We start from the raw sequence: 115,343 nt of genomic DNA, 5'->3' as shown, positions 1-115,343 counted from the left end.
CTCGTATTCTCACGGGATGAAGCAGAAGCTTGCGATTATCTCTGCGCTTATTCATGAGCCGAAGCTGCTGGTGCTGGATGAACCTTTTGTAGGCCTGGATCCCAAAGCTGCGCATACGCTGAAAACCATTATGGCTGAGCTGTGTAGCAGCGGCGGGGCGATCTTCTTCTCGACACATGTGCTGGATACGGCCGAGAAGATTTGCAATAAGATCGCGATCATTAAGGCAGGCCAGCTGATTGCCCATGGCAGCACTGAAGAGGTGAAGGGCAAGAACAGCCTTGAGGAAGTATTCATGGAGCTGATCGACAATGATTAATATCTGGAGATTGACGAAGCTGCAGCTGCTGTCCACCTTCGGCCTGAATAAAGCGCTGCATATCAAAGACCCGGCAGAGAGACGCAAAGCGCTGCTGCTCAGCATAACGATTATGGCCGGTGTGCTTATGATTGGGGCGTTCTCCTTCAGCTACAGCTTCATGATGGCGATGGCATTTGAAGAGCTGGGGCGAATGGATCTGCTGCTGGCGATTATGATGGCCGTTACCTCGATTGTCGGGTTCTTCACCACGGTCTATAAGGCAAGCGGGGTATTATTCAGCTATAAGGATTATGATATGATCATGTCGCTGCCGGTGAAGACGAGTCATGTGGTGGCAAGCCGTGTGCTTCAGCTGTATGTGATGAATCTGTTTTTTACACTGCTGGTTATGCTGCCTGCGGGTGCGGTGTATGCGATACAAGTGAATCCGGGAGTGCTGTTTTATCTGTTCTTTCTAATGACGCTCTTATTCATCACCTTGCTGCCGATTATAGCGGCAACGATCATTGGCGCACTCATCAGCTGGGTGTCTTCGAGATTTAGAGCAAGCAAGATGATTAGTGTAGTGTTCACTTTTGCCGTCCTTATTCTTTTCATGCTGGGTTCATTTAATCTTAATGGAGACCAGCAGGAGCTTGCTGATATGGGGGCAGGGCTGGGTGATGCGATCTTTAAGCTGTATCCCCTGGCGTCCGTGTATGTCGATGCAGTCTGCTCATACCGGGTAAGTTCACTGATCTTCTTCATTGCCCTGTCTGTCCTTGCATTTGTACTCTTCTCCGCCGTGCTGGCAACCCGGTACAAAGCCATTCATACAGGCCTTATGACCAGCCACTCAGGCAGCAGGTATACGATGAAGCCGTTGCAGGCGAATTCTGCTTTTAAGGCGTTGTATCACAAAGAGCTGCGCCGCTATTTCAGCTCAGCCAATTATGTGCTGAACACAGGCATCGGTATGGTTCTATTGCTGGTAATGTCGGTTTCCTTATTGTTCGTCAGCTCGGAGAAGCTTGGCGTCATGCTCGACATTCCGCAGCTATCGGAGTATTTGAGCACGCTGAGTCCGCTTGTGGTTTCTTTATTTGTGGTTCTGAGCTGCACTACGGCGAGTTCGATTTCGCTGGAAGGGAATCATTTGTGGATTTTACAAAGCTCGCCCGTCTCTAAACCCGCCATTATACTCAGCAAAGTAGCTGTGAATCTCACCATTACGCTACCGGTCATTGCCGTGAGCTGGGTGCTGCTTATCTATACACTGCAGGCCGGATGGATGGAAAGTATATTAATGCTTGTGATCCCGGTGATCTACGCTTGTTATTCTGCCATGCTGGGCGTGATTGTGAACCTGAAGCTGCCTAAGCTGGACTGGACAAGTGAGGTAACGGCGATCAAGCAGAGCGCAGCGGTGCTGGTATCGATGATTCTGGGGTTCATCAGTCTGGTTGTTCCGGCCGCGCTGTTCATGCTGCTTCGTACGTTGAATGGAAATCTCATATTACTGGGCTATGGAATCCTTATGGCAGCGGTATGCGCCGGAATGTACAGATATATACAGGTTAGCGGGGAACGGTTGTTTCTGAGGTTGTAGCCATTGTTGTCTTGAGCAGGATCAACGTGAGCACTTGGGTGGACGCTGCGCGAACGGACTGTTGTTCCAATCGCTGTTGTCCCCAGATTTTATTGATTCTCCTTAGCGGTGAAAATCCGGGGACAAAGGCGACCGCTGCCGCTTTTCCACAATCATTCCGTCCTCTCCGCTGTTTAAGCGGGAAACGATTTTATACAAAAGAAACCACTCTTAAAGTAGGATTAAACCTTTTAAAGAAGTGGTTTCTTTGTGCTGTCTATGACAATAGCTCACCAAGACTAAACGGAATGCTATAGTACTCTATTAAGGTTTAGTACCGCAGGCCATGAAAAATAACATCATCGCATGCGCATCCGGGGAGCGGTCGAATTGTTCATAGGCTCTGTTCAATTCCTCATACTCATATTCCGTAATGATCCCTTTCTTATAGAACCCGGTGAACCGGTTAATATCAAATTGACGTTTGAAGCCTTCTATACCATGCAGATCGCTATGCTGGAGGATGGCATCCATATCTACGTCTGTATAGCCGGAGCCGGATAACAGGCGCGGCAGGCTTCGGCCGATATTGCGGTTACCGCCTCTTGAAGCCTGCTGCTGGGCCAGCTTTTGGATAATAGAAGGCATAACTCCTATCTCAGGCTCGATTGCCCCGAAGACACCGTCGTCCACATCAATAATGACCAATTTGCCGCCTGGTTTGAGGACACGTCTAAGCTCTGCTGCTGCCTGCTGCGGGTTATATAGATGAAGAAAAATTAAACGGGCAATAACAAAATCGTATTGATTGCCGGGCAGTCCAGTCTCATACACCGAAGCATGGGCGAAGGTAAGCCGTGATTCGGGGATGTGGCTTAACCTGAGCTTGGCCTCTTCAAGTAAAGCATCATCGATATCAAGGGCTGTGATTTCACTGTGCGGGAAGTGCTCCAGCAATTGGGCGGTAACGAATCCCGGACCTGCACCAGCCTCCAGAACCTTCATCCCGTCTGCCAATCCGAATTGCTGCAAGGTGCGGTACTCTTTGTTCCAGCCCATCAAAGCCTGTTCCTGCAGGCGCAGCAGTTCTGATTCTGCCCCGTTACTGACATTCTGGAAATTATACGTGGAGTTACGTGCGTTCATAGCTATTGCCTCCCAACCGGCTATTTGTAAAAGTTTGAATTTGATAATTTTACCATACCGTCCGTTTGAGTTAAACTCTGCTCCAAGGAGCTTATTTAAAAACGCCCGATCTTCGCTTTGACCTGCGCAAGCAAAGGAGCAGCTAGGGCTCTTGCCTTCCGGGCACCTTCACTCAGGATTGCGTCGATCTGCTCTGGCGCTGCCATGAACTCATTGTATTTCTTCCGGGGTTCATCCAGAGCAGCATTGATCACCTGGAACAGCTCCTGTTTGGCCTCCCCCCAGCTAATGCCGCTTAGATATTGCTTCCTGAAATCCTGTACTTGAGCGGGAGCCGCAAACTCTTTGTACAGCAAGAAAATATTAGACGTATCCGGGTCTTTCGGTTCCTGGGGAGGCGTAGAGTCCGTTTTGATTTTGCTGATCAGCTTCTTCAGCTTCTCTGGTGTTTCGAACAGCGGAATCGTATTATTGTAGCTTTTGCTCATCTTCCGCCCGTCCAGCCCTGGAATCACGGATGTGTTCTCATCGACCCTATAATCAGGGAGCTTGAAGGTATCTCCATAAATCCGGTTAAAGCCCTCGGCAATATCTCTGGCGATCTCCACATGCTGAATCTGGTCCTTACCGACAGGGACCTTGTCAGACTGGAACAGCAGAATGTCCGCAGCCATCAGAACCGGGTAGGTGTAGAGGCCCATATTGACCCCGGTATCCGCATCTACGCCCGCTTGTATATTTTGTTCATGAATAGCTTTGTACGCATGGGCACGGTTCATTAGACCTTTGGACGTCAGGCAAGATAGAATCCAGTGAAGCTCGAAGATCTCCGGCACATCAGATTGACGATAAAAGACTACCCGCTCCGGGTCCAGTCCCAGTGCCAGCCATGTAGCTGCGATACCGTGAGAGAGATTACGAAACTCGTCTCTGTCCTGAATGAAGGTTAATCCATGATAGTCAGCGATAAAATAAAGTGCAGTACAATCACTTGCCCCGGCGAGTTGCAGTGCAGGCTTGATCGCCCCGATGTAATTCCCCAGATGGACTTTGCCGGTAGGCTTAATTCCGGTTAATACAATTTCCTTACTCATGTTATCCCTCCGTTTATGTAATCAAAAAGGGGCCCCCTCATCCTGAAAAGGACGAGAGAACCCCGTGGTACCACCTTAATTAGCCCGAATTGTGATCCGGACCCGCTTGAACGTATCGCGACACTGCTAAATGCCCTGAATACGCGTCTCTTGTAACGATGAGACCTTCGCCAAAGCCTACTTCCTGAAGGTTCGGTTTGGATGCTCAGAAGCCCACTTCGGCATAATCCCTACACTGATTCGCAGCAATCATCAGCTCTCTGGAGTATTCGTTATGCGTACTCTCTTCGTCATTGCAAAGTTGTATACTAATGTATTACTGTATTTTTACAACATCTTAGGGTGAATGTCAATTGGTAGGGCTTTTAGTGATGTGCCTCCTGTTTGTATTCAAGGCTTACATGCAATATGTCATGGTAGAATGATGTAATTCAATGTAATGTTTGGAAGTGAATTATTGAGGAAATGGCGAGGGGGCGAGGCATGGGTATTGAATTTAAGAAGGTGAGCAGTTTTCAACGGGGAATATTGTTTGAATTATTGAAAGATGCCTATGCCTTTGATTGCCGGTATGAGCAAAGCTGCCTTGCTGAATGGCGGGAATTTGATAACTTTTTCTTTGACAATCCGCCAGTTGCAGATAAATACGGGTTCATCACAACGCTGCACGATGAAGCTGTCGGCTTCGTTTCCTGGGACCCGAGGAACCTGCCTGAGGTTGCAGAAATCGGCCATAACTGCATTGCTTCAGCCCACAAAGGTAAAGGTTACAGTAAAATGCAGCTGCAAGAAGCCGTGAATAGAATCCTCCAAAATGATGTCCGGAAAATTATTGTGACAACAAATGATGATCTGGTTCCTGCCCGGCGGATGTATGAGAGTATCGGATTCACCATGTATCAGACAAGGCCGAATCAACATATTGCAGGGATGGTCGGCGAACACTTGGATTATGTATATTTTGTATAAAATCTGGAGGTACATAGGATGGAAGTTACTTTAAGTGAAGCGGTAGCGGAAGATGCGGCAGCGATTCATGAAATGCAGACCCGGGCATTCCTGCCCTTGCTCGAGAAATATCAGGATTATGATACGAACCCTGCTAATGAGACTGTATACAGAGTAGTGGAGCGGCTCAATCAAGCTTGTGTAGATTATTACATCATCCGGTATTCCGGGGAGGCAGTTGGTGCGATTAGAGTGGTCCGAAAAGAGAATGCCGTATTTCGTGTCGGACGGATATTTATCCAGCCGGAATACCAGGGTCTGGGCATAGCCCAGCGGGTGTTTGCCTTGATCGAGCAGATCTATTCCGAAGCTAAAGTCTGGGAGCTGGATACCGTAATGCAAGAGGAAAGAAACTGCTACTTGTATGAGAAGCTGGGTTACAGAAGAACAGGTGAGACCAAAGAGATCAATGACAAGCTGACTTTGTGCTTCTATGAAAAAACGCTTATTTAAGGCTCACGTTGTAAAAGTATAAAATGCTGTATATATTGCAACTTTGATTCATAGATACCTAAGTATTCAAGGGGATTGTTGTATGAAATGCAGGAATTATCTCTTTCAGCGGCTTGGAGGAGGCGGAATGCTGCATTCCGTACAACAATTTTCGATTATGGGCGTTTTTGGGAGGAGAATGTTGTATTTTGTGCAGGATTGTAAATAGTAAGAGAGATAGACAAGTGCTTGACAAGCGGAATAATAAAAAGTAAAGTGAGAATATAAATTATCTTAACTTAAAGATAATATTCAACCTAATATCTTAAAGTGAAGATAAAATATTATTCTAAGCTAATCAAATTTAATTAGGAGTGAATTTAAATGAACAAAAAAACTATGGGCATTCATCATATCACCGCAATTGTCGGCCATCCGCAGGAAAATATGGATTTTTATGCAGGTGTGCTGGGACTCCGGCTGGTTAAGCAAACGGTCAATTTCGACGATCCGGGGACATATCACTTCTACTTCGGCAACAATGGCGGCAAGCCGGGGACGATTATTACTTTCTTCCCTTGGGCAGATGCATATCAGGGTAAAATCGGCGGGGGGCAGGTCGGCGTTACTTCATATGTGATTCCGGTAGGGGCGATGGCTTTCTGGAGAGAAAGACTGACGAAGTTCAAGGTTGCTTTTACCGAAATGGAGCGGTTTGGCGAGCAGTATCTGGAATTCGATGATCCCCACGGTCTTCATCTCGAACTGGTGGAACGGGAGGCTGGAGAGCGTAACGAATGGACCTTCGGCGGGGTAACTCCGGAGGTTGCGATTAAGGGCTTCGGTGGTGCGACACTGCTGTCCACACATCCGGAGCAGACTGCTGAGCTGCTGGAGAAGGTGATGGGACTTACATTCGTAGGACAAGAAGGCGATGTCGCCCGTTACCATTCCACTGCGGATATCGGAAATGTGGTTGAACTGAAGGTAACAGCGGTACAGCGCGGCGAAATGGGTGTCGGCACCGTGCATCATATTGCCTGGAGAGCGAAGGATGACCAGGATCAGCTTGAATGGCAGGATTATGTGCATGATAATGGATATGGGGTAACGCCAGTTCAGGACCGGAATTACTTCAATGCTATTTACTTCAGAGAGCATGGGGAGATCCTGTTTGAGATCGCCACTGATCCTCCGGGCTTCGCCCATGACGAAACGCCGGAAACGATGGGCAGCCACCTGATGCTGCCGGCACAATATGAGCCGCACAGAGAACAGCTTGAGCAGGTATTGCTGCCTTTTACCGTAAGAACAGTAGATTAACCGACTTTCAGAGTAGAGGGGATGCTAAGATGATTTCAATTGATCCACTGCAGAATAGCGAGCGGGATAATTATAAGCTTCTGACCGGGAGCATTATCCCGCGGCCGATTGCTTTTGTGACGACGATGTCGGGAGAGGGGATCTTGAATGGTGCGCCGTTCAGCTACTTCAATATTGTTTCCTCCAACCCGCCGATGATCTCCATTTCGATTCAGCATGCTGCGGGCCAGTCCAAGGATACGGCGCGGAATATTAAGCAGAAGAAGGAGTTTGTCGTTCATATTGTGGATCAGCAGAATGTCGGGCAGGTGAATATCACCGCAGCGCCCCTGCCTCCGGACCAGAGTGAAGTTGCTTTAGCGGGACTGACGCCTGTAGATAGCCTGAAGATTGCTGTTCCAGGGGTTAAGGAAGCGAAGGTGCGGATGGAATGTACATTTGAGCATTGTGTGGAGCTGCCTAATAATGACCTGATTATCGGCAGGATTGTACAGTTTCATGTCGATGAGGATATCTACGAACAGGGAAGAATTGATCCGGTGAAATTAGGGGCGGTAAGCCGCCTGGCAGGGAATAATTATGTGGGGATTGGTGAGGTTTTTACCATAGAGCGCCCGGTTTAAGGCTGTGCTGGTAAGCAGGCAGCCGTAGGAGGTCTGTTATACTCAGTTTCTTATATTTGAACAACAAAACCCTGGCGCAAGCGCCAGGGTTAATTATGTATCGGAAAGTATTGCATACAAAGAAGTAGTATGTTAATGTTAAAGAACTGTCGATTTTTTTAAAAAAAGAACGGAGGTTATGCATCTTACTTATATTTTAATTATAGCAAATGGACATCCGGTTTGTCAACCCGCCAGTTTGGGATTATTGCAGCGGGGAAGATAAGGAATATCATTCAAGAAAAGGGAGTGGTCGGGTGATGGAGAAGATAAGCAGCTGGGAGCAGGAACAGGAGTGGCTGGAGCAGGTAAAAGAAAAGCTGAAATCGGGGATTGCTAACCTGGAGCCGGAGGTTGGCCGGTTAAAGGAGCAGGCAACAGATATCCGCAAAAGATTCTGGGAAGAGGTAACGGTGAATACCAGCACCCAGGAAGACTTTGAAGAGAGCTTCTTTACCATAACTCAGCAGGATGCCGTCTTATCTGAGCGGGAACGCAGCCACGCGCGGAAGCTGCAGCAGTGGAAGAATATGAAGCGGCTGCTGCCGTCCCCTTATTTCGGGCGGATTGATTTTCATGAGGATGGCCAGAGTGCTGAAGAACAGGTCTATATCGGGGTCTCCTCCTTCGTCGATACAGACGGACTGAGCTTTGTGGTCTATGACTGGCGCACCCCAATTGCGAGCCTGTACTATGACTATCCGCCGGGAAAAGCAGCCTTCGACACACCGGGAGGACGGATCAGCGGAACAATGAGTCTGAAGCGGCAGTACCAGATCCGTAACGGCCAGCTTCAGCATCTGTTCGATGCGAATGTAACGATCGGCGACGAATTGCTGCAGCAGGTGCTCGGCAAGGGTGCGGATGCCCAAATGAAAAGTATCGTGGCAACCATCCAGGCGGAGCAGAATGCGATCATCCGCAACGATAACAGCCAGATGCTCATTGTGCAGGGAGCGGCCGGCAGCGGCAAAACATCAGCAGCGCTGCAGCGTGTAGCTTACCTGCTGTATAAACACCGCGAGCGGCTCTCGGCGGATCAGATCGTGCTGTTCTCGCCTAACCCGATGTTCAACAGCTATGTGTCTACTGTACTTCCCGAACTGGGTGAAGAGAATATGCAGCAGACGACCTTTCAGGAATATCTGGAAACTTGGCTAAATCCGGAATTCCGGCTCGAAGATCCGTTTGATCAGATTGAATATGTATTGACCGGGGAGCAGGACAGGGGTTATGGGTCCCGTCTTCAAGCCATTGAATATAAGGCATCGGAAGCCTTCCTCCGGGCACTTCAGGGCTATTCGCAGTGGCTCAAGCAAGAGGGCATGCTGTTTAACGACATCTGTTTCCGGGACCGCGTGCTGATCTCAGGAGAGCAGATCAAGACCAGGCTGTATAGCTATGATCCTTCGATTCGTCTGCCGAACCGCGTCACCCTGGTGCAGAAATGGCTGCTGGAAGAGCTGGCCAGACTGCAAAAGGAAGAGCAGGGAGCGTCCTGGGTAGAGGAGGAGATGAATTACCTCGATAATGAGCAATACGCTAAGGTATACGGCATGCTGCACAGAGAGAAGGGGGTGTTTGACTTTGCCGAGAAATACCTCCGGCTTCAGGAAATGCTGGTGCACAAGCGCGAGCTGGACGAGAGTGATTTTGATTACGCCGAACGGGAGGAAGAGCTGCTGGGCGAGATGATCGTGAAGGAGCAGTTCAGACCTCTGAGACGGGGAATCAAGCGGTTCACATTTATCGACATGAGCGGGTTATACCGCCAGCTGTTCACTGATGAACGGGCCTACAGGGAAATGACAGGTGAAGCGGCGGTGCCGGAGCTTTGGCCGGAGATCTGTGTGCAGACGAAGGAGAAGCTGAGCGGGCAGGAACTCTTTTATGAAGATGCGACACCCTATCTGTATTTAAAAGAGCTGATCGAAGGCGTCCGGACGAACACGCAGGTGCGGCATATTTTCGTTGATGAGGGCCAGGACTACTCCATGTTCCAGTATGAGTTTCTCAAAAAGCTGTTTCCCCGCGCCCGTATGACGGTTCTTGGTGATTTCGGCCAGGCGATCTTCACCCAGGCGACGAATCTGTCAGGTGAGAGTTCACCGCTGGTTCAGCTGTATGGAGAGGCGGAGACTACGCAGTATCAGCTGGTCCGGAGCTACCGTTCAACTTATGAGATCGTGGAGTTCACGAAGCCGCTGTTGCCCGGCGGTGAGGCGATTGTCCCTTTTGAGCGGAGAGGCAGAAAGCCTGTTCTAACTAAGCTGGAGAGCCATGAGATGAAGGCGGAACGCATAGTGAAAGATCTTGCCACGCTTCAGGCGGAAGGGTACACTTCAATTGCCGTGATTACGAAGACTGCGGCTGAGAGTATAGAAGCTTATAAGAAGTTGACCGCCGGAGGCGCCGCTGAGCTGCGGCTGATCACGAAGAACACGCCTACTTTCGAGAAAGGGGTACTGGTGATTCCTGCTTATCTGGCCAAAGGCGTGGAGTTCGACGCTGTGCTGATCTACGATGCTTCTACGCAAACGTATCAGAGAGAGAACGAGCGGAAGCTTTTTTATACCGCATGTACACGGGCGATGCATGTGCTTCAGCTGTACACGACGGGGGAATGGACGCCTTTCATCCGGGAGGTAGACCCGGCATTGTATGAACTGGCGGAGCGCTAAGCGCAGGTTATACCCTGAGATTTCTTGAAAGGAGTGGATGCATGCTTATTTCCAGTCATTTGAACAAGTATAAACAGACGATTCTTGAGCTCCCGGAAGATAAAATGCTGTCCAAAGCGGAATTGCTGGCCAGTGACTTGCTCATGAAGCGCAGCGGCCTGCTTGAAATGTATTATGCTCCGCACAACGAGTATGTCAATCCTGCTGCCAAAGTAGTGATTATCGGAATTACACCCGGATGGACACAAATGAGAATAGCGCTGCAGGCAGCCAAAGCCGGCCTTAAGACCGGACTCTCCGATGAGGCAGTGTGCAGGCTGGCGAAGGAAGCGGCCGGCTTTGCCGGAACAATGAGAACCCATCTAATTGACATGCTGGACGCGCTTGAACTGCACCGATATCTGGGTACCGGATCTTGCGGAGATTTGTTTCAGGATCAGCATGAGCTGCTGCACACCACTTCTCTGCTGCGGTTTCCGGTTTTTGTGGCGGGGAATAATTATAACGGAACCCATCCCAGTCTGCTGACCAATCCTTTTCTGAACCAGACTGCCTTACGCTCATTGCAAGATGAACTCAGTCTCATGAATCAGCCGTTAATCATTCCTCTGGGCAAAAATGTAGAGCAGGTGCTTCAGCGGCTGGTAGCGGACGGGATGCTGGATGCACGAGACTGTCTGTGGGGATTCCCTCATCCTTCCGGCGCCAACGGACATCGACATAAGCAGTTTGCCAGCCAGCAGGAGTCCATGCGAAATAAGATTCGTGCGCTTAGTAGTAAATGAAGAATGCTCTGAATGCCATATGATACAGAAAATATGAACAGTAACCGACCGGCTGCGCAGCAGCTGGTTTTTTGGTTATTGACAATTTCACAACGTTACACTAGACTGTAACCGATACAGTTGACTGTAACTGGTTTCATTAAGAAGGGTGATTTTATGAATACGTATACCGCGAAGCAATTGGCCGAAGTACTGCAAAGCGAAGATCCGCAAATGAATTTACGGACAGTCAGGTACTACACACAGATTGGTATGCTTCCGCCGCTCGAGCTGGTTGGCAACAAGCGGGCGTATACGGACAATCATCTGCATTATTTACGAGCCATTCTGGTATTGTCCAAGGGCGGCGACACACTCTCCTCGGCTCAAGAGAAATTAGCGGATCTGGGGATGGATGAAGTGATTAAGATTGGTGAGAATCTGCGTTTGTATCAGTCAGACCAGATGATCCAGAACGAAATACTTGTTGTCAATGAAGATGTGATTCTCTCGGTGAGTCCGCGTATCCCGCCAGCGTTGAAAGAAAAGATGATCGAAACCGTCAACCGGTTACTTAAGGAGGAGGGACACTCATGATACAAGTCCGCTATGCCAAATCTGCAATTGAAAATGAAGAAGGCATGAATCATCTCTGGCTTCAGATTGCTCCGCTGGGTTCAGTCCAGAATGTCCGGGTGCAGATTACTCTGCCGGCAGGATTTCACCGGACGCGTAATCTAAATGGTGCCGACGAAGACAACGCCGGGGTGATATCGGTTCTTGAGCCGCTGGCCGCAACGGATCTGTTCCTCGAAATTTATACACTGGAGCCAATCCCCTGCGGGATGCACTATATTACTGTTGAACTGTCATACAAAGACTGTGGAGGATCGGTCACCGGTATCAGACAGACGATCCCGCTTAGGGTCGTATCTGATGAAGAGTCCGGAGATATTCATACCGATGAGGAAGTGGTGCGCAGAATTAAAGAACTGCATCTGCTGCCAGGCAACGGTCAGATGAACGAGAATAATGAGTACCCCCCGGTCAAGCTGATCAGGATTGACTCCAGTACTGTATCCGAATGGGAGAAGAAGTACCGCGTCGAAGGGGCAATTGAATAGTACCGTATTTTTGGAAATCCTGCCCATCATGGCTAAGAAAAGAAGAGCCAGCGGACAAATGACCGCTGGCTGGAAAACCAATACACCCGTTAGGGGATTAGAACGAACTGGATAAGCGCAGAAGGGAAGCGGAATTAGTTGGATTTCCTCCACTTGCTGATGAACGAATGGCAGCATCTAAACCAACAGTTGGAAAAACAACACTTAAATCTGCCCATTTCATCCACAGTAGCGAAAACTAACTAGATTAGATGCTGTTTTTCCACTTGCTTCCGTATATCCCATGGAACTGGGCTAATTAAGATACCTTTATCCACTTGTTTGCCGCTGAAGAGGTAATTCAGGGGTAAAAGTGCACCTGATTCTGGTGGAAGTGGGCTGTTGCACTTAAGCGGCAGCTCTCAAGGATTCATGCTGTTCCACAGCGCCTGGAAAGCGCCGGATTCGACCTCCAAGAATACCGGAGCATTGCCGTAGCGTACCAGTCCCTGGCCGAACAGGGTCAGCTCGACCCGGGCCTTGTCATCCAGCTGCAGGTAGATGATCTTGCGGTCTTCGCTGTCATAGATGCCTTGCTCCGTCAGTGGCTCTGCTGCCAGTGGTTTGGCGGCATTAAGTGCGCTCAGGAAGCCATCCAGCGCGGCACCCTCCGGCAGCGGCAGGTACTGCTGCTGGCCGTTGTTCCAGCTGCTGAAGCTCTCCCACTGGGCGGAGGCAATGCGGCCTTCCAGATTCAGCTTGCCGAACAGATCAGCGCCGCTGCTTACAGTAATACCATTCGTGTGTTCATACAGCTCCGCATATACCTGGCCGTCAATCTCCGTATAGGACATCACCAGGAATCCGGAATCGTATCCCTTTACGGCATAGATATCCGCTTCGCCAATATTGGAGGCCAGCTCGATATACTCATCCTTGCCGCTCCATTCATCAATGCCGCCGGTCGTCCGGCCCAGCTTCTCGCCGCGCAGTGCTGCAGCATCGGCCGCATCGATACGGGTCGCCGCTTGAGTATAGATATTGCCCTTATATACGACAAGGGCGATCATATCTGCTGAAACACCGGTGCTTTTATCCGGCAGCTCTATCTTGGGAATGACGATGCTGGCGGAAGTACCCGCAGCAGGTGTGCCCGGGTCTACCTGAGCCACTTGACCCGGGGAGGCTGTTCCATTCAGCTGCTGCATAATGCTTGGTCCGGCTAATCCGATTCCGGCGGCGAGCAGCACACTTGCTGCCACATAGACCATTTTACGCGGACGGCGTTTCTGCTCCATTTTATCGGTTAATCCTTGTTTCATGGTTTCACTGGATTTCATTGAATTCACCGCTTTCTTATAGTTTCTGCGAAATTCTTCTTCCTTCACTCCGGTTCCGCTCCTTCCAGCTCCAGTTTTAACAGCTGACGTCCCCGCTGAAGTCTCATCTTCACGGCAGACTCGCTGATTTGCAGAATCCTGCTGATTTCCTGGATGGGATAATCCTCGTAATAATACAGATGGATCACCGTTTTATACTTTACCGGCATCGCCAGCACGAGCTGCAGAATCGCCATATCCTCGGGGGTGTCGGCCGCAACCGGCTCAATACCCTCCAGCTTGACTTCGCGCTTGCGCCAGCCTCTGCCCAGCAGATTTTTACAATGATTGGTGATTACCCGGATCAGCCATGCCTTCTGATGTTCGTCATCCTTAAATGCGGGAGCTTTCTCCATCAGCTTGATGAAGGTGTCCTGCGTGGCTTCTTCGGCATCCTGGCGGCTGCCCAGATGGATCAGGGCAATCCGGAACAGCATATCTGAGTAGACCTCGTAACTTTGTATCACATGATTGCCCGGCCGGGTCATGGGTTGCTGCATGAGGTTATGCCCTCCTTTACCTATAACACCCTTAAGGACGGCATTTGGTCACATTTTGTTTCCGCAAAATTTATTTGGGCTGCATTACCGGCCCTTGAGTGAAATAGAACAGGGGATGAGGAAGTCCTAAGACTTCCCCATCCCCTGTATTAGCGGTCATATGAAGCGGCCATACGTTCAGCCGCTTATCTGTGCCAGGATGCTCTTCCTACTCCGGGGTTCCTTGGGTCACCCCATGCACATAAGTCTGCCATGGGGAATCCAGCGCTCCCTGACCCGGGTTATAGGTGAAGAAGTATTCCACGTTATCACCCTGCTGAAGGTTATTTACCGCGTAGGTGTAGTTGCCGTTGCCCGTGGAGGTCATGGCCACGTTCTGTTGTCCGCCGTTGTTGATTTTGTAATGCAGATCGGCGAAAGTTGCGCCGTTCACATAGAACAGCAGGTTATTGCCTGTTTTCTTCAGGCCGCGCACCTGATCGCCGATCACAATTACAGTTGCAGGCGGGGGCACCACGGTAATCGTGCTGGTGGCTGTTTTGTTGCCGTCCGCCGTTGTAGCCGTAACGGTTGTTGTGCCTGTTGCAAGACCGGTGACAAGGCCGCTCTGGCTCACGGAGGCGGTAGTGCTGTTGGATACGGTCCAGGCAACCTGTTTGTTAGTCGCACCAGACGGCGCCACATTGGCGGTCAGCTGGATGCTCTGTCCGGCCTGCACCTGGGCGGTGGAAGGAGTTACGGAGACACCGCTAACCGGAACGTTGCCCGGGTTGCCGGGATTCCCGCCGCCGCTGCCTTCCTTGTAGACCCGTACATAATCTACCTGCATCGTTGCCGGGATGTCAGACGGAGCGGGGGAGAGCCCGCCATCAAAATGTCCGCCGACTGCCAGATTCATAATCAGATAGAAGGGCTGGTCGAAGGGGGCATTCGGATTGTTCGGTGCTGCTACGGAATACCATTGCTCTCTGTTGACCTTGAAGAAGAATTTGCCGTCCACATACCATTTCACATTGTCTTCTTCCCAGACCATGGAATAGACGTGATAATCGTTCGCGAAGGTCTGCCCCTCAGGGAAATGATACTCACCGGCGATATACCGGTTCACAGGCCATTGTCCGCCGAAATGTACGGCGCCGCTGGTCGTGCCGGGAAGCCGTCCCTTGGCTTCCATAATATCGATTTCACCGGATGCGGCCCATGCCCCGTAAGCAGCGTCTTCCGGAAGCATCCACAGTGCAGGCCAGATGCCATTGCCTGTAGGCAGCTTGGCGCGGATGTCCACCCGGCCGTACTGGAAGGACAGATGGTCCTTGGTGTTGATTTTGCCGGAGGAATATTGCGCATACCGGCTCGGGTCCTGCGGGAAGGACTTCGGTTCATTGATGGCCATGATATTCAGCTGTCCATTCTGGACAAATACATTCTGGGTACTGTTAGTATAATGCTGCAGCTCCGCATTGCCCCAACCCCAGCTATTAGGGTCATTAGTGATATAGTACCCCTGTTCATAATTCCACTTGCCGGTGTCGAGCGCTGTCCCGCTGAACTCATCCTGCCAGAGGAGGTTCATCCCGGCCACAGCCGGGTCTGTTGGTGTTCCCAGCGCAATATCTTCCTGGTCGCTTTCATCGGGACGCGGGGCATTGGGATTACCGGTGAAGGTGTAATAGACATAATTGCTGCCGACATTTCCGCCTTGCTGCCCGTTCAGCGGATACCCGATGCGGATTTCCATATTCACTTGGATCGGCTGGAACCACAGGCCATAGATGTAATCGGCCCAATAGCCCCATTGGTTGGCAGCGGACATATTGTTATAGCCGTTACCGGCATAGACGAATCCGCTCTGGCCGGAATTGCTCAGATCCACCCACTGGCCGCCCGCCTTGATCTGATAGACGAATTTGCCAAGCTCGCTGCCAACCGGTGCGCCTCCGTCTATTTTAGGGAGAGGGAAGCCGATGGAGCCGTTGTTATCCGCTGTGTAAGCCGTACCGTCATATGCTGATAGGACATATGAATTTCTGACAGGTGTATTGAAGGTGATGGTATAGATGAGACTCGCGGAAGAGGTCTTAGAGGCCAGTTTGACATTAATGGATTCCGTAACGGTAAACCAATAGCCTCCGCTGCCATCGGTGAACTGGCCGAAGTTGCTGTCATAGATCCAGCCGCTGGCTGCGTTATTATCAATATCAATCCAGGTGCTGCTGTTAACAGGCTTCACGTATACTTTCAGATCATCCGCCACAGCTTCATAAGTTAAGGCCGGATCATTATTGAAGGTAGGGTAAGTAAAGCCTGCGCTGCCTGTAAAGCCTGCTGTAATCTGCGGCCCTTGTGTAGGAGCCATAGCCGAGATGGTTGTTGTGTTCAGGTTCTGAAAGGCCAGTGTGTAATTAAGAGTGACCGCGCTATTAGCCTTGGAGTAGAGCTGAATCTCAGTTGTAGCGGAGAGCGTGAACCAGTAGCCGTTCATCCCGCCGTCGCTCCAGTGGCCCCAGTTCTGATTGTAGACATAGCCGCCTGCGCTGTCGATGTCTATCCAGTTGCCGCTTACTTTCACTTTGACGCCCACATCGTCCGACACATCACTCCAGGTAGCGGAGCCGCCGTTGAACACTGGCATGACGAAGCCGTAGCTCGCTTGTCCTACCCCTGATTTGGAGATGACTGGACCGTCTGCCGCTGAAAAATAGGTCATGGAGCTAACAGTGACGCCTGCTGCTGCTGCTGTCTGAATTCTCGAAGCAGGTACCAGGCCGATGCCGGCCAGCATCACCAAGCTCAGGAACAAACATAATACCTTCTGTTTAAATCCGATATCCGTTAGGTGAAGTCGCTTCATACTTGCCCTCCTTTAATTAAATGGTAGTGAAGGTAACCGCTTACATGTGAGAGAACATCTTTATTCTATCGAATCTATTATCGCGCTAAAAGGGACAATACTTTTTGTTATGACCCAATTTTTTGGCTTTTGCTTTATAGGCAGACGCTATTGCGCCTACAGTTCAGAACTCAAGAAGTGAGTGTATTCAACATTGCAGCAATTGATGGAGTTCTGTTCTAAGTGAATATTCAGTGATAGCTGTATAACGTGCAATTAAAAACAGTGAAAAGGAATGCGTGACTCTTATAACTGTAGTCTATACAACTAAATCTGCCCGGATAGGTGAGAACCAAGACAAGTGGAGGTTTTAATTGTACAAAATACAGCTAAACGGATAACTGGTAGTAAATCAGCCATTTTAGTTGTACGAAGTACAATTAAGCCGCCTACCGCCTACCGCCTACCGCCTACCGTCTACCGTCTATGCTCATGTACCATAACGATAATCGTGGCACGGCAAACCCTCTGCAAGTATTTTGCCAGCGTGGTTTTCTATGGTCTAAATCTACACTGTATTGGTGGACTTATTTAGTGGAGTCTTGCTCGATTTGCAGCCCGCTGTCCCGGTAATCTTCTTCCCGTTCCAGCTTCCGGCGGATCAGCTGCCGGTATTCCGTGGGCTGCATATGCATCACATCCCGGAAGGCCCGTGTGAAGCTTTTGTAACTTTCATATCCGACCATGGAGGCAATCTCGACGATCTTATGGTCAGTTTCTGCAAGCAGACGCCGGGCTTTATCCAGACGCACATCACGCAGGTATTCGGCGAAACCTTTGCCGATATTCTTCTTGAACTGGTTGGAGAAATAAGCGTAATTCAGCGACACATGGTTGGACACCATCGCGAGATCCAGCGGCTTGTGGTAATTCTCGTGGATGAAACGGATGGCTTCGTTCAAGTCCTGAGAGTTGCGGTAGCTGCACTTGTATTCATAATAAAATTGGTTCAGCCGGAGCAGCTGCTGCTGCAGCGCCTGAATATAATCGCGGATGCCCGGATAGTCGAACAGGTTGCGCAGAGAGTCTAAGTCCAGCGCTTCTTCTCCCATGTACGGGCGGATTACACGCTCATATTCCTCCATCATCTGGACTACGGCCCGGCATAGCTGCTGTGTGTACCGGATGTGATTCCGCTGCAGCACATCCTTATGGAATAGGCTGGAGATTCCTTGGGTGATTCTGCCGCTGTTCTTGGTCCCGGTTAACTGGAACAGGGCATACAGCTCCTCATAGGGGAGCTCCCACTGCTGCTCCAGCCGCTCAATATGCGCGGGCAGGAGGCATAGCTTATCCGGAAACAGGAAGCTGTGGCGGTACAGCTCCAATACCAGCGTATAGCTGCCCGGAAGCTCCCTTAATCCATGCTGCGGGCTGGTCATTGCAGTAATGGCCTCCATCTGCTCGGCTTGGAGCGCAGCAGGGAATACCCCCGGATCTACGGCTGCATCAACCGCCAGGATCAGGTGGGGACGGTGCTGAAGACAGATACAACCCTGTCTGCCATATACGCGGTAAGCAGTAGATTCTATGCTATGGCTGCTGCTGGTACCCGGCTGGTTAATCCATAGCTCCTCGCGCAGCAGGCAGAGCCGGTAGCTGCTCCATAGCTCTGCACTCTGCTGCTCAGTCGCGTCAATCCACGTTTCATCACCCGCCGCGCCTTGCATATACATGCGCAGCTCCTTACGGTCGGTCTCCATGGCGCGGCGGGACAATTGCTCGAGATTACGCGAGAGCGACATTCGCGTCTGAATTTCCTGCCAGGCATGCTCCACGGAGGACTGCAAATCCTCCCGTTTCACAGGCTTGAGCAGATAACCCTTAGCCCCAAGCTCAATGGCCTTCTGGGCATAGGCGAAATCGCTGTACCCGCTAATAATCAGATAATCAACCTTAATGCGTTCCTCTTTGGTCTGCGCCATCAGCTCCAGTCCATCCATGTCAGGCATCCGGATATCGGTAATCACCAGCTGGATGCTGTGCTGACGCAATAGCTCCAGTGCCTCAATTCCACTTACAGCGCTGTATATATGGTCAAGCTGCAGAGGGAATTGGCGCAGCATAGCCTGCAGGCCGTCACGGATCTGCTTTTGATCATCCACAACCAGAATATTGATCATGCTACCATCCTCCAAGATTCACATTTTCCCAAGGGAGCCGTATGGTTACGCAGGTATAGGCGCTCTGCACGCTGTCAATCCACAGTCCGCAGTCCTTGCCGTAATGCAGCTGCAGGCGCTTATGCACATTCTCCAGACCCAGCCCGTTCTTGCTGGTAATAATCGGCGTATCCGAGTCGCCCCGCAGCACAGACTGGAGCTTCACCAGCATCTGCGGATCAATGCCTGCGCCGTCATCGCGGACCTCGATCAGCAGCAGGCTGTCATTCTCAACCCTAACAGTAATTTGGATATGTACACTGCCGCCTGCAGGGGCTGCGTGATGCACGGCATTCTCGACGATAGGCTGCATGCACATTTTGGGAATTGTATAGCGCTGCACCTCCGGGGGAAGAGCGGCCGACAATTCAATGCTTCCGCCTTCCATGAAGTTGATGAACCGGATATAGCTGTGGATGTTGGCAAGCTCTTCACTGAGGGCAACCGTATCACTGCGCCATTGCATGCTGTAACGCAGCAGTGAGCCTAAAGAGACCAGTGCACCAGCCATAGCCGGCTGCTGCTGGACCTCCGCATGCATCCGGATCGACTCCAGGGCATTGTACAGGAAATGGGAATTGATCTGTGAGTGCAGGGAGTGGAGCTGCGCGTTCTTGGCGATAAGCTGTTTATCCACCACCTGTGTCATCAGGTGCCGGATTTCGTCCAGCATATTATTGTAGCTGACGGCCACGTAGTCGATTTCGTCACCGGTTTCGTTATGCCGGAGTCCTGTATCAATCTTCGCATCCAGTTGCCCCCTGCGTACCTTGCGCATGGAGACGAGCACCTTCTCCAGCCGCCGGAATATACGCCGGGTCATCTGTGAAACGAGCAGCAGCATAAGCAGCAGCACACAGGAGGTGACGGCGATCACAATCAGGTACCAGTTCCGCGGGCCTTGCATCAATGCCTGATGGGAGGCAATATCGACCACATAGGCGTTGAGCGGGGCGATGTAGCGATACAGCGCGTAGTAGGTCTGATCCCCCGAATGGATCTTAACCGGGTTATTCTGCTGCAGCACATCCAGCTGTTCGTGAATCCGGCTAAGAATTCCGTCCAGCTTCTCCCCGGCATTCTGCGGGAACTCATGCCCCGGATTGTATACATTCCGGAAAGCACTCGTTCCGTCCATTACAACACTGAAGAAATCACCGCCCGTGTCTTCAAGCAGATCGCTGAAAAAAACACTGTGCCTGGCGCGGATTTCCATAATGGTGGGGAGCTTCTGCTGCTGGCCCTGAGGCCGCACCAGCCTGTAGTAGGATAACGTATCCTCGCCATCCTTAAAAGCGGATAAGCGGAAGGCGGCCCCGCCTTCATCACGGAGCGTCATCCAGTAATCCTGCGGCCAAAACTTGCTGTAATGGTAGATTTCAGGCCAGATTTCGTATACATCCGGGTTATCGACATAGAAGCTTAGCTCACTTATCAGCTCATGGCTTTGAATGATATTATGCATTTGCTCATATTGGTTTTGCTTGAATTTCACGAGCCGCAGGCCGTCCCCGCGCATATTGGTATGAATGAAATCCACAAATGCCTTCTGGGTCAGAGCGGTGGAGGAAGCGTTCTCAAGAATATCCATCCGGCTGCGCAGCCGTTCATTCAGGCGTGCGACATGATTGCTGCCCTCCGCCATAGCTTCCTTGTAGAGCTGGCTTTCCTGGGTACGGATGAATAAAAAGGAGACCACAATCGCAGGTATGGCAATCATGAGGCTGAAGGCCAGAAACAGCTTGGTTGAGATGCGGGAATTCCGGTAAAGCTTCCTCATCGTAGTCAGCAAATACTTCATCTGGTTAACCTCCCATCCCTGTAATATACCATATATTACAAACCGGCTGGTAGGTAATAAGGCGCTGCGGCTTAAGGGGGGAAACCCCTCTAAGCAGGGAATACCGGCCGCCATTCCGGCCGCCGGCATAGTTCAAGACATTATTCCGCCATTTTGGCTTTGCGTGCGTCCAGCTCCGTCTGGCGGTATTCCTTCACCTGTGCGAAGCCGTAGCTGTCGCGGCGGGACAGGAAGCTGTCGAAGATTTTGTCAAAAGCAGCTTCGTCCTTGGCCGTAATCAGCTCAGGGAGTACTTCTTCCCAGTTCTGGGAGATGCGCGCCCAGGCCACCGCTACATCCGAATCGCCAAGCGGGTCCAGTCCTTTATAGATACCGCTGTTGATATCGGCCTGTGCGTTCGCGAAGTCTTCCATCTGCTTGATCACAGGCGCTTTCTCCGGTCTCCACTGGTTGACGATAACAGGGTTGCGCATCATCCAGTAGGTATCCAGTATGCCGTATTCCTTCTCCAGCTTCTCAATATTGCTGCCCAGCATGTCAACGAATTCAGCCTTCAACTGCGGTTTGCCGTCCACCGTATCCCAGGTTTCGCCTTCCTTGCCGAGGAACAGGTCTCGCTGGCCCTCTTCACTGGCGAGGTAGGTCAGGAAGCGGATCGCACGCTCCGGATTCTCAGTGGATTTGCTGATCATGGTTACCATCCAGCCGTCCATGTTGCCGGGGAACAGCTTGGCACTGTCGCCTTTGCTGTTCTGCGGCCCGTCAACTGCGATGTAGTTGGAGTCCGGATTAGCACCCGCAGCCAGCATCGGATTGACAGCGGTCATGCCGGTCCATTCGCGGATCATCATGAAGTAGCGGGCGTTGTTCGTTTTCTCTTCCACCTGGGTATCGGAATCCACCAGGAAATCCACGTTAATCAGTCCGCGCTCGTAAGCGGTACGGAAGGTTTTGAGCCAGGCGATATAATCCGGGTCGGTCACACGGTCATATACGCTGCCGTCTTTCTCATGCGGAACGGCCAGCAGATTCTGCAGATACTCCGTCATCCCGTAAGGGACATTTCCCTGGGCGAAAAAGGGGCTCATAGGCTGACCCTTATACTCGGAATACTTATCCTTCAGCAGCTGCAGCGCACCCAGGAAGCCCTCCGGGGTACTGAGGTCCGGACTGCCCATTTCCTCGTACAGATCTTTGCGGACCAGGAAGGTCTGATTGGCGGCCGTCATGCCGGTCTCATGCATCAGATTGGGGCTGTAGGAGTCATTCGGAACACCATACGTGTTGCCGTTCTCCTGGCGGTACCACTTCAGCGTACCATCACCTGCCACCTTGTAGAAGTAAGGGTCGTACTGATCGGCCAATTCATTGAGGGCATAGACATGATCCCCTTCCCACAGCTTTTTGACAGCGGTTTCCCAGGAACCCATAGAAATGAGATCCGGCAGCTTGCCCGAGGTCATCATTAGAGTAATTTGCTCGTTAGCTTCACCGGAAGGGACCTCCAGCTTGACATTGACACCCGTTTTCTCCGTCACATATTTGGAAGCCAGGCTCTCGCCCCAGGTGTGTGCATACCAGTTCGCTCCAACAAACCAGGTTAAATCGATAGGGCTGGTATCGAGCTTCCAGGCGGGTTCATCGGGATTCTGAGTAGCTTCTGCCTGAGGCGCCGTTGTAGTATCAGCCTGCGGCGCAGTCGTGGGTGAACTTTCCTTATTCGCGGAATTGTTGCTGCAAGCGGCCATAGTTAACGTCAGGATTACGGCCAGAATGATGGCTAAGAATGGTTTGACAGATTTGCTTTTCACGGCATAATCATCCTTTCTGTATGTGTGTAGAATGGTTCATTACGGCTAGCCTTTAATAGCACCTATCATCACACCTTTGACCAGATAGCGCTGGATGAAAGGGTAGAAGATGAGGATAGGCAGCGTGGCTACCATCATGGAGGCGAATTTGATCGAGTTGCCGGGTAATCTTGCGCCGAATTGCGCCATCGCCTGCTGCTGCATGAAGGACATGGAGTTCTCGGCAATGATTTTGTACAGCATGGTCTGCAGCGGCAGCAGCTCCTGGGAATGGATATAGATGACTCCCTGATAATAGTCGTTCCAGTGATAGACTGCAGAGAAGAGGGAAATGGTGGCAATGACAGCCATGCTGTTGGGCAGGACAATCCGGAACAGGACGCCATAATCCGAAGCCCCGTCCACCTTGGCTGATTCCTCAAGGCTGTCTGGAATGGTGCGGAAGAAGCTCATAAATATAACCATATTAAAAAAAGTATACATGGAAGGGATAATGAATACCCAGAAACTATCATACAGGCCCAGCTTCGTCATGAGAATGAAGGAGGGGATCAGCCCGCCTGAGAACAGCATCGTAATCAAAGAGATTTTGAGATACAGCTTGCGGCCCATCAGATTGGACTTGCTCATTCCGTAAGCTACGATAGCGGTGAACAGCACATGCACCACAGTCCCTATCACCGTACGCATGGTTGTGATGTAGAAGCCGTTCATCAGCGTCTTATCATTAAAGGCTACACTGTAGCTGGCCAGCGAGAGCTCTTTGGGAAACCAGTTGACGGTACCCAGCGAGGCCTGCGCCGGTGAATTCAGCGAGTTGACGAGTACAAACCACATCGGGTACAGCGTCAGAAAGCAGACCGCCAGCATCAGCAGGGTATTGCCGACCTCAAAAGCGCCAATCCGCCGGAATCTTCCGCGTCTTGCCATGAATCTGTTGTCTCCTTTCCAGGTGGAGTCGGCTTCGCCGCTCATAATCCGTTTCTTCTAAAAAATACTGTCGCCGGTCAGCTTCTTGGAGGTCTGATTGGCCAACAGCAGCAGCCCCAGCGCTACGATTGAGCGGGCAAACAGGACGGCGGTGGAGAAGGAGTGTCGCCCGGAGACCAGCCCCATGTTGTAGATGTAGAGGTCGAGACTCTCCGCCATCTTCATATTCATGTTGTTCTTAAGCATGAAGATCTGCTCAAAGTTACTGCCGAGGATCCCGCTGACCGCGAGAATGAACAGAATAGCGATCGTGGGACGGATGCTCTGCACGGTGATATGCCACATCCGCTGCCAGCGGTTCGCCCCGTCCAGCTCGGCTGCTTCATACAGCCCCGGATCAATACCGGCTATGGCTGCTATGTAGATAATGGCGCTCCAGCCGGTTTCCTTGAGCGTATCGGTGAAAAAGGTAATCCACCAGAAGTACTTAGGGTCGCTGTTAAACAGGATTTCCCGGTCCTGGAACCCGATCGCCATCATCAGCTGGTTAATGACACCGCCCTCCCCCAGCCAGTTGAGTGCGATTCCGCCAAAGATCGTCCAGGCGATGAAATGGGGCAGGTACGAGATTGTCTGCACCGTGCGCTTAAACCGGAGGCTCCGGATTTCATTAAGCAGCAGGGCAAACATAATGGGGATCGGAAAACCAAGTACGAGCTTAATCGTACTCATCCCGAGGGTATTGCGGATCGAGCGCCAAAACCGGTCATCCGTCATAAAATCCTGAAAATGCTTCAGCCCGACAAACGGCGACTCCAGCATGGGCTTCGCGATGCTGAAGTCCATGAAGGCAATGATCAGCCAAAACATAGGGATATAACAAAAGATGAACATCCAGATAATGCCCGGTATTACCATGCTTTGCAGCTGCCACTGCCTGACAAGCGCTTTCATTTGTTCCGTTCTGTATTGGAACATGTGCTGTGCCCCCCTTCCTCTTTCATCGTATGAGAAAAGGGTTGAGGAAAAAAGGCCATGATTATTGACCCTATCCCAATTTTTTGGATTCCACCCACCGGGCCTGGAAATTAAGTATGCTGTGATTAACTGAAGGGAGTGTGCGAAGGATGAACAAGCTTGTATGGGAGCAGGATTTCCTAAGCGGAAATGCGGATTTGCAGAGCTGGAATATCCGCCTGGGCAACGACTTATTAGACAATGACGGCAAGCCGGTGTATCCGGGCTGGGGCAACGGGGAACAGCAGTTTTATACGGGGAATCCGGGGAATCTGTCTATCGGAGGAGAAGGCCTACAGCTGTGTGCGCGCCGCGAAACTGTGGAGCAGGATGGACGCAGCTTCGCGTATACCTCGGCCCGTCTGGATACCCGGGACCAGTTCTCTTTCTGCTACGGCAGGCTGGTCGTACGAGCCAAGCTGCCGGTGGGGCAGGGAATCTGGCCCGCCATCTGGCTGCTTCCGCAGGATCAGGCTTACGGGCCCTGGCCCGCCTCCGGGGAGATCGATATGCTGGAGGCGAAGGGACGCCTGCCCCGGCAGATAGCGGGAACGCTGCATTATGGACCGGATCTTGCGCATAAAGTCGTCGAAGAGTTCACCTATGAGCTGGAGAACGGAACGATTAACGAGTTCCGGGAGTATGCGCTGGAATGGGAAGCCGGTTCCATGCGCTGGCTGGTCGACGGGCAGTGCTTCGCGGAGCGGAGTCTGGAGCCGGGGGTGATGCCCTTTGATCAGCCTTTTTATCTGCTGCTTAATCTTGCAGTGGGCGGCTGGTATGACAATGTGGCGGTGGACGAAGCTGCGCTTCCGGCGGTGATGACAGTGTCAAGCATCCGGCTGTATCAGCATTGAGGCAGCTCAAATTCCGGCGAAAATATCCTCCAGTTGGTCCCAGTTGGCGGCGACCCAATTATTTTCGTGGCGGAAACGGATGAGCGGTGTGAATTCATCCTTTTGGGGAACCGCAATCCATTCGGCTTCCCTCCACCACGTTAATTTAATGGAACGGATCAATTTGTCCACGGATAATGGGATATGCTCACGGTAGCCGGTCACAAAGGCAAGGACCCGGTCCAGCCGGAGCTGGCTGCCTGACAAGGCGCAGGACAGGATGGGGCGTGATATATCGAACTCCGGGTACACGAAATGCAGTCTGTCGAAGTCAAGGATAGCGGCCACTTCATCGGCGCTGAACAGAATATTATCGACGAACAAATCCCAGTGCCCCCAGCCCCGTTCGCAGTCTGCAAAGATACCGGTATCCATTCCATCAATAATTCTCCGCTGAATCTCAAGCGCTGCAACCGTTTCGCCATTATGAAGGGTGGTGGCCTGAAGGTATCTTTTGTCCCAGTGCTTCACCATAGCTTCTTGGGTCCGTATATTCCAGTGCAGGGGCAATGGAGTCAGGTCCGTGTTCAGCAGCTTATGCATCCGGCCGACTACGCTTCCGAGCGCATACATTTGGGGCTCACTTGCCGAGCCCGGCTCAATACTGCTTCCGTCACACAGGTTCATCAGCACATACCGTTCCTGCGAAGGCGTTCGTAAGACATATTTCCCCTGATGTGAAAATAACTTCGGAACCGGGATGCCCTGCAGCTGCAGCTGATCCTGATGAGTCAATGAAATTTCCAGTCCGTGGGTTAGGTGCTCCGGGTAACGTATCTTGCTGTATTGCTTCACGAATAAACGTCCGTGATCACTTTCTAGCTTCCATTTCAGATTCAGGAAACCCTGATCAATCTGCGTAGCTTCAGTAACGTGCACCCCGAAAATCTCTGAAATGGAGCCTAAGATTTCATCCCGGATGGTTGCGGCTGTGTCGGACATATAATATCTCCTCACCTGGAAATATAAATGATGAATGTATTCAGGGTTAACACTAGTTTAATCTCTGTAATGCTGCTATATGACTTTATTTTCACCGGAGTGAAGGGATTATTCAAGATAAATATTTGCTAAGAAACCGAAGGGGGACGCGGCCATTTACTGCCCGGATAGTTCAACTTCATAGACCAGTGAATGCTGAATACGGGTGCTTAAATTTACACTGTAAAAGCTTAAATGTTGTACGTATTGCAACTTGGTTTCGCAGAAACCCGGGTGTGGGGATAGATTGTTGTATGAAATACAACAATTGTGCTGCTAATCCGCTTGGAGAAGGGGAAATGTTGTATTTCATACAACAAAAGATGATTTTGGCCGGAATTATAGGGGGAATGTTGTATTATGGGCATGATTATTAAAAAATGGTTATTACCTCACAAGCATCCGGCAGAGTAGTTTATTCGCCAGGGCGCATGAGGAGGATTGATGCTCTATTCGTGCGGTGAGGCTTAGTTCAGCAGTTGATGGGCAGGTAATGAGCAAGCGAAAAGAGGTGTCCCAAGCCGCAGAACCGGCTGCCGGGACACCTCTTTATTGAAATATAACATGTTTCACATGCTAACTTATCCTTCTATGCCTCGCTGTTCTGCTTGTGAGGCAACTTACACAAGTGAAAGCGTGAAGCGGAACGAATACGGACGGTTAGCAGGCAGGGTGAACTGCTCATGTGTTGGGGCACCCCAGCTGTCGTCACCGCCGACGCCCATCTGCTTGTAGTTCACGCGCAGCACCGTTTTGCCGGATACAGGCAGCTTGTAGCCATGATCGCTGGCTTCCAGCTCAGCGGCACTCCATGGAAGGGCGTTGACTTCGATAGGCAATGCGCCTTCTACATGCAAGCCATGACCTTCGCTGCCTGCAGTAATGGAGGCATATCTGACATCCGTCTTGTTGCCGCATTCCTGCGGACGGAGATACGGTGTGTATTGCCCGCTGACCGAGCCGCTGTAACGTCCCAGCGGAGCTCCGGACTGCCGGTCCCAGTAGTTCTCATGCGGGCCGCGGCCGTACCAGGAGATGGTGTCGAGGCTGCTGTCCAGCTCGAAGGCCATGCCGAATTCCGGAATCTCCGGCAGCTTGCTGCTGCCCGGCTGAAGCTCCTGAACAATCTCTACCGAGCCGTCTGTGCGGATCTCGTATTGAACACGCAGCAGGGACTTCGGCTGGGTATCCAGCAGATACTCAGCGGTCACGAAACCGAGACTGCCCTCTACACGGCAGCTGAACCGGGTAAGCTGACGGCTGTAAGAGACTTCCTTCCAGACTGCGCAGCGCTCGGGATGCTTGTTGCCGAGGTCATTATCGGTTACCGCTCTCCAGAAGTTAGGTCTTGCCGGTGCAAGCAGATGCTCTTTGCCGGAAGACTGGTAAGAAACCAGGGCGCCGGATGCCGTGTCGAACGATATTCCGAAGCTGCTGCCTGCAAATGTCACCAGCCCGTCTTGCTCATTGACCTGCAGCTTACTCCCTGGAATAACAGGAGTGCCGGCCGGAATATATGGGGACAGAATGAACTGTTCCCAGGCGACTTCGTGGCCTGCACCTGCCCAGGCTGTTTCGTCCTGCAGGACGAACGAGACCGTAAGTACAGCTTCTTTGCCGGTTTCAAGCAGGCTGTGATCGTACGGAACGGCAATTTCAGCGGTTTCACCGGGTGCTGCGGACAGAGGCAGCGTTCCTTCCTGGACGGCTTCTCCATCCAGCGCCAGCTTCCATTGCAGCTGATAGTCTCCCAGATCCGTAAACAGGAAGTTATTGCGAACCTGCAGACGTCCGGTGTGCAGATCCAGTGCGGTGAGGACAATGCTCTGGTAGCATTTTTTGACCTCCAGCAGCTTAGGAGTAACCGTACGGTCAGCGAACAGCAGGCCGTTGCCGCTGAAGTTGCCGTCATGCGGATTCTCCCCGAAATCGCCGCCATAGGCCAGATATTCTATCCCATCAGGGGTAGAAGTGCGGATCGCCTGATCGACCCAGTCCCAGATAAAAGCGCCCTGAATGATCTCATACTTGTCAAACAGCTCGGTGTACAGATGCAGACCGCCGCAGGAGTTGCCCATGGCATGGCTGTATTCACAGAGAATATACGGCTTCTTGGGATGGTTCAGTGCATATCTCTCAACATCATCCGGTTTGATGTACATGGTGGATTCGATATCACTTGCGGCTTCCGATGCTCTGTAATGGAAAATCCCTTCGTAATGCACCAGACGGGTCGGATCGGCTTCCCGCAGATAGTCGTGCATGGCCAGGAAGTTGTCGCCGCCGAAGGACTCGTTGCCGAGTGACCAGATGATGACCGACGGATGATTCTTGTCTCTTTGCATCATGGAGTTGCAGCGGTCAATGACATTGGCGCGCCATTCCGGCCGGCTGGCAGGGACATTGAACTCATGCAGTTCCTGCTGCCCGTATTGCCAGGAGCCATGGGTCTCCAGATTCGTCTCGTCGATGACATAGAGACCGTATTCGTCACACAGCTCATACCATACGGACTGATTCGGATAATGGGAAGTCCGCACAGCATTGATATTATGCGATTTCATGAGCTTGATGTCGGTGATCATATCTTCTCTGGAGAGCGCCCGGCCGGTGTCACAGGAGAATTCATGACGGTTGGTACCCTTGAGCACGATCCGTTTGCCGTTGATCTTCATCAGACCATTCTGGAGCTCGAAGGTACGGAAGCCTACTTTGCAGCTGACCGCTTCCAGCACTTGCCCTTGATCATCCGATACAGCAATAAGCAGTGTATACAGATAAGGCTTCTCGGCGCTCCACTTCTTCGGGTTCGTCACTGCTGCGGATAGCTCTAGCTGCTGAACTCCAGCCTGGCCGAAAGCGACAGAGGCGGAGACTGGATGATCCCATAGCGGCTGTTCCTTACCGTCATAGAGCTGCACCTGTACTGAATGAGACTCAATTACCTTGTCAAAATAATTCTCAATCGTCAGATTTACATTCAGCTGCGCATCGGTATACTTCTCGTCCAGCTCTGTCCGGACGAAGAAATCGGCAACCCGCACAGGCGGTGCAGTATACAGATAAACGTCGCGGAATATTCCGCTCAGCCGCCAGAAGTCCTGATCCTCCAGCCAGCTGGCATCGCACCAGCGGTAGACTTCTACGGCCAGCTTGTTGACACCCGGTACCAGATAAGCGGTAATATCGAATTCGGATGGCGTGAAGGTGTCCTCACAGTATCCGGCCAGCTCACCGTTCACCCAGACATAGAAAGCGGATTCAACCCCCTGGAAGCTGAGGTACACCGGCTGCCCACCCCAAGTCTCGGGTACGGTGAAGGTGCGGATATAAGAGCCTATCGGATTGTACACGGTCGGGGCAAAAGGCGGCTTCAGCTCCGGCTCGGACACGGCCCATGGATAACGGACATTGGTATATTGCGGATAATCATACCCTTGGAACTGCCAGTGGGAGGGAACGGTAATATCCGCCCAGTCTCCGGAGTCATAAACGGCGGTATAGAAATCCTTAATCCGCGCTTCTGGAGTCTCGGCGAATGCGAATTTCCAGGTTCCGTTCAAGGATTGATAACGGGAGGAGGCTTCTTTAGTTCCCTGCAGGGCTTCAGCCACTGCCGGGAAAGACATCATGGAGGCATGCGCGTCTAACCGGTTCAATTGAAATAGCTCAGGATTATTATTCCACTCCGGATATCCGTTTGCAGGCTGCTGGTATGAGAGCTTATGGCGCAAGTTAACATCTCCTTATATTGTTATATTCATATTATAGAATGGAGAATGACTGGGGTATATATAATGATATTCATCGGATATAACAAAATATGAAACAAGATTGGACTGGAATTTGAAACTGCGGGCCGTTATGATGAAGAGGCGGGACAGGAATACCGGCGGTTAGAACGCGCTGGGTTTTTACAGAAAGGTGGGACGCCAGTGAGAAGTACAATGATCTTCAGCGAAATGGAAGAAACGCTTCCGCTGCCGCTCTATGCCACGACCATCGGGTACTGGGAGCATCAGGAAGAGACGGAGCGTCCGGCGGGGTTTCCCGATTACCAGCTGCACCAGGTGCTTGGAGGCAAGGGAGAGCTGCAGATCCGGGATAAATCCTATGTTGCCGGTCCCGGGGATATCTTCTTTCTCTATCCGGATGTTCCCCATTCGTATGCACCGCTGAGCCGGGAATGGGAGCTGGCCTGGATCTCCTTTAACGGGCGGGAAGCGGCCCAGATGCTGCTCTATGCCGGTATACGTGAGTCAGGAATGGGGAGCTTAAGAGCGCAGCCCATCCTGCAACCGCTGGAGGAGATGCTTTCCCTTTCATACGGCAATGAGCTTCAGGATAATCTGGAACGTTCGAAGTTATTGTACTCGCTGCTTCTGGATCTGAAACGCAGCCTGCTCCCGGCCTCGAATGAGGATAATGAGCTGGAGCGGATGAAGCCGGTGCTGCAATATATAGAGCTCCACCTGCACCGTCCGCTGCTGCTGAAGGAGCTGGCCGAGGTGGCTGAAGTGTCGCCGCAGTATCTGTGCCGGCTATTCCAGCGCACCGTCCGCGAGCGGCCGGTCGCCTACATTAACAAACAGCGGGTGAACCGGAGCAAACAGCTCATGTTCAGCAGCAGAGGGCAGAGAGTCTATGAAATCGCCCAGCGGGCAGGGTTCGAGAATGTCAGCTATTTCTGTGCTGTGTTCAAGCGGTTGACCGGTATGCAGCCCGAAGAGTGGAGGCGCCTGCATGGTCTGGATTAGGGGCCGCCAGGCTCCGGATTCGTATCCGTATCACACACTCTCCCTCAGCCGGGCGAACATCCAATCCGCGATTTGACGGTAATCTGCAGCCGGCCCGGCAGACGCTGCGGATTCAACAACCGGCTTAGGGTCAAACGTCTGCAGCACTGCCCACATCGCATTCCAGAAGGTGACCACGTAAGACATCTGTTCGAGGCTATGCAGGGTATCCGCATCATAATGTCCGAAGTAGCAGGCAAGGAAGGTTTCCTTCTGTGGCTGGGAATACGCCGAGCAGACACATGCCAGATCAAACATGATGTCGCCCATTCCCGCATATTCCCAGTCAATCAGCCGCACCGTTCCGTCATCCAGAAAGTTGTTTGCAAAAGGATCATTATGGCACAGCCCCAGCTGCTGCTGTGAGCTTGACGCCCTGTCCTGCTGAATGGCCGCAAGCTTCTCCAGGAACTCGTCCAGATCTCCGGGAAGACCGAGCTGATGCCGGACGGCAAATTGTATCCGGTCCGTAATATCCTGATAAGGCGAGAATGTATAGGGAACCGGCGGCAGGGCATGCACTTTCCTCAAATTATCGGCGATCCGCTTCATATTCACATCGGTGCCGGCATCCGCGTCGGTCCACTTCACGCCATCAATAAACTCTGTGACCATATGACCCGTCTCCGTGGAGAAATACACTACCTTTGCGCCTATCCCTAGGTCTGCCGCCGCCTGCATAGCGGCAAGCTCTGCTTCCCGCTTAATGCCAAGCCTGTCCGCATTGCCGCCGCTTATGCGCAGAGCCAGCTTACGGATACCGTTCGTAATAATATAATTCTGATTCGTCAAGCCATCCTGCTGGTATTCAATGGTTGTATCCGCGATATCCCACTTCAATTCTTCCTCAATAATCTGCTTCATGGCTTCAGTCCATCCGCTCATGCTGGTTATTCCTTCCGTTGTGAAGAGTAGTAGGCAAAGATCAGGCAAGTTCAAGCTTGAACACAACCGGCAGGGCGCTGGCCACCGCTGTGGTGCGGATCGTTAACACTTCTGCATTCCGCTCCCAGGCAGGCTGTTCATCGAAACCGAGCACGGAAATTTTCTGGATGATACCCTCGAAATAGGGGGATTTCTCCCTTAGTGATGTAATGCGCACAGCGCCATCCTCAGGGAATACCAGGACGGTTGCATACAGGCAGCTTCCCTTCACGGTGAAGCGGATGTCCTCAGGGGTGAACACCTTGGCGCTGCCGTCGGTGAACTGTCCCTCTTCAATGCGTGTCGGCCCTTCACCGAACGTGCGCCAGAAAGAGCTCTCATAGATGGCTTCGCCATTTGTGCCCAGCCAGCCGCCGATAGCAGCCAAAATCGCTTTATCTTCATCGGCAAAGCTGCCGTCAGCCCGCGGCCCCACATTCAGCAGGAGATTGCCGTTTTTGCTGACGATATCCACCAGGTCGCGGATGATCTCCCCTGCGGATTTGAAGTCATTATTCTCCGTATAACACCAGGAGTTTCGTGCGGCTGCTGTATCCGTCTGCCAGAAGAACGGCTTCAGCTCCGCGAATTGCCCCCGCTCTACATCGGGAATGGCTGTGCCGAACATGAAGGCATCATGTTTGTAATTAATGGCAGCCGTAGTTCCCCGCTGAGCAGCCCGGTTGTAGTAATAGGCGGCGAATCTTTTCAGATACGGCTTGAATACAGCATTCTCAATCCACCAGTCGAAATAGAAGACCTTAGGCTGATACTGGTCAACCAGCTCGCAGCAGCGGATCAGCCAGTCTTCCAGATACACTTCAGACGGGGGAGAGCCGTAGAGATCATGATGATCAGGTTCCGGCATGGACGGCCAGTAGAAATCGCCGCGTTCCAGCGGCTCATGGATATCGGACTCGAACTCTTTGCCGTGGGACATGAAGAACCAGTGCTCCGCACGGTGGGAGGAGACGCCCAGCTCCAGATCATGCTTCCCGAAGGCGGCCTTCAGCTCGCCGAGAATATCCCGCCCGGGCCCCATCTCGTACGTGTTATAATGGGAGACAGCGCTTTTATACATCTGGAAGCCGTCATGATGCTCTGCAACGGGAATGACATACTTGGCGCCGGAGGCTTGGAATAAGGCAGCCCACTCGTCCGGGTTGAACTGCTGAGCCGTGAACAAGGGAATGAAATCCTTATAACCGAAATCCTTGTGGTTCCCGTAGACAGCCAGATGATGCTCATATTCCTTCGTGCCTTGGATATACATATTGCGGGAATACCACTCGTTACTGAAGGCCGGGACAGAATACAGCCCCCAGTGAATGAAAATGCCGAATTTGGCCTGGCGGTACCACTGCGGCACCTCATACATACTTAGAGAATCCCAATCATCCTTATAGGGGCCGTTCTTAATGGTCTCGTCGATAAGGTGCAAATAATCAGTCATATTCATAGTCATTTTCTCATCCTCCTGCGATTAATATAACGCTTTCATTGTACCGGGCCGCAGGGGGATTAAGAATGTACGGGATTAACTTTCTGATGTACAAAAATAACCTTTAAGGCGGTCTGAACGATGGATCATCAAGCATTGCTTACCAGCTATTTATCCAATCTGAAGGTCGACCTGCTCATGGCGGATTATAACCAGTGCACCACACAGTGGAGGGATCTGGACTATACTCCGGACTACAGCAAGTTCTATTACATCTGCGGCGGTGAAGGTTGGCTGAAGATCGGGGATAAGGAATATTATCCGCAGCCGGGGGAGCTGATTCTGATGCCTGAGGGGGTGAAGCAGTCCTACTCATGCATCAGCGAACGACCTTTTCTCAAGTACTGGTGTCATTTCAGCGCCAAGGTCGGAGAGATTAATCTGTTCCGTATCCTGGAGATGAGCCATGTATGCATTCCGGAGAATCCTGCTGCTGTCGAGGCGGCGTTCAAAGGGATTACCGGGAGTGCCCAATCGGACGCTATATATGCCCCGCTGCTGGCGAAGAGCAAGCTGCTGGAGCTGATCTCCTATTACATCATGAACCTCAGGCTGGATGAAATCTCTTATAAGAATCTGGGCTCCGCCCGGAAGCTGACAGCCGTTCTGGAATACATCGCTGCGAATATCGAACACAATATTACCATTCATGACCTTGCCGAAATTGCGCATATGCACCCTAATTACTTCATACGCCTGTTCAAGCAGCAGATCGGCGTGCCCCCCATCCAATACATCACCCGGCAAAAGATTGAAAAAGCGAAAGACCTGCTGGCAACCACCTCCGGTTCGGTCAGCGAGATTGCCGACCAGCTCGGCTTCGGCGATCTGTTCTATTTCTCCAGGCAATTCAAGAAGCATGCCGGGCTTGCACCTACAGAATTCAGGAAACAGGAAACTGGAGGCGTTAAACTATGATCAGCGACCTATATAGCGGTTATCAGATCCGGTTAATGGATGAGCCGGCAGCCAGAGAGATTCTGAACTGGAAATACGAACCGCCATATTCTCTGTACAATATGCTGGATGATTCTGCTGGAACGGAGGATATCGAAGAGCTGATGGACGGCTCCTACTTCAGCGTACGTAGTGCGGAGGGGGAACTGGCCGGATTCTTCTGTTACGGAAGGAATGCCCAGGTGGGAGGAGGGGTAGAGCTGGGATATTATCTGGATGGAACAGCGCTTGATATCGGACTGGGATTAAGGCCGGACCTGACCGGCGCTGGAAAAGGGCTTGCTTTTCTGCAGGCGGGTATGAAGTTTGCACAGCGGACCTATGACGCGAAGCGGTTCCGGTTGTCGGTTGCGGCCTTTAATCTCCGGGCTATTGCCGTGTATAAGAAGGCGGGTTTCCTGCCTGGGCAGAGCTTCATCAACCGGTATGGAGACAGCGAAACGGAGTTCCTGCTGATGGAGACGCCGGGCCTGTTCTGAGCATCTATAGCCAGAGTGGAGAATACAGGGCGAAGTCTGTTAAAATAGAATTATGGCATCATACATATCAAAGGAGAACTGAATGTGAACGATAACTTGAAGCAAGCGTACGCGCGGCTAGGATTAACTGAAACCGTAACCAGAGAGGAATTGAACAAGCGGTTCGATTTGCTCCTGAAGCGCAGACGGACCCTTTCTACGGATGAAGAAATAGCGGACTATGAAGCGGATTTCCAGGCGTACAAGCTTATTCTGGATACTTGGGACGAGCAGGAGATTCAGGAAGCTGAAGACCAGCGACTCGCCAAATACGGGCGCTTCTCCGGGACTGCAAGCAAATGGGAACGCTTTATGCGGCTCTACAAAACGCATGTTATCCTATCCATCGTCGCAGTGCTTGTGCTGATTTTTGGCGGGAAGGCACTGTATGATAACTATCAGCACAGACAGTATCTTGCTTCGCTGCCGCCGGTGGATGCGACCATTATGTTCGTGGGTAATTTCGGGGCCAAGGACAGCAGCGGGGATACAGCGGCATTGGAACAAGCGGTCATTGACGCTTATCCGCAGTGGAAGCGGGTAGAGGCGACCATTGTGTATCTGCCCAAGACAGGGGAAGGCGCTGATACGCTGGATATGAACCATATGCAGAAGGCTGTGGTTGAGCTGGCGGCCAACCGGCCGGATATCGTCATTATGGATGATGCGACCATCGAGTGGATCGGCGGACAGGCCGGATTCCAGAATCTCGAACCCATTACGGCGGACGGCAAGCTGGCTGCTGACGATACACGTATGAGATGGGGAACGAATGAAGATACCGGCAAGCGCGAGCTGTATGGTGTGAATATTATGGATTCTCCGTTTATCTCTGCGCTGCCCATTGACTACAATGTGAAATCGATCATCATTGGTGTGCTTGGCGAAGACAATAAGGATAAGACGATTGAGTTTGTGAAGCATATTGCGGAGGAACAAGCCGCGAAGTAAATAGAATACAGAGATCAGCATCTCTGAAAATAACAAAAAACCTCTCTTCCAATGGATGTTCACACCCATTCCCGAAGAGAGGTTTTTTGCTGCTGCGCCGTGATCCGGCAGACTGGCTGTTCCTAGTTCTCCAGACGGTAGCCGCCGTGGAATACAGGGCCGACATACTGGTTGAAGGCATAACCGTTGCGGATGGCTGCGGACACGAAGTCCTTCGCTTTCACCACGGCTTCCTTCACCGACAAACCGTTAGCCAGGCCGCCGGTAATAGCGGCAGCGAAGGTGCAGCCGGCTCCATGATTGTGGGCGGGTTCGATCTTGGCCGTCTCCAGAACGAGATATTCGCTGCCGTCGAAGAAGATATCGATCGCCATGTCGCCGCCCAGTGCCTTGCCGCCTTTGACGACAACATTCTTGGTGCCGAGCTGATGGATCAGGCGGGCCGCTTCTTTCATCTCTTCAAGAGTAGTCAGCTTGCCCAGTCCGGAGAGGACACCGGCTTCGAACAGGTTCGGTGTCGCTACAGTAGCCAGAGGCAGCAGCAGATCGCGGATCGCATTGGCGCTCTCCGGATTCAGCACTTCATCTTCGCCTTTGCAGACCATCACCGGGTCAATAACCACATTGGTCTGCAGATTGTTCTTGATTGCCTGCTCGGTAACCTGCACGATCTCCACGCTGCCCAGCATACCGGTCTTCATCGCGTCTACGGGACCGCCGGCGAAGATCGTTTTGAGCTGCTCTGCAACGATTGCGGCATCGATCGGATATACATTATGGTGCCAGCCCCGGTCGGGGTCCATGGTAACGATTGTAGTCAGTGCGCTGAAGCCATAGGTGCCGTATTCCTCAAAGGTTTTGAGGTCAGCCTGAATGCCTGCGCCTCCGCTGGAGTCACTGCCGGCAATAGTTAAGGTTTTGATGATTTTTGACAAAGGTAACGTCCCCTTTTTGTATATGAATGGTATGGAGCCTGTTTTGGGTGCAACTGTTTAAAAATATAAGCGTTTATATGTTTCACACGATAACTTATCCTTCTATTTCTCGCTGAAACGGTACCGTCCTTTAAAAGGACGGCAACGCCGTTTCCACTTGCTCTACGACATTATAACAAAAAACACTCTAGCTGTCCGCATGACAGTGTTTTTTTCAAAGATAAGAATTGAGATTAACCTATGTGTGCAGCCGGGATAGGTGGTGCGGGAGCAAAAGGCCGGCAATATGTTGGCAGGATAGTGAATCGGACTGAGAGGACCTTATTTCCCGCAATAATCACATTTTGAGGCTGAAGCGGACTGAGAATCCCTTATCTTGTTCAATCGGGCATGAATTGAGGGATGCGCAGTCAAATAACGGAATCTCAGTCTGTTTATCGGGAAAATCTGTCTTATTCGGTAATTTAGCGGAATCTCAGTCCGTTTCAGAGGCGGAGCTGCCTTCGAGGCTGCGCAGCGCCAGCTTGATGGCCTTGTCATAAACGTAGGGTTCCGCACTGTCCCCGCCCATCCAATACACCACTAGGAATTTCCCTCCCCTGAAGACATGAGGGTATATCCGAGCTCCTCCATCATTTGTCGTACGGTTAATCTCCAGCTTCAACGCAGCCAGACCTTCGGCACATTCCAGGCTGTCAGCGTAGGTATAGACGGACAACCGGTCCGGCCGGGCCGGTGTATCGGTCTTATCGATCAGCAGCTCTTCAGGCCAGACGCCGGCCAGCTGCTTGTTGAACATGAGCTCTGTGGTATCCGGGACGAGACTGAGCTGCATGCCCCGCTGTTCCAGCGCCAGGTAGAGAGACTGCGTAGTATACTCTGCACTGCCTGCGGCAGATTCTGGATTCTGCACTGCAGGAAGGAGGAGCGGGCCATGATTGGCTGCAAAAAATCCCTGGATGCTGTCAATCACATCCTGCCCGTCAAAGGCTGAAGAGGTGGTCATCTCCAGCTTGCGGAACAGATATCCCCATTCGCCTTCATTGTAGTAGGCTGTTCCGGCTGTTTCATATCCGCTGGCTTCCGCGGGCAGAGAATACCGCACAGTGCGTGCATCCGCTCCTCCGGTTCCCGCCATATACTGTTCGGTGAACGCAGGAGGAATAATGGTCAATCCATACTCATCCGCCCATTCTGCCTTTCCGGGGAAATAGGTCCCGATGCTGCCGACTGCACAGCCCTGACAGCCCCAGGCATTATCGGAATATTGCAAAGTTTGCCCCGGATTTTCCGGGTCCTCAAACGTCGCCCCCAGGGAGCCGTTGGCTCCAGTTATAGCCGAAGCTTTCCAGCCGGCAGGGGCCAGCAGGATATAAGCACTGCCGGTATCGCCCTGGAAGACGAGGGCCGCCTGCAGCTTGTCTTCCATGCCGGCCGGCAGCGGGAAGGTCATTCTGGGCAACGGGGGCGGAGTGACATGTGCAGGACTGTTACCGTCGTCCAGAACGGGAACGGAAAGGATGGCAGTCAGCGGGATCGATACTTCAGCCCTTTTGTCTTCAACAGAAGGGAAAGGGACTTCAGCATTATACATGCTGCGGATGCCAACCGCATAATCATTGCTTGGAACGCTTTGGCTATTGCCGGTGGGAGCGGGGGAGAAATCCGCAGCTCCGGTTTCCCGGGACGGGGGAGCTTCCGATACCAGGGGAGTTATCCGGCCGGCAAGCTTGCCGGGTTCCAGGCCGCTGTAACCGAACCATAGCAGCATGGCCATGACCGGCAGCAGTACCGCTGCGTAAGCAAGAATCTTATAACGCTTGCGCTTGGGCTGATACCCTCCCACACGCTGCTCTACCTTCTTCTGCATTTGTGGAGTGAAATTCATGCCCTCAAAAGGCTTCTCCTTCAACTGCTGCTCCCATTCCTCGGGTAATTTGCTCATGATCTGTTCAACTCCTTTTCCTTTTCCCAATATTCATTGGCTTGCTGCCTTGCGCGGTGCAGTCTGGATTTGGCTGCAGATAAGGATATCCCCAGCATTCCGGCCAATTCCTCCATGCTGAGTCCGTAGTGGGCATAGAGCATAAGGACCTCCCTGGCGTTGCGCGGCAGCTGCAGGACTACCTTCCACACCTCACTGCTCAAGGATTGCTGCAAAAACACCTCTTCAGCGGATGGGCTTGAGCCCGATCTGCCAGCGTGAGCTTGTAAGGTTACCCGCCGGATGAAGCTGCTGCTGCGGTAGGACAGCCAGCGGTTGCGGGTAATCCGCAGCAGCCAGGTTCTGACGGAAGCTTCGCCGCGAAAAGTATCCCTGTATTTATAAGCCCGGATGAAGGTCTCCTGTGAGATATCATCAGCAGCGCTTCTGCTGCGGGCCAGGTAGTAGGCATAGTTCCATACATCCTCGCCATAGTCTTCCATAAGTGTCTTTAACGCGGCGGCGTTCATAGTATTGGAATCCTTAGTTGCACCGTACATACGGTCCCTCCCTTTTCTCTCTACTGTATTGACCTCTGCATCCTCCGGAAAGTTTCTTTTGTGCTGAATAAAATTATATAGGGGGGCATTACGGGCGGCAGATTGGGTAGGAACGGGAGTTCCAATTGGAGGGGGCTGCATATTTATATAGGAGGATAACGATTAGGAGGCTGCCATGATAGAAATCAGCTTATGCATGATTGTCCGCAATGAAGAGAAGAGCCTGCCCCGCTGCCTTACTTCCATTGGAGCGATTGCGGATGAGATCATCATTGTGGATACAGGCTCGACGGACAAAACAAAGGAGATTGCGGAAACCTTCGGAGCGGTGATATATGATTTTACCTGGATCGATGATTTCTCGGCTGCCCGCAATTTCGCCTTCAGCAAGGCGACCAAGGAATACATCTTCTGGCTGGATGCGGATGACTACCTTAAGGATGAGGATCATGCGCGGCTCAGGGAGCTGAAGCACGCCCTGCCGGAGAATGTGGACAGTGTGAACATGCAGTATAATCTTGCTTTTGACGGGGAGGGGAAGGTCGTTACGTCCCTGCGGCGCAACCGGCTGGTCCGCCGGTCCTGCGGGTTCAAATGGATCGGACCGGTGCATGAATACCTGGAGGTATACGGCCCTTCTTACAGCAGTAACGTCTGTATTACCCATGAGAAAGACAAAGAGTACACGGACCGCAACCTGCGGATCTACCGCAAGCGGGTGGCTGAGGGAGAAGTCTTCTCTCCCCGGGATCAATATTATTATGCCAATGAGCTGCGCGATCATGGAATCCATGAGGAGGCCAGCCGATATTATGAGCAGTTTCTGAACGGGGGCCAAGGCTGGATCGAGGATAATATTCAGGCCTGCCTGCGGCTGGCCGAATGCCGGGAGCGGCTGGGTGACAAGGCAGGAGCGTTTACTGCGATTACCCGGACGCTCCAGTACGATTCTCCGCGTGCCGAGTTCTGCTGCCGGCTCGGTGCCTGGCATGTGGAGCAGGGCCAGCTTCACCCGGCTATCTACTGGTATGAGCTCGCTGTTATGCTGCCGCGGCAGACAGAGTCTATGGGCGTGAAGAATGAAGCCTTCGCCACCTGGATTCCGAATCTGCAGCTCGCACTCTGTTATGACCGGCTGGGCCAGCATGAACGGGCTAATATGTTCAATGAAACGGCACTGCGTCACCTTCCCGGTCATCCCAGCATGCTGTACAACCGGACCTACTTCCAGAAGCTTCTGGGGGACAAATATGTTTCGCTGCAGCCGCAGGAGACCGCCGGGGAGTAGAAGGAATAGCAAGGTTGCTTAACAGCGGTAGCGAAGCGGCGAATCAATGCAGACCGCCCATATGAATAAAGGCGCTCCTCAAGCCGTAGCTTGGGAGCGCCTTTGTGTGTTTTTATTGGAACAATAGGGTTTGAATCGCATGGGCCGGAATTGAACCCTCCGCCAGCTGATCCCGGAAATGCAGGGTGTATGGAAGCCCGCTGTCCGTGCGGTTGAGTACGACCACGGCATAAGTGCCGTCTGTATTGCGGAACGCCGTAGTTTCGAATTTGTCGGTATATCTGGAGCTGCCCACACGGACGGCGCCCGGACGGATATACTTGCTGAAATGCCCGATGTAATAGAACGAGCTCTCATAGATTACTTCATCCTGCACAGTATCGCCGATAATCGGCGCATCGCAGAAGTTGCCCACATGGTTCGGGCCGCCCTGCTCATCAAGGACGATATTCCAGTCTGTCCAGCTGGACATCCAGTTGTTCAGGTTGCCGATAATATCATGGCCGTAACGTTCACCGGTGTTCCAGGAGCCGAGGTGTACGCCGCCCTCCTGGCAGCCTTCGCTGAAGAACAGCTTTTTGTCAGGAAAACGCTCATGTACAGCGCTCAAGGCTTCGAAGTGGTCACCGGAATACCAGTGGAAGCAGATGCCCCAGATATATTTTGCCGCCTCCTGATCATTGAAAGCGGTCTTCGCCCGGTCATAGACCCGTTCCTTATTATGATCCCAGATCATGATTTTGACATGGCTGAGGCCGGCTGCTTCCAGGGCAGGACCGAGATAATCGCGTACGAAATCCTTCTCTTCTTCAGCGGTATAAATGCAGGAATCCCAGATCTGCTTGGCTTTGGCTTCATTCTGCACACTGACCGCCCAGATATCGATGCCGGCTTCAGCGTAAGCCTGAATGTATTTCACGAACAGATTAGCCCAGGCTTCCCGGTATTCCGGCTTCAGCTTGCCGCCGTTATTCATCTCGCCGTTCGTCTTCATGAAGGCCGGAGGGCTCCATGGGGAGGAGAACAGCCGGAAGCTCCCGCCCACAGCATCAGCCGCACGTTTGATTAACGGAAGTATCGACTCCTGATCTCTGGAGATATTGAAAGTAGCCAGCTCCGGGTCAACGCCATCTACATAAGCATAGTTGCCTGTTGAGAAGTCACAGCTCTGGATATGTGATCTGCACAGGGTGTAGCCGATTCCGTGCTCCGGATGGAAGTAGGCATCGATTATTTCCTGCTGCTTCTCCGGACTAAGCTTGGCCAGCGTGACTGCAGAGGCTTCCGTCAGCGCACCGCCGAAGCCTTCAATTTCCTGATATTCCAAATCCTCATAAATATTAATTAACTCCATTTCCTTCTCTTCGGAATCGGCCCGGAAGGACAGAGGCTGTAATTCTGTTAACCGGTCACCGGTTTCTTTGGCTGTCTGGATCACGCGGACTGTAGGGCTGCTCATAAGACTTATGTTACCTCCTGAAAGTTTGTAGGAATAGTCTCATTATAGAAGGTATTCCGCTGCACTTTGAAGAAACAATATGGTTAAGAACCTCAACGATCTGGTCATGAGGCAAGAGTAAGGAAGGGTGATCCAGGATGGGTACAACCGGTGTAGACATTCATCTCAGCTCATTTTCCCGGCATATCCAGCCGTTCTGGCATTTGTTCCGGGAAGGGCTGGATACCTATATCATCAGGCTCCAGGCAGAAGGGGAATGTGAAGCGCTGATTGACGGGGAGATGGTCACGGTGATGCCGGGTGATCTGCTGCTGTTCCGTCCCGGTGAGCTCTACGATCTGCGGATTGGCGAGAAAGAAAGTCCGCTGGGATTCAGCGCAGACTACTATGTCATGTGTACAGGTGAATGGGTGGATGAGTGGTGGAACAAGCAGGTGAGGGCTAAGAAGTCCAGGATTGCCGAAGACAGCAAGCTGCATAGCATCTGGCAGCAATTAATTCTGGAAAAACGGCGGATCGACGGAGGCAGCCCGGAGATTCTTGAGGCGCTGTTCAAGGCACTGTGCCTGCTGCTGGACCGGGCTATCGCCGAAGCGCCGGCCTCCTCCTCCTCTTCACTCCTGCAGGGACTGAAGATCAAGAATTATGTGGAAGAGCATGCGACATCCTCCATCCGGCTGGAGGATGTGGCCCGCCATGCGGGAATCAGCGTCACCCGGGCGGTTCATCTGTTCAAGGAACAATTCGGGTATTCGGTGATGCAATATGCGGTGCAGGTCCGTCTGGCGATGGCGCTGCGGCTGATGGACAACAGCAACTATACACTGGAGCGTATTGCTGAGGAGACAGGCTTCGGCAGCTATACCTACTTCCACCGGGTATTCCGGGAGCGGTACGGCGTTGCACCGGGAGTGTACCGGAGGCGTTCATAGCCTGTGACGATAAAAAAAGGGTGTCCCAATCCGCCGTTGCGTGACAATGGCGGATTGGGACACCCTTATGTATGGAGCCCGCAGGGGCTGCCCTGATATTTCGGTTCTTTGCTAGACCTATATTCCGCTGTCCGGAAATCAGTGTCCCGGCAACGCCGGGTTATCCAGCAGAAGCTGCGGTTCGCTTGTGCGGATGAAGTCCATGACCTTATCATAAATAATCCGGTGGCCCTCCCGGTTGGGGTGGATTCCGTCCCGGCAGATAAACTTGGTGTAATCCGGCTGCTGCAGGAATGCGCCCCGGACATCAATGATCTTGGTCTTGGTGCTCTCGGCGACCTTGATAATTGCGGAGTTGTACCGCTCCTGCCACCAGTAAATCTTGGTAACGCTGCCGAGGAATTTCAGAATGTTCAGCTCGGTGTCCGGATTATTGCCGCTGACCCATTTGAAATAGTTGTCCGCATTCAGCGGGGGCAGACTCATCAGAATAGGCGTAATCCCCTGATTCTTCAGGTAATCAATCATATCCAGCAGCATCCGCTCGAACGCCGGGAAATCAGTTTTGGGATTATGCTCTGCTTCGGGATTGCTTGCAATTTCTTCCCAGTGATAGTCGCAGTCATTGCCTCCGTATTCAATCAGTACCACATCCGGCTTGTCTTTCAGCACATCGCGTTTCAGATTGCCGAAGCCCTTCATCAGCGTATTGCCGAATCTGGCGGTATTACGCATAGCTCCCTTAAGCTTGCCCTGCAGCAGGGACACGTAGTTATCCTCCAGAATGACATACTTGCTTCTTGCTTCATCATAGACAACACCCTTGGAGATCGAATCTCCGCTGACCATGTATTTAAATTCAAGCCCCGTGGCTTCCTTCTGCTCTTCGTACGAATTCATTGTCCCACCTCCGATAACCCTAGTGTATATAGCTTTAGTGTAAACCATACATGGAGCAGTGACCATGCATAGATGTCATGGTTTCATGCGGGCCGATCCCGATAGGACAAGCTGCAAGTCAAAGAGATCCGACTCCGAATACTCGAAGTTGGACCTGTAGCTTGCTTGGACTTGTTCCGGAAGAACATTGGTTGTCTTATTTCCTGCGCATTCTGAAGCCGCCGAGTCTTTGCAGGAGCGCTGATTTGGGCGGAGTGTTTACTGAATTTCCAGTCAGGAAGCCAAGCGTAGTCTGCTCCATAATTCTGACACTGTTCTCCCAGGTCCAGGCCCGGGAATCGGCTTCCCCCCGGGAGGCAAGGCGGACACGGAGCGCAGGGTCCTGAATCAGCCGGATGACATCCTCGGCAATCCGGTTCTCGTACCGGTAGGACAGCAGGCAGTTCTCTTCGTGGCGGGCATATTCCAGATTCCCTCCCGAGTATACGGACACAAGCGCAGCACCGCAGCGCATGGCCTCAAGGCCCGGCAAAGATCCGGTGTCAAAAATACTGGAGCTGACAAAAATATCAGCCCCGTTATAGTGATAGCAGAGTTCATCATCATTCAGGGGAGTGAAAAAGCGGTATTTGCCGCTGGCCTTCATTTTTTGCAGCGAATCCGAACTGTAGAACTCATCCGGCGGACTGATGAAATTGATATTTACCCCCGGGACATTATGCTTCACGATATCAAGCTGCTTCACCAGATAATCCTGTTCACGGTGCCAGGAGAAGCCGTTCTCCACTTTGCGCAGGATGGCGGTAATGTTCAGCGGCTCCTGAAGCTTGTGGCGGATATGCATATTTTGAAAAGAGGAGCTGATCCCTACAGGCACAATGCTTCCGCTAATTCCGTGACCAAGCTCAATTAACTCCTGCTGCCACTGGGACAGAACAATCAGCTTATCGGTGGTATGATAGGAGGGAAAGGATACCTCATTCTGCGGCAGAAACAGCGGTTCGTAACAGAGGGACAGGCGGATATGGATGCCCTTGCCATTCTGGCTTGCAGCCTGTGATACCGGAACCGTTGTATAGAAATTCGAAACGATAATATCGCTGACCGGGAAATCGGATTCACGGAGCAGCGTATAATCGGTAAACAGCAGAGTGGAATGGACTTCATAAGAGACATCGCCTCCAAGCGGCATGAGGATCACGACCTGGTGCCCTCTGGCAGTAAGACCATTCGTGAGCTCCACGAGCATGCGTTGTGCCCCGCCATGGCATAGGGTAAGTATGGGGAAAGTGAATCTCATGTATGATCCCTTCCTTTCTGGCTCGAGAATCGCTTGCGAACCTGCGGTATGTATACTATTTTATTCAGCAGTTAGCGAAAAGTACCGGATATACGGCGTTTTTGCAGCAAATGGGGGTTATGGAGTGAGGCTCAGGAAAGGAGGGCTACAGCTGGAGTATATAAAAAATACTGGCCGGTACAGCAGAGGAATCACCCCTGACATACCGGCCGGATTGTAGCGCTGCCAAAGTTACTGCAGGAGGATGAAGCATATCTCCTGAACTGGCAGCTTATGATTAGTGGCGCAGATTGCGCAGCAGGGTAACAGTGTCCTTAATATCTATGCCAGTTACTTCTTCCAGCGAAACGTCGATCATCGGCTTGTGTGCCTCCAGCTTGTTCAGGAACTCTGTGGTGTGGAACAGCCCTTGCCCTGAAGCGCCATGGCGGATCCGGGTTCCGTCCTTATAGATATCCTTGAGATGGGCCAGAATGATCCGGTCGCCGAACAGGCTGAATGCACTGTCTACGATCTCATCCTGCAGATGCACCTCTTCACCAATCAGGTTGCAAGGGTCCAGTACCACACCGATGGAGCTGGAAGGAACCTCGTCGAGGATACGGCGCATTTTGGCCGGAGAGGACAGCGTATGGGTGCAGACTCCTTCAAGTGCCAGGAACACCCCCCATTTCTCGGCTTCCTCTGCCAGTTCCTCGACCGTTGCCTTGAGGGCATCCCAGCCGATTTCTTCATACCGGTAAGGATCGAATTCCTGAAAAGTCGTCAACGCGCCGGTCTCTGTAGCGACCATAGGTGCACCGAACTGGCGGGCATAACGCAAATGCTCCTTGAAACGGTCAATCTCTACCCGCCGGATGGCAGGATCGGGATGAATCGGGTTGATATAGCAGCCAAGTACGCCAATGCGGATGCCGGCTTTGTCGAACTGCTCACCGATATAGGAGGCCAGGCCGGGGCTGAGCTTGCCGGGAGACAGGTCGATATCCTGAATGGCTTTGGCCAGGGCGAGCTGTACGAAGTCAATATTGTAGGTCTGCAGCGTAGCGGTCAATTCTCTAAGCGGCAGGCAGCCCGCTGTATGTGCCAAGGTTCCGTAACGAATGAATAACATCTCCTTTGGAATTCTATGGATTTATATTTATAATATTAAATGCGCTTACAGTGACATGCAATGATAAAGAAGTTTATGAGAAACAGGAGGAACCGATGAATGAATGCTATTGAGCAACGCAAACACGAGCTTGAGAATTGCCGTCCAGAGCCTACACTGGACCCCGAAACGATTGACGAATTCTGGAATGATCTGCTCGCCGAAGATGAGGAACTGCCGCTGGATGTTACCATAATCCCTGAAGAAACTCCCTATCCGGGCATGGAGGTTAGCAAAGTAAGCTATACAGGTTATGGGGAAACGACCATCCATGCCTGGTACATCCGGCCTGCTGCTGACACAATTGAGCGGGGAGATCTGCCGTGTATTGTTACGTTTCCCGGTTACACCGGCGACCGGGGATATCCGGAACGGTATGCTCACTTTCTAATGCTTGGCTATGCTGTACTCGCCGTGGATGTGCGTGGACAACTGGGAGAGACCGGCAATCTGCTGCCGCAGGAAGAAGGGATAGTCAGAGGCTGGATCACCCAGGGGCTGCTGGAGAAGGAACGTTCCTATTATGTGGCTGTAGCGATAGATACGGTTCGTGCCATAGAGACCGCAGCACAGCTGCCGGGTGTTGATCCCGAGCGCATTGCCATCACCGGGGGGAGCCAGGGAGGCGGGATTGCGCTGTTGGCCGGGGCACTGAGCCGCCGGGTTGCTGCAGTGGCTGCAGACATACCGAATCTCTGCCGCCTGGACTTCGGGGTGCTGAATTCAACCAGCTCACTCACAGAGATTGCCGATTATCTGAAGCGCTATCCGGAGCATCTGGAGCGGGTGCTGCAGAACCTGGCGTATTTCGACATTGTTAATCTGGCGCACCGGTTCACCGTCCCTATTCTGATGTCCGCAGGCTGGAAGGATACTGTGTGCATGCCGGAGACCATCTATGCTGCCTATAACCGAATTGAGTCACCCAAGCAGATGATGGATTATCCGTTCTCCGGGCATGAGGTCAGCGAATATCAGCGCAGGCAGACGGTACTCTTTTTCCGGGAGCATCTGGGTTAAAAGATTAATTACCGGAAGGCTGATTAGCGGCGGGTGTTTGGTGTAAAGGTTATAATGAAGGTGCTAAGCTGTCAGAATGCGAAGGCAGCCTAAGGAATGGGAGGGAATGGCAGATGAATAAGGATGGAGACAAGCTTCCCGCGGAACTGGTCGTGGAGAATTTCGAATACAGCCAGAAGAATGAGCAGCTGGTGAAGAAGAGCTTCTGGAGCAAAACAAGGAAAGCGGCGGGCAAAATCCCGTTTACCAAAGAAGCGGTTGCCATGTATTACTGCGCCATTGATGCCAAAACTCCTTTATGGGCCAAAGGCATAGCATTCGGTGCGCTGGCCTATTTCATTTCACCCATTGACGCGATTCCCGATGCGCTGATCGGACTCGGTTTCACGGATGATGCAGCGGTCATTGCCGCAGGCATCCGGGCGATTGCCGGTCAGGTGAAGGAGGAGCATAAACAGAAGGCCGAGAATTTTTTTGAACAACCGTGAGGTGTAACGGTACAAAAAAAGTGCAGCGGGTTGCTGCACCGGATTCATTATGCTTCTTCCTCTAAATGTCCATTTCCAAGAGGGCAGCGGTCTGCGGATTGCTGCTTCGCCTGGTATTCTGTGCCCCAATCCCTCATCAGCTTAATGATCGGAATCAGCGTCCGGCCAAATTCGGTCAGCGAATATTCAACCTTCGGCGGAACCTGATGATACACCTCGCGGTGAACCACGCCATCCTCCTCCAGTTCACGGAGCTGAAGTGTCAGCATACGCTGCGTGATGCCGGGACAGATCCGGCGGAACTCGTTGAAGCGTTTCGTTGAATCCATCATATGGTATAAAAGCACACCCTTCCACTTGCCTCCGATGACATCGAGGGTGAATTCAACAGGACAAGCGGCGCCCTGGCCGTCCGGACAAGCTCCGAAACCGCCTTTACGGTCACGCATAACCGAACACTCCTTAAGTATCATTTTGTATACTACATAACAAAAATGTGCGTACTTCACGAATGGTTATCTATCCAATACTATAAGCATGTGAGCAGGATAACGTCAATTCCAAACCTGAAGGATACACAGAAAGGGAGTATGTGAAATGGATACTACAGTAAAAGAAACCGCAACAACCAAGCAGGAAATTCTGGCCGCCTATGCATACAGACACGCTACCAAGGTATTCGACAGCAGCAGAAAGATCAGCGAAGAGGATTTCGGGTTCATCCTGGAAACAGGCCGCCTGTCACCGAGCTCCTTCGGCTTCGAGCCCTGGAAATTCGTTATTGTCCAGAGTATGGACATCCGTGAGAAGCTGCTTCCTTATGCCTGGGGTGCACAGAAGCAGCTGCCGACAGCAAGCCATTTCATGCTGATTCTCGCAAGACTGCCGCGTGATATGGCTGCGGGTTCAGAGTATATTCAGGGTATGATGCAGGATGTGCAGAGTCTGCCGCCGGAGGTTGCCGAGGGTAAGCGGAAGGTCTATGATATGTTCCTGAAATCCGATTTCGGACTGGAAGGCAATGAGCGGGCGATGTTTGAATGGGGTGCACGGCAGACCTATCTGGCTCTGGGGAATATGATGACTGCTGCAGCGCAGATTGGCATCGACTCTTGTCCGATTGAAGGCTTCGACAAGGCAAAGATCGAGCAGGTGCTTACAGAGGAAGGGATAATGGACCCGGCACATTTCGGAATTGCCTGCATGGCGGCCTTTGGTTACCGGGTTAATGAGCCGCGCGGCAAAACCCGTCAAACGGCCGGTCAGGTGGTTCAGTGGGTCTAAACGCAGCCGCGTCAGCAATTTAGGCGAAGTGTGAGCCAATTAAAAACAGATGCCATCCTTATAAGGGCGGCATCTGTTTTTTTGACGAGTTATGAAAATACATAGAAGCTTCGAAAAAAGTTTGAAAACTTGCTGAAAATTCTGCTACTCTTAATAAGTCAGCTTGTTACTTGTAACAGGCTGCTTGTGACCGCCATTTCAAGATTGAAGGGATTCCTGCAATATGAAAATCATCCGCGTTATCGCTGAAGTCTGCTTGCTGTATGTGTTCTTCCTGGCAGGAGATTACTTGCAAAAGCTGCTGCATCTGCCGGTTCCGGGCAGTATCGTAGGGCTATTGCTGCTATTCGCCCTGCTGCTGCTCAAGATTGTTCCGGTGAAGCTGATCGAGAACGGCTCATCCTTTATTCTGGCTTATCTTCCCATGTTCTTCATCCCGGCAACCGCAGGCATTATGAACCATCTGGATATCTTCAGCGGAAGAGGGCTTCTCCTGATTGGCATTCTGGTGGTCAGCAGTGTACTGACCATGGTCGTCACGGCACATTCCAGCCAGTGGATTGCCAGCCGCAGCGCCAAAAGGCTGATACGCCGGACGTATCGTGCCCGCAGCCTGCAAGGGAAGGGGAAGGAAGCATGAGAATTCTGCTGGCCGTTGGTTTTGTCCTGATGAATGTTCTCATCTATCTCTTCATGTCCATGTTATACAAGCGCTACCGTCTTCCTGTCCTGCTGCCGGCACTGACCGCAACGTTCACTGTAGTCGTGCTGCTCATGGGCTTCCATATCTCTTATGAGACTTATATGATCGGCGGCAACTGGATTAACCGTCTGCTTGGACCTGCGGTTGTATCCCTGGCCTATCCGCTGTACAAACAGCGTCACGTGCTATGGAAGAATCTCCCGGCCGTTCTTGGCGGAACGGTGACCGGACTGCTCGTCGGAATGTTCAGCGGTCTGCTGCTGGCAGCCGGACTCGGCTTCTCCAAGCTGTATGTGCTCTCCATCCTGCCCAAATCAATCACAACCGCTGTAGCCATCCAGATCTCCAGCAATCTGGGCGGAGATTCCTCGCTTACCTCCGTATTCGTAATGATCGCCGGATTCACGGGGGCCATCGGCGGGCCGTATATTATTAAGCTGTTCAGAATCCGCGGCGAGTCCGGCATCGGCATCGGCCTGGGAACAGCTTCCCACGCCCTTGGCACAGCCAAAGCCCTGGAGTACGGTGAGCAGTCGGTGTCCATGAGCTCGGTGGCCATGACGGTATGCGCCATTGTCGGCTCCATTGCCGGACCGTTCGTTGCCTGGATCATGTACCATTAATGCAGCGTATTACCCGTTGACACGCAGCCGGATAACATTCCACGAAGCTGCCGGAAGCAGGGCGCTTACCCGTCCGCCGTCAGCGGCCGCTGTTCCGCGGTTATGCGGGAGCACATTCGCCGGGTTCGAGCGGGTGTTCGCCGCTTGGAGATCCTCATGCTCAAGGATGGTATGCTGAATCACCTCAACGGCACCGAAGCTGCGCAGATCGACTGTCAGCTCCATGCCTTCGCCCAGATGACGGTTGACAGCAAATACGGTAACCTCGTTCACCTCTTCGTTAAATACACTGACCGCTTCCAGATAGGGGACGTCGGTGAAATCCCGGGAATCATATTTCGAACTGGTAATCAACGGGTGCAGCACCGTTCCCCGGCCATAGATTGAAGCGTGCATGTAAGGATAATACGTGGTCTGCAGCCAGAGGGGCCCCCCGTTCTCAGTCATAATAGGGGCAATGACATTGATCAGCTGGGCAATGCAGGCCATCTTCACCCGGTCCGCATGCTTCAGCAGGCTGATCAGGCAGCAGCCTACCACAAGTGCATCCTCAAGATTATAGACATCCTCGAACTCCGGCGGGGCAATTTCCCAATGCTGCTGCGCGCGGCTGGTCCCCTGCGTTTTCCACACATTCCATTCGTCCAGAGACAGATAAATCTTTTTCTTGCTTTTCTTCTTAGCCTTGATATAATCACATACTGCTGCTACGCTGTCGATGAACTGGTCCATATCGAGTGAGCTGGCCAGGAAATTCGCTGTATCGCCATTATTATTATTGTAGTAGGTATGCAGGGAGAGGAAATCTACGTTGTCGTAGGTGAGATCCAGTACAGTAGCTTCCCATTCGGCAAAAGTGCTCATGCTGCTGCCCGAGCTGCCGCAGGCGACAAGCTCAAGAGTAGGGTCAACCCAGCGCATGGCTTTGGCGGTTTCATTCGCTAGTCTGCCGTATTCCACGGCCGTTTTGGCTCCGATCTGCCACGGGCCGTCCATTTCATTGCCCAGGCACCAGGTGCGGAAATTGTGCGGAGCCTGATACCCGTGGGAGATCCGCAGATCGCTCCAGTAGGAACCGGAAGGGTGGTTGCAATATTCCACGAGATTCCTTGCGGCATCGATCCCGCGGGTGCCCAGATTGACCGCCATCATGACCTCTGAACCGGCCAGCTTGGCCCAATCGGCAAATTCATTGGTACCCATCTGGTTCGTCTCTGTAGTCCACCAGGCTAATTCAAGAGAGCGCTTACGGCTCTCCTTGGGACCTACGCCGTCTTCCCAGTTATAGCCCGAGACAAAGTTACCTCCGGGATAGCGGATGATCGGCACGCGGAGAGCCCGGATGGCCTGCAGGGCATCACCCCGAAAACCGTTAGCGTCTGCGGTTGGATGTCCCGGCTCATATATTCCGCCATAAACGGCCCGGCCCAGATGCTCGATGAATGATCCGTACAGTCTCGGGTCTACCTCGGCCAGCTTGAAGTCCTTGTCGACAATCATCTTGGATTGAATGCTCATTGTGTTAAGCTCCTTTTGTAGTGAAGTCATATTACGATTAATGAAAATATTAATCTAGTATCCTGAATTATGATTACATCATACGGATTACAGCGTATACTAAGCAATAAAAATATTTAGGATTAATAAAAATGCTAATTCAAAGAGTGCGGAGGTTAGAGGATGTATTTAACAACGGATTCCGAATCGCTGAAGGTATATGAAGCATTAGCCAGTGAAGTGCGGCTGCGGATTATTGATCTGCTCAGCGCGCGGGAGATGCATATCAAGGAAATCGCTGCCCGGCTGTATCTAAGCAGCGCCATTGTCAGCTCCCATGTAGCCAAGCTCCAAAAGGCAGGCATCGTCAGCTCCCAAATGAAGCGGATTGATGGCGGCACGTATAAATACTGCTCGCTCTCCGCTAATTTTCTGCAGATTAAATTGTCCGGTGCCAAAGGCATTGCCCGGAAGGTGGTTGAGGTCTCCGTGCCGGTGGGGCATTATACCGATCTTCAGGCTTCACCGACCTGTGGCATTGCCACCACCGAGAAGCTGATCGGATATTATGATGATCCGCGTTATTTCCTGGACCCGGAGCGGGTCGATGCCGGAATTCTCTGGTTCGCCAAAGGCTATGCCGAATATAAGGTGCCGAACTATCTGTTCATGGACCAGACGGTACAGGAGATTGAGATTTCGATGGAGGTCGGCTCGGAAGCACCGCATGTCAATGAGAAGTGGCCATCAGATATTGCGTTTACGATGAATGGAATTCCGCTTGGCAAATGGACCAGTCCCGGGGATTTCGGTGTGCAGCGGGGAAGGCTGACTCCGGCCTGGTGGAATTCCGATGTGAACCAGTATGGCCTGCTGAAGGTGCTGAGGATTAACGCAGGAGGAACTTACATAGACGGCCAGCAGATTTCTGCAGTCACCATTGATGAAGTAGGCTGGCAGCAGGACCAGTGGAGCTTCAGGTTAACTGCAGAAGACACCACCCGAAGGCGGGGCGGCTTAACCTTGTTCGGACGCGGCTTCGGGAATTACGAGCAGGATATTGTTTTTCGCGTGTATTACGAATAGTGAAACTGTATGGATGAAGAGTATGCTGAGTGATAAAATATCTTGCCCGCCGCAAAGAGCTTATTTATTGTTAAATAATGGTCTTTGCGAAGCTTTTTACAGGGGATGTGTGCGGGTTTGAGACAATTGCTCTACGGCTGTATTGCCGTACTTGTTCTGGCAGGAATTATTGCTTACGGCTTCCTGAGTGCACCCAAGGTGATCCGGCTGGACCGGGAAATGCAGGTGACCGCCTATAAGCTGCAGGATGCGGATTATGCGAAGACAGTAACTGTAACACTGAAAGGTGCTTATGCCGAAAAAACCCGGTCCTACACCGGCAAGCTTGCTGTTAACGGGGTTCAGTACGAAAACTGTGAGTTGAATCCGGAGCTGGGGTTCATGTTCTGTGCGCTGGAGGGCGCGCGGGGTGAAATTAAAGTATTGGGTCAGGTATTTGCAGATTCCGGCAGTAAGATATGGAGTCTTGCCCTGCAGAAGGGGGAGAAGGCTCCCGGTTATGCTAGTAACAGCTTCTACTATGCAATTTACGGGGAAGATGATCCTGGTGATGACAGCATTATTCTCACCTATCCGGCAGCAGACAGGGACGCGGCGATTCAGCAGTATGATTCCCTGCAATCAGTCTGGCAGGATCAGTGGGAGCGCCGGGTGAAATAACCTCCAGCAATAAATGTTTGCAAAACAGGTCAACGGGTAACTATAACTAAGTAATCCAAAACCTGCACAGCTTGCATAAGGAGGAGTTCAGATGCCAGATCATATCGAGAATGAAGCAGACATCCGCAACAAAGAGAATAAAGACGGTGATTCACTCGCGGAACGCAAAAAGATGGAAAACGGTGTAGACATTGAACCGGAAGCCGATGACTGGGTCGCCAAACCGGCCGAATCCGCTCATCCCGACCCGCTTCCGAAGAATTAGAGCGTCAAATACATTGCGCATGGATGCAGCAGACTGTTCCTAAGGGACAGTCTTTTTTCACATAGGCCGGACGCTCTCCCTACGAGGAGGGTATCCGGTTTTTGATTGTTTGCGCTTGTGTACATGGGCATATTGAGCTTGGTTTAGTAAATACTGTATACTATAGGGAAGTACAACCTCATCACGTCTTGATTCTCCAGATCATCGCAGGTTCACAGGTCTCAGGCAATTCAAATTGCAGGGAGGAAACCTAGTATGCGTAGTCGGAACGAGAACGGCCGGTATCGGCAAAAGCGCGGTGATGCCCTGACAGGCAACCTCGAGAAGAAGTACGGATCGAGCTTCGGTGTGCGAAGCGACATGAAGCTGGAAACGCTGAGAAGCCAGCGTGAGGAAGGTCCGCCCTTAATGCAGATGCAGAGAGAACAGCAGCACAAGGAATGAACCCTGAAGGCGAGTGCGGGCGTTATTCGGCCCTAAATCATTAAATCCTATAAATGGCTGCAGTTCCTAACCGGAACCCTGCAGCTTTTTCTTTGTATAGGAAATTACGATATTCGTCAGTTGTGGATAAGCTTCTCTGGAAATTGGAGCAGGTCCGTCTGAAGGACGAATGTGTTCTTGTATCCGGAATTCCACAGAATACCCGGAAGTCGGAGGCTTGGAAAATTAAAGGGATAAATCCCTCTGATTCCGCCAAAAGTGGGCGGTGGGAGGAAATTAAAGGGATAAATCCCTCTGAATCAGCTGAAAGTGGGCGGCAGGCAGGAAATTAAAGGGATAAATCCCTCTGATTCCGGCGAAAGCGGGCGGTAGGAGGAAATTAAAGGGATAAATCCCTCTGAATCAGCTGAAAGTGGGCGGCAGGAGGAAATTAAAGGGATAAATCCCTCTGAATCCGCCAAAAGTGGGCGGCAGGCGGGAATGAGGGGCAAAAGTGCCCCTGATTTTACCGGAGGCTGCCCCAAACAAAGCATTCAGAATAGAGCAATGTGAGATGGCTTAAAATCTACATCTGCTGCACAGGCTGCATAGCTCGGGCTGATTCACCCGTTAGGGTGATTTTGTTCTTCTTTGTGAGGACCGCCAGAAATTACCGTCATAACCTCCGTTTCGCGGAGGCATACTAGCTTCCATTAGTGAAATACTGGGGCTGGAGGCGGGAGCGAACACGATGACAACGGTACTCTTGCAAGATAGTTATAATGCACTGGCAGCTGTAAGCCCGTATTTGTTCTATTTCACCGTATATTCTTTCCTCGGCTGGGTGCTTGAAGGCAGTTATAACCTCTACAGCGCAGGCACCTTCCGCAAAGAAGGCTTCTTGAAGGGGCCGTTCAAACCCATGTACGGCTGTGCGCCGCTGCTGCTGCTGACGGGACAGAGTATTGGGCTTCCGCTTCCTATATTCCTGATGCTTGCCCTGATTGTTCCATCGGCTGTTGAGTTTGTCAGCGGCTGGCTGCTCAAGGGTGTTTTTCGTAAGCAGTGGTGGGATTATACGGGAATGCCATATCAGCTGCATGGACATATCTGCCTGAAATTCTCGCTGTATTGGTGGGGGTTGTCTATTGCCTGTATCTACGGTTTGCAGCCGCTGGTCCATTTCCTGTATCTGCATGTTGAGCGGGTATGGACACCTGTGATTCCGCTGGCCCTGCTGCTATTCTCGGCAGATCTGCTGTGGACTTTCCGTACCCGACGGCGCGGGCTGAGGGAGCTGGATTCTACGGAGCAGCTGGAGCTTGGTGAGGGATGAATGTCCCACAGCAGTAAAAAACTGAAGATGGCGTTTACGAGCAATAACATAGAGCAGCGATCCTCCTATAACAGGAGAATCGCTGCTTTCTGCATTTATGAGGCCGCCTTCAGTTGATTGAGCGGGTTGCGATTGCTTAAGCGTTAATTTACACAATGCCCTTGAATCATTAACACCAGGTCATCAAAACTATATTGATGGTTCACCATATCAACTGTAAAGTCTTCAGATAATTTCTGCTCCATCTTGAATCTCAAACCATTGTAGCGTAAAAAAATGACAAGAGCAGTAAACGCCGTACGTTTATTCGCATTATGAAACGGATGGTTTTGACCAAGCGATTCGAACAGGGCGGCTGCTTTCTCAAAAATAGTAGGATAAGCATCGTCACCGAATGCGGATGATTGAGAACGAAGAACTGCAGATTCCAACAAGCCGGGATTCTTTACTCCTATCTGCTCTCCAGTACTATATCTCTGTATCATTGCAACATTAATAGCTATAACTTCCTGTATGGTCAAATAACGGATTTCATTCATCTATCCTTTAGTCCTTTTAAAGTTTCATCATATTCATTTATAACATCCGATAGGCAATCCATGAAATCCTCACTAATTCCGGCAGGCAATGTGACTTTAGTTGATTTTCTGATAATAATCTCACCGCTGGAGGGGTGTACATCAATTTGAACAGTATCACCCAAATCCAGGCCGATTTGTTTTAAAGCTTCGGTCATGGTTATTCCCAGACTATTACCGAATTTAGTAACTTTCCGTTCCATTTCAATCACCCTATTCATTTCTATTTCCTCCTTATCATACTATTCAACTGTTATAACAATTATACATTAGGCTTTCTACTTAAGAAATATTTTTATCCGAAAATATAGGAAGTGGACTGCGTTATGGATCTGTTCGGATGACGCTCAGACAAGGAATATCTTACAACCGTGTCAAATATAGAGGTATACGGGTTGCCCAATATACCCCGGAGCGGGAGGGAATATGAAGAGATTCAAGAAATACTATCCGGCTATTATCGTACTGGAAACGCTGATTATAGTTTTACTCGCAGGGTTATGGATACGGGAAATCAATAAGCCAGTCCCTCTGGCCAGGGATCAGCGTAACTTGATTACGCATTTTGATCAGCTGGATTTGGACAGAATTAGAGAAATGATACATAGATTTAAGGAAGGCAAAGGAGACAATCTTACCATGCTTGAGTGGGGCACCGACAGCGGACCGTATATTCATGATTTCTATGATGATGGCAGAGAGCTGCACTGGACGGTGGACAGCACCCGGGACTGGGCCGGATACAACGGGAAAATCGAATATGTCTGCCGGGAGATCCAGCTTACGGAGGTCGAAGAATTCTACAAGGTAGAATTGTCTGATTGTCAGAATCAGCCGGAAGACTTCAAGGTTAATCCGGTTTCTTTTCGCAAGGATGAGCTTTAGGCCGGAATGAAGGGTTATAATAAAATGCTAAATCAATCTTAGGAGGAATCTTCATGCCAATGTCTGAATATTACCGGGAGCTGCGCGGCAAGACCGGCAACGGGTTATTAATGATGCCGTCAGTAGCGGCGGTAGTGCGGGATGAACAAGGCAGAATTCTGCTGATCCGCAAGAAAGATGAGACGCTGTGGGGGCTGCCCGCAGGGGCGGTCGAGCCTGGAGAAACACCATCCAGAGCGCTCCGCAGAGAGGTGTTTGAAGAGACGGGCCTGATGGTTACACCTGAACAGATCCTCGGCGTATTTGGCGGCGGGAAATACAGATATGAATATATAAATGGTGATCAGGTGGAGTACACGGTGATTGTGTTTGAATGCGTCATCGTCAAAGGACATCTGAGAAGTGTGGACGGGGAGGCGGAAGAACTGGAGTTCTTCAAGGAAGATGAACTGCCTGAGTTAGCCATCCCGTATCCCCCGAAGCTGTTTGTGAGCGATGCCTCTGATACACGGAAAGTTATTTTTGAGTAGAGCACTGCCATTTAAGCAAAATGAAGATATTGTTCCCATAGGATTCAGCAGTTTCAATACGAAGGAGTAATTCCATTGCATAATCCGGTAATAAGATCCAAACTGTTTTACTGCGGCGCAGTACTGCTCGCTGTTATGCTGGGCCTTGGGACCAGGGTATATGGTGACCAGCTGCCGCGCTTTGTCAGCGGACACTTTGGGGATGCGATCTGGGCAGGGATGATCTACCTTGCCTTCCGGGTGCTGTTGACCCGGTATCCGCTAAGATTGTCGCTTATACTCAGCCTGTGCTTCAGCTTCGGGATTGAGTTCAGCCAGCTCTATCAGGCGGAATGGATTATACATGTACGCTCGACTACAGCAGGCGGACTGATTCTGGGCCAGGGCTTCCTCTGGATTGATCTGGTCCGGTATACGGCCGGAATTCTGTTCTGCTATGTAATTGACCAAATCTTACAAAATTGATTCTGGAATATACAGGAGGAAGAATATATATTAAGTGAGGCGATGCCGGTATGTAATAATTTGGAATGAGACTGCCGGTAATCCGCCGAACGCTGCCTGATTTGGAGATGAGTAACTGCAAATGACGAACAGTTTAATCGTGGTATGCCTGCTTACCTTGATCATTCACACAGCAGAGACGTTATCGTATTCGGTGCGTTTTGCCGGAGTGAAGCTGAACAAGATTGCCATCGCCTTATCCCTGACCGGTATCATCGTGCTGGTCTCCAGAACGGCTAATATGGTACAGGCTCCCTTAACGGCCAAATTCGTAGACTATGGCAAAATAGACGACAGCTTTCCGCTGCTCAACTATCTGCGGATTATTATGCTGGCTTCTTCACTGGGCACCCTAATAGCCATCGCCTTGTTTCCTACCTTCGTAGGGCTGTTCGGAAGAATCATCTCTAAGCTTGAGATTGAAGGCTCCATTCCGAAGCTCCTGACCAGCGTAACCGTCGGCCAGCTCAAGAATACGCGGAAATATATCCGCAGGCCAAAGGTAAGGCTGCGCAGCTTCCGTTATCTGGGTATTCCAAAACGGTTCATCGTGATGAATATATTCGTTACGGCCTTCTACACCGTTGGGGTGTTATCCTCCATGTATGCAGCCAAGCTGATGCCTGATTTAAGCACAACTGCCTCCCAGGCTTCGGGTCTGATTAACGGGTTAGCGACGATCCTGCTGACGGTGTTCATCGACCCGCAGCTCGGGATTATTACCCATAAGGCGACTGAAAATGTGGAATACCGTGATCAGCTGGGCAAAATCTATGTTCTGCTGATGGGCTCACGCTTTCTGGGATCATTGCTCGGTCAAGCACTGCTTGTTCCGGGAGCCTACATCATTTGCTGGCTGGTGAAGCTGCTCTGATTCTGCGGGACAAGTCACTTCGGCAGCTTCAATTCTGCGGAACGGAGTGCTGTACTAATCTGCTGTTCCCAGCTGTACATACGTCCGGTCATTGTCCGGATCTCACCCATTTTGCTGTAAGACAGCTTCATCGCAGCCGCGGCCTTGGTGGCATCCCCCGCCTTGACGGCGGCTTTGTAGCGTTTGTCGGCTTCACTTCTTTCGGCTTGCATTGCTGAGAACAATTTGTTCTGCGCGGTGATCTGTTTCTTGAGGTTTGCAATGGGTGCAAGGGCATCCTTAGCGGGCTTGTTTCTTCCAGCGGTAATCGCCTTGGCTTCTGCAAGTGCAGAGGTTGTGACCTTCACTTCAGCCCGTGCTGCAACTGCGGCCGGCTTAAGCTTATTGCGCTTGATCTCAAGGAGCGTGGCACTCTTCAGGTTAGTGGCCTTGCGCGCAGCTGCCGCCTGTTTACCGAGTGAAGTGTATTGCTCCAGCACTGGGGCATGCTTCTTCTGCATGGCTTCGGCTGCAGCACGCAGCTTGGCAAGCTGGGCGGCATCTGTGGATTGCAGCTTGGCATTAACCGCTGTGAACGCCGCATTATTCTGCTTGCGCAGCTCCTGGTTCCGCTGAATTTCCGACTTTAACACTACCTGCAGTTCCGTATAATCCGTATAAAGATTGTGAATCTCATCAAGTGCTGAATCCCAGTCTGAAGCAGCAGAGACCTGCGGGACAGCACCAGCCCAAAGTGTCAGCAGGATCAGCATAACCGTGATTCTCTTTACAAACTCGCTGGTGAAACGGGTCAATTTCAACATTTCATTCCGCTCCTGTCATCATTAATTTTTGCCAATACAACACCATAGGACACAAAGAAGCACCTCCAAGAAAGGCATGAACTGCCGATCCTGCGAGGTGCTTCTCCCGCTTAGTGTGTTATTGTTCATTTACTATAACCCTGAAGGAATGGATAGTCAAGGAAAATAAAGAACATTAGTTCTTATTTGTGATATGCTTCTTTTTATATGACTTGGCCAGGAAATCTAGTAGAATATATCTATAGTTTACAATAATATATAAAGTTCGACATCTTAGGTACTCATAGGAATAGGGGATGCAGGATGCAACTTAGACATGTGAAAATAAAAGGTACAGGCAAATATTTGCCGGAACGTGAGATTAGTGACGCGGAGCTTGATGTTGTACTTGGCACACCTCCGGGCTGGGTCAATAAAATAACCGGAGTTGGCATCCGCCATTATGCCGGTGAAGGTGAAACTGCTTCTATGATGGGTGCAAAAGCTGCGGAAGCGGCATTGGCCGATGCAGGCTTAAGCTTCGAGGACATCGATTGTCTGGTTTGTACAAGCGGGACTAAGGAGCAGCCGCTTCCGAGTACGGCAGTATTCATTCAGCAGGCGATGGGACAGGCCGATTCCGGCGTTCCGGCTTTTGATATCGATGCGACCTGCCTGAGTTTTCTGGTAGGTCTTGATGTTATGTCATATATGGTTGAAGCGGGAAGATACAAGAATGTACTGCTGGTTGCTACAGAAATCGCATCGGCAGGGCTCAATTGGGAGGATAAGGAGAGCTCGGCACTGTTTGGTGACGGGGCGGCGGCAGTTGTTATTGGTCCGGCAGAAGCAGGTGATGTCTCTGGAATTCTTCATGCGTCACTCAAAACCTACAGCAGCGGCGCGCGATATTCGGAAATCGCCGGGGGCGGCACAAGGCTGCATGCCCAGAAATTCACAGCGGAGAATGCAGTGCCTTATTTATTTCATATGGACGGGCAGGCCATCTTCCGCAAGGCTTCGAAGCTGCTTCCGGATTTCATCAGTGAAATGCTGACAGCTACGGGTAATCAGATGAGTGACTTCCGTCTGGTCATTCCTCATCAGGGCAGTGCCATGGCTATGCGGCTGCTGCGCAAGAAGCTGGGAATTGCCGAGGACCGGTTCCTCGACAATACAGCAGGACATGGCAATACCATTGCGGCTTCCATACCGATGGGACTGCATGAAGCGATAGGGCAGGGCAGGATTACCCGCGGAGACCGGATTATGCTGATTGGTACAGCGGCAGGGTTGTCTTTGGGAGGCATGATTATTGACTATTGATCAGAATATTCTGATTACCGGCGGACGCGCCCCGGTAGCGCTGGAGCTGGCCAGGCTGTTCAAGGCAGCAGGCCACCGGGTTTTCGTTGCTGAAAGCGCAGAGTATCATCTGTGCCGGGTGTCCTCCGCTGTCGAGGCCAGCTTCCTTGTGCCTTCTCCCCGGCATCAGCCACAGGCTTATATTCAGCGGCTCGCCGGTTTAACGGAGGAACTGAATATTAGCTGTCTGATTCCCACCTGCGAAGAGATATTCTACATCGCTGCTGGACTTGAGCATCTATCCGGCTGCCGGGTGCTTGCTCCCTGCCGTGAGATCCTGGCGGGGCTGCATCACAAGGGGGAGTTCATTGCCTGGGTCCGCTCTCTTGGGTTTGCCGTCCCGGAGACTACCCTAATCAGCAGCGCTGCCGAGTGGCACCGGACCCAAGAGATTGCTGCGGCGGACGGCAAACAGCAGGTCTATAAACCGGCCTTTTCACGGTTTGCCTCTAAAGTGATCCTGCCTAGTAACGGTGATGCCGCAGGGTACGGGAGCCAGAAGCAGCGACAAATCCCTCCTCCGTCCGGTATTTCCGCTGCTGCACCCTGGGTGGCACAGCAGTATATCAAGGGCAAGGCGGTCTGCACTTACAGTATTGTGCATGAAGGATCGGTAGTAGCGCATGCAGCGTATGACAGCAGGTACCGGACGGGCCGGAGCGGTGCAAGTGTATATTTCGAACACCTTGACCATCCTGCGGCACAGGAGTGGGTGCAACGGTTTGCTGGAGCTATCGGCTTCAGCGGCCAGATCGGGTTTGATTTTATTGAGGCGGAGGACGGAATTCTGTATCCGATTGAATGTAATCCGCGTGCGACCAGCGGGATTCATCTGTTCACCCCGGAGGATGGGCTAACGGAGGCTCTGCTGAACCCCGGTATGCTTGTGCAGACCGGACAAGTATTGATTCCGCACTCAGACCGAAGAGCTATGCTGACTCTGCCGATGCTCGGCTGCGGACTGAAGCCGGGGCGCGGAGGCTGGAGTAATTGGCGGCGGGCACTGTGCGGAGCAGAAGATGTAATCTGCCGGAAGGGTGATCAGCGTCCTTTCCGCGAGCAGTTCCGTGTGGTCTATGCCGCACAGAAGACTGCCTGGCGGCACCGGATTTCAATTACAGAAGCGCTGACAGAAGATATAGAATGGAATGGTGAAGGATGACAAAAGCACTGGTGACAGGGGCGACCGGCTTTCTGGGGCAGCATACCGTACGCAGACTGGTTAAGCTGGGCTGGGAGGTCTACGGGCAGGGACGGAATCCTGAGCTTGGGAGGGGGCTTGAGAAGGAAGGAGCGGTATTCCTTCCCGGGGACCTGCGGGATGCTGAAACGGCAGACCGCGCCTGTCAGGGGATGGATTTCGTATTCCACTGTGCGGCGTTGTCTTCGCCTTGGGGGAAATACCGGGACTTCTATGCATGCAATGTGGAAGCGACAGGCCACATTGCCGAGGGATGCAGGCGGCAGGGTGTAGGGCGGCTGATTCATATCTCTACACCAAGCGTGTATTCCAGCCAGCGTCACCGCTTCGGAATCCGGGAGAGTGACCCGCTGCCCGGGAAGCCGGCCAATGCTTATGCCGCGACGAAGCTTATGGCCGAGCGGGTAGTGGAGCAGGCAGCAGGACACGGGCTTACAGCATTTATGCTCCGGCCGAGAGCGATCTTCGGCCCGATGGACAATGCCCTCTTCCCGCGGCTGCTTGCGGCTAATGAGACCAAGGGTGTTCCGCTGATGAACGACGGAACGGCAAGAATTGATCTTACCTGTGTGGAGAACGTAATCGATGCCATGCTGCTCTGCTGTGAAGCCCCGCACTCTGCCTCCGGGCGGGCCTATAACATTACCAACGGTGAGCCGGTCATGTTCAGGGACCTGGTGACCAGCTTGTTCTCCCTGCTTGATATTCCTCTGCATACCAGGCGGCTGCCGTATGCTGCCGCTTATGCCGCAGCAGGAATGATGGAGGGTGTCCACAGGCTGCTGCCTTTCCTGGGAGAACCGCTGCTCACCCGTTATTCAGCAGCCGCGCTGGGAATCTCCCAGACGCTGGATATTTCGGAGGCCCGGGAGCAGCTTGGCTATCACCCGCGCGTGACCTTAGACGAAGGTCTTCGTAACTTCGCAGAATGGTGGAGGGAACAGCAATGATTACAGAGATACCGGTTGGATTATCTATATTGTCTGCGGGATATTGCCTGCATCCTGAACTTCTGACACTGCGGGGAGGTTCGCTTAAGCCCGCCCGTTTTCCGGCAGGCTATGCCTTGATCCGGCATCCACAGCATGGCCCAATCCTGTTCGATACGGGCTATAGTGCCCGGTTCTTTCAGGAAACAGCGCGTATGCCGGCTTCGCTCTACCGCCGGATCACGCCAGTAGTGTACACAGATGAAGAGAGCGCAGCGCGGCGGCTCCAGGAAGGCGGGATTGCTCCGGAGGATGTTCGTTATGTTGTGCTATCGCATTTCCATGCGGATCATATCGGCGGGGTGCAGGATTTCCCGCAGGCGAAGTTTATCTATTTGCGTAAATCCTACGATGCCGTAAGCAGACTGGGTCCGGTCCGGGCGACGAAGGCAGGATTTCTGCCGGGGCTGCTGCCGGATGACTTCAACGTCCGTTCGTTGCCCGTTGATGAGTATTCGGCTATGCGCAAGCTGCCGGAAGGACTTCCGTTCACGGAGGCGTATGATCTGCTTGGAGACGGAAGCCTGCTGGCGGTGGAGATGTCAGGCCATGCCGCCGGCATGATTGGCTTGTTCGTCTCCACCGGGGAACATGATTATCTGCTCTGCGCGGATACGGTCTGGTCCAGCCGGGCTTTCCGGGAGAACCGCAAGCCGCATCCGGCAGCCGGCCTGATTATGTCCAGCCGTGCGGAGTACAAACAGAATTTTGAACGGCTGCGCCAGATCCATGAGCGGTTTCCAGACATCCGGATCGTACCGAGCCATTGCCGCGAGGCGCTTGCGCTCTGGGGAACGGGAAGTGTGAAATGAAGCGGATGAGGTTAGTCATTACACATTATATTCTCACCAAATGGGGCCGGCGCTGGAAGAACCGCGCAGAGCTGGAGCAATGGCAGGAGCTGCGCATCCGGCGCCATGTGGACAAGGTAAGGGAGAGCTCCCGGTTCTACAGGGAGCTGTGGGGAGGCATTCCGGCGGCTGATTGGCGGAAGTTTCCTGTGATCGAGAAGTCACTGATGATGGGGAATTTCGATGACCTGAATACAGCGGGTATCACGAAGGAACAGGCGTTTGCCGAAGCCTATGAAGCGGAGAACAGCAGGGATTTCAAGCCTACCCTTCAAGGCGTCACTGTTGGTTTGTCCTCAGGAACCTCGGGCAGCCGGGGGATCTTCCTCGTCGGAGAAGACGAACAGGCAGCCTGGACCGGCACTGTGCTGGCCAAGCTTTTGCCTGGGGGACTGTGGAGACGTGCGCGGATTGCCTTTTTCCTGCGGGCAAACAGCAATTTGTATGAATCCGTGGAGCAGGGCCGGCTGCAGTTCCAGTACTTCGATCTGCTGGAGCCGCTTCCGCAGCTCATGGCCCGAATGGAGCAGTACCGCCCGGATATCTGGATCGCACCGCCTTCCATGCTGAGACTGCTGGCCGAAGCACAGCAGTCAGGCAGCCTGAATCTGAAGCCGCGCAGAATCATCGCTGTCGCGGAAGTGCTGGACCCTCTGGACCGGGAGCATATTGAGCGTACTTTCGGACAGAAGGTGCATCAGGCCTATCAATGCACCGAGGGCTTTCTTGGCGCTACCTGCAGTCATGGGACACTGCATCTCAATGAGGACATTGTACATATTGAAAAGGAAGTACTTGATAAGGAATCCCGTCGGTTCGTACCGGTCGTGACCGATTTCTCCAGATCCGTCCAGCCTATAGTCCGCTACCGGCTGAATGATATTCTGACCGAAGCGGCTGAGCCTTGTCCCTGCGGTTCACTGTTTACAGCGATCGAGCGGATTGAAGGCCGCTGTGACGATATCCTGTATCTTCCGCATGTTTCAGACGGCCAAATGGTCACGGTGTTTCCGGATTTCATCACCCGGGCAGTGCTGGCAGCCTCTGCAGATATTGAGCATTACCGTGTTATCCAGCATAGCCTGCTTGAGCTGGAGGTCTCGTACCGCACACGGCCGGGCAGCACGGAGGATACCGAGCCGCTGATTGCCGGCGAGCTGTCACGTCTGTTCACGCGGCTGTCCTGTATTCCTCCGCAGCTGAAATTCACAGCGTACAGCTTCACCCCCGGCAGGCAGAAGCTGCGCCGGGTGGAGAGGGGCTGGAAGCTGTGAACAGCAGAGTATTTCAATATGACCGCCATTCGGTGGATCAGCTGGAATGGCCGGATACAGAATATGGGCGGTATGCCCGCGAGTATATTACTCCGCTGCTGGAACGGGATACGGAATATTATATCTCCAACGTCCATACCATCGTTAAGGTGCTGACAGTGGACGGCATCCCGGTTCCGGTTACGGTCAACGATGGCAATTATGATAATTCATATGTGTGTTCCCCCTATACGAATTATGTCAGTTATGCGCGCGAGGAGCTTGCTCTGCTGAACAACCGGATGCTTGAAGGCGCATTATCCATCATGCTGGGGGGAATGGGCTGGCTGCTGAGACAAGGACGGTTCAACCGGGTGATTCAGGTTAATAACTGGCTGCTGTCCACCAATCTGTATCCTGCGCTCAGCGCCAGTCAGCTGACGGAATTGCTGGAGTATCTCCGTCACGCCTATCCCGGCTATACGATTATGTACCGCTCGCTCAGTATAGAAACTTCAGGAGACCTCATCGGCAGTCTGCGCGGGTACGGCTGCAAGCTGGTGCCAAGCCGGCAGATTTACCTGCTGCAGCAGAACAGCACCGGCTCCAAAGCCAGATGGCTCGTTAAACGCGACCATAGTCTGCTGGCCAAACACGGGTACACCGAAGTATCCCCGGCTGAAATTACACCAGAGGATATTAACCGGATTGTGGAGCTGTATAGGCTGCTGTACATTGACAAGTATTCGGCGTATAACCCGCAGTTTACAGAAGCTTTCATTGCCTTGGCACTGGAGCGGGGGACGCTGCAGATCTACGGGCTGCGGCATGATCAGGAAGGAAGGCTGGATGCGGTACTTGGCTTCTATGAGCGGGATGGCGCAATGACAGCGCCGCTCTTCGGCTATGACACAGCTCTGCCCCAGTCTGTCGGACTCTACCGTATGCTGTCTGCCGTTCTGATCGGGCTTGCCGGAAGCCGCGGTCTACTGCTGCATGAGAGCTCCGGTGTAGGCCAGTTCAAACGCAACCGGGGAGCGGTGGGGGCCATAGAATATTCTGCCGTGTACGACCAGGACACTTCCTGGCTGAACCGCTGCGGCTGGTCATTTCTGGAGCTGCTGCTCCGGCGGATCGGCATGCCGCTGATTCAGAAGCTGAAGCTGTAGTCTGGATCAACAAATCGTAGGAGGCAAAAAATGAATCTCGCTAACCGTATCACCTTCTTCCGGATACTGCTGATTCCTTTGTTCATTGCACTCTTTCCTATTTATCCTGAAGCCTTAGTCAGTAAATCGGCAGTCCTGCAGCATCTTGAAATACATGGGGTTTTCTATGCGGCATTGGTCTTTATTGTGGCTTCTGCCACAGACAAGCTGGATGGATATATCGCAAGAAAATATAATCAGATCACAAATTTCGGGAAATTGCTTGATCCTCTGGCAGACAAGCTGCTCATTGCTGCGGCGTTAATCCTGATGGTAAGCCTGCATTTGATCGCTTCTTGGATTGCTTTTGTAATCTTGGCCAGGGAAATTGTAATGATGGGCATCCGGATCGCTGCTTCAGCGCAAAGGATAGCTCTCTCAGCTGACAGATATGGCAAGTGGAAAATGGTGCTGCAGGTTACGGCCATCTCGGCAATCCTGTTGAATAATGCTCCGTTCAGCCTGTTCACTTCGTTTCCGGTCGGCCAGACACTGCTGTATGGCGCTTTGGTCATGACGGTATACTCGGGCTATAACTATATTAAGAACAACTATCTATTACTGCAGCTTGGACATTGAACATCACTTATCTATTAAAGGAGCTGCAATATGAACGCTATTCCAGACTTGCCCCATGGTCATGATCCAATCGCACTCATAACTGGCACTTCCAGCGGTTTCGGGCTGCTGACTGCACTTACACTGGCGCGCAGAGGCTATAAGGTAATCGCCACCATGCGGGATCTCAGCCGCAAAGACGAGCTTGTACAGCAGGCTGAACAGGCTGGTGTTCTGGAGCGTATTCATCTGATGACGCTGGATGTGACGGATGAATCTTCCGTTGCTTCAGCAATCCACGCGGTTACTGAGCTGTTCGGAAGAATGGATGTGCTGGTGAACAATGCCGGTTTTGCTGTAGGCGGCTATGTGGAAGAAGTAAGCATGGAGGCGTGGCGGCTGCAGATGGAGACGAACTTCTTCGGCCTGATAGCAGTAACCAAGGCGGTACTTCCCATCATGCGTATGCAGCGCACGGGACTGATTATCAACGTGAGCAGTGTCAGCGGGCTGACCGGTTTTCCCGGATATGCACCGTATGCCGCCTCCAAGTTTGCAGTGGAAGGCTTCAGCGAGAGCCTGCGGCAGGAGATGCTTTCTTTTGGCGTCCGCGTAGTACTGGTGGAACCCGGCTCATTCCGCACGCCGATCTGGGGAAAAGGCATTGCCGGAATCCATAGCAGCGAAGGCTCTCCTTACCAGGCCAGGCTGGAGGAGGTGCTGCGCTACTCCCGGCGGACCGCTGAGACAGCGCCGGATCCGCAGGAGGTTGCTGAGTTGATCGGGCGGATTACAGAGAAGCGTGCACCCAAACTGCGCTATCCTGTCGGCAAAGGCTCACGGGTCCTCATGCTGGGCAAAATGCTGCTTCCCTGGAAGGTACTGGAGGGCATCATTGCAAGGTCACTGCGCGCGATGAAATGAATGACAGCCTGAAATAGCTGGGAGCCGCAGCCCAAGGATGAGGATTGCGTTCTGCCGGAATTTCCCTTACAGTTTAGCTATGGCGCTGACGATGGGAATTGTCTGGAAGATCACATTTTGAACTTGAACAGAGGAGAATGGTCATGCATGAGCTGAATGGAGCTAATCAATGGCATATCAGCATTGGCGGAGATTACGGGTTGAACTTCGCATCGTATGTAGGCTGTTCTGTTGGGGCATTGCGCGGACCTGGAGGGCAGCATGTGTGGCCTGCTTCCGGCTCTGACCCGGGTCTTCCGGACTCCGATTCGCTGAAGTCGGCTTATGAACAGTGGTGGCTCGAGCTGGTGCGTTATAAAACGGATTGCATCCTGGCGGGAAAACATCCGCTGCTGCACCAGCCTCCGGGGTTTGAGACTGTGGCCGATCCGGCACTGCGGCAGACCTGTGCCGGACTGTGGCCGGCTTTTATAGAATGGTGGGAGATGGAGGTGGGGGGGCAGACCGCTATGCGCTTCTGGGAGGCTGCGCCGGACATCTACAATTATATTAACGAGTTTGAGGTGCAGACAGGCAGAAGCATCAGCACCTTCACACTCCGGATCGATCTGGTCTATGGTATTAAGGAACCCGTGAAGCCGGTCCATGGTTATCTTCTGCTGCCGCCCGGTTATAAGTATCTGGTGAACAAGCAATGGTGGATAACGCTTTTAGAGGAGTATTGTTAGCTGGATTTCTTATCTTTGCAGAAGCAGAACTGGGGTGTATGCATTGCCGGGAACAGTAGGATTACATATTTGCTTTGATGAGCGTGGCCGTGAGATTGAGGTTCTGGATGTGACTCCGGTTGCCAGGGACAAATACCGGATTGAAGAAACGCCGATTTTTAACCCGGGGATTGCTCTTGGTGACATCATACGGGTGAGAGAACAAGAGGGCATTGCCTATTATGTAGAAACGGTGCAGAAATCCGGGTTCGTCAGGTATGCCTGGCTGCTTAGCAAAGAAGCGGCTGCTTCGCAGGAGATCCGCAGCTTCACAGAACGGGTTACGGAGCACGAGGGGAGATGGGAGCAGATCTTCGGCGGTTTGCTTGTGATTCATCTGCCTAAACATTCTGCTGTGGATGCAGAGCTGGAAATGTCACGGATTATCGGACGTTTTGAAGCCTAATTATACTAATTCGAGGTGGCATATTATGAAGAAATTCTTGAGACAATGGGTGCCCAGTATTGCAATCGGCATTATTCTATCCTTATTTATCCGGACTTACGTGGCTGAAGCGATGAGAGTACCGACCGGCTCCATGATTCCGACCATTGAGATTAACGACCGCCTGGTTGTGGACAAAATGCTCTGGAACTCCTCGCTGAAGCATGGCGACATTGTTGTGTTCTATCCCCCGGTAGCCGGAGATGAGCATAAAAGATATGTGAAACGGCTGATTGGGCTGCCGGGAGATGAGATTGAGATTAAGGACGGTACCCTGTACCGTAACAATGAGGCGGTTGACGAGCCGTATCTCCAGGAAGCGATGACCTACACCTTCGGACCGGTCACCGTTCCCGCAGACCACTATTTCTTCCTTGGCGATAACCGGAATGTCAGCTATGACGCTCATTTATGGAGTACTCCGTTTGTAGACAAAGACAAACTGATTGGTAAAGTGCTGTTTGATGTGAATAATCTTTTCTAATTAAAAGCTACGGGCGAACCGGGTAATCTACCACGACGACATTCTCCAGAATCCCCTCCAGCCTTGCCACAAAAGCACGGTGCGCCGGATGCGGCCCGTATTGACGCAGGGCTTCCTGATCTGTAAAGGTCACGCGAAGCCCCAGCGTATAGCCGTGGATATTCTCCGTTTCCTCCGTCATGTTCACTCCTGCTGTAATCTCCACAATTCCCGGAATTTGATCCTTCAGCCCCAGTAAGGCTACAATCAGGCCTTCTTCACTGCCCGGTTCGAAATGCTCATTGAATTGGAACGCTACCAGATGCTCGTACATAATTGATCCTCCTAAAAGTTTTGTAAGCATAAGCTCCCTGTGATCACTTCGTCAAAACTGACTTCGGAAGCATAAGCATCGTTTTGTAAGCCTAACGAGATTATACTATAAATTTGTTCAATGAAAGGGGAACACAATGCCTGAATACTCCACCGACAGCAGAATCAAGGCTCCTATGGCCCTTCGGACATTGATAGGCATCCTTCTCCCGGGGCTGCTCGTGGCTCTGACTCCTATAACCAACGCAGATAGGCATCCGTATATCTACTATCTCCGGGTGTTCTGGTTGAGTGCCAGTCTCCTGGCTTTTCTGTTCATTCTATTTAACGCTTTGCGGAAGGCCGGCAGGCTGAAGTGGGGGACAGATGCACTTGTAGTTCGCAACCGGAGTTACTCCGGCAAGCAGATTAAGGCAATATACATAGATGGTCCATTAGTAGGAATATTGCCCGAAGGTAAAAGGATTGTCCCGGTTAATCTGTGCTTCAGGTTCATCGAAGACCGGGAGCAGGATATGAAAAGACTGATGAACTGGACGGAAGCCAACGGAATCAAGCTGAAATATAAGAGATTTGTGAAGTGGATGTGAATATTTAATGGAAAGGCGGCTAAAGACAGGGATTCATTCGAACTAGATTACGGGCAGATTGTGACTTTCACCGGATTGTTACTTTGGGGCCGATTGACTATGATCAAGTAGAGCATAACGGAATATTCCTATAGACTAAAGGGGTGCTGAAACTTGAAAGTACATGTCACGGATCTCAAACACGGCGATTGTCTTATGACAGACACTTTCAACGGTGTAGGTCTGCATGTTCTCCCCAAGGGGACGCATGTTGAACGGGAGGAGATTAGTATCCTCATCCGGCACAAAATTCATTATGTGGATATTGAGCCGCGCAGTATGCAGCAAACGGGCAGTGAAGAAGAGCAAAGTCACGGATTGCACGATGATTTCGATCACGCTATTCTGAATTATGAATCTATTTTTCTGGAAGCGTTGACCCAGGGGAGCTTCTCGCAGTCCATGGTCGATGATACATTGAAACCGCTTCTGGAAACATTGGATGGGCAAAAGGACGTAGTCTCCCTGCTGCTTCTGCTGGACCGGGATGACATTGATACATATCATCATTCTTTACAGGTTGGCTTACTATCATATTATATTGCATCATGGATGGGCTACTCCAAGGAGGAGCGTTATCTGATCAGCCGCGCCGGCTACCTTCATGATATCGGCAAAAGCCAGGTTCCCCTGTCGATCCTGAACAAACCGGGTATTCTAACCGGTTCTGAAATAGAAGAACTGGCACGCCACACCTCCTATGGTTATGATCTGATCCGCGGCTCCAAGCTGGATGAGGTTACAGCACTCGTGGCGCTGCAGCATCATGAATACGAGGATGGCTCTGGATATCCGAAGCAGCTGCTCAAAAATAATATTCACCCGTACACCCAAATTGTTACCGTAGCCAACATATATATGTCCTTGACCACTTCAACCTTGAACCGTCCGAAGCAAGGACTGGTTACAGTACTGCGCAAGGTACATGAGATGGGCTTCGGCCAGTTGAACGGAACGGTTGTGCAGGCACTTACCGGACATTTGCTGCCAAGCTTCGTAGGTAAGAATGTTCAGCTCAGCAACGGCGAAATGGGCATGATTGTAATGAATAACCCGCTGGATCTGTTCAAGCCGCTGGTAAAGGTAGACGAGGGCTTCAGAGATTTGTCCCGTGAGCGCAGCCTGTCTGTAGTTGAAGTCTTTAATTGATATGCCGGCTAAGCGGCTCTCTCTGAAGAGCGCCCGGTTCTTATGAACGGATATACCGTCCCCCGGGATGGTGTATCCGTTTTTTGCGCAACTAGAAGAAGGTATAAGCTTGCCGGTTTGTATTCCGGGAATAGATTGGCTATGATTAATGAGAGATTACTATAGCAATTCTGTGCAGCAGCATAAAGGAGAAATTACAATGAATGCCGACAATCAATTAGAGAAATTCAAGCAGATTAAATATGAGCTTACCCGGTTTATGATGATTTACAAATTCGCCCTCGCCGAAATGGAGACCAAGATTGAGATTCTCAAAGAGGAATTTCAGCTGCTCCATGACTACAGTCCGATCGAGCATACCAAATCGCGGATTAAATCCCCGGAGAGCATTATGAATAAAATGCTGCGCAAGAACAGCGAGCTGTCACTCACACAGATCAGATCCAGCATCAAGGATATTGCCGGGCTGCGCATCACCTGCTCGTTCATTTCGGATATTTATCAGGTCAGTGCCATGCTGCAGAAGCAGGACGATCTCAAGGTGCTGGCGGTCAAGGATTATATTAAGAACCCGAAGCCGAATGGTTACCAGAGCCTGCATCTACTCATAGAGGTTCCGGTGTTTATGTCTGACTGCCAGGAGCATGTCTGTGTAGAGGTACAGATTCGTACGATTGCCATGGACTTCTGGGCCAGTCTGGAGCATAAAATTTTCTATAAATACAGCCAGGCGGTTCCCGAGCATCTGACCCGTGAACTCAAGAATGCGGCAGACAAAGCAAATGCACTCGATCTGCAGATGGAACGGCTGCATCGTGAGATTCAGGAAATCAAAGATGCCCAGGAGGACGAGGATTCCTTCTCCGGACTGCGGGAGATTATCATCAATAATCAGCAGTTTAACCTGCCGGCAAACTTTATTAAGCTGCTAGGGGAATAGCCTGACGACACATACGTAAGGTGGAGGATGAAAGGCTCATGCACAGAAAGGCCTATGTTACGGATCTGGATGGAACCCTGCTGAACTCGGAACAACAACTCTCTGCTTACACAGTGCGGGTAATAACGGAAGCGATGGAACTGGGGATTATAATCAGCTTCGCTACAGCGAGAGGGTTCATCAGTGCAGTCAGCGTGGTAGCGGATATTTCCTGGAAATATCCGCTTATTCTTTATAATGGGGCACTTATCTATGACAGCATGACGCACAAAGTGATTGCCGGTTACTGGCTGGACCCCGTTATTTCCGGGGAAATCATTAACATAGGAAGGCTGGAGGAGTTGGAACCGCTGCACCAGAAAGTGCTTGACCGGTTCGGTTCAGAGGTACATATTCATTTCATGAAGGATATATACATAAAAGATCATTATTTCCTGGAATTCAGCCATCCGGATGCGAATAAAAGTCAGGGGCTGAAGCTATGGGCACAGCACATGGGGCTGGATACAGCGGATGTTGTTGTCTTCGGCGACCATTTGAATGATCTGGGGCTGTTTGCTGCAGCGGGAACAGGTGTCGCGGTGGAGAATGCCCATGAGGATCTCAAAGCTGTCGCACATCGGATTACCGCATCCAACAATGAGAATGGTGTTGCAGTGTTTCTGGCAGAAACTATGAGCAAGGGAGAGATGACAGGTGAGTGAACAGCGTCTTCGTACCATTACAGTGAACCAGGCGGGTTATTCCAGTGCAGGGGAGAAGCTTGCCCTATTTACCGGAGCGGTGTCCCGTTTCCAGGTAGTTGATCTGCAGACTGGAAGCGTTGTATTTAGCGGACAGACAGGGGAAGGAGTGGAGGATAAGCCAAGCGGGAGCCGTGTGCATACCGGTGTATTCTCCGCCGTGACGACTCCGGGCAAGTACCGGATTGAAGGTGAGGATGGACAGGCTTCGGCTGCGTTTGTGATTGTAGACAAGCCTTACGGGGAGCTGCAGCATGGTTTATTGAAAGCCTTCTATTATTACCGCTGCGGAGTGGAGCTAAGCGGAGAGTACGCCGGTCCTTGGGGACATGAGGCCTGTCATCTGGCAGCAGGAACGGTAATCGGCCAGCCGGAGCTGAAGCTGGATAGCTGCGGAGGCTGGCATGATGCCGGTGATTACGGGAAATATTCAGGGCCCGGAGCCAAGGCCGTTGCCGATCTGCTGTTGGCCTGGGAGCTGTATCCTGCGGCATTTGCCGGTGCATATACACTGCCGGAGAGTGACGGCGTGATGCCGGATGTACTGCTGGAATGTAAAGTGGAGCTGGACTGGTTGTTCAAAATGCAGGTGAGCGGCAGCGGTGCTGTGTACCACAAGCTGACCACTCAGAACTTTCCGGGGCTTGATGTGATGCCGGAAGAGGATACGGCGGAGCTGTATTTCTCCCCGGTGTCTGCTGCGGCTACAGGTGACTTCGCCGGTGTAATGGCGATGGCGGCGCGGGTCTATAAGCCGTTCGATGAAGTCTATGCCGCCCGGTGCCTGGAAGCTGCGGTGGCTGCCTGGAACTGGCTGGAGGCACATCCGGAAGAGCCGGGCTTTACTAATCCTCCGGGCATTACGACCGGAGAGTACGGTGATGAGGAAGATCGCGACGAGCGCTTCTGGGCAGCGGCGGAGCTGTTCCGCACCACAGGCGGTGAACAATACCATAGCATAGCCAGAGAATTGGCGAAGCTTCCATTCCCGAAATACAGCCTCGGCTGGGCGGACATGGGCGGCTATGGCACACTGGCTTACCTATTGAACGGGGAAGAGCAAGCAGTGGCTTCTCTGTATGTGGAGCTGAAGGAGGGGCTGGTGGCTGAAGCCGCGCGCCTCCTCCGGCAGAGCCGGGAGGATGGTTACAGAATCTCGCTGAGGGAAGAGGATTATATCTGGGGCAGCAACATGCTGGTCATGAATAATGCCATGCTGCTGCTGGCGGCGGAGCATTTCAGCGGGGAGACTGAATATGCGGCCTGTGCACTGGATCATCTGCATTATCTGCTCGGCCGCAATGTGCTGGGCATCAGCTACGTGACCGGCTTCGGTGAACACGCGGTCATGCATCCGCATCACCGCCCATCCGTGGGAGACAACATAGCAGAACCCGTTCCGGGTCTGGTATCAGGGGGACCTGACCGCGGGCTGCATGATGAATATGTGCAGGAGCACTTGCAAGGCAAACCGGCAGCCCAGTGTTTCGTTGATCATGAAGACAGCTACTCGACGAATGAGGTCACCATTTATTGGAATTCACCGGCGGTGTTCGTGACGGCAAGGTTCAATTCCTGATCAGAAGAGGAGACGGGTCCATGCAGACATTCAAGGTTATTAGTCTGGATATGTTCCAGACTCTGGTGAATATTCAGGGGAGGCGGGCAGAAGTCTGGAAGCCGATTCTTAAGCAGGAATTCAGCGAAAATAAGTCCCGGGAGCTGGGCAGCAAGCTGCTCAGCCACTATTTCGCTGTATCAACCGAAGCCCGGGAGGCGGGCAGCTTCATCAGCAGCAAGGAAATATACAGCAGAGGATTTCAGCAAGTATTCCTGCAGTATGGCTTGGACTATGATTGCTCTCAGGCTGTAGATAACCTGTTTGCCCAGCACCGGCTGTCCGCAATGTATGCGGACACCGAAGCCTTCCTACAGCGGATCTGCGGGGAGTATCAGGTCTGCATTGTCAGTGATACCGATGAGCTTATGCTACCTGAATTCTACCGGAATTATCAGATGACCCTGTTCACTTCAGAGACATACCGGTCTTATAAGAATGACAGTCATAACCGGATGTTCGCTGAGGTAATTGCCCATTATGGTGTGGAGCCGGAGCAGATTATCCATATTGGAGACTCGGCCTCAGATGTACTCGGTGCGGCCAGAGCGGGAATCAAGTCCTGCTGGATCAACCGGGAACAGCTAACCTGGGAGCATGAAGTGAAACCGGATTATACCGTGGGAACACTGGATGAGGTCTTTGACCTTTTATCACCAGTCACCAGTCTGTCCCCTACCCATAAATGAATAATGAAGGAGCCGTGAGGGAAATGAACCACAAACTGACAGAGCAGGAGCTGGAGTTACTGAAGTATCCGATCGGGAAATTCACAGCTGTGGAGAACCGCACGGAAGAAGCGCGGCAAGAATCCATACGGATCATGAAGCAGCTGGCCGCTGAACTTAGAGAGGCTGTTGGGCCGCTAACGTCAGAGCAGCTGGACACGCCTTACCGTCCGGGCGGCTGGACAGTGAGTCAGGTCGTGCATCATCTGGCGGATACCGGCATGTATGCCTATCTGCGCTTCAAACGGGGGCTGACAGAAGAAGCACCGCAGGTACCAAGCTACAGACAGGATCTCTGGGCGGAGCAGAGCGATTATACGGATGAACCGGCAGAGTCCTCACTTCAGCTGGTGGAGCTGCTTAACCGGAGATTCGCAACCCTGCTTACCTCACTGAAACCGGGTGATTATGATCGAAGCTTCGTAAGTGCAGGTCTGGGCACGTTGACGCTGGATGCCGCAATTCAAAGATATATCTGGCATAGCCGGCATCATCTGGCTCAGATTACTTCGCTAATCCGGCGGAACGGCTGGTAAAACATATTCATATCCATCAAAAAAAGAGCAGACGGAATGGGGTATCCCCCTTCCATCTGCTCTTTTTCAGTTGTTCGTTATCTCTGCATCATACGGTATCCTAATGAAATCTACTCCCGGCTGGCTTGGACGATTTTGCTGGCAATGGCTGCAGGCTCGGTATGCACCGTAGTCAGATGATCCCCGGTTCCCTCTATATAGCGGAACATACCCAGGTGGCCGGATTGACCCGGATGCCAGCCGCCCGCAGCACCCTGCGGCAGAACCATATCCTCGGTCAGGTACAGATAGCTTTTAGGGAGATCGAGACTGTAGAATTTCTTCAGATCCAGCTTCTGAAAAGCCGGGCCGGCAGGCTCGGGAATGACTTTTTTATACAAAGCCTTTGCTTCTTCAGTCGTAGCTGTGTTCACAAACACATCACGGAATAAAGGGTAGGGGAGCATAATCGTATTGTTTCCGGAAGCTTTCAGTAATCCCTCGAACAGCAGCTGCACCGGAGCGGGGAACTGGTCGGCCACACTCTGCCCGTCCAGCGGTACAAAAGCATCGAAGAACACAAGCCGTTTAATCCGGTCCGGAACCAGCTCAGCGGTCTTCTGTACAACAGAACCGCCAAAGCTGTGTCCGAGTAAAATAATATCATGCAGATCCTTCTGCTTAATGAAATCCGCTACAGACTTCGTTACTTGCTCGTGTGTGACCATCGTATTCTTGTCCCCGCCATGACCCGCATATTCCGGAGTATAGACGGTATGGCCCATTTTGCGGAGTTCCGCTGCCGTTTCATCCCAGAAGCTGGCATCCACCCATGCACCGTGGACAAGCACGAAGGTTAAGCTTTGCTGATCTCCCGGCGTACCTTTTGCCGCTGCTCCTGCGGGTGAGGGGTGGAACGGCAGTAATGCGAGAAGGAAGAGCAGGGCAACCGTCCTGGTTAGCGCTTTTCTGATTTGTTGATTATTCATATCGACTCTGGCCTCCTGCAATGTGATCGAACCTAATAGACAGGATGCCCGGATCCTAGCGTAAAGATGTAATTTCAGGGAAGAAAATGGAACTCAAACTGGTTGTGTACTCCATTTCCCAATCGTATATAATTAAACCATATGGGCTCAGGCAGACAAGGAGGTTGAGGAATGCCTACACCAAAAGGAGCAGAACATAAACCTAAAAGGAAACTCAGTCTAACATTGCTGCTCATGGCCCTGGTGACCATGGTGTTTCTGCTCACAACAACGATTCTGTTTGTTGGCTCTTACCAATCCAAGAAGAAATCCCTGATGGCTACCACGCTTAATCTGAATTACTCCAATGCGGACAGAATGAGCAAAACGGTGGATTCACTGTTTCGTTCAATGCGCAGCAGCTTGATTTATGGTGCGGACAAAATCTCCAGCATGGAGTCAGCAGGGCCGGAAGCTATAGATGAATATCTTGATTTAATGCGCAACAGCAGCAATTACTTTAATTCAATCATCCGGGTAGATGCCGGAGGGAAGGTGCTGAATAATTCACCGGCTGCTCTTGAGATGGTAGGCAAACAGATTATGTCACCTCCGGTGCTGGAAGCGCTACGGTTGAAGAATGCGTACCTGTCTCCGTCCTATACTTCGTCCACGACCGGCAGAATTCTTTTTTTCATGAGTGAACCGCTGTATAACCAAGACAAACAATACCTGGGTCAGCTCGGGGGTACAGTCTATCTCCAGGATTACAATATCCTGAACATGATATTCGGGAACAATACTGTCGATGAATCGGGTTCCTATTACTATATTGTCAGCTCGGAAGGGCATCTGCTCTTCCATCCCGACAAAACACGAATGAACGAGGATGTAAGTGACAACGAGGTTGTGCAGCTGATGATGCAAGGGAAGAGCGGGGAAATGATGGGGCGCAATACCAAGGGTGTATTGATGCTCGCAGGGTATTCGGCAGTTCCGGCTAACGGCTGGGGTGTTGTTGTGGTATCACCGGTCAAAGTCATCAAGGATCAGCTGCTGGCCCATCTGCGCAAAATCGTATCGTATACTGTGATTCCATTTGTGATCCTGCTGCTGTGCGTATTTGTGCTGGCTCACCGGCTGGCGAAGCCGTTTGTGGTGCTTGCTGACCTGGTGAACCGAATCGGCAAAGAGAATGTTGAGCTTCCCGATCTGAAGCCTCACTGGAACCGGGAGGTGGACCTGCTGACCAAAGCGGTGGTCATTGCCTGGACGGACATCCAGAAGCAGACGAACCAGCTAACCCAGGAAGCGATGACGGATCTGCTGACAGGACTTACGAACCGCAGATCCCTGGATCTGAGCATGAGCCAATGGATTGCCGCCCGGGTACCTTTTTCTGTAATCGTTCTGGATGTGGACAAATTCAAATTCGTTAACGATACTTACGGCCATCTGGCCGGGGATGAGGTGCTGAGACAGGTGGCTGAAGTGCTTACCGCAAATATCCGCCCGGGTGATGTGTGTGCCCGTTACGGGGGCGAGGAATTTGTGCTGCTGCTCCCGCGGACCAGACCTGAGGATGCCTACAATGTGGCTGAACGGATCCGCCAGACGCTTGAGAAAAGCAAGGTTCCCTTGCCGATGCAAGTGACCTCTTCCCAGGGGATTGCCCATTATCCTACGAATGGCCGTACGCGCGAAGAGCTGCTGGGGAAGGCGGATGAAGCTTTATATACTGCGAAGCATACCGGCCGGAACCGGACCGTGATTGCCCGCGAATAAGAAAAAGGAGCATCTCCATCATGGGGGTGCTTTTTAGTTTCCTCTCCGCAGCTGAAATTAATCGTCACCTGGGCATTGGCGGATACATATCCTACCTCAGAACGATAAAAACGGCCCCGATGAAAGGAAGGATTCGCGTGACCTCTTATATGGATTACACGTCACCTAATACACAGTTTACGTTTGACATGAATTGCAACACATTGTTTAAGAAGGATGACTGCAATTATATCAATGTGCTGGGTATTAAGAATTTGAACACCCTGGAGAACACCTCGCTGCTTGATATTTTTCTCAGCAAATCCAATGTGGTAGAACCGCATTATCATCAAAATGCTGCAGAGCTGGTGTATTGTATATCCGGCTGTGCGGTGGTATCGCTGATCAACCCGTTCACGAATGAGCTGCTGCATTTCCCCATATCACCGGGGCAGGTAGCCAATGTGCCGCAGGGCTGGTGGCATTATGAAGTGGCAACGGTGGATTGTACCCATCTGCTGGCTATCTTCGATGCGCCGACGCCGGAAGTCATTCTGGGATCGGATATTCTGAGCAAGACACCGGCCAATGTTCTGGCTCATACTTACTGTTTGAATGAAGCACTTGTTAAGGAAGCGCTGGCTCCCGTTAAGCCCCAGACCTTCATTGGCCCGCCAGCAGATTGCTGCGATCCGTCGCAGGTGGCTGCTGCGAATATGAAGGGTACGAAGATGGCTCCCGTTAATATGGCTCCGATGATGGCAAATGCGAATATGGCGCCTTATAGTTATCAGCAGGCTCCGCAGCCTTTCGGATACCAGCCTATGCCGGTCCACGGCTACTATACCCAGCCGTATGCCCAGCCTTACCGCCAGCATCCATATGTCCAGTTCAATCCGAATGCGGGTAATGCCGTGAATGAGACCGGAATCGAATAGCAGAAAAGGGAATGAAAGAAGACGGCAGCGAATTCTGAGGATTCAGAATACACTGCCGTCTTCTTATTGTCGTCTGCTTCAAGTGATCGCATCTTTCATCAGCGGTTATCCTTGATCTGGAAAGATTGCAGGTAGTCCTGGATATCATCCTGAGGGGTCTTGAGCAGGCCTGCCAGCATACTCTGAATAGAACGCAGCGCTGCAACCTTCTCATCGATCTCGGTAATTTTATCGCGGACTCTTTCCTTTAACGATTCGGCATCCATCTCGGAGCCGAGCAGCGCGAGCGCCGTCTGGATTTCTTTCAGCGAATAGCCCAGCGATTTGGCATCCTTAATGAACTTAAGCTTCACCAGATAATCACCGGAGTAGATCCGGTATCCCTTCGCGGTTCGCCCGGGGACAGGCAGGACGCCGCTATCTTCATAGTAGCGGATGGCAGCCGCACTCAGTCCCGCCCGGCGGGCCAGCTCTCCGCGGGTCATTCCTTCCATCGGTCAGTCACTCCTTAGATTCGGAATTTATATATGCCCGCATATAGGATCTGGTTGTGAACAACGCGGGTGCCGTCTGATACGGTAAATACTCTATGACTCCATCAGTCTCATAATTACGGCTAGCAGCATCCCGGTATCCAGCCGCCGCTTCAAGGTCAAGTATGAATTTACCCCGGACTAGGGGGAGCAGCGCCGGGAAATTTTGGAACCTAGGACAGGCGGACAAGCACGCGGCCCCGTGTATTCGACTTCAGAATATCCTCGAGTGCAGCAGGCAGCTCCTTCAGGGTAATCTCGCGGTCCACCAGCTTCTCCAGTACGGCAGGCTTCATGTCGCCGGCCATACGCTGCCACAGCTTCGCCCGTTTCTCCGCAGGGCAGGAGACGGAATCGATGCCAAGCAGGCTGACTCCGCGCAGGATGAACGGTAACACCGTCGTGGGAACGGCGGTTCCTGCTGTTAAGCCGCTTGCGGCAACTGCACCGCCGTATGCGATTTTGCTCAGCACAGCCGCTAGCGGTGTACCTCCAACGGAATCTACAGCAGCCTGCCACAGCTGCTTATCGAGCGGCTTAACCGTGCTGCCGGCTACATCCTCGCGCGAGATTACTTCAGCTGCGCCCAAGGCTTGCAGATAACCAGCTTCGTCTGTTCTGCCGGTGCTGGCGGTTACCTGGTAACCTTGCTTCGCCAGAATGGCTACAGCAGTACCTCCGACACCGCCGGTTGCACCGGTGACAAGTACTTTTCCGTTATCCGGAGTTAGTCCGTGAGCTTCCAGCGCTTCAATAGACATTGCAGCCGTGAAACCGGCCGTTCCGTAGATCATCGCTTCCCGCAAAGTTAAGCCCTCAGGCAAGGAAATAACCCAATCCGCTGGAATACGTGCATATTCACTGAAGCCGCCGAAGTGTGATACGCCGATGCCATAGCTGGTGGCAATAACGGACTGGCCTTCCCGGAAACGGCTGTCAGCAGAAGAGACCACGGTCCCAGACAGATCTATGCCGGGGACAAACGGATAATTTCGCACAATGTTGCCATCCGGGATACCCGCTAGTCCATCTTTATAGTTTACACTGGAATAGGCTACCTTAATTAGGACTTCACCGGCCGGCAGGTTTTCGAGTGACAGCGGCTTGACCTCTACAGAGAAAGTGTCAGTCTTATCTACCACCAAAGCTTGAAAAAGGTTAGTCATATCTTTTATTCTCCTTAACCGAACTCTATTTGTACATCTGTTATATAATATTTATTCTGACCGGTCAACTTTTTATTGACTATGATATAATACACATTATTCTTCATTCGCGGAGGTCCTATGGTACGTTACAAGAAATCTGAAGAGAAGCGCAAGCAGATCCTGCACGCTGCGTTTCGGGCATTGTCCGAGCGGGGCTACGATGCTGTAACCCTGCAGACGATCGCCGATCATGCGGAGGTCAGCAAGGGCGTCGTCCATTATTATTTCGAGAGCAAGGAAGCGGTGCTGGTTGAACTCCTGGAATGGCTGACCGGCAGAATCTCTGCCAAGGAGCAGGCCGCTGTGGGGGAACAGCATACCGCAACGGGGAAGCTGACGGCTTACATTGAGTCTGCATTTCCGGGTCCGGCGCAGAACCGTGCCTTTTACCGTGTCTACCTGGATTTCCTGGCACGGGCTAGCCGCATTCCGGTGTACCGGGAGATTAATCAGCGTTTCTATGACAGCTGTGCGGGAATCAGTACGGAGGTGCTGACACTCGGGCAGCAGGAAGGTATTTTCTCCAAAGAGCTGTTACCAGAGAAGACTAGCCCGGTGATCCGGGCGATTATTGACGGCTGCCTGATCCAGTGGCTGATGGCCGATAAGGACGAGCTGCATGAGGTATTCAAGGATTCCTGTTACACGGCAATTATGAAGGTGCTGAGTGTGTAGAGGGGAAGATGAAGAAACCGGTGAAAGGTGGATAGCATTTGGGGAGGAAATGGCGAAAAATCGTATTTATAGCTGTGGTCTGCCTTGTTCTTGGCGGGGGAGTGTTGTATCTGTATGGGGGTTCTGATTCTGGCTCTGCAGTACACAGGCTGCGGCTTGGCAATGAAGAACCGGCGAAATATTTGCAGGGAATGGACGTGCTAACTCAAGATCAAATGGAGCTGTCGCTTGGCCATCAGAGCCAACCCGACGGCTACATCAGTATCTATAATCATTCGGAGATCTTGTGGAAGAAACCGGTCACGATTCCGGCAGGAGAAGGGCAGCTGATCAAGTTCACACAGGGAGGGAGTGCTGTATTTCCTGCTCCTGAGGTTATTTATTATTGGTTGTGTATTCAGCGTCCCGGCAAACACGCAGAGGATGAACTTGTAACCTACTATATTGAAGCCAAATTACTTGGTGAAGATGAAGATGCTGCGGAAAATAAGCTGCTGAAGCTTGCGGAGAACTGGGAAGTCCCGGATTGAGCAGTATACGTTGTCTCGTTTTGAAATATCTGATTGGTGAAGATAAGTCAAATTAGTTAATTTTTTGTCGGTAATTGTTGTATTTCCATGGATTATTTTAAGAATTGAGGAGGATGGTGGGAATGAGGTGGCGAATATGTAGTTTTGAAAATGAGTCTGGTTCATGTTTGAAGTTGGTTTGGACTATGTGTTTCTTATAAATCCGCTGTTCAGAAAGGATTTGAAGAACGTCTTCCTAAACAGCTCACTTATGACCAAATAACTACGAATTATTTGGAGGTCTAAAGAAGTGTCATGACAGAATTAACTATTCCATTTATATTACGTGCAGATGAAGAAAGAGAAATAAAAGAGAAAATAGATCATTGTAATTTACAAAGCAATAATATTATCGTAAGTGGTGATTCGGGCTGTGGGAAAACATCCTTAATAAAGAAAATTTTAAAAGAATATGTTTCTAATTCGGAATTTTTTGTGATTTATTTAGACTTGAATGCTGATTTATTATCAACTTCTTCTTTTTTTGAAATATTCTTATTCAATGTTTGGAATCCAATTGTATGTAATGAAGATCCATTAATGAGCATAGGTGAAAAACAATCATTTAAATCATTTATGACTAGAAAAATGTGGAGAAAAGGGGCTGCCAAAAGACTTTTTCAAGTAGTAGTTGAAAGTATTTCAGCGATTCCTACGTACGGCTCGACACTGAGCACTCTTTTAAAGGGAGAAAATAGTGATAAAAGTGAAAATAATAACGTTATCGATATGGCAGATAACATTGGGGAATATCTAAGCTTTGTTTCTAAAACAAAAAAAATTATTTTATCAATTGATAATTATCAATTTATGCAAAACAATATTAAGGTTCTTTTTGAAACTTATCTTCAGAGAATTAAAAAAAACATTTCATTTATTACAATTTATAGGACTGACAACATACAACTCAATCTGCCGTTATGCTTTGGGAATGATCGTAAATCTATTGAATTATCTAAATTCAAAGCTGAAGAGATCCTTAAATTGTTAGACAAGATGTACATCAGTAATACTTCAAATGAAAATATAGCCAACGATTGCTACAGTAAAACTTCAGGGAATTTGAAAGAAATTGAATTATACTTAAAAGATAACCATAAATCTATAATTGAAGGCACATTAAGTATTAGTAAAACACGTTCAATGAAACAAGTTTTACTTCTAATGCCTGATATTCAAAGATATTTGGTATTAATTTCCGCTATGTTTCCTGCAGGCTTAAAAATTGAATATGTATCTAAAATATTAAACGATATTTTAGTATTAAATAGTGATGATCTATTATTACATGAATTACAAAAACTTATTGCACTTGGTTATATTGTTGTAAACAGTGTTAATCATGATCTCGTAAAACCCGCTCATGAAAAAATAACCTTGTCCTTGAATAAAATTGCTAACGAGGATGAATTTGTTGAATTTTATAACAGTATAAAAGCTACTCTAGAAAATCTAATTGCGCATAAGATTCACGATAAGGATTATGTTTATATTTTACATTGTGTTATAGGTTTATATAATAGTAAGCAACTTTTAGAAAAGATGGATTATTTAATAGATCTTATAAAAATCGAATATGAACGATGTGCTTACTATTACATAGTGAGTATATATAAGCAGACGTTGGATTTGATTGAACATCTTCCTGAAATATGTTTGAGAAAAATACTAGATTCAATTCAAAAAACTTCGGAATTTTCTTTAGGAATAAATTTATTGAATATATTAAAGCAAAAAAAACCTAGTATGTATAATAAATACAGAATTTACGAAGTGAAATTTTTAACTCAATCCTATGATTTCGAAATGGCTTTAGAAGAATTAACATACATTCCTTCTAATAACGAAACTTTACTTTATCAGCTAAATATATTACAGCATATTGGTAAGGATATTGAAGCCCAACACTTGGTAAGAGAGATCCTAGATGCAGAAGATTTCGATAAATGGTTTTATTTAGTTTTAAGGAATTCAGCGCACTATTTTACCTATGATGAGGCAGTTTACAATTTAAAACGGACACTTAAGTTTTTTATTAATTCCGGGACATTATTTGAAAGAGCAACTGTTCTGAATAATCTTGGTGTGATAACTATTTGGAATCAAGAGTTTTCAGAAGCTATATATTATCTAACTGAGGCACTAAATATACATAAAACAATAAATTCAAATGAAATTTTTGAAGTTTTCTGTAATTTGGGTGTGCTTGAATTCTTAAGAAGAAATCTTGAAGGAGCCAAAACTTATACAAATAAGGCTCTAGAGACAGTACCTCAGAGCCTTTCTTTAGACCATATTATTTTACAACTCAATCGACTAATAATTGACTTGAATTCTAAAGTAATTTCCCCTCAAGGTGTTTATCAAGAAATTTTGCAAATGTATAATAATTCGATAATAACTAAAGATCCTTGGGTGAGATTTCAAGTTGTTTACAATCTGTATAGCTTAGAATTAGCTTTAAATCTTAGTATTACTGAATATCCCAGAGAATACTATATTGACAAGAATCTCGAAAGAAATTTAACCTGTTTTGAGATTTTTGTAAATGTTCATTTGGATGGTTTAGACTTACCAATGTCACTAAGTTTATCTCCTAATTGGAGATATTAATGGTTTTATGATATTTTTCAACTAAATAATGTATTCCTTCATTTTGAATTGCTGGATTGAGAAGTATGTTTGCAATTATTTCCGCGAGAAGATTCACATCTTCATTAGAATAGTTTAGGTTGCTTATACAAACAGTGCCTAATCGAATACCTGAGGTTATATCAGGAGAGGTTTGATCGCCTGGTATTAAATTCTTATTTACGAGAACATTATTTTCATAAAATCTTGATTCTACTAAATTCCCTGTTGTTTTTAAAGCTCCGACATCAATTAGGATTAAGTGAGTATTTGAAGTCCCAGTTACAACAGTTATATTTCTTTCGACTAATTTTTTGCATATAATTTTAGAATTGTCTTGTACCACTTTTGCATAATTCTCCAGATTAATTGAGCTTAGTTCAACCAATGCAATCATTTTTGCAAATTGAAGGGATTGAAGGGGCCCCCCTTGTGAAATAGGGAAAATTGAATATGCTATTAATTTGCTAAATTCACATTTATAAATAAGGATTCCACCTTGCGGTCCTCTTAAGGTTTTATCCATAGTGAATGTTACAAAGTCAGCATGGGGAAATACAGCAGGATAAGTCTTCCCAAGAACATATAAAGCAGTGTGACATATATCGGCTAATAAGAAGGCATTATATTTATGGGCTATTAGAGCAATTCTATTGTAATCAATTTGTAATGGATAGGAGGAAGCTCCAACAATTATTAGTTTAGGCTTGTTTTTTTGAGTTAGCTCTTCAATTTCATCATAATTAAATTCAAATTCAGGAGTGAGGTGATAATTTATTACTTTATTTTGATTTTTTGATATTTTATTGTGAGAGATGTGACCGCCATCTTTAGGGCTTAAACTCAGAACAACATCATTTTCTGATAATACCGCGTTATACACAATTTGATTGGCTTGAGTACCGGAATGAGGTTGAGTTGTAACATTATAATTTGTATCTAAATCGAAGAGTGTTCTTACAAGTTCTTCGGAATAAATATCAATATCCTCGATACATTCAAATGCTGGAAAAAATCTTGATCCACTTACTCCTTCTGTTGGCAATGTGAAAATGGGATATCTTTGTGCGTCTATAACACTTTCGAAAGGATAACTACAGCAAGCCTCCATATTTATGTAATTATTTTGAACAGAATGATAGGAATCAATTATTTTGTTTACTCGTTGATACTTTTCTCCAAGAAATCCATTTAATAAATACATCATTTACCTCCAAATAATTCGTAGTTATTTGGAGGTCTCAAGCCGGTTGCGCGGATTAAATTGAGAAAGTACATCTTTCTTTCGTTTTACTGATACTTCGGTGTATATTTCTGTGGTGCTCACGCTAGAATGACCTAAGATTTCCTGGACAGCTCGTAGGTCAGCTCCATTCTCCAGTAGCTGGGTAGCAAATGAATGACGGAGATAGTGCGGGGTTGATTTTTCATTAATACAGGCCAGCTTTCTGTACTTAGCAAATATATCTTCAACACCATAAATGGATAGAGCTTGACCATATTTGTTAAGAAAAAGAGTATCGCTTTGTGGACGGAATAACTCCCTTACAGCTAACCAATTGTTGAGTTTGTCAATAAGCTCAGTGCTAGATAAATATAACAGCCTCTCTTTGCGTCCCTTTCCGAAAATAATAACTACTTGATTTTTTAAATCAATATCTTCCAGTTGAATTTGTGCAAGTTCGCCAATCCGGATTCCAGTTGAAAATAACAAATCGATAATGGCATCATTACGAATAGATAAGCGGGTACGGAAAGGGGACGCAAAATGTTCTCTGTCCTTCAGAGGTGATTGCAACAATCGTTCTATTTCTTCAACTGCTAGTGTTTTCGGAATTCGTTTTGCAGTTTTGAATTTTCTTCCGAAGTTGTTGAGCGGGGATTGGTCAATCCAGCTTTTCTGGACCAAGAATAAAAAGAAAGCTTTAAACGTTATGTATTTTCTCTTAATTGTGGAATCCTTAAGGATTCCTGCACTGTTGAAGCTGTGAAAGTAGCTATGCAGGATATCGCTTGTAATTGCCTCTTCTTTATTTTCTTTCAGCCAGTTATGAAGTCTATTTAAGTCTGATACATAAGCCTTGATAGATTTAGGTGAAAGGTTTTTTTCGATAATTAGAAAAGATATGTATTTTTCAATGTATTCATCTAATGCTGAAACGGAAATTGCCAATGATATTCCTCCTGATGTTTAAGTATCTTTAAAATGGATGTTCAAAGTATAACAAAGCCTTTCGGTAAAGGGGGAAATAAGAAATATATATTTATATAATCAAATAGACGAATATGAATGTTACAGCATATAACTCACCTATCCCTTATGTATGATTGGATTTCATTATGTACAATCTGTGAACTGTAGTATATTGGACTTAGATTCGTCTGATGAGGGAGGCATATTCTATGTCAATTGCAACAACGATGATTATCCGGCTGGAGATCCGCAAGTCTCAAGCGTCTTTCGGGGATGTGGCAGCAAGGCTCGCGTCTGCGGGCGGCGATATCGTGGCGATAGACGTCATCCGTGGCGGCAAGGACGTGACGACCCGGGATCTTACAGTAAATGTGCAGGATGCGGCCAATGAAGAGATTATAAGTGTGCTTAGGAATATGCCGGGTATAAAAGTCATTAACGTTTCCGACCGGACCTTCCTGGCCCATCTCGGCGGCAAAATTGAGATTACTCCGAAGATGCCGATCAAGAACCGGGAGGATCTGTCCCTGGTCTACACACCTGGTGTGGCCCGTGTCTGTATGGCGATTGCCGAAGATCCCGCAAAGGCCTATTCGCTGACGATGAAAAGAAATACGGTAGCTGTCGTTACCGACGGCACCGCAGTGCTCGGGCTTGGCGATATCGGACCGGAGGCGGCGATGCCGGTGATGGAAGGGAAGGCCATGCTGTTCAAGCAGCTGGCGGATATTGATGCTTTTCCGCTGTGTCTGGACACGAAGGACCCGGATGAAATCATCCGGATTGTGAAAGCGGTTGCTCCCGGCTTCGGCGGAATCAATCTGGAGGATATCAGCTCTCCGCGCTGCTTCGAGATTGAGCGGCGGCTGTCAGCCGAACTGGACATTCCGGTCTTCCATGATGATCAGCACGGCACCGCAGTGGTAGCGCTGGCCGGTCTGCTGAATGCACTCCAAGTAGTGGACAAGGTTATTGCCGATTGCAGAATTGTTGTCGTTGGCATCGGTGCGGCGGGCGTGTCGATCTGCCGCCTGCTGCTGGCGGCGGGCGCGAAGCAGATCTATGCCGTGGACCGGGCAGGGATTCTGAACCGGGACGAAAACTACTCCAATCCCGAATGGAGCTGGCTGGCCGATGCAACGAATCCGGAGAATCTGAGCGGAGGCCTTGACGAAGCGATTCGCGGTGCGGATGTATTCATCGGCGTCTCCGGTGGAGGGATTCTACAGGTGAAGCATCTGCAGACCATGGCCCCGGACAGCATTGTGTTTGCTATGGCCAACCCCAACCCGGAGATTGAACCGGAGCTGGCTGAGCCTTTTGTCCGCGTGCTGGCTACCGGAAGAAGCGATTATCCGAACCAGATTAATAACGTTCTCTGTTTCCCGGGGATCTTCCGCGGAGCGCTGGACTGCCGGGCGAAGACCGTGAATCTGGAGATGAAGCTGGCGGCGGCACAGGCCATCGCTGCAGTTGTCCATCCGGATGAGCGGAATGAGCAGTACATTATTCCGAGTATTTTTAACGAAAAGGTAGTGGAGCAGGTGCGTCTTGCTGTTATCCAGGCAGCCATCGCTACCGGCATAGCGCGGCGTATTCCGCCGGATATTAACTGAGCGGAGAGTGTTAACCCGGATAGCAACTTGAATACTGACAAGGCAAATGAAGCTGCGGCCACTATGGCTTGCGGCTTTTTGCAATTTGGGATTTATGCATTATTAATAAGATGGCCGAGGGTTTGGCGGAGGCGGAGGCGAGAGGCAGGGAAGCAGTTGGATTTTCTCCACTTGCTCATGAACGGAGAAGCCCTCGCCAGGAAACAGGTGGATAATCAGCACTTACTAAGCTGCAAATAGGTCAGAGTGGAGAAAAGACATGGAATTAAATATCGTTTATCCGACCAATTAGTTAAGATGCAATGAAAGTCCCGAATTAAGATACAATTATCCAACTATTATGCAAGTGCCAGTTGTAATTACGATCTGATTTTAAAGAAAGGAATCAGGTGTTCTCAGACTATCCACATCCAATTAAAGCATGGTAAAATATATAATTGAAAACATCTATTCAATTATTCGGGAGGCGCTATGAACCGCAGAATTCATATTATGGGAGCTTCCGGAGCGGGGACTACCACACTTGGCAAGGCGCTCGCGGCAAGGCTTCCGCATGTTCATCAGGACAGTGACGATTATTTCTGGGAGCAGAAATATAGTAAGCAAACACCGGTTGCAGCGCGGCTAAGCAGATTGCGGGCCGATTTGGAGCGGCAGGAGCCGTGGATTCTGTCCGGTGCGGTCTGCGGATGGGGAGACGGGCTGCGCGATACTTTTGATCTGGTGATTTTCCTGTGGATACCTGAGCAGCTCCGGCTGGAACGCTTACGGGCGAGGGAATATCAGCGCTATGGCGATGAGGGTCTGCCTGGGGGAAGCAAATATGAGGATGTCGAGACCTTCATGGAGTGGGCGGCGCTCTATGATACGGCTGGACCGGAGGTCCGGAGCCGGGCGCTGCATGAGGAATGGATGGCCGGGCTGAATTGTGATGTTGTACGTTTGGAAGGAGATATGCAAGTGGAAGAACGGGTGGCGGCTGTACTGCACCATATGTCCCGGTAAATCCCGGCATGACCTTATAAGGCATTGTTTTTTACAATATAAGCTATGGAAAAGAGGGCTAAACATGAAGAAGATCGTGCGTGCGCTGCTGCTTCCCGGAGTCATGCTTATGCTGCTTACGTCCTGCAATACGGAAACTACTCATTTCAATTATACGTTCAAAGGCGAGAGCGAAACCTGGTCGGCTGTATATGAGCAGACAGCAAGCCAGAAGCTGATCATCAAAAATGACAGGGTGAAGGATTCCGATACCAGCAAACGATTTACGTTCCAGCTCCATTATAAAGGTGAACAGTCCGATCTTGGAGAGATGAAACAGCTCAAATACGAATATAAAGCCTCTAGCGGCGGTGGCGGAAGTCAGACTATGGAAGGTCCAATACCTGTAGCACTGATGAAGATGAGCGGCGCTGGAAGCGGTTCTTTTGCAAAGGAAGATTCCGTCATTAAAGTAAATGTGGAATGGGACGGTCACAGTGAGGAATTTGAACTTAAGAATGAAAAGCAGGGCAAGTAGAGGCTAATTCCATAGAGAATTAGTCTTTTACATAGATAATCATGTTGTCACTGATTAGGAGAGGCTGCCCATGATGAAAAAAGAGAGGGTTGCGGTGGAATGAGCTTAGGGCTGGTTAGGCATTTCAGAGTGCAGCACAAGCCGGAGCGGACCTGGCTGACTGGAGAGCAGTTCAATCTATGGATACAGGGATATGAGACAGCCCCAATTCAGCAACCGGGACATAAGAGCAATATGCAGAAGTGGGATATTTGTCTGTGCAGTGATCAGGCGAGAGCGGTACATACGGCAAGTTATTTTGATGCTCAAGAGTTCGTATATACGGAGCAGCTGAGGGAAATTGGTATAGCAGCCCTGCAGTTAGGTGGATTTAAGCTAAGCGGACTGCGCCTGCCTCTCTCCTGCTGGCTCGTACTTGCACGTTTGTCCTGGACTGCCGGTCATCGCTCTCAACCGGAGAGCAAAGCGGCTGTTCTGCAGCGTGCCCATATGGTAATAGATTCTCTAGCGGCAGAAGCTGAAGCAGCTGCAGCGGAAGGACGTGTGCTGATCGTCAGCCATGGAGCGTTCATGAAGGTACTGGACAGGGAACTCCGGCGCAGGGGCTATAAGGCAGAACGGATGTTTTTTCCGCGCAATGGGCAATTATTTCTGTATGAGAAAAAATAAAGAACTCACAAATATATGAAAGCGGGGGCACAGACTATGGTAACAATCGAAGAAATCGGCATTGAATCGCTTAAGGCGCTAAATACGCTGTACGAAGAACTGATTGGCGGACCGACAGATCCGGTGAAGCTGGAGACGGCATTCAGGGCCATCCGGGAGGATAGCCGGTATGTGTTATTGGGTGCCTTTGTAGACGGGGAATTGCTGGGCTCTATGATGGGGATCGTCTGCCAGGACCTCGTTGGGGATTGCCGTCCGTTCATGGTGATTGAGAATGTAGTGGTCTCTTCGCGTGCACGCCGGCAGGGCGTTGGCAAAAAACTGATGACCGCCCTCGAAGACATCGCCCACGAGCGGGACTGCTACTATATTATTTTCGTGTCGGGAGAGAAGCGGAAGGAAGCACATGTTTTTTATGAGAAGATGGGCTACAAGGAAGAGCGGGTGGAGGGGTACCGTAAGCATTTGAGCTCGCATTAGGTGGATAAGGTGCAAACGAGTAGAGGGAAGCTCACAAGCGTAGGAAATCATAAATTGCATAACATTATCGAAGGTAACAATAAGGGCCTGCCCCCCGTAGTATTTGAGCATGGCTGTGGTTCATCTGCCTTGTTATGGTCGCTTGTAGCCCCCGAAATTGCCAAGGTTACACAAGTCATCGAATATGATCGCGCAGGTTACGGATGGAGTGAGCCAGGGCCGTTCCCGCGTAGCAATGAGCAGTGTATATCAGAGCTTTATGAGCTGCTGCTGCAGGCTGGAGTTGAGGGGCCTTATATTTTTGTGGGTCATTCCTACGGAGGATTAAATGTAAGACTGTTTACCGGGAAATATCCGCAGCTCGTGGCAGGGGTTGTGCTGGTTGATTCCATGCATGAAGATGAAATAACAGACCGTTTTCCGGAAGAACATGTTAAGGGACAGCTTATGGCTGTTAAGTTCTATTCTGTATTAAAAGTACTGTCTAAGATCGGAGTATTGAAGATTCTTTCGAGTTTCAAAAAGTTCCCCGGGTTCTCTGCAACCATTAGCCCTTTTTCAAAGCAGACCCGGACGCTTTTATGGAAGACATCGTTTCAGAAAAAGACTATTGCGGCCATGCATAGTGAATTCTCCAATGTGCAGGATGGTTACCGGAAAGTCAGGGAGTTGCCCGCAACAGATATTCCCTTGATTGTCATCAAATCAGGTGTAGTCAATGAATTCTATCCCGGGACTTCAGAAGATACGAAGAGAATAATCAGAGCGAAGCTCCTGGAAGCGGCAAATGATCTGACGAACTGGTCAGTCAACGGGAAGCTGGTTGAAGCATCGGGCAGCGGACATAACATACATATTGAGAACCCGCAGATTGTTGTTGATTCAATTGTTGAGATCCTCAGAACTACATCTCTGACTTAGATTAGATGAAGCCTTCGAATCAGTCATAAATGGATTATTCAGTAAAGCTGGGACATCCACGTTCCAGCTTTAATTGTATTTGATACAACTAAAAAGAAGGATTGGGGTTCCAAATGTAATTTAGTTGCATTCTCTACAACTAAAAACCTGCTTATTCTCTTAGGGAGCACTTTTCTTATTTTTAGTTGTACTGAATACAGTTAAACTTGGAAAATCCGGCTTTGCCTCGTTTTTAACTGTATGAAATACAATTATCCCGCTAAGCTATACTTTGTACTAGATTTCATCCCCCGTAGTAGCCTTAATATTCTTCTCCAGAGCGCTTTATCACCTCTCCCCCCAAAATTACCGTTTGACCATCCCGATGACAGCGCTTTATAATCCCTTCATGAGTGGCGGACCAGTGGTCATGACTACAGAAGGCGGGGGACAACTGTGAATCAAATATGCAAAGTGCTGATTGTGGACGATGAAATTCTGGTCCGGCAGGGGATTAAGTATGTCCTGGACTGGGAACGCGAAGGATTTCAGATTGTAGGTGAAGCGGCCAACGGGCAGGAAGCGCTGAATTCGCTGCAGACCCTGCAGCCGCATATCATCATTACCGATATTGTGATGCCGGTGATGGACGGCGAGGAATTAACACGCCTAGTGAAGCGGGATTATCCGGCTACAGAGGTAATCGTGCTGAGCAGCTTCAGCGAGTTCCATTATGTGCGCTCCACCTTCCAGAATGGGGTAGCCGATTATATTCTGAAGCCGAAGCTGGAAGCCGGGTCGCTGCTGCAGGTGCTACAGAAGACCCGGGAACGTATCCCGGGACTGGGCGCTTCCTCGGCTGGAGTTCAGCCGGAAGCGGCACCCCAGCGGCTGGATGCCCTGCTCAGCCGGATGATCTCAGGCTACCGGCTGCAGCCTGAAGGCGAGGAGTTCGTGAAGCGGCAGCTTCCGCAGGACTGCTTCAGCTTCCTCGGCTGGGAGACCGGACCAGCCGGTGTTACCGGTGCTGACAGCAATGCAGCCACCGCTGGTGCCGATAACGCAGACAATGACGCAGACGCATTGGCAGCCATCACCGCAGCTGTAACCGGGGAACTGGAACGGACTGTTCCAGGACTGGTGCAGTGCATCATCCCTGGCGGTGAGCCGAATGCGGCACTGCTCCTGGTCAACCTGCAGGAAGAGCAGTGGCCGGCGCTCTTGCAGGTTGTGAATATGCTGGCCCACGCCTTGGCCGGACAAGAGCCTGAGCTGCGCATGACCCTGAGCCGGGCTTTCGGTTCGCTTAGCGAGGTGGCAGCGGTCTATCAGGAGAGTGTTCTTAAGCTGCGGCAGTACCGCTTCTTTTTGCCGGATCAGGTACTGCTGGTCCACGATGAGCTGCCGCAGAGGGAAGCACAGCTGCCGAAATTCAACCTGACCCAGTTCACGGAGCAGCTGAAGCGCCAGCAGCTGGAGGAGGCGTTCGGCGATCTGCATCAGCATGTCGATGCGCTAAGCCGGCAATATGATGGGGATGTGTTTCAGTTCAAGTCCTTCCTCGGCAATATTATCTTCAATGTGACGAATCAGTTCAGCCATCTGGGAGAGCTGGAGGAAGGGAAATACGGGCTGTTCCGGGCCATAGATGAGGCAGGCTCTGCGGATGAGGCCGTGCAGGTTCTGGATCATTTTCTCGCCCGGGTCATGGAATTGACTTCATCGGCAGCACTGACCCCGGGCAGTAACGCCAATATGACCAAGCTGCTCCAGTACATGGAGGAGCATTACGCGGAGCCGCTGAGTCTTACGGAGCTGGCCCGTCATTTCCATTTCAACCCTTCTTACCTGTCCAGTCTGTTCACGACGTATAACCAGGAGGGCTTCAAGGAGCATCTCAATACGATCCGTACGGGCAAGGCGGCAGAATTGCTGCGGGCAGGCGAGGCGCCGATTTCCGAGATTAGCAGCATGGTCGGATATGGCGATCACAGCTATTTTTGCAAGGTGTTCAAGAAATACACCGGCTTGTCCCCGAGCGGCTACAGACGTCAGCATTACGGACAGGAGTAGAGCCTATGCGCAGATATTGGGATCGCTTCAAATTCCACAGCCTGTTCATCAAAATATTCATCGTGATGCTGGTCAGCATTATTGCTGTAGCCATCGCTTCTTCATGGACCACCGTCCGTATGTCGGAGAAGCTGTTCATGAACACCTTCAGCATTACGAATACCAAGGTGATCAGCCAGATTAAGGCGAGCTTCGAATCCTTTCATTATTCGATCGTTACCGCCACCAACAACACACAGCTGAGCGGCACCATTAAGAGCTTCCTGACGGAAGAGGACTCGAATTCCCTGCGGGTGCTGCGGACCTATTACAATATGACCACGCAGATGAAGAAGATCCAGTCTACTCTGGACTCCTACCAGGTCGGGATCAAAATCATGGGCAAAAACGGACGCAGCTATTCCACCAATACGAACAATCTGCTGATGAGTGACCAGGAGCTGCAGCAGCATGAGCTGACCAGGAATACACTGGCTGAGCCGAAACGGCTGATGTACCAGTTCTATGAGGAGAGCAGTAAGGATTCCCCGCAGAAAGAGGCTGTGATCGTAGCCAGCAAAGCACTCATGGAACGCACAACGGGCGATATTTACGGAACCTTGTATTTTACCATTCATGAGCAGGATTTCCGCCCCTTCTATGCAAGCTTTGTCAGCACGGGGAACGATGTGGCGATTCTGAACAGGGATGGAGTCATAGTCTCCAGCAACCGCAGTGATCTGATGGGCCAGCAGGCGGAGGATTTACTGCAGTTTGCCAGGGAGATCGAAGAGAAGCAGCTGGATTACAAAAATGTTGATTTCCGCGGTACGGATTCCATTCTGATTGCAGATTATCTGTCTTCCTATGATTTCTATATTGTGAATCTGATTGATAAAAAGACGGCTCTAGGCCAGATGGTCAACGGTAAAATGGTGGTGCTGATCTGCTCCGCCATCGTAATCGTAGCCCTGATCGTGGTGTTTCTGATCTTCAGAAGGCTGACCCGGTCGCTGACCCTGCTTACCCGGCAGATGTCCAAAATCACCCAGCGGAACTTCCATAATTACATCACGGTAACCGGAAGCTTTGAATTTCAGGAGCTGGGACATGCCTATAACTATATGCTTGATGAGCTGAATGAGTATGTGGAGAAGCTGGTCGAGACGCAGAAGGAGCAGCGGAATGCCGAGCTGGCGGCCCTGCAGCATCAGATTAACCCGCATTTTCTGTATAATACGCTGGCCTCGGTCAACTTCCTGGTGCAGCAGGGCAGCCAAGAGAAGGCGGTTCATACGATTCATGCCCTGATCTCGATGCTGCAGAATGCGCTGAGTAACGTCAGTGAGAGCATCACCGTGACCCAGGAGCTGGAGAATCTGAAGTCCTATGTGTTTATCAACCATGTGCGCTACGGGGAACGGATCAGAGTGAATTTCTTCATCTCACCGGACTGTATGGACTTCCATCTGCCGAAGCTGATCATTCAGCCGTTTATTGAGAATGCTTTTTTTCATGCGTTTACGAAGAAAAGCGGCGGATATATCCATATCCTCATCTCCCAGGATGCCGGATCCCTGCTCTGCGAGGTTGTCGATAACGGAGACGGTATGGACACCGTTGAAGCCGATCTCCCCATGTCCGGGCCTGCAAGCAAGCGCCAGCTGTTCACCGGGATTGGGATCAGGAATGTGCATGACCGGCTGGTGCTGATGTATGGCGAAGAGTACGGGATTACTATTAAAAGCGTACCTGGTGAGGGGACAGCCATTAAAATCCGCCTGCCGCTGATCCCGGGACAAAAATAATACCAATATCCAAAAAAAGAACAAACGGCAAAAAGGTAACGCTTACAATTAGGCGATAAAATGACAAATCCCTATAAAGTAAGTTCTAACGGGTCCTCTTTCGCGGATGATAAGATTACTTATGTAATAAATAAGCGCTTACATTGAAGCTGAACTCATAAAAGCGCATCAAAGGGGAGGATTACAAATGAAAAAAGGCATTGCGTTATTGCTGATTTGCCTGCTTATGCTTACTGCCTGCAGCTCCAATTCGAACTCTAACTCCGGCTCTAAGAACACAGGTAATGCAGCTGCGGACACCGGGACGGCGGGGAATCCGGCAACGACAGAACCTGCTCAGGCGAAAGAAATTACAATTTGGGCCTGGGACCCTGCATTCAATATTGCCGCGCTGGAAGTAGCCAAAGCGGAATATGCCAAAACTAACCCTGATGTCAAAATTAACATTGTAGAGTACGCACAGAATGATATTATCCAGAAGCTGAATACAGGCCTTAACTCCGGTACAACCAAAGGGTTGCCGAATATCGTGCTGATCGAGGATTACCGCTCCCAGAGCTTCCTGCAATCCTATAAGGATTCCTTCTATGATCTCAGCAGCTCGATTAAAGGCTCCGACTTCGCTGATTATAAGGCAGGACCAACCAGCCTGGACGGCAAGCAGTACGGCATTCCTTTTGACTCCGGCGTAACCGGACTCTATGTCAGAACCGATTATCTGGAGCAGGCAGGCTATAAGCTGGCCGATCTGCAGGATATTGACTGGAACAAATATATTGAAATCGGCAAAGCTGTGAAAGAGAAGACCGGCAAGGCGCTGATTACACTGGACCCGAACGACCTTGGGCTGATCCGGATGATGATTCAATCCGCCGGTGAATGGTATCTGAAGGAAGACGGCAAGACGCCGAATATTGCCGGCAATGCTCCGCTGAAGGAAGCTTTTGAAATCTATAAAGGGCTGACAGATTCCAATGTGGCGAATGTGCATGCCGACTGGAGCCAATTCGTTGCAGCGCTGAATAGCGGTGATGTGGCTTCGGTGCCTACAGGCAACTGGATCACGCCTTCAATCACGGCTGAAGCATCGCAATCCGGCAAGTGGGCCATCGCACCGCTTCCGAAGCTGACCGCGAATGAGTCGGTTCATGCCTCGAATCTCGGCGGCAGCTCATGGTATGTGATGAATGTGGACGGCAAGGAAACGGCAGCAGACTTCATGGCGAAGACCTTCGGCTCCAATGTGGAAATGTACCAGAAGCTGCTCACGGATATCGGTGTTATCGGTACGTTCAAAGCGGCTGCGGGCGGAGAGGCTTACGGCCAGGCCAATGAGTTCTTCGGCGGCCAGAAGGTTGTATCGGATTTCGCCGCCTGGACAGAGCAGATTCCAAGTGTTAATTACGGTATCAATACCTACGCTATCGAAGACATCCTTATTGTTGAAATGCAGAACTATCTGAACGGCAAGGACATTGACAGTGTGCTGAGCGATGCCCAGGCCCAGGCCGAATCACAGATTAAATAGCTGAATCTGACACACAGGTAAACCTTGGGCGTGGCCTGCGGCTCCCGGGCTTTCAGGAGGGCGGGCAGCGTCCGGGGTTTATTTTAAAAGATAAGAATTTATATGCTCCGCGCATAAATTATCCTTATCTTTCTCGCTGAAACGGTACCGTCCTAAAAAAGGACGGCAAAGCCGTTTCTACTTGAATACCATGAAGGGGCTGGGCCGATGTGAAAAAAACAAATTCGAGCGTGAGTATCCGTACCAAAAGCGTATTGACCGGATGGTCCTTCGTCCTGCTCGCGGTCATTCTGATCTTCGTCTTCTATTTCTACCCGATGCTCCAGGCGCTGATTCTGTCGTTCCAGACAGGAACGGGCAGCAATCTTACTTTCACCGGATTCGACAACTATTCACGGCTGCTGTCTGACAAAACCTTCATTACGTCCGTTAAGAACACCTTCATTTATCTGCTGGTACAAGTGCCGCTGATGATTGTACTGGCGTTGTTCATCTCGGTGTTGCTGAATGACAGCAAGCTGAAATTTAAGGGCTTTTTCCGGACGGCGATCTTCCTGCCCTGTGTAACTTCGCTGGTTGCCTATTCCGTAGTGTTCAAATATTTGTTCGCCGGCAATGGACTGGTGAATACCATGCTGCTGAAGCTTCATCTGGTCAGTGCCCCGATTGAGTGGATCACTGATCCGTTCTGGGCCAAAATTGCGATTATTATCGCGATCACGTGGCGCTGGACGGGCTACAATATGATTTTTTATCTGTCCGCCCTGCAAAATATTGACAATTCCATCTACGAGGCCGCCAGAATTGATGGGGCTTCGGCGTCACGGCAGTTCTTCGGAATTACTGTCCCGCTGCTGAAGCCGATCATCCTGTTTACCTCGATCACATCCACCATCGGTACCCTGCAGCTGTTCGATGAGGTCATGAATATTACGAAGGGCGGCCCGGGGAATGCGACGCAGACGATCTCCCAGTACATTTATAATTTGTCGTTCAAATATTCAGCAGACTTCGGTTATGCAGCTACCGTATCGTATTCCATCGTGATTATGATTGCGCTGCTGTCGGTCATCCAGTTCAAAGTGGCAGGTGATAAAAATGGCTAAGAGCAAACGTTTCTTCATGTATCTGTTCCTCAGCATCGCGGCCATTGTCTCGATCTTTCCGTTCTTATGGATGGTGGTCAGCTCCACGAACAAGTCGGTTGACGTCACCCGCGGGAGGCTGCTGCCCGGTACACATCTGCTGGATAATTTCCAGAAGCTGCTGGACACCACAGATCTGCAGTTATCCCTGATCAATTCCGCTAAAATCTCGATCACCACCACCCTGCTGGCGCTGCTGATTGCCTCGCTGGCCGGTTACGGCTTCGAAGTCTTCCGCAGCCGCTCGAAGGATATTGTGTTCAACATCCTGCTGCTGTCGATGATGATTCCGTTCGCCGCGCTGATGATTCCGCTGTACCGGATGTTCGGCAAAATCTCCAATGTGTTCCCGTGGATGGGCATTGATACAATGACTTCGGTCATCCTGCCTACGGTCACGACGGCATTCCTGATCTTCTTCTTCCGGCAGAGCACGAAGATGTTCCCGAAGGAGCTGCTGGAGGCTGGACGGATGGATGGTCTCAGCGAGCTGGGCATCTTCCTGCGCATCTATCTTCCGACCATGAAAACCACTTATGCCGCCGGGGCAATCATCACATTCATGTCGAGCTGGAACAATTATCTCTGGCCGCTGATCGTGCTGCAGACCCCTCAGACGAAGACGATGCCGCTCCTGATCTCTACTCTGGGCTCGGGCTACGCCCCGGACTACGGCATGATTATGATCGCGATTGTGATCGGCACGATCCCGACTGCGCTGGTGTTCTTTGTGATGCAGAAGCAGTTTGTGGCTGGGATGATCGGGTCGGTGAAATAAATTGAAATAGAAGCTTCCTATTATTGGGAGTAGTCTTGGCTGCAGAGATAGTTTGGACTTCCGGCCGCTGTTATATTTGAATTTCCTGATTTAAGCCGCATTGGTTGCGGTAGAAATTCAAATCTAAAGGCGGACGCTACCGCTCCTACAGTTCCAAACATCTCTTCCGCCACTCTTCCCAATTGGGAAAGATTCAAGTTCAATTGATTGATGGGGTGTGGGCAAGGAAGGGCAAGTGATCAGCGAAAGAGGCAAGCAGCAGAATGGATGCTGCTTGCCTCTTTCGCTTGCTTATTTTACTAGACGAGGGTTAAATTAGGGGGAAGGAGAGGGATAAGATGAGTTGCTTAACTGCGGACATTCATCCCGAATGTGGCGGCTGGAGCGGTGTTCGTTCAACCATGCAGCAATTGATGTATTCAGCTCCAAGCGGAATTCAGCAATAGTTGTATTCTGTACACTTAAAAACAGCGAAAAGGTAGACTCGCCTCTTTTAACTGTAGTCTGTACAACTAAATTTGCTTGAATGGGTGAGAATCTATATATATGGACTCTTTAGTTGTACGAAATACAACTAAACAGGTAATTGGTTGTAAATCAGACGTTTTAGTTGTACAAAGTGCAGTTAAGCGTAACGGAGGATGTACCATAATCGGGTCACGGCAACCCTCAACAGGCGATTGACCAAGAAACGCAGTAGCGGGAGCGCTACATTATTTCAAACGGAGCAGAATGAGAGGATGATTTATACTATGAAGCAGACAAAGAAGTTACTGGCGGGACTGCTGGCAGCGGGAATGAGCTTGGCGTTATTAATAGGGGTTAGTGCGGGGAAGGTGCAGGCCGCAGCCAAGGAATATCCGGTGCTGCTCAAGATTAACGATTATTATGTGCTCTATACGGCACCGAAGGCGCCTTATGTGGATTCACAGGGACGAATGATGATTCCATTGCGCTCGATCAGCGAGTTGCTTGGGGCGAAGGTCAGCTACGATGCCAAAAGTAAAACGGCTACAATCCGGATGGATGATGTAACGGTTATGTTCACGATTAGGTCGAAGTCCGTTTCGGTTAACGGGGTTGCCCGCTTCATGGATACGATTCCGGTATTGGAGCAAAATTCGATGTTCATCCCGGTCAGTGTGCTGGCGGGCAGTTTGGGCATCGTGAGTAAATGGGATCAGAGTAATCATCTCTATACAATGACAGGGGACACTCTGATGCAGACGGATATTATTAAATTAGCGATAGAGGATTTGGAGAGAAGCGCCTTTGGAGCACCGCCGGGGGCGATTATCAGCAATGAGGCTTTCCGTCCTGTCTCGTACACGTATGACGCGGCAAAGGGCAGCTTTACTGTCAAGTCGCAGAATATAACCGGAAATGATATTCCGGCAGGAGCATCGGATGTGGCAGCATATGTGGTGTTTAAAGATTCGGTCCAGTTCCCGGTGCAGAAACGGGACAGACCGGCTGTCGGGAAGGACGGGTTCACCTTGGTTACCACTCAGAAGCAATCGCCCTATCCCCCGCTTTATTTGCTTGTCAAAGGGAGGCTGCTTGACCGCTCCCCCATATAATTACCTGAACAAAGGTGGAATCAGATGATGAAAGATATGCAGGAAATCGTAAACGCTGTTAGCGGCTTGAAGGAAGATGAAGTACACTTGTATTTCATGCGGATTCTGGCGCAGATCAAGCGGTTAAAGGAACAGAGTGAGCGGCTTGAAGCACCGCTTGATGAACATATCGCGGGACCGGTTGGCAGCCTGCTGGGATACTACACCAGTCTGATGGATACTCCCAAAAAGCGGGAATTCTGGGACCCCTCACCGGATTGCACGCATGTGCATATCGTGTGCGGTGATTCCTTCGCCGGAGGCATGAAGCAAGCGTTGACAGGGCTAGGCTGGACAGACTCGCACAAGCTTGTTACACTGCGGGAGAATTATGCCATAGGTCCGCTGGTTCAGCTGGATTCACTGGAGGGAAGGAAGGCCCGGAGTAACTGGTTCCTCCAGAATATCGTAGGATACACTACCGCTTCTGATGAGTGCGAAGAAATGTATACGGAGCTTATGGACAAGCTTGTGCAGATTTCCGGACAGGCCGAGGTCGTGATCTGGACCAGCGGTAATGCTAATGAGCAGACCGGGCTGCGTCTTGCTGTTCATCTGCTGGGGAGCAGACAGAGCGGGATTGTGGTATGTGATGCCTGTGCAACTTGTGAAGAGCTGTACAACACTCCGGATGCCTCCATCAAATACCGTAGTTCCGGTGAGATTCCGGCCGATAAGCTTCGGGAGGCGCTGCTGCGCATTCAGGACGGCAACAAGCTTACTGCTGCGGATATCACGCGGCTGGACCTGGAGTGGCAGAACATCTCAGAACAGTCCCAGGTATTGCGGATATGGCAAGAGGATGCTGTGCTTGAGGTTCCGGCTGATTATTATGACAGCTACCTGCTGGAGAAGCTGGACTATCTGAAGCCGCCTTCCGGAGATGACGGATTCCTGAAATCAGCCCGGTTAGTCGGAGAGGCGCTGGGATATTGCGACCAATATATCGGGGACGCTTTTTTCGAATATAGGGTGAGAGAACTGATCTATAGCGGTATCCTGGAGATTAAGGGCGTTCCGACAGCGCTGAGATTCTACAGTGTCAGACGCAAAGCAAACTGAGCAGGGAAACAGAACGTTGAATGCCGGAAGTTAAAAATTACATTACAATTCAGGAGGCAGCCTATGCAAACATTATTCCGTTATAACTGGATGGTCCGCGAGGAATGGTACAAATGGTGTGAGGAGCTGCCGGAGGAAGAACTGCTGAAGGAACGGACTGGCGGAATGGGCGGAATCCTGAAGACGCTGGTTCATATTATCGATGTGGAATTGAGCTGGATCCGGGATATGGAGGGTAAGCCTGATTTTCGGGCAGATTTCCCGGAATATAACACTCTGCAGAAGATCAGGGAGCTGGATGCGAGGTTCCGGCCGGAGGTAGAGCAGTTCGTGCTGGCGTGGCATGAGGGGCTGGAGCAGAACATACTGAAGGATGAGCGGGCGGATGGACGGGTCATTGAGGATGCCTGGGGTGAGATTATGCGCCATATTATCGCTCATGAGATTCATCATTCCGGCCAGCTCTCTGTATGGTCCAGGGAGCTGGGCAGGAAGCCGGTATCCGCCAATCTGGTGGGCAGAGGGCTTGCAGGCAGTTTGCCCGGCGGAGAATAAAGGGTACTTTCAGTCCTCTTTCAGGTTTGTATTTTACAATGCCAGCAGGCATGAACAAGATACAAATCTGAGTGTTGAAAAGGCCGCATCCAAGGCGGGCGAAGCTTAGATTAGCTTTACAGCTCCGGCGGAAACCAAAGGTGACGCAGATCCACCCAGCCCTGGCTGTTGAAGGTAACACCTCTGACAGAGGGCAGATAAGCCGTCTCGGCAGGCTTCTCGTACAGGATGTGCAGCTGATGATCCCGGGTCAGGCTGTCCTCGATAATCCTGAAGCCCTCTGTCCGGGCAGCGGCGTCAGGCTCCCGGGAGATCATATGCAGCCTGCCTTCAATATCGGCGCGGGTGCGCGGCTCAATATGCTGCGAGAGTGTCAGATACAGATCGTACAGCCGCAGCTGTTCATCCTGATCACGGAGCAGAGAGAAGACAATCAGATCCGATTGCAGGCGGATCGGTCCCTTGAATTCCTCCGGGGATACGGAGACCACCTTACAGGCATATCCGTGCTGCTTCAGCCTTGCTGCAATGTATTCAGCGTCCCCGGCATACTGCGGAATGGTGGCAATCTGCAGTGCTGCCGCCGGAAGACCGGCTGAATGCGTGAAAGGTTCACGGGGAGCTTCATGCAGACAGGACAGAATATCGGCTCGGAGAAGGGGATCGCTTAGCGGTCCCTTTTTTTTGGTGTTGCAGGTGACGAATTTGCGTACCGAGGATTCGGAATGAATCTTGCTCAGGGAGCCGGTACCCGCTGCCTGCGGATTCGGAATGACATGGAAGCCCGAACCCGTCTCGGAGGGTCCCGGCGCAAGCCCCCAAGGTACATAGATGATTTCCACACGATCCAGATGGGCCCGCCCCTGAAAATAATAAGGAAATACCTCCAGCACGCAAGTATCCTCGCTCATCTCCACTACCTTGAAAGGCCCCGTTCCCGCAGGTCTTCGTCCAAATATATTCTCACCTATTGACTGCAGGTCACGGGGGACGATCGCCGCCCGGCTGGTGCAGAGGAACGGCAGGAAGAGCTCGTTCGGCTTCTTCAGCAGAATGCGGACGGTGGAGGCATTCAGTGCTTTGACTTCCTGGATTTCCTTGAAAATATAGCTGTATAGCGTCCGCTGTGACGTAGACATCATCCGTTCAAACGAGTAGACTACGTCCTCGGCGGTCAGTACCTTGCCGTGATGGAACAGGACTTCTTTGCGCAGATGGAAGGTCCACGCGGTACGGGCTTCGTCGGTCTCCCAGGCATGGGCCAGACCGGGGATCACTTTGCCGCGTTCGCCGCTGCGACCGACCAGACCGTCGAAGACATGGCTGGAAACAAAAGACTCTGCCAGCAGATTCATATACAGCGGATCGAAGGTATGAAGCTGCTGCGTGACCGGCAGCCGCAGCGTATCAATCCGCTTGTCACTCTGCATCTCGGCATGATGTCCGAAGTAAGCCAGCAGCCAGCCCTGGAGTGTATCCTGCAGGGCGGAGGTGCGGGTATGCCCGCGGATTCCCTCCAGAGCGCTGCTGATATCCTTGCTGCTGATGGCCTGCATCATGGATTCCAGAGCAATATCCTCGGAGGCTGCGAGGAACACCAGCTTGGAGCGCCGCCCCCGTCCACGGCTGGGCGTCCAGGTGATCCAGTTCATTTCTACCATTTTGCGGATCACATGCAGTGCGTTGCGGTGGGTACAGCCAAGGGTCAAGGCCAGCTCATCGAGGGTAACAAGGACCTCTGCCGGGCCTCCATGATGCGAATGCAGCTTCAGAAATTGACTGTGCAGCTTCATCTATAAGCTCTCCTTTCACAAAATAGGAAATTAATAATAATATATTTCTCTTTTTCTTCTTATTTTATCAGCTAGAATCAGGGTAGGAAAGTAAAAAGATGGAGGAATTTACCATGGACAATCAAACCGTATCCAAACCGGGGTTTGCGCGCGTTGTTTTGTTGGCCGCGTTTCTGCTTGCGCTTGTGCATCAGTTCCTGTTCTACGGCAAGATGCCCGGAATCTCTTACCCTATTTTTGTAGTGCTGTTCTACGCCTTTATGTTCTATTTCGGCAAGGAGAAGCTGCGTAAGCACAACTGGTTCAGCTATATGTGGACGGGTTCAGTCTTCCTTTTGTCGCTGACGTACGCACTGTTTGGCAACTGGTTTTTCTTCGGGCTGAATTTTCTTGTCATTCCGGCGCTGATTCTATTACATATGACTTATATGTTCAGTTACCGCCTGCCCTCCTGGAGCGGCTTCGGGCTGATCGGAGCGGCTTTGGAGCATTTCTTCCCCCAGAGCCTGCGCCACTGGAACACAGCGGTGAAGCTGTTACGCCGTAACCAGGGCGGGGTGTCTAATGCACGCAAGCAGGTTCTGATCCGTATAGTAATCGGGCTGCTGATTTCCGTTCCGCTGCTGCTGATCGTCACCTCGCTTCTCTCCACGGCGGATGGGGTATTCAACCGGCTGCTGTCAGAGCTCCCGGGTTACTTTGACAATATCTCCTTTGGCGAATGGATCAGCAGGGCGTTGTGGATTATCCTGCTTGGCCTCGGGATGTTCGGCTTTGTGTGGGGATTCATTGACAGTAAGTCCTATATCCGGACCTATCCGCCTGGAGGGCTGGATACTCTGACAGAGCAGGATGTGAATGAACCGGAGGAGGAAAGCATCGGCGTTGATGATCCGATCATCATTACTACGGTTCTGGCGGTGATCAATGCCGTATACATGCTGTTTGTGAGCGTGCAATTCTCGTATTTGTTCGGAGCCTGGGAAGGCATTCTGCCGGATGACAAGACCTATGCGGATTATGCACGGAGCGGATTCTTTGAGCTGATTCTGGTGACAGCGATCAATTTCGCTATTCTGCTGCTCTCCTTGCTGGCGGTGCGCAAAGCAGGCGGCGGGCTAAAGCGGGTAATTCAGATTCTGCTCTATATTCTGGTTCTGTGCTCGATGGTTATGCTCTACTCTGCCTACTCACGGCTGACATTGTATGAAGAAGCGTATGGCTATACCTATATCCGCTTCCTGGTGCATGCCTTCATGATCTTCCTCGGGCTGCTGCTTGTTCTGGCTGCGGTACGGATCAGCCGGGCAGAATTCCCATTGCTTAAGTGTTACATCGTGCTCGGTTTGCTGTCTTATGTGCTGATGAACTATATCGGGATGGATCATATTATCGCCAGGCAAAATATTCAGCGGTACGCCGCAAGCGGCACCCTGGATGCCAATTATCTGGCCGGACTGTCCGCGGATGTGGTTCCGGAGCTGATTGAGTTCAGCAAGCAGGAGAAAGGTATTCTTGACGAAGCGCTGCACAGCCGTTTGTCTGACCGGTCAGAGCCGCTGAAGAGCTGGCCATCCTTCAATCTAGCCAAGTTCCAGGAGCGTAGGGAACTGGAACAATATTTTGAGAAGGGCGTTGCACACTAATATGGGGATAAAACGGATAGTATTTATTCTGATTGCGGTGATCATTGCGGGTTTCGGTGTCTATCAATTCTCGGCATATTCCGAAAAGCTGACGCCTTCCACAGACCTTGCCCGCGAAGCGATCGGCGGTGTGAACCTGCATGACAATATTAATGACAGTCACCTGCTTAAGCAGTTAGGCAGCCCGTTAAGTAAAGAGGATAATGAGCTGTATGATTACTACCATTGGGAGGACGGTCTTGTCACTGCCTCTGTCCATTCCGGCCCTGACGGCGGTCTGATTAAGCGGATCATGATCACCGCCACGGATAATAACCGTTCGGATGATCCGCTCCATACAGCCTTAGGCATCGGACTGGGAGACACCAAACAAAGTGTGCTTGACCTGTATGGAAGCAAATATTACAAAAGCAATGAGCAGACCGCAGATATTATCGGATACATTGATCATAAACAAGGGGTAACTTTGGAATTCTGGTGTTCTCCGGATGCAACTGTAGCTGAAATCCGCCTGGACGACGCCGATATGAAGTAACGCCGGTTAGCCCTTTGCCCTGGAGCTGTGGTACAGTTTGAACATAAGATTGACTTTACACGGCGGGAGAGGAAGAACGGCATGAATTCGATAGTAAATCCGGAGGCGGTACGCAGTCTTGCGGAGCAGAATAATCTTACGGCAATGTTCAGCAGCGGCGCAATTGCCCAAATGGAGCTTCGGCGCTACAGCGACGGGAACGCAGTGTGTTCGGTGGGCGACCGGCTGGAGAGCATGTTCATTCTGGTGCAGGGCAAGCTGAAGATTCATACGCTGCTGCCTAACGGCAAATCAATGCTGGTCCGGTTCGCCAGGCCGATGTCGGTGATCGGGGATGTGGAGCTGCTGCGCCAGTATCCGGTCAAGAATGAGGTGGTATCGGTGGGGGACAGCCTGCTGCTGGTGGCCGGAAGAAAGCTGCTGCTAAAAGAGTTCGAAGACAATACGGCGCTGCTGCGCTTCCTCGTCGGGGAGCTGAGCCATAAGCTGTATACGCTGGGCCAGACCTCGGCCATGAATGTGCTGTATCCGGTGGAGAACCGCTTCGCCAGCTACCTGATGTCACTCTTCTCGGACAACACCGGCGCTCAGCGCGTGGAGGAGATCCGTACCTCCAGCCTGACAGAGACTGCCGATTTGCTGGGGACAAGCTACCGGCATCTGAACCGGGTGGTGCGCCGCCTGATCGAAGAAGGGATCATTGAACGCAGGCGCGGCCGGCTGATCGTGCTGGATGAAGAGAGGCTGGCCATGCTGGCGAACGGGAATTTGTATGAATGAACCTAAGTGAAAGTGAACTCTAGTGAGACTGAGTGAACCTGGGTGAATGACAGCAGCCTACTTACATAGCTATAGAAGTTTAACGCATAGAGTACTATTCCAGAAAACCGTCATCTCCTGCCTTTGGCCGGGGGGGCGGTTTTTTTGTGTTGTCTTTGAAAATATGGTGTTTATGTACTTGCATCAGGAATCCCACTGAAACCCACGGAGCCGGGCCGAATGTATGCGAAAAACCGAATACAATGTGCTGCCATGAAGGTATGTTACTGTAATTCATCATTCTTACAGCCTTGCCTGCATGTTTCAGCGAATGCTCAGCTCCATTTCAGATTGGTTTAAGGATTGGAACGTAAGATACAGGCATGAGGAAAAGATTAGCAACACGCTTGAGGAGGGACGGGCCAGCGCCAGACGCATGGAGCGTGCATGCAGGTGGATATACGCAGGATACATAGTGTACAAGCCCCTAAGGGCAGGGGTTATGCAGTATAGCTTACATATGGAGTGGAGGAGTTCATGATGTTCAATAGACTTAGAGGGATACGTGCCAAAATCATGTCCGGCTTCGCCGCCGTTATTATCGTGTTCATTATCGCAATCGCGGGCAGCACATTATTTCAGGGGAAGGTAACCATGCTTACGGAGCAGATCAACCGTAATTACAGCAAGCTGTCACTGGTGCAGGGGTTAACCGATGATATCCGTACAGCAGATGGGCTGGCGGCGAGGTATGTCATGAGCAATACGGATGAGGAAAGAACGGCCAACCTGACTGCTTATGAAGCGATGATCCCGCAGATTACGGCGGCGGCTGAAGAACTGAAGGGTGCGGGCCTGAACGAAGCTGAGCTTGCGGGAATTACGAATCTGGAGAGTGAATGGGGCAATTATCTTGCCGTGCTGGAGGAAGCTTTTGCCTTAGCCAAAGACGGGAATTTCCCGGAAGCCCAAAAGTCGTTTACGACGCTCTCTCTGGATACCATTATCGATTCACAGCTTGTATTTGAGAATATGCTGCATGAAGAAATTGCGAAGGAGCAGAGTCAGGCGGCTACCCACCGCAGCTCGTCTATGGTTACGAGTATGGGAGTCACGGGATTATCTGTCCTGCTGGCTGTGCTGATCGCGTTCGTGATGTCGGCACGGATTCTGAAGCCACTGAGTGATGTGAACAAGCAGCTCAAAGAGATTGCAGACGGCGATGCCGATCTGACCCGCAAGCTGAGTGTGCGGACGAAGGATGAGATCGGTGATCTGGCCCTGAATTTCAATAAAATGACTGATAATCTGGCAGCGATGATCGGCCAGGTGAATGCTTCTGCCAGCGGCCTCGCCGCTTCTTCGGTCAAGCTGACCGCTGATAGCGGGATGACTGCTGAAGCGACTGAGAAGATCGCCGGGATTATGGGCGAAGTTGCCACCGGCACGGGCCGGCAGATGAATGATCTGCAGACCAACATGAACACGATTATTGAAATGTCAGCCGGGATTCAGCAGATTGCTGCCAGTGTACAGGATATTTCGGAAGCCTCGCTGCGCTCTGCCGAATATGCGGTTGCCGGAGATCGATCACTGCAATCCGCCGGCCGTCAGATGGATTCCATCAACGAATCCATTCAGTCCCTCTCGCAGCAGGTCATGGGCTTCGTGAAGCGGTCACAGGAAATTGGCAGCATTGTCGGAGTGATCAAGGGGATTGCCTCGGAGACGAATATGCTGGCGCTGAATGCGACGATCGAAGCGGCGCGGGCCGGAGAGCAGGGCAGAGGATTTGCGGTAGTGGCCGATCAGGTACGCAGACTAGCCGAACAGTCAGCTGAATCCGCCAATCTGATTGCAGAGATGGCTGCCGGAATCCAGTCCGATGCCGACCATGCCGTGAAGGTGATGATGAACAGCATGAACGAAGTGCAAAGCGGAACTAATATCATTGAAGAGGCCGGACATTCCTTCCATGAAATCCGCAGCTCGATTGATTCGCTGGCCGGACAGGTTCAGGAGGTATCCGGAGCCGTGGAAGAAATCACGGCGGCAACGGAGGAAATCGTAGACTCCATCCGCACGGTTACGCAGATCTCGGAGACCACTGCGGCGAATACGCAGCAGGTATCCGCTGCCTCGCAGGAGCAGATGGCTTCGGTAGAACAAATTGCTTCATCTGCCAGCGCGCTGAGTATGCTGGCGCAAGGTTTGCAGGGTCTCGTGGCACGTTTCAACGTGTAGATTAACCGGTCTTCAGCTTATTTTCAGCTTGATCGTGCAGAATAATAGAGAATTCTCTCCCAGAGAATATAACATAGACCCTCGCCGGAAACGGCGGGGGTCTTTGCATTCAGCGGGTAGAAGCATTCATAATCATTCATGCCCGATGGACGAATATACTATTTCGCCATCTTTCTCAGGTAAGCTTCCTCAAGAATCTGAAGTAACCCTTCAGTCCGTATATGAATGAACGTCTCCCAGAACAGCCTGCCTTTCTCACTTAATTCTTGATCGGTGTAGCTGCCTTCTTCAAATTTCCCCCAGCAGCCATCTTCGGTAAGCTTGTCCCATCCCATATAATCTGCATACAACCGGTTCTCGGCAGGGATATTGGAGCCCATAGACTTCGTCTGAACCCGTTCAGGGCATAACCACATGGCGGTGCACACCGACAATAACCCGGCATGCATCTCATCTAAACCTTCCAGACCGGCTTGCGTCGCTGCTTCTGTCCAGGCATGAGGAGTGTTGTGATTCGGGGCAATCAACAGAAGCTCGGGGTACTTGTAATTGATATGCTTAACAAAGGCCGCTTCCCAGTACGCTCCACCATGTCCATTGCAAACTACGAACTTGGTAAATCCCTGTCTTGCTAAATTCATAATAATATCTTCTAACATTGCAGTTAAAATATTCGGGCTGACCGTTACCGTTCCCTTACAGTTGGCATGCTCTTCTGAAGTGTTAAACGGGAGGGTAGGCAGAACGTAGGCATTTAATGCTTTTCCATAGGATTCAGCATACAACTCTGCAATTAATGTATCCAAATGCATGGGAAGAAAGGGTCCGAATTGCTCGGTTGCACCAACGGAGATAATAACAGTATCAATTCCGCTGGCTGCAACTTCGGTCGTTGTATTTTTATAACTAAGCATAATAACCTCCTGATCATCTGGTCAATTAATTATCCCGTAGAATTACCTAAACCTTCATATATTGTCTATACAGCTCCTCAAAAGTATCATAACGTTCGACTGAACGGCCTGTCCGGTTATATTCTTCCAGATATTCATCCATCGCCAGCAGGAACTGCTCCTTAAATCCATCAAGCTGATCCGCATCGAAGTGTTGCAGCAGATCAAACCTCCGGGTTCCCCGCGACTCTGTCATTTCATCCAGGAACTGCTGTGCCCCCATTGCGGTATAGAAGGCATAGGATTTGTCTTTCATTTCGGCGCTTACAATAACCTTATGGCGGTAATTACACCATAGCTCCTCATAGGTGCCCGCCAGATTATCGTAGGCCGCTACAGGCTGGACTACATATTTTTGATATAGAGTATTGTACAGATCATGGATGCTTCTTAGAAGGGTATAGGTGGTGCTTCGTATGTCATCCATAGTCTTGGCATGAATCACATCCATATATATCGTTTCAAAATCCTCAGGAATATAATGGTAGGCGGCAATTTCCTCCAGATATCGCTTAAGCCCTCTTTTAAAATACGTATTATTCAAATTTGTCAGTGCATAGACCAGATTGTAGACCACCTCGCATGAATCCAGCCTGACGGTTCCGAGATCCTCAGCAAGCATGGTATTCGCATACTCCTGCTTGGCACTGTCGATCCGCTTCTTCGCTCTGCCGATGCATTCGCTCCCGATAGGCTTAGCTAAAGTGTCCAGCGCCCTCTGTCTGTACGCATTGAATTTCTCCATATATTCCGGTTTGGCACAATAGAGCACCTGCAAATCTATCAGACTGGAGGTCATCGGACTCTCAAGCGCAGCCTGCTCTTCAATCCGGGTCTCCCATGGAGTGCAATAGATATCGTATCCGACATCCCCCAGTATGAAGCAGGAAGAGATGCCCCAGCCCTCATGGTTGTTATTGATGATAATTAGATCCAGATCGCTTTTGTCATGGAAATCTCCGGTACGAAAAGAGCCCGTAAGCCCGATCATTGCAATCTCCTCCGGATAATCCCGCTTGGCCCGCTCAATCACCATGTTAATGAGTTTCTCGTTTTTAAGGAATAGTTCCTGTTGGTCAGCTTTATTCATATGTATTTCCCCCTTCACCCGCGCCTTGTGTATTCATTGTATAGGCATCTTGCCTGCGGGGGTATGCCGACTTTAGTTAAGTTTAAACTCTCCCGGTGTTGTTCAGTGGAATCGAGTGCTGCTGCTCCGCTCAGGAGTGCTGCATAAAAATATGAAATCCGTATTTATGCACACACTAATCATAGAATACGCCATCGACCTAAACCTAGTGATATCTTATATTATTACCATAATTAGTTAGTTCATAGCCGGTCTCCGGGTCCGGTCCGTTTCACTTGCGCTGGCGGAGAGGGCTGATCTGGCTGATTGCAATATTATCTTCAGGACAGCAGGAAGGCAGGGGGAATCAAGGAGGCGAGGAGTATAAGGATAAGGGGAAGGGGCATTTTTGAAAGCGCATACTTTAAGGCTGCATCATAAAATTATAGGAGGTGGTTGGCAGATGATTACCAGACACAAGGCTTCTGTGAAAAGGACATTCCTGCTGTACAGTCTGATTCTTGCGCTATGTGTGGGCCAGTTGGCGTTATTCCCGGCAGTGGGGGCAGCGGCAGGCAATCTGGCTCAAGGCAAGACGATTACCGCTAGCTCGGTCGGTGATGTGTATGTGGCAGCGAACGCCAATGACAGCAACCAGGGGACGTATTGGGAGAGTGCCAGCAATGCTTTTCCGCAATGGATCAAGGTCGATCTAGGCTCCAGCAGCAGCGTCAATCAGGTTGTACTCAAGCTGCCGTCAGCCTGGGAAGCAAGAACACAGACATTGTCCGTTCAAGGCAGTACGGATGATGCTTCTTACAGCAACCTGGCTGCATCAGCGGCCTACAGCTTCAATCCTTCCAGCGGCTCTAACACAGTCACAGTTAATTTCACTGCTGCAACAGCCCGTTATATTAAAATAACCTTCACGGCCAACACCGGCTGGTCTGCTGCGCAGTTATCCGAACTCGAGGTGTACGGAACTGCGGTTTCTACACCGGGAACTTATGAAGCGGAAGCTGCCGCCTTGTCCGGCGGGGCCAAAACCAACACAGATCACACCGGCTATACCGGGTCGGCGTTTGTTGATGGTTATCTTGCCCAAGGAGCAGCGACAACGTTCACCGTTTCGGCTGCATCTGCTGGCAATTACAGCGCAGCGCTGCGGTATGCCAATGCCTCCGGCAGCACCAAGACGCTGAGTGTCTACGTGAACGGTACCAAGATCAAGCAGACCCCGCTTGCTAATCTGGCCAACTGGGATACCTGGTCCACACAGGCAGAAATCCTGGCGTTAAATGCCGGAAATAACACGATTGCCTACAAATACGATGCGTCCGACTCCGGCAACGTGAATCTGGATCAGCTGGTCCTGACCGTCTCAACGGCCCCGACGGCTACAGCAACCCCCGTTCCGACGGTGGCACCAACGGTAGCGCCGACAGCCACACCAGTGCCAACGCCGACTGTTGCGCCGACGTCTACACCTACCGTAGCTCCTACTGCCACACCAGCAGTAACTCCAACAGCAACCCCATCTCCAACCCCAACTGTCACACCAACGCCTTCGCCAATTGCCTCGCCGACGGCCTCCCCAAGCGCGGGTCCTGGCTCGAACCTGGCAATCGGCAAAGCGGTTAATGCCTCATCTTCAGTCTTTACATTTGTACCCGCTAACGCCAATGACGGGGACCTGAATACGTACTGGGAAGCAGCGGGTGGAAGCTATCCAAATACACTGACTGTGAACCTTGGCGCGAACGCCAATGTAACCTCGGTAATTGTGAAGCTCAATCCGGCAGCGGCCTGGGCTACCCGTACCCAAACCATTCAGGTACTGGGTCATAATCAGTCTGCAGGAACCTTCACGAGTCTAGTTCCGGCCGCGGTGTACACCTTTAACCCGGCCAGCGGCAACTCCGTGACCATTCCTGTCACAGCAACGGCCAGCGAGCTGCAGTTGAAATTCACCACGAACTCCGGTTCAAGCGCCGGACAGGTAGCTGAATTTCAGATCATCGGCACACCGGCTGCGAATCCGGATCTGACGGTAACGGCAATGTCCTGGAGCCCTTCCGCTCCGGTAGAGACCGATGTCATCACGCTGAATGCTACCGTCAAGAATACCGGGTCTGCTTCAGCGGCAGCAACAAACGTCAGCTTCTATCTGGGTACCACACTTGCCGGGACAGCACCAGTCGGGGCTCTGGCCGCAGGAGCTTCGGCTACAGTATCGCTGAACATCGGTGCCAAAGATGCCGCAACCTATGCCTTAAGTGCAAAGGTCGACGAGAGCAACACCGTCATTGAGCTGAATGAAGGGAATAACAGCTATTTGAATCCCGC

At 50.8% G+C, this 115,343-nt stretch carries 108 protein-coding genes and 1 other annotated feature (2 of these 109 running past the window's edge); of the genes, 73 read left to right on the top strand and 35 right to left on the bottom strand.

Features of this window, described 5'->3' with window-relative positions; all coding sequences use genetic code 11:
- Together MHI42_RS07345 and MHI42_RS07340 are read left to right on the top strand one after the other, a co-directional pair.
- Positions 1-319: the 3' end of an ABC transporter ATP-binding protein gene (locus tag MHI42_RS07345; protein ID WP_039308926.1), read on the top strand. 395 nt of this gene lie to the left of the window's left edge; the window shows 319 of its 714 coding nt (coding positions 396-714); the start codon falls outside the window, past its left edge; it ends in the stop codon at positions 317-319.
- Positions 312-1,910: a hypothetical protein gene (locus MHI42_RS07340; RefSeq protein WP_342423332.1), complete on the top strand. Its 1,599-nt coding sequence runs from the start codon at positions 312-314 to the stop codon at positions 1,908-1,910. Before MHI42_RS07345 ends, MHI42_RS07340 begins: the two co-directional genes overlap by 8 nt.
- A gap of 303 nt (positions 1,911-2,213) precedes the next feature.
- On the opposite strand, the gene MHI42_RS07335 is transcribed toward MHI42_RS07340, so the two are convergent.
- Both MHI42_RS07335 and MHI42_RS07330 read right to left on the bottom strand, forming a co-directional pair.
- Positions 2,214-3,035 (bottom strand): methyltransferase domain-containing protein, encoded by an 822-nt coding sequence (locus MHI42_RS07335; RefSeq protein ID WP_342423331.1) that lies wholly within the window; start codon positions 3,033-3,035, stop codon positions 2,214-2,216.
- Positions 3,036-3,130: 95 nt separating this feature from the next.
- Positions 3,131-4,129: a tryptophan--tRNA ligase gene (locus MHI42_RS07330; protein WP_342423330.1), complete on the bottom strand. Its 999-nt coding sequence runs from the start codon at positions 4,127-4,129 to the stop codon at positions 3,131-3,133.
- Between the two features lie 44 nt (positions 4,130-4,173).
- Positions 4,174-4,432, bottom strand: a binding site (T-box leader).
- A 180-nt stretch (positions 4,433-4,612) separates the two neighbouring features.
- Here MHI42_RS07330 and MHI42_RS07325 point away from each other — a divergent pair.
- The 8 genes from MHI42_RS07325 to MHI42_RS07290 all read left to right on the top strand — a co-directional run bounded on the left by MHI42_RS07325 (position 4,613) and on the right by MHI42_RS07290 (position 12,123).
- Entirely contained in the window at positions 4,613-5,098 is a 486-nt protein-coding gene (locus MHI42_RS07325) for a GNAT family N-acetyltransferase (RefSeq protein ID WP_342423329.1), read from the top strand.
- A gap of 18 nt (positions 5,099-5,116) precedes the next feature.
- A complete protein-coding gene (locus MHI42_RS07320; RefSeq protein WP_342423328.1) occupies positions 5,117-5,590 on the top strand; it encodes a GNAT family N-acetyltransferase in 474 nt (157 codons plus the stop codon).
- 363 nt (positions 5,591-5,953) lie between these two features.
- Positions 5,954-6,892 (top strand): ring-cleaving dioxygenase, encoded by a 939-nt coding sequence (locus MHI42_RS07315; protein ID WP_342423327.1) that lies wholly within the window; start codon positions 5,954-5,956, stop codon positions 6,890-6,892.
- Between the two features lie 29 nt (positions 6,893-6,921).
- Positions 6,922-7,515 (top strand): flavin reductase family protein, encoded by a 594-nt coding sequence (locus MHI42_RS07310; protein WP_342423326.1) that lies wholly within the window; start codon positions 6,922-6,924, stop codon positions 7,513-7,515.
- A gap of 299 nt (positions 7,516-7,814) precedes the next feature.
- Entirely contained in the window at positions 7,815-10,235 is a 2,421-nt protein-coding gene (gene helD / locus MHI42_RS07305) for an RNA polymerase recycling motor HelD (protein ID WP_342423325.1), read from the top strand.
- A 41-nt stretch (positions 10,236-10,276) separates the two neighbouring features.
- Positions 10,277-11,020, top strand: coding sequence for a hypothetical protein (locus MHI42_RS07300; protein ID WP_342423324.1), 744 nt, complete (start codon positions 10,277-10,279; stop codon positions 11,018-11,020).
- 156 nt (positions 11,021-11,176) lie between these two features.
- On the top strand, positions 11,177-11,596 hold the full coding sequence (locus MHI42_RS07295) for a MerR family transcriptional regulator (protein WP_340987735.1): 420 nt from the start codon (positions 11,177-11,179) through the stop codon (positions 11,594-11,596).
- Complete coding sequence (locus MHI42_RS07290; protein WP_340987733.1) at positions 11,593-12,123, top strand: hypothetical protein; 531 nt, start codon at positions 11,593-11,595, stop codon at positions 12,121-12,123. The genes MHI42_RS07295 and MHI42_RS07290 overlap by 4 nt, the downstream gene beginning before the upstream one ends.
- Positions 12,124-12,524: 401 nt before the next feature.
- On the opposite strand, the gene MHI42_RS07285 is transcribed toward MHI42_RS07290, so the two are convergent.
- From MHI42_RS07285 to MHI42_RS07250, 8 genes are all read right to left on the bottom strand, one after another.
- Positions 12,525-13,490 carry a hypothetical protein gene (locus MHI42_RS07285; RefSeq protein ID WP_342423323.1) on the bottom strand — a complete coding sequence of 322 codons (966 nt, stop codon included), beginning with the start codon at positions 13,488-13,490 and terminating at the stop codon, positions 12,525-12,527.
- Positions 13,487-13,981, bottom strand: a complete 495-nt coding sequence (locus MHI42_RS07280) for a sigma-70 family RNA polymerase sigma factor (protein ID WP_342423322.1) — start codon at positions 13,979-13,981, stop codon at positions 13,487-13,489. Before MHI42_RS07280 ends, MHI42_RS07285 begins: the two co-directional genes overlap by 4 nt.
- 208 nt (positions 13,982-14,189) lie before the next feature.
- Positions 14,190-16,832, bottom strand: a complete 2,643-nt coding sequence (locus tag MHI42_RS07275) for a family 16 glycosylhydrolase (RefSeq protein WP_342423321.1) — start codon at positions 16,830-16,832, stop codon at positions 14,190-14,192.
- Between the two features lie 566 nt (positions 16,833-17,398).
- Positions 17,399-18,994, bottom strand: coding sequence for a response regulator (locus MHI42_RS07270; RefSeq protein ID WP_342423320.1), 1,596 nt, complete (start codon positions 18,992-18,994; stop codon positions 17,399-17,401).
- 1 nt (position 18,995) lies between these two features.
- On the bottom strand, positions 18,996-20,834 hold the full coding sequence (locus tag MHI42_RS07265) for a histidine kinase (protein ID WP_342423319.1): 1,839 nt from the start codon (positions 20,832-20,834) through the stop codon (positions 18,996-18,998).
- A gap of 140 nt (positions 20,835-20,974) precedes the next feature.
- Positions 20,975-22,645, bottom strand: a complete 1,671-nt coding sequence (locus MHI42_RS07260; RefSeq protein ID WP_342423318.1) for an extracellular solute-binding protein — start codon at positions 22,643-22,645, stop codon at positions 20,975-20,977.
- A 45-nt stretch (positions 22,646-22,690) separates the two neighbouring features.
- Positions 22,691-23,575 carry a carbohydrate ABC transporter permease gene (locus MHI42_RS07255; protein ID WP_042136063.1) on the bottom strand — a complete coding sequence of 295 codons (885 nt, stop codon included), beginning with the start codon at positions 23,573-23,575 and terminating at the stop codon, positions 22,691-22,693.
- Between the two features lie 57 nt (positions 23,576-23,632).
- Positions 23,633-24,553, bottom strand: coding sequence for an ABC transporter permease subunit (locus tag MHI42_RS07250; RefSeq protein WP_342423317.1), 921 nt, complete (start codon positions 24,551-24,553; stop codon positions 23,633-23,635).
- A 149-nt stretch (positions 24,554-24,702) separates the two neighbouring features.
- On the opposite strand from MHI42_RS07250, the gene MHI42_RS07245 reads away from it, so the two are divergent.
- Positions 24,703-25,449 carry a glycoside hydrolase family 16 protein gene (locus tag MHI42_RS07245; protein ID WP_342423316.1) on the top strand — a complete coding sequence of 249 codons (747 nt, stop codon included), beginning with the start codon at positions 24,703-24,705 and terminating at the stop codon, positions 25,447-25,449.
- Positions 25,450-25,455: 6 nt separating this feature from the next.
- Here MHI42_RS07245 and MHI42_RS07240 read toward each other — a convergent pair whose 3' ends face one another.
- Together MHI42_RS07240 and MHI42_RS07235 are read right to left on the bottom strand one after the other, a co-directional pair.
- On the bottom strand, positions 25,456-26,430 hold the full coding sequence (locus tag MHI42_RS07240) for a phosphotransferase (RefSeq protein ID WP_342423315.1): 975 nt from the start codon (positions 26,428-26,430) through the stop codon (positions 25,456-25,458).
- Between the two features lie 659 nt (positions 26,431-27,089).
- Positions 27,090-30,203 (bottom strand): glycoside hydrolase family 2 TIM barrel-domain containing protein, encoded by a 3,114-nt coding sequence (locus MHI42_RS07235; RefSeq protein ID WP_342423314.1) that lies wholly within the window; start codon positions 30,201-30,203, stop codon positions 27,090-27,092.
- Between the two features lie 201 nt (positions 30,204-30,404).
- Between MHI42_RS07235 and MHI42_RS07230 the strand changes: the two genes are divergently transcribed.
- Complete coding sequence (locus MHI42_RS07230; protein WP_342423313.1) at positions 30,405-31,226, top strand: AraC family transcriptional regulator; 822 nt, start codon at positions 30,405-30,407, stop codon at positions 31,224-31,226.
- A 30-nt stretch (positions 31,227-31,256) separates the two neighbouring features.
- Here the strand turns inward: MHI42_RS07230 and MHI42_RS07225 are convergent, their stop codons facing one another.
- Both MHI42_RS07225 and MHI42_RS07220 read right to left on the bottom strand, forming a co-directional pair.
- Positions 31,257-32,150, bottom strand: coding sequence for a choline kinase family protein (locus MHI42_RS07225; protein ID WP_342423312.1), 894 nt, complete (start codon positions 32,148-32,150; stop codon positions 31,257-31,259).
- Positions 32,151-32,190: 40 nt separating this feature from the next.
- The gene (locus MHI42_RS07220) at positions 32,191-33,654 is read right to left on the bottom strand and encodes an alpha-L-fucosidase (protein ID WP_342423311.1); all 1,464 of its coding nucleotides are present in this window, start codon (positions 33,652-33,654) and stop codon (positions 32,191-32,193) included.
- Positions 33,655-33,771: 117 nt separating this feature from the next.
- On the opposite strand from MHI42_RS07220, the gene MHI42_RS07215 reads away from it, so the two are divergent.
- From MHI42_RS07215 to MHI42_RS07205, 3 genes are all read left to right on the top strand, one after another.
- The gene (locus tag MHI42_RS07215; protein ID WP_342423310.1) at positions 33,772-34,608 is read left to right on the top strand and encodes an AraC family transcriptional regulator; all 837 of its coding nucleotides are present in this window, start codon (positions 33,772-33,774) and stop codon (positions 34,606-34,608) included.
- A complete protein-coding gene (locus MHI42_RS07210) occupies positions 34,605-35,126 on the top strand; it encodes a GNAT family protein (RefSeq protein ID WP_342423309.1) in 522 nt (173 codons plus the stop codon). Before MHI42_RS07215 ends, MHI42_RS07210 begins: the two co-directional genes overlap by 4 nt.
- Positions 35,127-35,210: 84 nt before the next feature.
- Positions 35,211-36,116, top strand: coding sequence for a hypothetical protein (locus MHI42_RS07205; RefSeq protein WP_042136074.1), 906 nt, complete (start codon positions 35,211-35,213; stop codon positions 36,114-36,116).
- Positions 36,117-36,238: 122 nt separating this feature from the next.
- Here MHI42_RS07205 and thiD read toward each other — a convergent pair whose 3' ends face one another.
- The 3 genes from thiD to MHI42_RS07190 all read right to left on the bottom strand — a co-directional run bounded on the left by thiD (position 36,239) and on the right by MHI42_RS07190 (position 39,535).
- Positions 36,239-37,051, bottom strand: a complete 813-nt coding sequence (gene thiD / locus MHI42_RS07200) for a bifunctional hydroxymethylpyrimidine kinase/phosphomethylpyrimidine kinase (protein WP_171719713.1) — start codon at positions 37,049-37,051, stop codon at positions 36,239-36,241.
- Between the two features lie 475 nt (positions 37,052-37,526).
- Positions 37,527-38,996 carry a DUF4850 domain-containing protein gene (locus tag MHI42_RS07195; protein ID WP_342423308.1) on the bottom strand — a complete coding sequence of 490 codons (1,470 nt, stop codon included), beginning with the start codon at positions 38,994-38,996 and terminating at the stop codon, positions 37,527-37,529.
- On the bottom strand, positions 38,993-39,535 hold the full coding sequence (locus tag MHI42_RS07190; protein ID WP_171719715.1) for an RNA polymerase sigma factor: 543 nt from the start codon (positions 39,533-39,535) through the stop codon (positions 38,993-38,995). The genes MHI42_RS07195 and MHI42_RS07190 overlap by 4 nt, the downstream gene beginning before the upstream one ends.
- 175 nt (positions 39,536-39,710) lie before the next feature.
- Between MHI42_RS07190 and MHI42_RS07185 the strand changes: the two genes are divergently transcribed.
- On the top strand, positions 39,711-40,823 hold the full coding sequence (locus MHI42_RS07185) for a glycosyltransferase family 2 protein (RefSeq protein WP_342423307.1): 1,113 nt from the start codon (positions 39,711-39,713) through the stop codon (positions 40,821-40,823).
- 112 nt (positions 40,824-40,935) lie between these two features.
- Here MHI42_RS07185 and MHI42_RS07180 read toward each other — a convergent pair whose 3' ends face one another.
- Complete coding sequence (locus MHI42_RS07180) at positions 40,936-42,282, bottom strand: glycoside hydrolase family 30 protein (protein ID WP_342423306.1); 1,347 nt, start codon at positions 42,280-42,282, stop codon at positions 40,936-40,938.
- 137 nt (positions 42,283-42,419) lie between these two features.
- On the opposite strand from MHI42_RS07180, the gene MHI42_RS07175 reads away from it, so the two are divergent.
- A complete protein-coding gene (locus tag MHI42_RS07175) occupies positions 42,420-43,214 on the top strand; it encodes an AraC family transcriptional regulator (RefSeq protein ID WP_171719718.1) in 795 nt (264 codons plus the stop codon).
- Between the two features lie 138 nt (positions 43,215-43,352).
- Here the strand turns inward: MHI42_RS07175 and MHI42_RS07170 are convergent, their stop codons facing one another.
- The 3 genes from MHI42_RS07170 to MHI42_RS07160 form a co-directional block, all read right to left on the bottom strand.
- Positions 43,353-44,114 (bottom strand): SGNH/GDSL hydrolase family protein, encoded by a 762-nt coding sequence (locus MHI42_RS07170; RefSeq protein ID WP_342423305.1) that lies wholly within the window; start codon positions 44,112-44,114, stop codon positions 43,353-43,355.
- Between the two features lie 196 nt (positions 44,115-44,310).
- On the bottom strand, positions 44,311-45,414 hold the full coding sequence (locus MHI42_RS07165) for a glycosyltransferase family 4 protein (RefSeq protein WP_342423304.1): 1,104 nt from the start codon (positions 45,412-45,414) through the stop codon (positions 44,311-44,313).
- A gap of 277 nt (positions 45,415-45,691) precedes the next feature.
- Complete coding sequence (locus MHI42_RS07160; protein WP_342423303.1) at positions 45,692-46,504, bottom strand: sugar phosphate isomerase/epimerase family protein; 813 nt, start codon at positions 46,502-46,504, stop codon at positions 45,692-45,694.
- 123 nt (positions 46,505-46,627) lie between these two features.
- Between MHI42_RS07160 and MHI42_RS07155 the strand changes: the two genes are divergently transcribed.
- Both MHI42_RS07155 and MHI42_RS07150 read left to right on the top strand, forming a co-directional pair.
- Positions 46,628-47,587: an acetylxylan esterase gene (locus MHI42_RS07155; protein ID WP_342423302.1), complete on the top strand. Its 960-nt coding sequence runs from the start codon at positions 46,628-46,630 to the stop codon at positions 47,585-47,587.
- Between the two features lie 113 nt (positions 47,588-47,700).
- Positions 47,701-48,075 (top strand): YkvA family protein, encoded by a 375-nt coding sequence (locus tag MHI42_RS07150; RefSeq protein ID WP_342423301.1) that lies wholly within the window; start codon positions 47,701-47,703, stop codon positions 48,073-48,075.
- A gap of 47 nt (positions 48,076-48,122) precedes the next feature.
- Here MHI42_RS07150 and MHI42_RS07145 read toward each other — a convergent pair whose 3' ends face one another.
- Entirely contained in the window at positions 48,123-48,524 is a 402-nt protein-coding gene (locus MHI42_RS07145) for a winged helix-turn-helix transcriptional regulator (RefSeq protein ID WP_342423300.1), read from the bottom strand.
- 148 nt (positions 48,525-48,672) lie between these two features.
- Between MHI42_RS07145 and MHI42_RS07140 the strand changes: the two genes are divergently transcribed.
- The 3 genes from MHI42_RS07140 (at position 48,673) to MHI42_RS07130 (ending at position 50,685) form a co-directional block, all read left to right on the top strand.
- On the top strand, positions 48,673-49,359 hold the full coding sequence (locus tag MHI42_RS07140) for an NAD(P)H-dependent oxidoreductase (RefSeq protein WP_342423299.1): 687 nt from the start codon (positions 48,673-48,675) through the stop codon (positions 49,357-49,359).
- Between the two features lie 223 nt (positions 49,360-49,582).
- On the top strand, positions 49,583-49,999 hold the full coding sequence (locus tag MHI42_RS07135; RefSeq protein ID WP_342423298.1) for a CidA/LrgA family protein: 417 nt from the start codon (positions 49,583-49,585) through the stop codon (positions 49,997-49,999).
- Complete coding sequence (locus MHI42_RS07130; protein WP_342423297.1) at positions 49,996-50,685, top strand: LrgB family protein; 690 nt, start codon at positions 49,996-49,998, stop codon at positions 50,683-50,685. The genes MHI42_RS07135 and MHI42_RS07130 overlap by 4 nt, the downstream gene beginning before the upstream one ends.
- A 9-nt stretch (positions 50,686-50,694) precedes the next feature.
- Here MHI42_RS07130 and MHI42_RS07125 read toward each other — a convergent pair whose 3' ends face one another.
- Positions 50,695-52,203, bottom strand: coding sequence for an alpha-N-arabinofuranosidase (locus MHI42_RS07125; RefSeq protein WP_342423296.1), 1,509 nt, complete (start codon positions 52,201-52,203; stop codon positions 50,695-50,697).
- A 162-nt stretch (positions 52,204-52,365) separates the two neighbouring features.
- Here MHI42_RS07125 and MHI42_RS07120 point away from each other — a divergent pair, with 162 nt between their 5' ends.
- From MHI42_RS07120 to MHI42_RS07100, 5 genes are all read left to right on the top strand, one after another.
- Entirely contained in the window at positions 52,366-53,268 is a 903-nt protein-coding gene (locus MHI42_RS07120; protein ID WP_042136103.1) for an ArsR family transcriptional regulator, read from the top strand.
- Positions 53,269-53,385: 117 nt separating this feature from the next.
- A complete protein-coding gene (locus MHI42_RS07115; RefSeq protein WP_342423295.1) occupies positions 53,386-53,928 on the top strand; it encodes a hypothetical protein in 543 nt (180 codons plus the stop codon).
- 91 nt (positions 53,929-54,019) lie between these two features.
- Complete coding sequence (locus MHI42_RS07110; RefSeq protein WP_179093583.1) at positions 54,020-54,193, top strand: hypothetical protein; 174 nt, start codon at positions 54,020-54,022, stop codon at positions 54,191-54,193.
- A gap of 255 nt (positions 54,194-54,448) precedes the next feature.
- Positions 54,449-54,637, top strand: coding sequence for a hypothetical protein (locus MHI42_RS07105; protein ID WP_039297241.1), 189 nt, complete (start codon positions 54,449-54,451; stop codon positions 54,635-54,637).
- A gap of 730 nt (positions 54,638-55,367) precedes the next feature.
- On the top strand, positions 55,368-55,952 hold the full coding sequence (locus MHI42_RS07100) for a putative ABC transporter permease (protein ID WP_342423294.1): 585 nt from the start codon (positions 55,368-55,370) through the stop codon (positions 55,950-55,952).
- A gap of 143 nt (positions 55,953-56,095) precedes the next feature.
- Here MHI42_RS07100 and MHI42_RS07095 read toward each other — a convergent pair whose 3' ends face one another.
- A complete protein-coding gene (locus MHI42_RS07095) occupies positions 56,096-56,491 on the bottom strand; it encodes a type II toxin-antitoxin system death-on-curing family toxin (RefSeq protein WP_342423293.1) in 396 nt (131 codons plus the stop codon).
- The gene (locus MHI42_RS07090) at positions 56,488-56,751 is read right to left on the bottom strand and encodes an AbrB family transcriptional regulator (RefSeq protein WP_076246637.1); all 264 of its coding nucleotides are present in this window, start codon (positions 56,749-56,751) and stop codon (positions 56,488-56,490) included. Before MHI42_RS07090 ends, MHI42_RS07095 begins: the two co-directional genes overlap by 4 nt.
- Before the next feature lie 205 nt (positions 56,752-56,956).
- On the opposite strand from MHI42_RS07090, the gene MHI42_RS07085 reads away from it, so the two are divergent.
- From MHI42_RS07085 to MHI42_RS07070, 4 genes are all read left to right on the top strand, one after another.
- Positions 56,957-57,415, top strand: coding sequence for a hypothetical protein (locus MHI42_RS07085; protein WP_342423292.1), 459 nt, complete (start codon positions 56,957-56,959; stop codon positions 57,413-57,415).
- A gap of 53 nt (positions 57,416-57,468) precedes the next feature.
- The gene (locus MHI42_RS07080) at positions 57,469-57,945 is read left to right on the top strand and encodes an NUDIX domain-containing protein (RefSeq protein WP_342423291.1); all 477 of its coding nucleotides are present in this window, start codon (positions 57,469-57,471) and stop codon (positions 57,943-57,945) included.
- A gap of 75 nt (positions 57,946-58,020) precedes the next feature.
- Positions 58,021-58,410, top strand: coding sequence for a DUF2809 domain-containing protein (locus tag MHI42_RS07075; RefSeq protein WP_342423290.1), 390 nt, complete (start codon positions 58,021-58,023; stop codon positions 58,408-58,410).
- Between the two features lie 121 nt (positions 58,411-58,531).
- Entirely contained in the window at positions 58,532-59,323 is a 792-nt protein-coding gene (locus MHI42_RS07070; protein WP_039297192.1) for a lipid II flippase Amj family protein, read from the top strand.
- Between the two features lie 14 nt (positions 59,324-59,337).
- Here MHI42_RS07070 and MHI42_RS07065 read toward each other — a convergent pair whose 3' ends face one another.
- Positions 59,338-60,126, bottom strand: coding sequence for a hypothetical protein (locus MHI42_RS07065; RefSeq protein WP_342423289.1), 789 nt, complete (start codon positions 60,124-60,126; stop codon positions 59,338-59,340).
- Positions 60,127-60,429: 303 nt separating this feature from the next.
- Between MHI42_RS07065 and MHI42_RS07060 the strand changes: the two genes are divergently transcribed.
- The 11 genes from MHI42_RS07060 to lepB all read left to right on the top strand — a co-directional run bounded on the left by MHI42_RS07060 (position 60,430) and on the right by lepB (position 70,150).
- Positions 60,430-61,431 (top strand): beta-ketoacyl-ACP synthase III, encoded by a 1,002-nt coding sequence (locus tag MHI42_RS07060; RefSeq protein WP_342423288.1) that lies wholly within the window; start codon positions 60,430-60,432, stop codon positions 61,429-61,431.
- Positions 61,421-62,632, top strand: a complete 1,212-nt coding sequence (locus tag MHI42_RS07055) for an ATP-grasp domain-containing protein (RefSeq protein ID WP_342423287.1) — start codon at positions 61,421-61,423, stop codon at positions 62,630-62,632. The genes MHI42_RS07060 and MHI42_RS07055 overlap by 11 nt, the downstream gene beginning before the upstream one ends.
- Entirely contained in the window at positions 62,629-63,621 is a 993-nt protein-coding gene (locus tag MHI42_RS07050) for an NAD(P)-dependent oxidoreductase (RefSeq protein ID WP_342423286.1), read from the top strand. The genes MHI42_RS07055 and MHI42_RS07050 overlap by 4 nt, the downstream gene beginning before the upstream one ends.
- Positions 63,618-64,472: an MBL fold metallo-hydrolase gene (locus MHI42_RS07045; protein ID WP_342423285.1), complete on the top strand. Its 855-nt coding sequence runs from the start codon at positions 63,618-63,620 to the stop codon at positions 64,470-64,472. The genes MHI42_RS07050 and MHI42_RS07045 overlap by 4 nt, the downstream gene beginning before the upstream one ends.
- Positions 64,469-65,785, top strand: a complete 1,317-nt coding sequence (locus tag MHI42_RS07040; protein ID WP_342423284.1) for a F390 synthetase-related protein — start codon at positions 64,469-64,471, stop codon at positions 65,783-65,785. The genes MHI42_RS07045 and MHI42_RS07040 overlap by 4 nt, the downstream gene beginning before the upstream one ends.
- Complete coding sequence (locus tag MHI42_RS07035) at positions 65,782-66,933, top strand: GNAT family N-acetyltransferase (RefSeq protein ID WP_342423283.1); 1,152 nt, start codon at positions 65,782-65,784, stop codon at positions 66,931-66,933. The genes MHI42_RS07040 and MHI42_RS07035 overlap by 4 nt, the downstream gene beginning before the upstream one ends.
- 30 nt (positions 66,934-66,963) lie before the next feature.
- Positions 66,964-67,551: a CDP-diacylglycerol--glycerol-3-phosphate 3-phosphatidyltransferase gene (gene pgsA, locus MHI42_RS07030; protein ID WP_342423282.1), complete on the top strand. Its 588-nt coding sequence runs from the start codon at positions 66,964-66,966 to the stop codon at positions 67,549-67,551.
- A 30-nt stretch (positions 67,552-67,581) separates the two neighbouring features.
- On the top strand, positions 67,582-68,454 hold the full coding sequence (locus MHI42_RS07025; RefSeq protein WP_342423281.1) for an SDR family oxidoreductase: 873 nt from the start codon (positions 67,582-67,584) through the stop codon (positions 68,452-68,454).
- Between the two features lie 143 nt (positions 68,455-68,597).
- Positions 68,598-69,182 carry a hypothetical protein gene (locus MHI42_RS07020; protein WP_342423280.1) on the top strand — a complete coding sequence of 195 codons (585 nt, stop codon included), beginning with the start codon at positions 68,598-68,600 and terminating at the stop codon, positions 69,180-69,182.
- A 34-nt stretch (positions 69,183-69,216) separates the two neighbouring features.
- The gene (locus tag MHI42_RS07015) at positions 69,217-69,627 is read left to right on the top strand and encodes a DUF4265 domain-containing protein (RefSeq protein ID WP_039297177.1); all 411 of its coding nucleotides are present in this window, start codon (positions 69,217-69,219) and stop codon (positions 69,625-69,627) included.
- A 25-nt stretch (positions 69,628-69,652) separates the two neighbouring features.
- The gene (gene lepB, locus MHI42_RS07010) at positions 69,653-70,150 is read left to right on the top strand and encodes a signal peptidase I (RefSeq protein WP_039297176.1); all 498 of its coding nucleotides are present in this window, start codon (positions 69,653-69,655) and stop codon (positions 70,148-70,150) included.
- A 7-nt stretch (positions 70,151-70,157) separates the two neighbouring features.
- Here the strand turns inward: lepB and MHI42_RS07005 are convergent, their stop codons facing one another.
- Positions 70,158-70,463 carry a Dabb family protein gene (locus MHI42_RS07005; protein ID WP_342423279.1) on the bottom strand — a complete coding sequence of 102 codons (306 nt, stop codon included), beginning with the start codon at positions 70,461-70,463 and terminating at the stop codon, positions 70,158-70,160.
- A gap of 136 nt (positions 70,464-70,599) precedes the next feature.
- Here MHI42_RS07005 and MHI42_RS07000 point away from each other — a divergent pair, with 136 nt between their 5' ends.
- From MHI42_RS07000 to MHI42_RS06970, 7 genes are all read left to right on the top strand, one after another.
- A complete protein-coding gene (locus MHI42_RS07000; protein WP_342423278.1) occupies positions 70,600-71,052 on the top strand; it encodes a hypothetical protein in 453 nt (150 codons plus the stop codon).
- Positions 71,053-71,205: 153 nt separating this feature from the next.
- Positions 71,206-72,240 (top strand): HD domain-containing phosphohydrolase, encoded by a 1,035-nt coding sequence (locus MHI42_RS06995; protein WP_042212554.1) that lies wholly within the window; start codon positions 71,206-71,208, stop codon positions 72,238-72,240.
- Between the two features lie 199 nt (positions 72,241-72,439).
- Positions 72,440-73,180 carry a GTP pyrophosphokinase family protein gene (locus tag MHI42_RS06990; RefSeq protein WP_042212556.1) on the top strand — a complete coding sequence of 247 codons (741 nt, stop codon included), beginning with the start codon at positions 72,440-72,442 and terminating at the stop codon, positions 73,178-73,180.
- A 38-nt stretch (positions 73,181-73,218) separates the two neighbouring features.
- Positions 73,219-73,884, top strand: coding sequence for an HAD hydrolase family protein (locus MHI42_RS06985; protein WP_342423277.1), 666 nt, complete (start codon positions 73,219-73,221; stop codon positions 73,882-73,884).
- Positions 73,877-75,502, top strand: a complete 1,626-nt coding sequence (locus MHI42_RS06980; RefSeq protein ID WP_342423276.1) for a glycoside hydrolase family 9 protein — start codon at positions 73,877-73,879, stop codon at positions 75,500-75,502. The genes MHI42_RS06985 and MHI42_RS06980 overlap by 8 nt, the downstream gene beginning before the upstream one ends.
- 20 nt (positions 75,503-75,522) lie before the next feature.
- Positions 75,523-76,230, top strand: coding sequence for an HAD family hydrolase (locus MHI42_RS06975; protein WP_342423275.1), 708 nt, complete (start codon positions 75,523-75,525; stop codon positions 76,228-76,230).
- A 23-nt stretch (positions 76,231-76,253) separates the two neighbouring features.
- Positions 76,254-76,805 (top strand): YfiT family bacillithiol transferase, encoded by a 552-nt coding sequence (locus tag MHI42_RS06970; RefSeq protein ID WP_342423274.1) that lies wholly within the window; start codon positions 76,254-76,256, stop codon positions 76,803-76,805.
- Between the two features lie 110 nt (positions 76,806-76,915).
- Here the strand turns inward: MHI42_RS06970 and MHI42_RS06965 are convergent, their stop codons facing one another.
- Entirely contained in the window at positions 76,916-77,773 is an 858-nt protein-coding gene (locus MHI42_RS06965; protein ID WP_342423273.1) for an alpha/beta hydrolase, read from the bottom strand.
- A 171-nt stretch (positions 77,774-77,944) separates the two neighbouring features.
- On the opposite strand from MHI42_RS06965, the gene MHI42_RS06960 reads away from it, so the two are divergent.
- Complete coding sequence (locus MHI42_RS06960; RefSeq protein WP_216626757.1) at positions 77,945-79,537, top strand: sensor domain-containing diguanylate cyclase; 1,593 nt, start codon at positions 77,945-77,947, stop codon at positions 79,535-79,537.
- A 119-nt stretch (positions 79,538-79,656) separates the two neighbouring features.
- Entirely contained in the window at positions 79,657-80,454 is a 798-nt protein-coding gene (locus MHI42_RS06955) for a cupin domain-containing protein (RefSeq protein WP_342424693.1), read from the top strand.
- Between the two features lie 98 nt (positions 80,455-80,552).
- Here MHI42_RS06955 and MHI42_RS06950 read toward each other — a convergent pair whose 3' ends face one another.
- On the bottom strand, positions 80,553-80,948 hold the full coding sequence (locus MHI42_RS06950) for a MerR family transcriptional regulator (RefSeq protein WP_342423272.1): 396 nt from the start codon (positions 80,946-80,948) through the stop codon (positions 80,553-80,555).
- A gap of 212 nt (positions 80,949-81,160) precedes the next feature.
- Complete coding sequence (locus tag MHI42_RS06945; RefSeq protein ID WP_342423271.1) at positions 81,161-82,153, bottom strand: acryloyl-CoA reductase; 993 nt, start codon at positions 82,151-82,153, stop codon at positions 81,161-81,163.
- A gap of 120 nt (positions 82,154-82,273) precedes the next feature.
- On the opposite strand from MHI42_RS06945, the gene MHI42_RS06940 reads away from it, so the two are divergent.
- The 3 genes from MHI42_RS06940 (at position 82,274) to MHI42_RS06930 (ending at position 86,052) form a co-directional block, all read left to right on the top strand.
- Positions 82,274-82,870: a TetR/AcrR family transcriptional regulator gene (locus tag MHI42_RS06940; RefSeq protein ID WP_341068283.1), complete on the top strand. Its 597-nt coding sequence runs from the start codon at positions 82,274-82,276 to the stop codon at positions 82,868-82,870.
- A 38-nt stretch (positions 82,871-82,908) separates the two neighbouring features.
- Positions 82,909-83,400 carry a hypothetical protein gene (locus tag MHI42_RS06935; protein ID WP_342423270.1) on the top strand — a complete coding sequence of 164 codons (492 nt, stop codon included), beginning with the start codon at positions 82,909-82,911 and terminating at the stop codon, positions 83,398-83,400.
- A gap of 294 nt (positions 83,401-83,694) precedes the next feature.
- Positions 83,695-86,052, top strand: a complete 2,358-nt coding sequence (locus MHI42_RS06930; protein WP_342423269.1) for a hypothetical protein — start codon at positions 83,695-83,697, stop codon at positions 86,050-86,052.
- Here MHI42_RS06930 and MHI42_RS06925 read toward each other — a convergent pair.
- On the bottom strand, positions 86,036-87,277 hold the full coding sequence (locus MHI42_RS06925; protein WP_342423268.1) for a hypothetical protein: 1,242 nt from the start codon (positions 87,275-87,277) through the stop codon (positions 86,036-86,038). The genes MHI42_RS06930 and MHI42_RS06925 overlap by 17 nt on opposite strands.
- Before the next feature lie 21 nt (positions 87,278-87,298).
- Complete coding sequence (locus MHI42_RS06920) at positions 87,299-88,243, bottom strand: tyrosine-type recombinase/integrase (RefSeq protein WP_342423267.1); 945 nt, start codon at positions 88,241-88,243, stop codon at positions 87,299-87,301.
- 230 nt (positions 88,244-88,473) lie between these two features.
- On the opposite strand from MHI42_RS06920, the gene MHI42_RS06915 reads away from it, so the two are divergent.
- From MHI42_RS06915 to MHI42_RS06850, 14 genes are all read left to right on the top strand, one after another.
- Positions 88,474-89,880, top strand: coding sequence for an NAD-dependent malic enzyme (locus tag MHI42_RS06915; protein WP_342423266.1), 1,407 nt, complete (start codon positions 88,474-88,476; stop codon positions 89,878-89,880).
- Positions 89,881-90,351: 471 nt separating this feature from the next.
- Positions 90,352-90,885, top strand: a complete 534-nt coding sequence (locus MHI42_RS06910; protein ID WP_342423265.1) for an AAA family ATPase — start codon at positions 90,352-90,354, stop codon at positions 90,883-90,885.
- Positions 90,886-90,949: 64 nt separating this feature from the next.
- Positions 90,950-91,402 carry a hypothetical protein gene (locus MHI42_RS06905; protein ID WP_342423264.1) on the top strand — a complete coding sequence of 151 codons (453 nt, stop codon included), beginning with the start codon at positions 90,950-90,952 and terminating at the stop codon, positions 91,400-91,402.
- Positions 91,403-91,501: 99 nt separating this feature from the next.
- Complete coding sequence (locus tag MHI42_RS06900) at positions 91,502-92,071, top strand: histidine phosphatase family protein (RefSeq protein ID WP_342423263.1); 570 nt, start codon at positions 91,502-91,504, stop codon at positions 92,069-92,071.
- A gap of 36 nt (positions 92,072-92,107) precedes the next feature.
- Positions 92,108-92,551 (top strand): GNAT family N-acetyltransferase, encoded by a 444-nt coding sequence (locus tag MHI42_RS06895; RefSeq protein ID WP_342423262.1) that lies wholly within the window; start codon positions 92,108-92,110, stop codon positions 92,549-92,551.
- A 54-nt stretch (positions 92,552-92,605) separates the two neighbouring features.
- Entirely contained in the window at positions 92,606-93,472 is an 867-nt protein-coding gene (locus MHI42_RS06890) for an alpha/beta hydrolase (protein WP_342423261.1), read from the top strand.
- Positions 93,473-93,907: 435 nt separating this feature from the next.
- Entirely contained in the window at positions 93,908-95,524 is a 1,617-nt protein-coding gene (locus MHI42_RS06885) for a response regulator transcription factor (RefSeq protein ID WP_342423260.1), read from the top strand.
- Positions 95,525-95,529: 5 nt separating this feature from the next.
- Positions 95,530-97,311 (top strand): sensor histidine kinase, encoded by a 1,782-nt coding sequence (locus tag MHI42_RS06880; protein ID WP_342423259.1) that lies wholly within the window; start codon positions 95,530-95,532, stop codon positions 97,309-97,311.
- A gap of 187 nt (positions 97,312-97,498) precedes the next feature.
- Positions 97,499-98,839 carry an extracellular solute-binding protein gene (locus tag MHI42_RS06875; RefSeq protein WP_171719760.1) on the top strand — a complete coding sequence of 447 codons (1,341 nt, stop codon included), beginning with the start codon at positions 97,499-97,501 and terminating at the stop codon, positions 98,837-98,839.
- Between the two features lie 209 nt (positions 98,840-99,048).
- The gene (locus MHI42_RS06870; protein WP_342423258.1) at positions 99,049-99,945 is read left to right on the top strand and encodes a sugar ABC transporter permease; all 897 of its coding nucleotides are present in this window, start codon (positions 99,049-99,051) and stop codon (positions 99,943-99,945) included.
- Positions 99,938-100,762 (top strand): carbohydrate ABC transporter permease, encoded by an 825-nt coding sequence (locus MHI42_RS06865; protein WP_042136184.1) that lies wholly within the window; start codon positions 99,938-99,940, stop codon positions 100,760-100,762. The genes MHI42_RS06870 and MHI42_RS06865 overlap by 8 nt, the downstream gene beginning before the upstream one ends.
- Positions 100,763-101,514: 752 nt before the next feature.
- Positions 101,515-102,342 carry a stalk domain-containing protein gene (locus MHI42_RS06860; RefSeq protein WP_342423257.1) on the top strand — a complete coding sequence of 276 codons (828 nt, stop codon included), beginning with the start codon at positions 101,515-101,517 and terminating at the stop codon, positions 102,340-102,342.
- Between the two features lie 24 nt (positions 102,343-102,366).
- A complete protein-coding gene (locus MHI42_RS06855) occupies positions 102,367-103,443 on the top strand; it encodes a DUF1835 domain-containing protein (protein ID WP_342423256.1) in 1,077 nt (358 codons plus the stop codon).
- A 63-nt stretch (positions 103,444-103,506) separates the two neighbouring features.
- Positions 103,507-103,998 carry a DinB family protein gene (locus MHI42_RS06850; protein WP_342423255.1) on the top strand — a complete coding sequence of 164 codons (492 nt, stop codon included), beginning with the start codon at positions 103,507-103,509 and terminating at the stop codon, positions 103,996-103,998.
- A 116-nt stretch (positions 103,999-104,114) separates the two neighbouring features.
- Here the strand turns inward: MHI42_RS06850 and MHI42_RS06845 are convergent, their stop codons facing one another.
- On the bottom strand, positions 104,115-105,791 hold the full coding sequence (locus MHI42_RS06845) for an ABC transporter substrate-binding protein (RefSeq protein ID WP_342423254.1): 1,677 nt from the start codon (positions 105,789-105,791) through the stop codon (positions 104,115-104,117).
- Between the two features lie 113 nt (positions 105,792-105,904).
- Between MHI42_RS06845 and MHI42_RS06840 the strand changes: the two genes are divergently transcribed.
- The 4 genes from MHI42_RS06840 to MHI42_RS06825 all read left to right on the top strand — a co-directional run bounded on the left by MHI42_RS06840 (position 105,905) and on the right by MHI42_RS06825 (position 110,975).
- Positions 105,905-107,437, top strand: a complete 1,533-nt coding sequence (locus tag MHI42_RS06840) for a DUF4173 domain-containing protein (RefSeq protein ID WP_171719766.1) — start codon at positions 105,905-105,907, stop codon at positions 107,435-107,437.
- A 1-nt stretch (position 107,438) separates the two neighbouring features.
- On the top strand, positions 107,439-107,972 hold the full coding sequence (locus MHI42_RS06835; RefSeq protein ID WP_171719767.1) for a hypothetical protein: 534 nt from the start codon (positions 107,439-107,441) through the stop codon (positions 107,970-107,972).
- An 81-nt stretch (positions 107,973-108,053) separates the two neighbouring features.
- A complete protein-coding gene (locus MHI42_RS06830) occupies positions 108,054-108,752 on the top strand; it encodes a cyclic nucleotide-binding domain-containing protein (protein WP_342423253.1) in 699 nt (232 codons plus the stop codon).
- 516 nt (positions 108,753-109,268) lie between these two features.
- Positions 109,269-110,975 (top strand): HAMP domain-containing methyl-accepting chemotaxis protein, encoded by a 1,707-nt coding sequence (locus tag MHI42_RS06825; RefSeq protein WP_342423252.1) that lies wholly within the window; start codon positions 109,269-109,271, stop codon positions 110,973-110,975.
- A 158-nt stretch (positions 110,976-111,133) separates the two neighbouring features.
- Here MHI42_RS06825 and MHI42_RS06820 read toward each other — a convergent pair whose 3' ends face one another.
- Together MHI42_RS06820 and MHI42_RS06815 are read right to left on the bottom strand one after the other, a co-directional pair.
- A complete protein-coding gene (locus MHI42_RS06820) occupies positions 111,134-111,889 on the bottom strand; it encodes a creatininase family protein (RefSeq protein WP_342423251.1) in 756 nt (251 codons plus the stop codon).
- A gap of 46 nt (positions 111,890-111,935) precedes the next feature.
- Positions 111,936-113,018, bottom strand: a complete 1,083-nt coding sequence (locus MHI42_RS06815) for a nucleotidyltransferase domain-containing protein (RefSeq protein ID WP_342423250.1) — start codon at positions 113,016-113,018, stop codon at positions 111,936-111,938.
- Positions 113,019-113,460: 442 nt separating this feature from the next.
- Here MHI42_RS06815 and MHI42_RS06810 point away from each other — a divergent pair, with 442 nt between their 5' ends.
- A protein-coding gene (locus MHI42_RS06810; RefSeq protein WP_342423249.1) for a discoidin domain-containing protein crosses the window boundary here: on the top strand, positions 113,461-115,343 show its beginning. It continues 2,059 nt past the right edge of the window; only the first 1,883 of its 3,942 coding nucleotides appear in the window; the start codon lies at positions 113,461-113,463; its stop codon lies off the right edge, out of view.

This window comes from Paenibacillus sp. FSL E2-0178, from assembly GCF_038593005.1.
GTDB classification, from domain to species: Bacteria; Bacillota; Bacilli; order Paenibacillales; family Paenibacillaceae; genus Paenibacillus_AQ; species Paenibacillus_AQ phytohabitans.
Note: the sequence above shows the minus strand (reverse complement) of the source record. Positions and strands in the feature narration are given on the sequence as shown.

Excerpts from the sequence above, each read along its gene's own strand:
- MHI42_RS07300 (WP_342423324.1), top strand. The coding sequence starts at position 10,277 with ATGCTTATTTCCAGTCATTTGAACAAGTATAAACAGACGATTCTTGAG.
- MHI42_RS06985 (WP_342423277.1), top strand. The coding sequence starts at position 73,219 with ATGCACAGAAAGGCCTATGTTACGGATCTGGATGGAACCCTGCTGAAC.
- MHI42_RS07255 (WP_042136063.1), bottom strand. The coding sequence starts at position 23,575 with ATGGCAAGACGCGGAAGATTCCGGCGGATTGGCGCTTTTGAGGTCGGC.
- MHI42_RS07180 (WP_342423306.1), bottom strand. The coding sequence starts at position 42,282 with ATGAGCAGCCCTACAGTCCGCGTGATCCAGACAGCCAAAGAAACCGGT.
- MHI42_RS07145 (WP_342423300.1), bottom strand. The coding sequence starts at position 48,524 with ATGCGTGACCGTAAAGGCGGTTTCGGAGCTTGTCCGGACGGCCAGGGC.
- MHI42_RS07315 (WP_342423327.1), top strand. The coding sequence starts at position 5,954 with ATGAACAAAAAAACTATGGGCATTCATCATATCACCGCAATTGTCGGC.
- MHI42_RS07120 (WP_042136103.1), top strand. The coding sequence starts at position 52,366 with ATGTATTTAACAACGGATTCCGAATCGCTGAAGGTATATGAAGCATTA.
- MHI42_RS07170 (WP_342423305.1), bottom strand. The coding sequence starts at position 44,114 with ATGAATTCGTACGAAGAGCAGAAGGAAGCCACGGGGCTTGAATTTAAA.
- lepB (WP_039297176.1), top strand. The coding sequence starts at position 69,653 with ATGAAGAAATTCTTGAGACAATGGGTGCCCAGTATTGCAATCGGCATT.
- MHI42_RS06820 (WP_342423251.1), bottom strand. The coding sequence starts at position 111,889 with ATGCTTAGTTATAAAAATACAACGACCGAAGTTGCAGCCAGCGGAATT.
- MHI42_RS06860 (WP_342423257.1), top strand. The coding sequence starts at position 101,515 with ATGAAGCAGACAAAGAAGTTACTGGCGGGACTGCTGGCAGCGGGAATG.
- MHI42_RS07060 (WP_342423288.1), top strand. The coding sequence starts at position 60,430 with ATGCAACTTAGACATGTGAAAATAAAAGGTACAGGCAAATATTTGCCG.
- MHI42_RS07165 (WP_342423304.1), bottom strand. The coding sequence starts at position 45,414 with ATGAGATTCACTTTCCCCATACTTACCCTATGCCATGGCGGGGCACAA.
- MHI42_RS07210 (WP_342423309.1), top strand. The coding sequence starts at position 34,605 with ATGATCAGCGACCTATATAGCGGTTATCAGATCCGGTTAATGGATGAG.
- MHI42_RS07295 (WP_340987735.1), top strand. The coding sequence starts at position 11,177 with ATGAATACGTATACCGCGAAGCAATTGGCCGAAGTACTGCAAAGCGAA.
- MHI42_RS06970 (WP_342423274.1), top strand. The coding sequence starts at position 76,254 with ATGAACCACAAACTGACAGAGCAGGAGCTGGAGTTACTGAAGTATCCG.
- MHI42_RS06965 (WP_342423273.1), bottom strand. The coding sequence starts at position 77,773 with ATGAATAATCAACAAATCAGAAAAGCGCTAACCAGGACGGTTGCCCTG.
- MHI42_RS07245 (WP_342423316.1), top strand. The coding sequence starts at position 24,703 with ATGAACAAGCTTGTATGGGAGCAGGATTTCCTAAGCGGAAATGCGGAT.
- MHI42_RS07005 (WP_342423279.1), bottom strand. The coding sequence starts at position 70,463 with ATGTACGAGCATCTGGTAGCGTTCCAATTCAATGAGCATTTCGAACCG.
- MHI42_RS07340 (WP_342423332.1), top strand. The coding sequence starts at position 312 with ATGATTAATATCTGGAGATTGACGAAGCTGCAGCTGCTGTCCACCTTC.
- MHI42_RS06905 (WP_342423264.1), top strand. The coding sequence starts at position 90,950 with ATGAAGAAGATCGTGCGTGCGCTGCTGCTTCCCGGAGTCATGCTTATG.
- MHI42_RS07090 (WP_076246637.1), bottom strand. The coding sequence starts at position 56,751 with ATGAATAGGGTGATTGAAATGGAACGGAAAGTTACTAAATTCGGTAAT.
- MHI42_RS06845 (WP_342423254.1), bottom strand. The coding sequence starts at position 105,791 with ATGAAGCTGCACAGTCAATTTCTGAAGCTGCATTCGCATCATGGAGGC.
- pgsA (WP_342423282.1), top strand. The coding sequence starts at position 66,964 with ATGAATCTCGCTAACCGTATCACCTTCTTCCGGATACTGCTGATTCCT.
- MHI42_RS07105 (WP_039297241.1), top strand. The coding sequence starts at position 54,449 with ATGCGTAGTCGGAACGAGAACGGCCGGTATCGGCAAAAGCGCGGTGAT.
- MHI42_RS06960 (WP_216626757.1), top strand. The coding sequence starts at position 77,945 with ATGCCTACACCAAAAGGAGCAGAACATAAACCTAAAAGGAAACTCAGT.
- MHI42_RS07320 (WP_342423328.1), top strand. The coding sequence starts at position 5,117 with ATGGAAGTTACTTTAAGTGAAGCGGTAGCGGAAGATGCGGCAGCGATT.
- MHI42_RS07135 (WP_342423298.1), top strand. The coding sequence starts at position 49,583 with ATGAAAATCATCCGCGTTATCGCTGAAGTCTGCTTGCTGTATGTGTTC.
- MHI42_RS07250 (WP_342423317.1), bottom strand. The coding sequence starts at position 24,553 with ATGTTCCAATACAGAACGGAACAAATGAAAGCGCTTGTCAGGCAGTGG.
- MHI42_RS06945 (WP_342423271.1), bottom strand. The coding sequence starts at position 82,153 with ATGACTAACCTTTTTCAAGCTTTGGTGGTAGATAAGACTGACACTTTC.
- helD (WP_342423325.1), top strand. The coding sequence starts at position 7,815 with ATGGAGAAGATAAGCAGCTGGGAGCAGGAACAGGAGTGGCTGGAGCAG.
- MHI42_RS07050 (WP_342423286.1), top strand. The coding sequence starts at position 62,629 with ATGACAAAAGCACTGGTGACAGGGGCGACCGGCTTTCTGGGGCAGCAT.
- MHI42_RS07125 (WP_342423296.1), bottom strand. The coding sequence starts at position 52,203 with ATGAGCATTCAATCCAAGATGATTGTCGACAAGGACTTCAAGCTGGCC.
- MHI42_RS07020 (WP_342423280.1), top strand. The coding sequence starts at position 68,598 with ATGCATGAGCTGAATGGAGCTAATCAATGGCATATCAGCATTGGCGGA.
- MHI42_RS06955 (WP_342424693.1), top strand. The coding sequence starts at position 79,657 with ATGAAAGGAAGGATTCGCGTGACCTCTTATATGGATTACACGTCACCT.
- MHI42_RS07085 (WP_342423292.1), top strand. The coding sequence starts at position 56,957 with ATGAAGAGATTCAAGAAATACTATCCGGCTATTATCGTACTGGAAACG.
- MHI42_RS07275 (WP_342423321.1), bottom strand. The coding sequence starts at position 16,832 with ATGAAGCGACTTCACCTAACGGATATCGGATTTAAACAGAAGGTATTA.
- MHI42_RS06865 (WP_042136184.1), top strand. The coding sequence starts at position 99,938 with ATGGCTAAGAGCAAACGTTTCTTCATGTATCTGTTCCTCAGCATCGCG.
- MHI42_RS07175 (WP_171719718.1), top strand. The coding sequence starts at position 42,420 with ATGGGTACAACCGGTGTAGACATTCATCTCAGCTCATTTTCCCGGCAT.
- MHI42_RS07190 (WP_171719715.1), bottom strand. The coding sequence starts at position 39,535 with ATGTACGGTGCAACTAAGGATTCCAATACTATGAACGCCGCCGCGTTA.
- MHI42_RS06975 (WP_342423275.1), top strand. The coding sequence starts at position 75,523 with ATGCAGACATTCAAGGTTATTAGTCTGGATATGTTCCAGACTCTGGTG.
- MHI42_RS07225 (WP_342423312.1), bottom strand. The coding sequence starts at position 32,150 with ATGAGCGGATGGACTGAAGCCATGAAGCAGATTATTGAGGAAGAATTG.
- MHI42_RS06930 (WP_342423269.1), top strand. The coding sequence starts at position 83,695 with ATGACAGAATTAACTATTCCATTTATATTACGTGCAGATGAAGAAAGA.
- MHI42_RS06880 (WP_342423259.1), top strand. The coding sequence starts at position 95,530 with ATGCGCAGATATTGGGATCGCTTCAAATTCCACAGCCTGTTCATCAAA.
- MHI42_RS07330 (WP_342423330.1), bottom strand. The coding sequence starts at position 4,129 with ATGAGTAAGGAAATTGTATTAACCGGAATTAAGCCTACCGGCAAAGTC.
- MHI42_RS06875 (WP_171719760.1), top strand. The coding sequence starts at position 97,499 with ATGAAAAAAGGCATTGCGTTATTGCTGATTTGCCTGCTTATGCTTACT.
- MHI42_RS07150 (WP_342423301.1), top strand. The coding sequence starts at position 47,701 with ATGAATAAGGATGGAGACAAGCTTCCCGCGGAACTGGTCGTGGAGAAT.
- MHI42_RS07335 (WP_342423331.1), bottom strand. The coding sequence starts at position 3,035 with ATGAACGCACGTAACTCCACGTATAATTTCCAGAATGTCAGTAACGGG.
- MHI42_RS06815 (WP_342423250.1), bottom strand. The coding sequence starts at position 113,018 with ATGAATAAAGCTGACCAACAGGAACTATTCCTTAAAAACGAGAAACTC.
- MHI42_RS06925 (WP_342423268.1), bottom strand. The coding sequence starts at position 87,277 with ATGATGTATTTATTAAATGGATTTCTTGGAGAAAAGTATCAACGAGTA.
- MHI42_RS06910 (WP_342423265.1), top strand. The coding sequence starts at position 90,352 with ATGAACCGCAGAATTCATATTATGGGAGCTTCCGGAGCGGGGACTACC.
- MHI42_RS06950 (WP_342423272.1), bottom strand. The coding sequence starts at position 80,948 with ATGGAAGGAATGACCCGCGGAGAGCTGGCCCGCCGGGCGGGACTGAGT.
- MHI42_RS07310 (WP_342423326.1), top strand. The coding sequence starts at position 6,922 with ATGATTTCAATTGATCCACTGCAGAATAGCGAGCGGGATAATTATAAG.
- MHI42_RS07215 (WP_342423310.1), top strand. The coding sequence starts at position 33,772 with ATGGATCATCAAGCATTGCTTACCAGCTATTTATCCAATCTGAAGGTC.
- MHI42_RS06895 (WP_342423262.1), top strand. The coding sequence starts at position 92,108 with ATGGTAACAATCGAAGAAATCGGCATTGAATCGCTTAAGGCGCTAAAT.
- MHI42_RS07290 (WP_340987733.1), top strand. The coding sequence starts at position 11,593 with ATGATACAAGTCCGCTATGCCAAATCTGCAATTGAAAATGAAGAAGGC.
- MHI42_RS07110 (WP_179093583.1), top strand. The coding sequence starts at position 54,020 with ATGCCAGATCATATCGAGAATGAAGCAGACATCCGCAACAAAGAGAAT.
- MHI42_RS07070 (WP_039297192.1), top strand. The coding sequence starts at position 58,532 with ATGACGAACAGTTTAATCGTGGTATGCCTGCTTACCTTGATCATTCAC.
- MHI42_RS06825 (WP_342423252.1), top strand. The coding sequence starts at position 109,269 with ATGATGTTCAATAGACTTAGAGGGATACGTGCCAAAATCATGTCCGGC.
- MHI42_RS06900 (WP_342423263.1), top strand. The coding sequence starts at position 91,502 with ATGAGCTTAGGGCTGGTTAGGCATTTCAGAGTGCAGCACAAGCCGGAG.
- MHI42_RS06840 (WP_171719766.1), top strand. The coding sequence starts at position 105,905 with ATGGACAATCAAACCGTATCCAAACCGGGGTTTGCGCGCGTTGTTTTG.
- MHI42_RS07025 (WP_342423281.1), top strand. The coding sequence starts at position 67,582 with ATGAACGCTATTCCAGACTTGCCCCATGGTCATGATCCAATCGCACTC.
- MHI42_RS06850 (WP_342423255.1), top strand. The coding sequence starts at position 103,507 with ATGCAAACATTATTCCGTTATAACTGGATGGTCCGCGAGGAATGGTAC.
- MHI42_RS07065 (WP_342423289.1), bottom strand. The coding sequence starts at position 60,126 with ATGTTGAAATTGACCCGTTTCACCAGCGAGTTTGTAAAGAGAATCACG.
- MHI42_RS07000 (WP_342423278.1), top strand. The coding sequence starts at position 70,600 with ATGCCTGAATACTCCACCGACAGCAGAATCAAGGCTCCTATGGCCCTT.
- MHI42_RS07325 (WP_342423329.1), top strand. The coding sequence starts at position 4,613 with ATGGGTATTGAATTTAAGAAGGTGAGCAGTTTTCAACGGGGAATATTG.
- MHI42_RS06990 (WP_042212556.1), top strand. The coding sequence starts at position 72,440 with ATGAATGCCGACAATCAATTAGAGAAATTCAAGCAGATTAAATATGAG.
- MHI42_RS06830 (WP_342423253.1), top strand. The coding sequence starts at position 108,054 with ATGAATTCGATAGTAAATCCGGAGGCGGTACGCAGTCTTGCGGAGCAG.
- MHI42_RS07095 (WP_342423293.1), bottom strand. The coding sequence starts at position 56,491 with ATGAATGAAATCCGTTATTTGACCATACAGGAAGTTATAGCTATTAAT.
- MHI42_RS07240 (WP_342423315.1), bottom strand. The coding sequence starts at position 26,430 with ATGTCCGACACAGCCGCAACCATCCGGGATGAAATCTTAGGCTCCATT.
- MHI42_RS07140 (WP_342423299.1), top strand. The coding sequence starts at position 48,673 with ATGGATACTACAGTAAAAGAAACCGCAACAACCAAGCAGGAAATTCTG.
- MHI42_RS07080 (WP_342423291.1), top strand. The coding sequence starts at position 57,469 with ATGCCAATGTCTGAATATTACCGGGAGCTGCGCGGCAAGACCGGCAAC.
- MHI42_RS07045 (WP_342423285.1), top strand. The coding sequence starts at position 63,618 with ATGATTACAGAGATACCGGTTGGATTATCTATATTGTCTGCGGGATAT.
- MHI42_RS06915 (WP_342423266.1), top strand. The coding sequence starts at position 88,474 with ATGTCAATTGCAACAACGATGATTATCCGGCTGGAGATCCGCAAGTCT.
- MHI42_RS06835 (WP_171719767.1), top strand. The coding sequence starts at position 107,439 with ATGGGGATAAAACGGATAGTATTTATTCTGATTGCGGTGATCATTGCG.
- MHI42_RS07220 (WP_342423311.1), bottom strand. The coding sequence starts at position 33,654 with ATGACTATGAATATGACTGATTATTTGCACCTTATCGACGAGACCATT.
- MHI42_RS06855 (WP_342423256.1), top strand. The coding sequence starts at position 102,367 with ATGATGAAAGATATGCAGGAAATCGTAAACGCTGTTAGCGGCTTGAAG.
- MHI42_RS07185 (WP_342423307.1), top strand. The coding sequence starts at position 39,711 with ATGATAGAAATCAGCTTATGCATGATTGTCCGCAATGAAGAGAAGAGC.
- MHI42_RS07155 (WP_342423302.1), top strand. The coding sequence starts at position 46,628 with ATGAATGCTATTGAGCAACGCAAACACGAGCTTGAGAATTGCCGTCCA.
- MHI42_RS07270 (WP_342423320.1), bottom strand. The coding sequence starts at position 18,994 with ATGATCAATATTCTGGTTGTGGATGATCAAAAGCAGATCCGTGACGGC.
- MHI42_RS07040 (WP_342423284.1), top strand. The coding sequence starts at position 64,469 with ATGAAGCGGATGAGGTTAGTCATTACACATTATATTCTCACCAAATGG.
- MHI42_RS07280 (WP_342423322.1), bottom strand. The coding sequence starts at position 13,981 with ATGCAGCAACCCATGACCCGGCCGGGCAATCATGTGATACAAAGTTAC.
- MHI42_RS07100 (WP_342423294.1), top strand. The coding sequence starts at position 55,368 with ATGACAACGGTACTCTTGCAAGATAGTTATAATGCACTGGCAGCTGTA.
- MHI42_RS07130 (WP_342423297.1), top strand. The coding sequence starts at position 49,996 with ATGAGAATTCTGCTGGCCGTTGGTTTTGTCCTGATGAATGTTCTCATC.
- MHI42_RS07265 (WP_342423319.1), bottom strand. The coding sequence starts at position 20,834 with ATGAAGTATTTGCTGACTACGATGAGGAAGCTTTACCGGAATTCCCGC.
- MHI42_RS07195 (WP_342423308.1), bottom strand. The coding sequence starts at position 38,996 with ATGAGCAAATTACCCGAGGAATGGGAGCAGCAGTTGAAGGAGAAGCCT.
- MHI42_RS06940 (WP_341068283.1), top strand. The coding sequence starts at position 82,274 with ATGGTACGTTACAAGAAATCTGAAGAGAAGCGCAAGCAGATCCTGCAC.